Here is a 113,323-nt window from a genome sequence, read left to right on the forward strand (position 1 = left end):
GGGCCAGGGCCGAGGCGACGGGCGGCCGGTGCGCCACGGACCAGCGGTGCGGCCCCGTGTCGGCGGGCAGCCGCGGATCCCCGCCGTGCGTGACCCAGACCGCCAGCAGGACGAACAGCGCCAGGGAGACGAGCGCCAGCCAGCTGGCGCGGCGTGCGAGGGCGGTACGGGTTCCGGTACCGGTGACGGACCGGCCGCGCGCGCTCACGGCGGCCCGGACCGGCGCCGGGTCCGGGCGGGGCCGGTCGCCCCCGCGCGGGCCGGGCCGCCGAGGGGCGCGGCGTGCGCGGGCGCGGCATACGCGCACCGGGAGCCGTACGTACGGCCGTACCTGGGAGTCAACCGACGGATCCGTTCTGGCGCTCGGCCTGGAGGTCCACCGCACTGTAGGCGACGGCGCGGCGCGTCCCCGGTAACGGCCCGCCGGACCCGGCGGTGGGCGCTTTCGGCGGCCTGCCGCGCACAATGGGCTCGACGGCCGAAACGGGCCGGCGGTCCGGCAGGAGGCGCGCGGCACGTGAACAACCCGGCACCAGAGGAAGCGGACCGGCTCCAGGTCTGGGCGGAGCGCGTGGTCGACCGGCTCGTCGGCACGGACGACGTGGACCAGGAGCTGATCACGGCCGTCCACGGGCAGCCGGACCTCACCGCGGAAACCGCCGTGCGCCGCGCCCACGCCCTGCACGCGGCGGCCATGGGTCTGGGGCCGGCGGGGTGCGCCGCCGCCGCGGGCACGTCGGAATCCCTGCTGGCCCACTGGCGCCGGGACCCGGTCTTCGACACGGCCATGACCGCGGCCGCGGCCCTGGCCGGTGGCCGTGCCGGTGCCGGTGCCGGTGCCGGACGGGTTGCGCCGCAGGGGCCGTTGACCGGCTTCGCCCTCGGCATCCTGCTGCGCTCCCTGGCCAGGGACGGCCACCTCGGCACCGCGGCCCGCGCGGCGGGTCTCACCCGGGAGCAGCTCACCCGCATGCGGCGGAGCAACGCCACCGTCAACGGCCTCGTGGAGGCGGCGGTCCGGCGGGCCAGGGTCCGGCACACCGCCGAGCGCGGGCACAAACGCGGATACGGCTACCGGTTGGTCCACCGCGCCGAAGCCCCGGCGCCCGGCGCCACCGGGGCCGAAGGCCCTTGACGGAACCGGCCCCGAGCGCCCCGCGCACGCGCGCTAGGCTGCCCTGATGAGCCATTACCTCGTCGTCGGATTCGGACCCGCCGGGGCCGCCACCGCTCGGCTGCTGGTCGAACGGGGTCACTCGGTGCGGGTCGTCACCCGGTCGGGCCGCGACCCCGAACCCGGCATCGAGCACGTCGCGCTGGACGCCGCCGACAGCGAGCGGCTGACCGCCGCGGCACGGGGTGCGGCTGCCGTCTTCGGCTGCGCGGCCCCGCCCTACCACCGCTGGGCGGACGCGTGGCCGCCCCTGGCCGCGTCCCTCCTCGCGGCGGCCGAGGCGACCGGAGCGGTCCTCGTCCTGCTGGGCAACCTCTACGGGTACGGACCGGTGGACGGCCCGCTGACCGAGGCGCTGCCGCCGGCGGCGACCGGGCCCAAGGGGCGGGTGCGCGCCGAGGTGTGGGAGCGGGCGCGGGCCCTGCACGAGCAGGGCCGGGTCAGCGCGGTCGAGGTCCGGGCCTCGGACTTCTTCGGGCCCGGTGTGACCGACGGCGGACACCTGGCCGCGCGGGTGGTGCCGCGCGTACTGCGCGGCAAGCCGGTCTCCGTGATCGGGGATCCGGACGCCCCGCACAGCTGGAGCTACGTCCCGGACGTGGCCCGGGCCCTGGTCGAGGTCGCGGGCGACGAGCGGGCCCTGGGGCGCGCCTGGCACGTCCCGACGGAACCGGCCCGCTCCGCCGGGGAGATGGTCGCGCTGCTCGCCGCCCGGGCGGGGACAGAACCTGTCGCGGTGCGCGGGATTCCGTCCGCCGTGCTCGGCGCCGCCGCCCTCTTCTCCCCGCTGATCCGCGAACTGAGGGAGGTCCGCTACCAGTTCGACCGCCCCTTCGTGCTCGACTCGCGGGCGTACGAGGCGGCGTTCGGGCTCCGCGCCACCCCGGTCGACGCCCAGGTCCGGGCCACGGTGGAGTGGTGGCGGGCGAGGGCGTCGGCGTGACTCAGGGGCGGATCCCGTCACACGCGATCCGCAGGTGGCGGGGGCCGCGCAGGACCGCGTTCTGCCGGTAGGGCGGGGGGTCCTCCAGGAGGCGGGGGTTCTCCAGCCTCCTGGCCAGTTCGCTGAGCGCGAGCTGCGCTTCCAGGCGCGCCAGCGGGGCGCCGAAGCAGCTGTGGATGCCGCTGCCGAGCCCCAGGTGCTGGATGTCCCTGCGGTACGGGTCGAAGCGGTCCGGGTCGGCGAAGCGGGCCGGGTCCCGGTTGCCGGAGGCCAGGATCAGCCACATCGAGGACCCCTTGGGGATGGTCACCCCGCGGACCTCGATGTCGACGAGGGGCGTGCGCTGCGGCAGAAGCTGCACCGGCGGTTCGAAGCGCAGCAGCTCCTCGACGAGGGGGACGGCCAGCCCCGGTTCCTCGCGCAGCCGCCGCAGGACGTCCGGGTTGCGCAGCAGGGTCAGCATGCCGTTGGTGATCAGGTTGACCGTGGTCTCGTGCCCGGCGATGAGCAGCAGGGCGGCGGTGCTGAGCAGCTCCATCGTGGACATGGACCCGTCCGGCCCGTGTCCCGCGGCCAGTTGGGAGAGCATGTCGTCGCCGGGGTCCTTGCGCCGCTCCTCGATCAGCCCGGCCAGGTACATGCCGAGTTCCATCCGGGAGTCGTGGGTGGCCCGTTGCCGCTCGGCCGGGTCGGCCTCCGGATCGGGGTCCAGGCTCGCGGCGAGGGTGTCGGCCCAGACGTGGAAGCGGGCCTCGTCCTCGCGGGGCACGCCCAGCAGCTGGCAGATCATCGTCACGGGGAACGGGTACGCGAACTGGTCGACCAGGTCGATCCCGTCGGGGTCGCCGAGGCCGTCGATGAGCCCGGTGACGATGTCCTTCAGGCCGCCGCGCATCCCGTCGACGCGGTACGGGGAGTGCGGGGGTCCGAAGGGCCGGTTGGTCATCCGGCGCAGCCGGTCGTGTTCCGGCGGGTCCAGCTTCAGGAAGCTCGGCGGCAGCGCCATGGCCTCCTCTCCCCCGCCCTCGGCCAGCGGATCGGCCGCCGTGGCCGCCAGGTTGCGGGAGTCGGAGCTGAGCCGCGGGTCGTGCAGGAGGCTCTGGATGTCGTAGTAGGTGCTGACGACGTACGGTCCGCTCCCGTCGTGGAAGACGGGGGTCTTGCGCAGCTCCTCGTACAGCGGGTAGGGGTTCGCGCGGTTCGCGTAGTCCAGGATCCGGCTCAGGATGCCGTCGTTCATTGCGGGTCCTCCGGGACGTGCGGGTCAGTGCCCGGCGGGGGTGAAGGTGATCCGGCGGTCGGCCGGCGAGTACCCGCTGAGGGTGATGGTGGGTCCGTGCGTGGGCACGGACGGGTCGGGGAAGTCCGCGGGGATCGGCTGCTGCCCGTCGGCGCGGCGGTCGACGGTGGTGAACGGGAGCGGGAAGGGAGCGGTGGCCTCGATCTGCTGCTCGTAGAACTGCAGCCAGCGCGAGTTGTCGAAGGTGACCGCTCCGATGACCCGGCCCTGGTAGCCGTAGACGCCGGTGAAGCGGCGCTCGGCGCGCGAGCCCTGAGTGATCATGATTTCGGTGCCCATGGAGGGCACACCGACCGATTTGATGTTCACGCCGAACTGGGAGGACCAGAAGGCGGGCACCCACAGGTGCGGGCGCCGCTCGGTGCTCTCGCTCAGCATGTTGTGGGCGGCGGTCTCGGCCTGGGCGACGGCGTTGCCCCAGTGCTCCAGGGACAGGAACTGGTAGCCGAAGAGCGCGTGCGGGGAGCGGGCCACGTCGCCCGCCACGTAGATGTCGTCGGTGACGATGCCGCGGATGTCGAAGGCCCGGCAGCCCGCGTCGCAGGCGATGCCGCGCGGGCCCGCCCCCAGACCGGAACCGGTCAGCCACTCGGTGTTGCGCTGGGCGCCCAGCGAGACGACCACGACGTCGCACTCCAGGGTGGTGCCGTCGGAGAAGTGCGCGGCCCGGACGCGGCCGGTGGAGTCGCCCTCCAGGGCGGTGACCATGACGCCGGTGCGCAGGTCGACGCCGTGCTCGCGCTGGAGTTCGGCGGCGACGGCGCCGATCACCCCGCCCAGGGCGCCGACGAGGGGGCCGTCGCCGCGTTCGGCGACGGTCACCTCCAGCCCGCGTTCGCGGCACGCGGAGGCGATCTCGGAGCCGGTGAACCCGGCGCCGATGACCAGGACCCGGCGCGGTCCGGCGGCGAGTGCCCGGGCCAGGGCCGCGCCGTCGTCGCGGGTGCGCAGGGTGAAGACCCCGCCGAGTTCGCCCTCGGCCTCGTTGGGCCAGGGCCGGGCGCGCACGCCGGTGGCGATCAGCAGGCGGTCGTAGGGCACTTCGTCGCCGTCGGCCAGCCGGACGGTACGGGCCGCCATGTCGAGGCCGTCGGCCGGGACGCCCAGGCGCCACTCGGCGTCGAGGGCGCGGCGCCGGGGCAGCAGGGTGTGGTCGGCGTCGGCCTTGCCCAGCAGCACCCCCTTGGAGAGCGGCGGGCGGTCGTACGGCTCGTGCGGCTCGTCGCCGACCAGGGTCAGCGAGCCGGTGAAGCCCTTCTCGCGCATGGTTTCGGCGGCGCGCAGTCCCGCGAGTGAGGCGCCGACGACCACGATCCGGCCGGAGCGCTTCAGCTGTTCCAGGGTGCTCTCAGGCATCGGGGCCCTCCCGCGTGCCGGCGCCGGCGGGGGTGCCCGCGCCGGCCAGGTCGAGTTCGTCCACGAGGATCGCCTGCACCGGGCAGGCGGCGGCGGCCTGGGCCACCCGTTCGCGCTGGGCCGCTTCGGCGTGCGGGTCGTAGAGCAGTCCCTCGTCCCCGTGCATCGCGAAGACATCGGGGGCGAGGAAGGCGCACTGGGCGTATCCCTGGCACCGGTTGAGATCGACGACGAGCCTCAGCAAGGTGTGGTCCTTTCGGTGACCCCCGCGGCTTCCGGGACCAGCCTGCGGGCCGCCGCGGCACGGGGCCCGTCCGGCGGGACCGTCGGAGTGACGCGGGGGCGCGGGGGCGGTCGCGCGGGAGGTCAGGGCGCGGTCGCGGGCGTGCGCGGGGCCGCCATGCCGGACTTCAGGACGTACAGGCTGACGAGCAGGGCCCAGGCCGGGAAGACCAGCTCGGACCACGGCAGCGAGGAGCCCACCACCAGCAGCACCAGGCCTACCAGGTACCCGGCGAGGACCAGCGGGCGCGGGAAGACCCCGAGCCGGCGGCCGATCGTGGAGGTCGCGAGGACGAAGACGGCCGCCATGCGCATCGCGTAGGTGGTGAGCAGGGTGTACGCGAAGTGGCGGCCGAATTCCTGGGGCTGGTCGGCGTCGAGCACCGTTCCGCAGGCCGCGGCGGCGCCGAAGAGGCAGGCGACGAAGACCAGGCCGCTGCCGAGGAAGACCGTGGAGACGAAGCGGTCCTCGCGGTCCCCTCCGTGCGCCCGCAGCGCGCCCATGAACCAGAGGAAGGCGATGCCGGCGAAGGGGACGAGTTCCACGGCCGCGGTCACGGCGTCCCGCTGGCCCGAGGTGACCGTGATCCGGGCCGCGCCGCCCCCTTCGGGCAGGGCGAGCCGGGCGAGCACGATCGCGCCCGCGAGCAGGACGGCGAAGAGCACCCCCGCGAGTCCCGCCATGCGTGGAGTGCTCAGGCTCGGGCCGGTGGGGGGCGGTGGGTGCGCTGGTGTCATGGGTCCAGCAAGCCGGTGGTGGGCCCGGGGTGCCAGCGGGGCCGTCCGGCCGGGTGACGCGCCACCGCCGTGCCGGCCCTGCGCGGGCGGGCACGGCGGGGAGGGACGGGCACGGCGGCCGAGGCGCTTCCGGGGCCGGGTCAGCTGCCGACGTACGCCGCGAGGTGCTCGCCGGTGAGGGTGGTGCGCGCCGCGATCAGGTCGGCGGGGGTGCCCTCGAAGACGATGCGGCCGCCGTCGTGACCGGCGCCCGGGCCGAGGTCGATGATCCAGTCGGCGTGCGCCATGACGGCCTGGTGGTGCTCGACGACGATGACGGACTTGCCCGAGTCCACGAGCCGGTCGAGCAGGCCGAGCAGCTGCTCGACGTCAGCCAGGTGCAGGCCCGCGGTCGGCTCGTCGAGGACGTAGATCCCGCCCTTCTCCGCCATGTGGGTGGCCAGCTTGAGCCGCTGACGCTCACCGCCGGACAGGGTGGTCAGCGGCTGCCCGAGGCTGAGGTAGCCGAGGCCCACGTCGGCGAGCCGGACCAGGACCGCGTGGGCGGCCGGGGTGCGCGCCTCGCCGCTGCCGAAGAACTCCTCGGCCTCGGTGACCGACATCGCGAGCACCTCGCTGATGTCGCGGCCGCCGAGGCGGTATTCGAGGACCGAGGCGTCGAACCGCTTGCCCTCGCACTCCTCGCAGACACTGGCGACGCCGGCCATCATCGCGAGGTCGGTGTAGACCACCCCGGCGCCGTTGCAGCCGGGGCAGGCGCCCTCGGAGTTGGCGCTGAACAGCGCCGGCTTCACGCCGTTGGCCTTGGCGAACGCCTTGCGGATCGGGTCGAGCAGGCCCGTGTAGGTCGCCGGGTTGCTGCGGCGCGAGCCGCGGATGGCGCCCTGGTCGACGGAGACCACCCCCGCGCCGCGCGGGACGGAGCCGTGGACGAGCGAACTCTTGCCGGAGCCCGCCACGCCGGTGACCACGGTCAGCACCCCGAGCGGGATGTCGACGTCGACGTTCTGGAGGTTGTGGGTGTGCGCGCCGCGGATCTCCAGTGCGCCGGTGGGTTTGCGGACCGAGTCCTTGACGGCGGCCCGGTCGTCGAAGTGCCGCCCGGTGATGGTGTTCCCAGCGCGCAGGCCCTCGACGGTGCCCTCGAAGCAGACGGTGCCGCCCCCGGCGCCGGCGCCCGGGCCTAGGTCGACGACGTGGTCGGCGATCGCGATGGTCTCCGGCTTGTGCTCCACGACGAGCACGGTGTTGCCCTTGTCCCGCAGCCGCAGGAGCAGGTCGTTCATCCGCTGGATGTCGTGCGGGTGCAGGCCGGTGGTCGGCTCGTCGAAGACGTAGGTGACGTCGGTGAGCGGGGACCCGAGGTGGCGGACCATCTTCACGCGCTGCGCCTCGCCGCCCGACAGTGTGCCCGACGGCCGGTCCAGCGAGAGGTAGCCCAGCCCGATCTCGGTGAACGAGTCGAGGGTCTGCCCCAGGGTGGCGAGCAGCGGCGCCACCGAGGGCTCGTCCAGGCCGCGGACCCATGCGGCCAGGTCGCTGATCTGCATCGCGCAGGCGTCGGCGATGCTGATCTTCTTGATCTTCGACGACCGGGCCTCCGCGCTGAGCCGGGTGCCCTCGCACTCGGGGCAGGTCGTGAAGGTGACCGCCCGGTCCACGAACTCCCGGATGTGCGGCTGCATCGCCTCCCGGTCCTTGGACAGCATCGACTTCTGGATCTTGGGGATCAGGCCTTCGTAGGTGAGGTTGACCCCCTCGACCTTGACCTTGGTGGGCTCCCGGTAGAGGAAGTCCTGCATCTCCTTCTTGGTGAACTTCGCGATGGGCTTGTTCGGGTCGAGGAGGCCCGACTCGGCGTAGACCCGCACGGTCCAGAAGCTGTCCGACTTCCAGCCGGGAATGGTGAACGCGCCCTCGGCCAGCGACTTGGAGTCGTCGTAGAGCTGGGTGAGGTCGATGTCGGAGACCGCGCCCCGGCCCTCGCAGCGCGTGCACATGCCGCCGGTGCGGTTGAAGGTCGCCTTCACCGTCTTCCTGGCGCCGCGCTCGACGGTGATCGCGCCGCTGGCCCGCACCGAGGGGACGTTGAAGGCGAACGCGCCGGGCGGGCCGATGTGCGGCGTGCCGAGGCGGCTGAAGAGGACGCGCAGCATCGCGTTGGCGTCGGTGGCGGTGCCGACCGTGGAGCGCGGGTCGGCGCCCATCCGCTGCTGGTCGACGATGATCGCGGTGGTCAGCCCGTCGAGCACGTCGACGTCGGGACGGGCCGTCGTCGTCATGAAGCCCTGCACGAAGGCGCTGTAGGTCTCGTTGATGAGCCGCTGCGATTCCGCGGCGATCGTGCCGAACACCAGGGAGCTCTTGCCCGAGCCGGAGACGCCGGTGAACACCGTCAGGCGGCGCTTGGGGATCTCGACACTGATGTCCTTGAGGTTGTTGACGCGCGCGCCGTGCACGCGGATCAGGTCGTGGCTGTCGGCGCCGTGCGGCGCAGGCGGCTGCGCGTCCGTCCTCGTGGCCTTGCTCATCGTCACTCCATGTCTGCGTCTGCTGCGTCGGCGCGGTCGCGGCACCGGTCCCTGTCCACTGTCTACCTGATCTGCTGCCGGTCCGGCCCGCCGTCCACCGGATCCGCGGTGGGGCGGGCGAAGGGCGCGCACCGGGCCGGCCGGGTGGCCGGCCGGGTGCGCGCCCGTCTCACGGACCGGGCGTCAGCGCCCGCGTGCCTGGCTGAAACGCAGCATGTTGCCGGACGGGTCGCGGAAGGCGCAGTCCCGGACGCCGTACGGCTGGTCGATCGGCTCCTGCAGCACTTCGCCGCCCGCGGAGCGGACGCGTTCGAAGAGGGCGTCGCAGTCGTCGGTCCGGAAGATCACGCCGCGCAGCAGGCCCTTGGCGAGCAGTTCGGCCACCGCTTCCCGGTCGGCGGCGGAGGCGTTGGGGTCGGCGAGGGGCGGTTCGAGGACGATGTCCAGGTCGGGCTGCGACGGCGAGCCGACCGTCACCCAGCGCATCCCCTTGGCGCCGACGTCGCCCCGCACCTCCAGACCCAGCACGTCCCGGTAGAAGGCGATCGCCTTGTCGTGGTCGTCGACGGCGATGAAGACTTGCGAGAGGTTGATGTCCATGTGCTTCACGCTAGGCGCGCGGGGTCCGTTCGTGCTTCTCCATTCCTGACCGATCCCCCGCCGGCCCCGCCGGTACCCCGTGGCAGACTCGGCCGAGCACGCGCGGGCACGGCACGAAGGAGACGAGACGGTGGCAGCGGCGGACCCGGCCGACGACGGCGCGTCCTGGTACGCGGTGCGCTGCGTGTTCCTCTGGAACCGGACGGACCTGGACGAGCGGCCCGAGGGCGCGACGTACGAGGAACGCCTCACCTTGTGGCGGGCCACCTCCCTGGACGAGGCCATCGCCCGGGCCGAGACCGAGGCCGCGGTCTACGCCGGGGAGAACGGCCACCGGTACCTGCGCCTCGCGCAGTGCTACCGCCTGGACGCCGACGCGGGGCCCGCGGACGGGGACGAGGTGTTCTCGCTGCTGCGGGACAGCCCGCTCGGCGCGGACGCCTATCTGGACCGGCACTTCGACACCGGCGGCGAGCATCAGGGCACCGGCGAGGGCTGAGCCGAGGGTGCGAGCGGCGGGGCGGCACGCGGCGGGCGCTCTGCCGCGGCGGCGAGGGCGTGCAGCAGGACGGCGGCGAGGGTGCCCGCGACCACTCCGGAGCCGAGGACGGTACGGACCCAGCCCGGGAAGCCGCTGTAGAGGGCCGGCGCGACGAGCGGCAGCAGACCCACCGCCAGGGCGAGGGCAGCGGCCATCGAGCGGCTCCCGTCGCCGAGCTCGGCGCGCGCGAGCATCTGGACGCCCATCAGGGCGATGACCGCGTAGACGACGAGCGCGGAGCCGCCGACCACCGCCGGGGGCAGGCCCGCGACGGCGCGGGACAGCGGGGAGAGCAGGCCCATGACGACGAGCAGGCCCCCGGCCGCGGCGGTGACGAAACGGCTGCGGACGCCGGTCAGGCGGCCGATGCCGATGTTCTCGGAGCTGGTGACCATCAGGGAAGTGCCGAGCACCCCGGCGAACAGCGAGGTCAGCGCGTCGGCCCGGGCGACCCGGGGGACGTCGCGGCCCGGGTCGGCGGGCCGGCCGACGGTCTCGCTGTTCAGGACGGTCTGACCGGTGATCTCCGCGAGGGTGGTCAGGCTGAACAGGAGCAGCGGCAGCGCCGCCGCCAGGTCGAACCGCGGCGTCCCGTACGGGAAGAGCTGCGGGAGGGCGTAACCGCCGCCCCCGGCCGGGCTGAAGGTGCCCAGGCCCGTGGTCACCGCGATCACGGTGGCAGCCGCCATGCCGATCAGGACCGCGCTCTGCCGCCAGACGCCGCGCAGCAGCAGGTACGCCGCCACGGTCAGCGCGACCGTGAGACCGGCCAGGACGACGGTCCGGGGCGCGGGGTGCCCGCCCGGCCCGGCGATGAGCTGGGCGGCGACGCGGACCATGGAGATCCCGATCAGCAGCACGGTGACGCCCATGACCAGCGGCGGGAAGAGCCGCACGATCCGGGCGTACAGCGGAACCACCGCGAGGAGCAGCGCGGCGGCCAGGAGCACCGATCCGGTGGCCACGGCCGGGCCGTGGTCCGCGGCCGTCTGGAGGAACAGCGCGGTCGCGGCGCCGCCGGGGAGCATGACGAACGGCAGCCGCGCCCCGAACTTCCACACGCCGAGGGACTGGAGCAGGGAGCCGGCTCCGGACAGGACGAGGACCGCGCTGAGCAGTGCGGCGGTTGCCGCGGGGGTCAGCCGCAGCGCGCCCGCGGTGAGGAAGACGGTGGAGACGGGTGCGGCGGCCATCGCGAGGACGTGCTGGACCGCGAGCGGGGCGAGGCGCCGCAGGGGGATCCGCTCGTCGGCGGGATCGGGGGCCGTGGCCGGGGACGCGGCGGGCGCGGGTACGGGCCACGGGGCCGCGGGGGGCGGCGTGGACGGCGTACTCATGAGCCGGTCTCCAGCCAGGGCAGTTCCTCGGCCGCGTAGCGGTAGGCGCGGAACACCGCGTTCGGTTCGGCGGGGAAGAGGCCGCGGACCTCCGCCTCCTCGTAGCCGCCGAACTGCGGGACGACGTACTCCCACACCAGCACGCCCTCGGCGGTCACCTCGAAGAGGCGCCCGGCCGGGGAGTCGGTGACCAGCGTGTTCCCGTTCGGGAGCCGCTGCGCGGAGCCCATGAAGGGGGCGAAGAACGATTCCCTGGCGGGGTCGTGGTACTCCCACACGATCTTCCCGGAGCCGCGGTCGATCTCGATCACCCGCGAGTAGGGGACGTCGTGTCCCGGGCGGAACACCCCGTTGTCGAAGACCAGGAGGTTCCCGTTCGCCAGCTCGGTGGGGTGGTGCTGCTGGGACACGGTGCCCGGCTCGGTGCGCCACAGGATCTCGCCGGTCTCCCGGCTGATGACCACGACGGCCGAGACGCTGCGCAGGCTGGCGAGGACGTTGCCGTCCGCGAGCGGGAGCACGGAGTTGATCAGCGGCCAGTGTTCGCGGGCGTAGTCGGGGTGCAGCGGGTAGGCCTCGCGGTCCAGGTGTTCGGCCGCGCGCCAGGACCACACCTCGGTCCCGTCGGCGTCGACCTCTTTGATCGTGTCGGCCCAGACGGCGCCGTCCGCCTCGGAACCGGCCACTCCGCCCCGGACAGCGGCCGCCTGCGGCCCCGTCAGCGGTTCCAGCGCCGTGTAGAGGATCCCGCCGTCGTCCAGGTGGTGGGCGTCGTGGTGCTGGAGCGGGTCGCGGTGCTCGCGCAGCACCGTCCCGTCGGGGGCGTGCACGCCGAGCACGCCGCCCCGGTACTTGTGCCACATGGGGAACGGCGCTTCCTGGCCGGGCAGCACGCCGTTGTAGGCCAGCAGCCCGCCGGGCAGGATCCGCGCGTGGCGGCCGGGCCGGTACGGCAGCGTCCAGGTGTGGACGCTCTCGCCGCGCAGGTTCACCAGGTGCACCTCGCCGCCGCCGGTCAGCGGGGCGTAGAGGGTGTACCCCTCGAAGGCCGCGTCGGGATCGAGGGCGATGAGACCGGTGCCGCGGCGGCGGCGCTGGTTCTGGTCGACGGTGGGCACAACAGGCTCCTCAAACTTTCTTTGACTTGCTGGAACAAGTTCGAAGGTAGAGGCGTCGTGTGTCGGCAGTGTGACGGGCGTGCGAAACGTGCTCCGGGGGGTGTGCGGAACCCCGTCCGGGCCCGCGTAGGGTGACCCGGGGGAGGACGCGATCATGACGGAAACACCCGCGGCGAGCCCGGGACTCGGCGGCGCCGTGCGCCGCCGGCGGCGGGCGCTCGACCTGACGCTGGCCGCCGTCGCGCGGCGCAGCGGCCTCTCGGCGCCCTTCCTCAGCCAGATCGAGAACGAGCGGGCCCGCCCGAGCATGCGTTCGCTCCAGCGCATCGCGGACGGCCTGGGGACCACCGCCGTCGAGCTGCTCGCCGCCGCCGACGCGGTGGACCGACGGGTCGACGTCGTCCGGGCCCGCGAGGACCCGGGGCTGGCCCCCGACGCCGGGGTCCGCCCCCTGGTCCGCGGCCGGCAGCAGATGCACGCCCTGGAGTTCACCGGCGCACAGCACGCCGACCGCGAATTCGAGCACCGTGGGGACGAGTTGATGTACGTCGCGGACGGTGCGGCGGAGGTCGAGGCCGAGGGGAGCACGTACCGGCTCGGCCGGGGGGACACGCTCTACCTCACCGGTGGGGTGCGCCACCGCTGGCGCGCGACGAGCCCGGACACCCGCGTGTTGCTGGTCTCCGTCTCGGACCGCTTCCCCGGCGACTGACCCGCCGGGACCGTGTCGTCGTACGGTCCCGGCGGGGCGGTGTCAGTGCGCTGCGGCCGCGGCGGCGCGGTGTCAGTGCGCCGTGGCCTCGGCGGCGGCGCGCCAGAGGGTCTTGTCGCCCTGGAGGACGACCGCGTCGCCCGAGGGGCGGACCAGCAGCCGGGCCCCGGGGTGGCCGGTGGTCCGCGAGGACCAGCTCACCGCCCCGGCGAGGGTACGGACGCTCAGCTCCCCGTCGGCGGAGAAGCGCGCCTCGGCGCCCGCCCCGGAGGTGCCCGCCTTCCACACGGCCCGGCCGTCGCGGTCCCGCAGGACCAGGTCGCCGTCGCTCTCCAGGCCCAGCCGGACCGCCCCCGCGTCCAGGACGTCGCCCGGGCGCAGCACGGTGCCGGGGTGGACCTCGATGGCGTTGTCGAGCCGGCCCTCGGCCAGGGCCCGCAGGGCCGGGAGCGAAGGGGTGAAGGCGTAGACCGTGCCCTCGGTCCGGACGTGCCGGCGGAAGGCGAGGGTGGTCGCACGGCTGCCGGTCCCGGACGCCGAGGGGGATTCGAAGGTCGCGGCGGAGCCGGCGCCGATGACCGGGTCCGCGCCGGGGAGCGGATGGCGGCCGGGCGGGAAGTCTGCGTTGTTGATCCAGCGCTTGGCGATGAACTCGAACTGCTCGACGAGGTCGGCCTGGTGGCTGATGAAGAGCAGCCCGCGCGCGGCGTCCCCGCCGGGGGCGGCCCGGGCGCCGGAGCCCTGCGGAACGCCGTGCCCGGCGGCGGGGTGGGGCGGTCCGAAGGGGATGCCGCGCCGGATGATGCGGCGGTTGTCCAGGTCGGCGGCGGGCAGCGGCGGCCGCCCGGGCGCGGGGGTGAGCCCGGCGCGGGGGTTGCTCTTGCGGATGTGCGAGAACAGCGGCGTGGTCCAGCCCTGCGGGTCGTCGTGGAAGTCGAGCGTGCCGTCGATGTCCTCGTTGGGCAGCGGGACGCGTTCGGCGGCGGGGCAGCTGGCGACCGGTGCGCCGCCGGGCCACCGGCCCACCATCCGGGCGGCGAGCCAGGACGCGTCGGCGTCGGCGGGCGCCGCGCCGGACTTCTTGAGCTCGGCCAGGCACTCCCCCGCCTGCTCCCACCACCCGGGCACGTCCTGGGCGAGGCGCCGCACGACGTGGAACGAGCCCCCCGTGGCCCACGCGGGCAGCGCGGCGGGGCGTCCGCCGACGCGCTCGTGGCCGACCAGGAACTCACCGGCCGGGATCAGGCGGGCACCGGGCCTGCCCCGTACGGCCGCGGCGTTCGCGGGGTCCGCCGCGTCGAAGCCGCGGACGCCGGGCTGGCTGATCGCGTCGAGGAAGCCGAAGTGCTCGTGTCCGCGCAGGGCGCCGGGGAGGGTGGCGCCGTCCTGCCGGAAGAGGACCTCGGCTCCGGCGCCGTCCAGGTCGCGCCGGTGGCGCTCCACCGCCGCGGCCAGGCTCGCGGGGTCGTCGGCGGCGAGCGTGAGGACTGCGTGGACGTCCTCGCCGCCGGCCCCGAAGAGCCACCCTTCGGGGGCGCTGTCCCCGGTGTCCCCCAGCTGTTCGGCGCGGGCCGCGGCGCCGTCGCGGAAGGCCTCGGCGGTGCTGCCCGCCGGGACGGCGGGGAAGGGGTCCTTGTCCGCGAGGAGGCCGAGGCCGGTGTGGGTGAGGCTCACGCCGGTCCACAGGACGGACATGGACGGGTCCACGCCGTTGCGCAGGCGCCGCGCGGCGCTGAAGTCGCCGTTGAACCGGGTGACCTTGTCCGTCGTGGACAGTTCGGGCAGCAGCCTGCCGAGCCAGCCGCGGCCCTTCTCGGGCTCGTGGAAGTGCACGAGGAGCAGGCAGACGTGGTCCTTGCGGAAGCCCGCGAGCACGTCGCCCTGGGTGGTGGCGTCGGCCCGCAGGGGCAGGGCCTGCGCCGCGGCCCGGGCGGCGGCCGGGGTGCCGGGCGCCGCCCCGGCCGTCACCGGGTGCGCGGCGGCGGCCGTGGCGGGGCAGGCGCCCACCGCGAGCACGGCCGCGGCGCCGGCTCCGGCCCGTACGACGGTGCGGCGGGTGGGGTGGGGCGGGGAGGGCGGGCTCTGCAAGGTGTCCTCCGGCGGGGAAGTGGGTGCACGGCGGGCGACGCCGGGGAGGCGGGCCGGGGGCCGATGATCATCACCCTGGCCGATCGGAGGGGGACGCGCGAGGCGGGCACACCGATGGAGTGACGGGGCGCGACGGGGGCCGGGCCTCGGCCCCGCGCGCACCCCGAGCACCCCGTGCTCAGCGGCGGTGCATGGTGTGGAGCGCTTCCAGCAGCACCTTGGGGTCGTGCCCGCCCTTGTACACCGGCGGCGGCCGCCGGTCCAGGTGCAGCAGTTCCGCGACCGCGGTCCAGGCGGTGCGCACCGAGTACTCGACGGTGAAGACCACGTCGTCGGGGACCTCGGCGTACTGGCCGATGAAGGCCAGGTTGGTGGAGCCCTCCGGGACCACGCGCGGGCGGTCACCGGCCTTGCGGACCAGGAACTGGCTGGTGATGTAGGGCATCAACGCGGGCCGCACGACCGACGATTCGAGGATCCGCCCGCTCTCCGCGAGGCGCAGGTGGCCGAGGACTTCGGTGAGGATCTCGCGCCCCGTGCACTGGGCCATCGTCTTGCCGACGTGGTCGCCCTCGCGGTCCGGGAAGAGGGCGTACCCCCACCAGACGAAGGTGCCGTCCGGCTGCTCGTGGAAGTGCGGCTGGTGGTTGAGGACGATGGTCAGCAGCCAGCCGGAGTCCTTGAAGGTGATCAGGCCGCCCTTGCCGGCCTCGCTGCCGGAGAACTCCTCCATGGCCTTGAAGAAGGTGGGGTCCTGGGTGGTCACGGTGAAGGAGCCCCACGTCGAGTCGGTGACGCAGGAGTCGAAGACGGCGGGGTCGCCCAGGCCCGGGCGTTTGGCCGCGAGGGTCTGCCACAGCTGCCACGAGGCGTCCGGCGCGGAGGTGTCGAGTACGGCGGGGGTGTCGGTGGTGCCGAGGGTGGAGTTGGCGGTCATCGAGCCGTTGGTGACGAAGACGAGGTCCTCCGGCGCGAGGGGGATGCGTTCCGGCGCGCCGCCGCCCCGGCTGAGGAGGAGGGCGGTCGCGGTGATGCCGTCCCCGTCGGCCAGTTCGACGTCGGTGACCGTGGTGTTCAGGGTGAACCGGACCCCCTCGCTGCGCAGCCATGCCTGGAGCGGGCGCACGATCGAGTCGTACTGGTTGAAGCGGGTGCGGTAGATGCCCGACATCGTGTCGAAGGTCTTGAAGAGGTGCACGAACCGGTTGAGGTAGCGCCGGAACTCGATGGCCGAGTGCCACGGCTCGAAGGCGAAGGTCGTGCACCACATGTACCAGAAGTTCGTCGTGAAGAACTCCGGGGCGAAGCAGTCCGAGATGCGCTTGCCGTCGAGGCGCGACTCGGGGGTGGCGACGCAGGTCACGAGGTCCAGGCGGTCGCGTTCGGAGAACCCCATGGAGCGGGTGTCCACCGGCCGCCCGGAAGCGTCGACCAGGCGGGCCTTGTCGTTCCACGCGAAGTCCTCGTGGAAGGCGAAGGTGTCGTCGGTGACCGAGGTGCCCGGCGCGTCGAGGGAGGGGATGGAGCGCAGCAGGTCGTAGGTGCACTCGAAGTGCAGCTCGAACATCCGCCCGCCGCGCATGGTGTATCCGGTCTCCGGGTCGCCCGCCGCGTCGAGGCTGCCGCCCGTACGGTCCTGGGCCTCCAGGACCGTGATGTCCTCCCCCGCGAACCCGCCCTCCCTGATCAGCAGCGCCGCCGCGGACAGGGAAGCGATGCCCGCACCCACCAGATAGGCCTTGGCCACGACGTGTCTCCGCTCGGCTCGGCCGCGGCGGCCCCGATCGGCCGCGCGGTCACCCTGACAACCCACCAGCCCCCACGACCCCCCGCAACCCGGGTGCGCCATTGGATACGCGTCCCCGCGCGTCCGGGCCGTGGCCGAGGTGCCGACGGCGTTCGTCCGGGACCACGGGCCGCGGCGGGGACGCGTCCTGAGCGCTGGAGCGGGCAACGCCGGTACGGGGAAAGGGACTTCGCGCCGGGCTGCGGGGAGCGGCCGGGGGATACGCGGGGAACACCTTTACCTGCCGCTGATGGCATGTCCCGGTCACATCTGCCAGGCTTCCCGCTGCATCCCCTGACCCAGGGGGACGCGCCACACCTCTCACCCCAGCGATCGCGCGAGCGATGCGCGCAGCCCGCGGCTGCCCACCGGCCCACCCAAGCCGGCCCGGGCGGCCACCGAGCAGGCCGTCAACCCGGCCGTCTCAAAAGGAGTTCCGCGTGAGAACGACCCCCCACAAGACCCTCGCCGCCACGGCCCTCGCCGTCGCGGCGCTCACCGCCGCCACGCTCTCCGGCGTACCGGCGGCCGCCGCCCCGCGCACGGCCCCCGCGGCCGCCGCCTGCACCCCGTCCCAGGCCGTCGCCAACGGCGACTTCGAGAGCGGCACCTCGCCCTGGACCCAGTCGCAGACCGGCATCATCACCAACCGGACCGGTGAAAACGCCCACGGCGGCACCCGGTTCGCCTGGCTCGACGGCGTCGGCAGCACGCACACCGACACGCTCTCCCAGAGCGTGACGATCCCGTCCGGCTGCTCCACCGCCACCCTGACCTTCTGGCTGCACATCGACACGGCAGAGACGACCACGTCCACGAAGTACGACAAGCTGACGGCGAAGATCGGCAGCACCACGCTCGCGACGTACTCGAACCTCGACAAGAACACCGGCTACGTGCAGAAGTCGCTGGACGTGTCGGCGTTCGCGGGCCAGACCGTGAGCCTCGCGTTCACCGGTACCGAGGACTCCAGCCTCCAGACCAGCTTTGTCGTCGACGACGTCGCCCTGAACACCTCCGGCGGCACGACCCCGCCCGGGGACTCCACCCGTACGCCCGCCGCGCCGTCCTACACCGTCAACCTCACCAGCAACACGAGCGGCACGGGCTGGACCGGGCACGAGAGCGCGACCTTCACCAACGCCTCGGCCACCGCGCTCGGCGAGGTGTACCTGAGGCTGTGGGACAACTACCACGGCACCTGCTCCGCCATGCCGATCTCGGTCACCAACGTCACCGGCGGCACCGCGGGCGCCCTCTCGGTCGGCTGCACGGCCCTGCAGATCACCCTGCCGACGCCGCTGGCCCAGGGCCAGAGCGCCACCATCGGCTTCGACCTCGGCATCACCGTCCCCAGCGGAGCCGACCGGTTCGGCTACGACGGCGCGTTCAGCATGGTCGGCAACGCCCTGCCGGTGCTCGCGGTCAAGGACGGCGCGGGCTGGCACCTGGACCCGTACACCAACAACGGCGAGTCCTTCTACGCGCTGGCCTCCGACTTCCGCGTGACCCTCGACCACCCGAGCGGCCTGCTCGTACCCGCCACCGGCGCTTCCGTCGACACGCCCGGAACCAGCGGCCGCACGGTCACCACCGCCACCGCCACCAAGGTCCGCGAGTTCGCCTGGGCGGCCGGCCCGTTCAGCAAGATCTCGGGCACATCGGCGGCCGGTACCCCGGTCAACGTCTACTCCGTCTCGGGCATCACCTCCTCCGACGCGCAGTCGATGCTCACCACGGCCAAGTCCGCCGTCGACGCCCACTCCGCCCGCTTCGGCGCCTACCCCTACGGCGAACTGGACGCCGTGATCGACAACAACTACTGGTTCGGCGGCATGGAGTACCCCGGCTTCGTCCTCGACCTGGTCAGCACCACCGCGCTGACCCACGAGATCGCCCACCAGTGGTGGTACGGCATCGTCGGCGACGACGAGTACACCAGCCCCTGGCTCGACGAGTCCTTCACCGACTACGCGACCGACCTGGCGCAGAACAAGACCGGCGCGAGCTGCTGGAACAGCGTCTCGTGGTCCGGTACGGCGGAGAAGATCACCAACTCGATGGCCTACTGGGACGCCCACTCGTCCCGCTACTCCACCGTCGTCTACGGCTACGGCAAGTGCGCCCTGCACGACCTGCGCCGCGTCCTGGGCGACGCCGTCATGGCCAAGCTGCTCAAGGACTACGCCGCGTCGCACTGGTACGGCGTCTCCACCACGGCCGAGTTCAAGGCGGCCGCCCAGGCCGTCACGACCACGGACCTGACCTCCTTCTGGACGCAGCACCGCATCGAAGGCTGACCCTCACGCGCCGCGCGGGCCCCGCCTACCACCAGTAGGCGGGGTACCTCGGCGCCTTCGGCCGCACCCGTGAAGCGGCGTACCCCGCACCCACCAGGAGCAGCGTCGCCCCCAGCAGCAGGGGCACGAAACGGGTGGGCTCGGGGGTCTGGAGCACGACGATGACCGAGGTGGCGACGGCCGGCGAGTGCGGGGTCCGGGCCAGCATCAGCACCGCGAGCGTGATCCCGGCCGCCACGGCCGCCGCCCAGCCGCTGCTGCCGGCCGCGGCGAGCACGCCGTAGCCCGTCACCGCCCCCAGGAAGTGGCCCACGACCACCCCGCGCGGCTGGGCCAGGGGCAGGGTGGGGACGCTGTGCACGAGGGCGGCGCTGGCGGCCAGCGGCGGTATCAGCACCGGTTCGTGGATCATCGCGCCGATGGCGACCAGGCCGAGCAGGACGGCGGTCGCGGCGCTGATGGTGTGGAGCGCCGCGAGCGGCCCGGGCCGCGCCGGGGGCGCCGGCCGCACCGGGTGGACATAGAGGTGCGGGTGCGGGTGCGGGTGCTGCTGGGCGTGCTGGTGGGGCACGGTGGCGGGGGCGTCGGCACGCATCTGAAACGATCTCCGGGAAACGACGGCCGGCAGGCCGGGAAGGGCGGGCGCAGGATGGAAACGGTCTGTGCCGCGCGAGGCGAGCCCTGTGATCGACAGCTGCTGTGACCTGGCGCGCTCCCCGGTCGGGGCGCGCGCCATCCGCCCACGACTCTAACCGGCGGGCGGCGCGGAGCGGCGCGGAGGGTGTATGACTGCCTCGGACCCCGTTTCCGACCCACCGGGAGACAGACCGCCATGGCGATGCCGACGCCGCCGCCGACACCCCCTTCGACGCCGGGTCCCGCGGGGCCGCCGACACCGAGCCCCGCGCCCCCGCCGGGTGGCGGCGCGCGCGTGCTGGCCGATCTGGAAGCGGTGCTCGCGGCAGCGGATCCGGAGGCGGCCGGAGTGTTGTGGAGGCTGGCCGAAAACCCCCGCGGTCTGGACGCCAACCTCGTCCGGCTCCGGCCCGGCGCCGTCATCGCGGACCACACCGACCCGGTCCTCGACGTCCTGCTGGTCGTCCTGGAGGGCGGCGGCGTCCTCGACACGCCGGACGGCCGCAGCGCGGTGGGCGCCCGGTCGGTGCTGTGGCTCCCCCGGCACGCGCGCCGCTCCCTCGGCGCGGGGCCGGAGGGGATGCTCTACGTCACCGCGCACGTGCGGCGCCCCGGCCTCGCCATCACCGCCGCGCCGGGCACGGCGGGAACGGCCGGCGCGGACAGCGCGGCCGGCACGGCCGGCACGGCCGGGGACGAAGGCGGAGAAGCGCCCTGTCTGCTGGATCTGGTCTGCGAGGACTGCGGCCGCGTCGCCGCCGAACGCGGCGCCCTGTACTGCTCGCGCTGCGGCGCACGCCTGCCGCACTGATCCCGCGCACCCCACAACGCCCGCTCGCGGACGGTCATTTCCCGTCCTTCGCGGGGTCGGATGGAGATATCCGCTCCGGCCCGACTAAGCTGGTCGCGAGAGCCCGGATACCGCACCCCCGTCGGTATCCGGGCTCTCGTCGTGCCCGGCCCCGGGAACCGGCGGCCGAACCGCTCCGGCGGGTGCCCGTCCGGCCTCCCACCGCCGCGCCGACGGACCGCCGAACGCGCCGCCGCAGGCCGCATCAGGCCTCCAACGCGTCACTTTCGGACACCTGTTGGCTTGATCCCTCACGCCGCGCCGCCTGAAGCGGATCAGGGCTTCCGCTCTCCACGGCTTCAACTATAGTTTAGGCCGGTCGAGAGGAAGCAGCGCACCGTGGACCCAGCAGACGAGAGTCCGGACACCGGAACCTCGCAGCGGTCCCCCGCACCCGTTCCGGGTCCGGGGGCGCCGTTCAGCGACCGCCTGAACTACCTCTTCGACCGCGTACGTCCCCCCGGTGCGAAGGAGTTCAGCAACGCCCACGTGGCCCGGACCATCTCGGCGTACGGCAAGGAGAGCTGTACCGGTGCCTACGTCGGCATGCTGCGCAAGGGCGAACGGACGCCGACGATCACCCTCGTCCCGCTCTTCGCCCGGTTCTTCGGGGTGGAAGCGGGCTACTTCGTCGAGGACGAGGTCACCCGGAAGGTCACCGACCAGTTCGAGCTCCTGCGCAAGCTCAGCGAAGCGGGCGTGAAGGAGATCGCACTGCGGTCGATCGGCCTCTCCGCGAAGAGCCTGGGCAAGGTCCTGGAAGCGATCGAGGTCGTACGGGAGCAGGAGGGCCTGCCCCCGCCCGGCGCGAAGGACCGGCCGTGACCGGAGCCCGTACCCGACCGACGCGTGGCGCGATCCGCACCCGCATCCCCGCCCGCCCGCCGACGACACCGAGAGGAAGCCGCATGTGGCGACGCCGTCGTGACCGCCGACCCGACCTCGGAGCCCCGGGCGCCGTCGAGGTCGAGCGCCGCAGCCGGGCGTTCCTCGACGGGCTGCGGCTGCCGCCCGTCGACAGCGTGCTGGACCTGGTGCCCTTCATGGAGGAGCGGCTCGACCGCTCGATCCGGCTCATGCCCTTCACCCCGGACGCCGCCGACCCGGACGCCCTCGACGCCTCCGCCCCGTGCGGGCTCTGGCTCGCCACCGAGTCCACGGACTACGTCTTCTACGACACCGGCATCAGCAAGCCGCACGCCGAGATCATCGTCGCCCACGAGTTCGCGCACATGCTCAGACAGCACCGCGGCAAGGCGTCGTTCTCCACCGGCACCCTGGGCGGCCTGATCACCGACATCGACCCGGGCACGGTCCAGCTGGTGCTCGGCCGGACCCGCTACGACAACCCGGAAGAGTTCGAGGCCGAGATGCTCGGCTCGCTGCTGCAGGAGCACGTGAGCACGCCCCGCCGCGGCCCCGTGGACACCGACCCCATCACCCGTACGCTGCTGCGCTGACCGGATACGAGCCCGTGAAAGACATACTGCACCCTTCGTGCCTGCTGATCGCCGGGGCGGGATTCCTCTTCCTCCTGCGCGACCTCGGCAAGAGCCGCCGCGATCCCGCGCTGGTCGCCCTGGCGTTCACCTACGGCTTCTCCGCCCTCAGCTACGCCATCTCGCTCACCTGGGTGTGGGTGCGCATCGACAGCACGCTGGGCGTCACCAACATCGCCGTACCGCTCGCCCAGAGCTGCGTGGTCCTGGTCTTCGCGCTCCAGGCCACGGTCCTGGCGCACTGGTCGAAGCCGCTCGCGGAGGCCCGGCGCCGCGGCCGCCTGCTGCTCACGGCGGCCGCCGCCGTGATCCTCGCCATGGGTGTCCTGTTCGTCTTCCTGACGCCCGCGACGCAGCGCCCCACCGACTTCTCGCTCTACTACGCCCACGACCCGTTCTTCCAGGCGTACCTGACCCTCTACATCGCGACCTACACCGTCGCCGAGGTCTACCTCGCCCGGTCCTGCTGGAAGTACGCGCGCACCGCCTCCCGGCCGTCGATCGCCCGCGGCCTGCGGCTGATCAGCGTCGGGGCCGTCATCACCCTGGGGTACAGCGCCATCCGGATCGGGGCCGTCCTCGGCGCCGTCTTCGGCTTCAGCGTGCGCGGCCTGGACCCGTACGCCTGGCTGTGCGGTGACATCGGCGCCGCCCTCACCCAGGTCGGTTACTTCCTGCCCACGCTGGCCACCCGGAGCCGGGCGGTGCGCGCCTGGTGCACGGCGCACCTGCGCTACCGGCGGCTGCGCCCCCTGTGGGCCGCCATGGACCGGGCGGACCCGGGCATCGCCCTGCGCCGCCCGGCCCGCCAGCGCGACGACCTGCTGCGCGGCCGCAGCGCCGAATTCCCGCTGCTGCGGCGGCGGGTGGAGATCCGCGGCGGCCAGACGCTGCTGCGCCGCTACCTGGACCCGGCCGTCCGGACCGCGTCGCAGACCCGGCGCGGCGCGGAAGGACTGACCGGCGCCGAGCTGGCCGCGGCCGTCACCGCCGACCAGATACGCGCGGCGCTCGCCCGGCACCGCGCGGGCGAGCCGGTCGACGCCCCGGCCGACTACGCGGACGCCGAACTCCCCCTCACCACCCCGGAAGACGAACTGCTGCACCTGGAGCGCGTCGCCTCCTACTTCACCCCGCCGCGACCGGACGCCCCCTCCCCCGCCGCACCGCACAGCGCCCCGTCAGGAGCCCGCACGTGATGTTCCGCCGCACCCTGCTCATCGCCTCGGCGGTCGTCGCCGCGGCGACCGCGATGACCTCGTCGGCCGACGCCCGCGCGCGCACCGCCGCCGCGCCCCGGCGCACCCCGCTGCACCGGGCCCCCGCCCACGAGCAGCTCGCCGCGCTGCGCCGGGGCGAGATCACCAGCCGCGCGCTGCTCCAGGAGTACCTGGACCACCACGCCAAGGTGAACCCGGAGCTCACCGCGGTGGTCACGATCGACGCCGACGCCGCACGCGCCGCCGCCGACCGGGCCGACCGGCACCTCGCGCGGACCGGCAAGACCCTCGGCGCCCTGCACGGCCTGCCCATGACGGTCAAGGACGCCCTGGAGACGGCGGGCCTGCGCACCACGTGCGGATCGCCCGACCTCGCCGACCACGTGCCCGCCCGGGACGCCGACGCGGTGGCGCTCCTGCGCGCCGCCGGGGCCGTCGTCTACGGCAAGACCAACGTGCCCGTCCTGTGCCAGGACATCCAGACCTCCAACCCCCTCTTCGGTACGACGAGGAACCCCTTCGCCGCCGACCGCACGGCGGGCGGCTCCTCCGGCGGCCCGGCCGCGGCCGTCGCCGCGGGGCTGAGCGCGCTCGACGTCGGTTCGGACCTTGCCGGCTCGCTGCGCCTGCCCGCCGCCTACTGCGGGGTCTACGCGCTGCGCACCTCCCGCAGCGCGAGCCCGGTGGTGCCGACCCGCGGCCACATCCCGCGCCCCCCGGACTGGGCCACCAGCAGCGACATGCTCACGCTGGGCCCGGTCGCCCGTACGCCCGAGGACCTCGACCTGCTGCTGGACGTGCTCGCCGCACCGGCCCCGGCCGACGGCGCCGCCTGGAAGATCGACCTCCCCGCGCCGTCGAAGACCCGGCTCGGCCAGTACCGCGTCGGCATCTGGGCCGATGACGCGTACTGCCGCGTGGACGCCGACACCCGCGCGCTGCTCGGCCGGGTGGCGGACCTGGTCCGCACCTCCGGCGCCCGGGTGGACGACACGACCCGGCCGGTGGACTTCGCCGCCAGCGACCGGCTGTTCCAGCGGCTGCTGTACGCGACCTCCGCCGCCAGTGCGACGGACGAGGCCTACGCCGCCGAGGTCGAGGCCGCGCAGCAGATCCCGGCCGGTGATCCGGCGGGCCTGTTCCTGCACGCGCGGACCATGCGGCACCGGGAGTGGTGCGTGGCCGACGAGGCCCGCCAGCAGCTGCGGGGCGCGTGGGCCGAGTACTTCACCCGGCACGACGTCCTGATCACCCCGGCCGCCCCGACGGCCGCGGTCCCCGACCAGAGCGCGGTGCCCGTGCCCCAGCGGTTCATCACGGTGGACGGCGTGAAGCGGCCGTACTTCGACCAGACGAGCTGGGTCAACCTCGCCGGGCCGGTGGGACTGCCCGCGCTCGTCCTGCCCGCGGGCACCACCGCGGCCGGACTGCCCCTGGCGGTCCAGGTCATCGGCCCCTACCTGGCGGACCGGACCGTGATCGCGGTGGCGAAGCTGCTCGCGCGGCTGCTGCCCGCACCGCCCCGGCCCCCGGCGCTCAGCGCCTGACGGGGCCCCCAGAACCGGGGCCGTCTCGCCTGACACGGGGGTGCAGACGGGACGGCCCCGCACCACGAAGAGGGCCCCGGTGCGTACCGGGGCCCTCTTCGCCGCGTACGACGCCCCGCGCGGTCGGCCCGCGCCGGCATCGACCGGGCCTCAGCCGGGCGACATGCCCCGCTCGACGTCGACGGCGTGCCTCATGCGGTACTCGGTCGGGGCCACGACGGCCCGCGGGCACGCCCGGCACAGCGCCTCCACCAGCGGCCGGACGGCGGCCGTGGTCAGGTGCGGTGCCCGGTAGGTGCCGTGGACCCTCGTCCCCAGCTCCAGCAGCAGCTCCATCTCGTCGCTCTCGGTCCGCTCGTCGTCCTCGCCCGGCTCCACCAGGACCCGGCTGACGAGCCCGACCTGCACCGGGCGCAGCGCGGTGAGCGCGTCGAGCGGGTACGTGCGGGTGCGGCCGTACCGCTGCGTCAGGACCAGCCGTCCGCCTCCTCCCGGCTCCACCCGCACCTCGACGACCGACCGCCACACCCGCAGCCAGCGCCTCCCGGCCGTCGCGGCCAGGGCGAGGACCCAGAGCCCGAGCAGCAGGCCCAGCCCCGGGAGGAGGAAGGCGCACGCGGCGGCGAGCGGGAGCAGTACGCCGATGGTGACGGCACCGGGCTCCCGGAGCAGGGGCCGCGTGGCGATCCGCCGGCGGTACGTCCTGGTTCCCGTCTGGTTCATGCCCCCAGGATCGGCGCCCGCCCGACGGAACACCATCCCCCTGGGGGCCGGGTGGCTGGCTCAGCCGCCGCAGGACGCGAAGGCCTCGCCGGAGCCGCCGCCGCCCCGGTCCATGGGCTCCCTCGGCGGCCGGGTCAGCAGGCCGCTCTCCTCGGTGAAGCGGGGCAGTTGCGCGCGCAGCGCCGGGGCGCCGAACAAGGCGACGCTGAGCAGGACCCGCTCCGGCTGCCGCGCGGACGCCGACCGGACTCCGGCGTGTTCCCGGCGCAGCCGGGCCAGGAGCCGGGTGCCCTTGCCGGTCCGCCGGGGCAGCGCGCCCAGCACCAGGGCGGCGCCGTCCGCGAGGAGGGCGAGGACGAGCCACCGCCCGCTCGTCCCGCCGCCGATCGCCCCGACGGGCGCCGCGGCGAAGACCGGCAGCAGGACGGCGCGTACCGCGACCACCCTCCGGCGCGACAGTCTGAGCCCGGCCCGCTCCAGCTCGGCCGACTCCCGCTCGGCGGCCTCCCGCACCCGCTCGACGCGCTGGAGGAGGCACGGGTGCGTGCGGCCGAAGAGCACGGTGTACTGCGCCCGGGCGAGGGCGGAGCCACCCCGGGGCGCCCGGCTGTCGACGCGCTGGATCCTGCGGCCCCAGGCCGCCTCCACCGCGCCGGCCAGGTGGAGCTCCACCAGGGCCGTCCGCGCGGCCGCGCGCACTCCCCCGCTCAGCAGGGCGATCCCGACCGGCGACAGCGGCCGGTCGAGGGCCGGGCCGCGCGGGGTCCGCACGCCGGGCAGCCTCATCAGGGCGGCGGCGAGCACCAGCGACCAGGCGGCCCACACGGACGCTTCGGCGATCGTCATGCGCGTCCGACTCCCCTACCGCTGGGCCGACTTGGGGTCGTGCGTGCCGAGACTACCCGGGGGCGCCCCCGTCCGTCCCGGGGGGCGGGTCCAGGAGGTGGGGGCCGTTGTTGCGGACGCTGTTGACCTCGGTCGACACCGCCCGCACCGCGAGCCTCCCGTCGGCCGGGGTGTGCAGCAGGGAGCGCAGTTCGCCGGTGCCGTGCCGGGTGGGGTCGAGCCAGGCCCGGTAGTCGTCCGGGTGCAGGGCCAGCGGCATGCGGGGGTGGACGCGGCCCGCCTCGTCAGTGGCCTCGGTGGTGATGATGGTGCAGGTGGTGAGCCAGGCGGCCGGATCGTCGGCGTCCCGGGCCGCCGGATCGCGCCAGAACGCGTACAGCCCCGCCATGGCCATCGGCGCACCGTCCTCGGGTGCGATGAAGTACGGCTGCTTGTACGCCTTGGCCCGGCCGCTCGCGGGGACGGACCGCCACTCGTAGAACCCGTCTGCGGGCAGCAGGCACCGGCGCTTCGCGAACGCCGTGCGGTACGCCGGCTTCTCGTGCACGCTCTCCATCCGCGCGTTGATCATCCGGGAGCCGATGCCGGGGTCCTTCGCCCACGAGGGCACCAGCCCCCAGCGCATCGCCCGCAGCCGGCGCTCCACCGCACCGCTGTCCCGGTCCGCGTGGGCGAGGACGGCCCACACGGGATCGGTGGGCGCCACGTTCCAGCTCGGGGCGAGCGTCTCACTGGGGTCCCAGCGCGCTTCGAAGAGCCCGGCGAGGTCGGCCGGGGCACGGGTCGAGGCATAACGGCCACACATGGCGTCCACTCTGCCACCCCACCGCCCCCGGCCGCCCGCCCGACGCCCGCGCGTCGGCGCCCCCGGGCCCGTCACTGGCGCCTTAGGATCCACCGCCCCCGGCGGCCCGCCGGTATTCGGCGTTGATGCGCTGGGCCTCTTCCAGCTGGTCCTCGAGGATGATGATGCGGCAGGCGGCGTCGACGGCCATGCCGCCGTCCACGAGTTCCCGGGCACGGGCGGCGATGCGCAGCTGGTAGCGCGAGTAGCGGCGGTGTCCGCCCTCGGAACGCAGCGGCGTGATGAGGCGGGCCTCGCCGATCGCGCGGAGGAAGTTCGGCGTGGTGCCGAGCATCTCCGCGGCCCTCCCCATGGTGTAGGCGGGGTAGTCGTCGTCGTCGAGACGGCCGACTGGGTTCTCTGCTGTCACTTTCACCTCGTGTGAGTACCGCGGATGACGCGTCGAAGGGCCCTCGCGCCGTCCGGCACCCGGGCCCCGAGGGAAATTGAACACCATCTGTCCGGCTCCGCCGCCGTCGGCTCTCACTATCCGGGCTCCGGTGGCAGCCAGGGGGTGGGCCGGGCCGGTCCCCCGGCTAGAATCCGGGTTCATGTCGAACCCTGACGAACTGCTCGTTGCCATCGCCGCCAAGGTCGAGTCGGAGCAAAGCAATCAGATGTCACTGACCGTGGTCGCCGGTGGCGCCGTGATCACCGGTCGGCTCGCTCCCGAGGCCGTCTGGCGGCAGCGCGTGGTCGAGGTCCTCGCCGACTCCGACCGCCTCGGCCCCTTCGCCGGCCTCTTCGGCCCGTCCCGCGCGGAGCGGGGGCCGGACCCGGCGGGGTCACCGACCCACCTCCACTTCCACGTCGCGCGGATCCTCCAGGGCAGCACCGGGATCCCCGAGACGGGCGGGATGTACCGGGTCGCCCTCGCCGACGTGAGCGCCTGGACCGTGGGCGACTTCAACTACTCCGACCACTGAGCCCGTAAACCCGAAACGGGGGCCCCGGCGGCTTTCGCCGCCGGGGCCCCCGACACGGTCCGTCACACCATGGTGCGGTTGCGACTACACCCCGGCCGTCGCGCCGAGCAGGACGGACGCCCGCTGCAGCGGGGTCAGCGCGGGGGTCAGCCCCCGCAGGGGCGCCTCGACCGGGGAGACCGCGGAGCGGCAGGTGAAGCCGAGCGCGGTCAGCGCCCGGGTCACCTCGGCGGCGCTGAAGTCCCGGCGGTCCTGACGGGTGATGACGGCGCCCACCTGCTTGACCGGGTACGTACGGCGGCCGACGATCGCGGACTCGCCCGTGACCGGCTCGGGCTTGATGCCCTTCATCGAGGCGAGCACGCCGCTCTTGGTCAGCTCGAACGGGAAGCGGGCGATGACACAGCGCATGGGTGCCTCACAGGTAGGGGGAGACGGTCCGTCGCGGGACGGGCCGGGTGCGACGCGGAGGAAATCAGAGGAGCGGAGCGACCAGGACGCCCAGTGCGTGGCCGTCGGCGTCGACGACCGGCAGGGCTTCGAAGCCGCCGTCCCGCAGCACCCGCTCGGCGTCGTGCGCCGGGGTGGCGGGCGTGACGAACGGGCCGCCGTCACGGACGAGGTCGCGCAGCCGGACCCGGTCCGTGTAGGCGGATCCGGCCCGGAAGGCGACCAGCCGGGTCCGGGTGACCAGACCCGCGCACAGGCCGTCCTCGTCACAGAGGACGAGGTACGCCGTCAGCGTGCTCGTCATGACGGAGAGGGCGACCTCGACCGTCATGTCGTCGCAGACCTGCGGTCCGCAGGGCCGCATGGCCTCGGCGGTCGTCGGGGCGCGGTCCGCCGCGTGGAACCGCGGCGGCGGGAGCGTCTGGGTCAGGGTCAAAGATCTCTCCCGCGTGGGTGGCGACAGGCCGGGGGCCGGGCGTGGCGCGGGCCGTACGCACCGCACGGAGCGGTGCGGGCGGTTCCGGGCCCGGGTCGGGCGCCGTGCGGCTCGCACGGCGCCCTGCGGGGCTCTGCTAGGCCGCGGTGGCGAAGCGGGGCGGGCGCTGCGAGCCGCCGGACGGAGCGGCCGTCCTGCCGCCGCCGCGGCGGTCCTGCGCCGGGCGGCTGCGCCGTCCGCGGGAGGAGCCGGGGCTGCGCGGGGCGCGCTCCGAGACCGGGGCGGTGATGGTCACCGGCACGCCGGAGGGGACCTGGGCGCCCGTGACGCGGATCAGCTCGGCGTCGCCGGGGCGGACCGTCGCGGACTGCGGGGTGATCCCGGCGGCGGCCATGAGGCGCGTCATGTCCCGGCGCTGGTTCGGCGTGACCAGGGTGACGACGCTGCCCGACTCACCGGCGCGGGCGGTGCGCCCGCCGCGGTGCAGGTAGTCCTTGTGGTCGGTGGGCGGGTCGACGTTGACGACCAGGTCCAGGTTGTCCACGTGGATGCCGCGGGCGGCGACGTTCGTCGCGACCAGCACCGTCACGTGACCGGTCTTGAACTGGGCCAGGGTGCGGGTGCGCTGCGGCTGCGACTTGCCGCCGTGCAGGGCGGCCGCGCGGACACCGCTCTGGAGCAGGTGCTCGGTCAGCCGGTCGACGGCGTGCTTGGTGTCCAGGAACATGATCACCCGGCCGTCGCGGGCCGCGATCTCCGTGGTCGTCGCGTGCTTGTCGGCGCCGTGGACGTGGAGCACGTGGTGCTCCATCGTCGTGACCGCACCGGCGGACGGGTCGACGGAGTGGACGACCGGGTCGGTGAGGTAGCGGCGCACCAGCAGGTCGACGTTGCGGTCGAGGGTGGCGGAGAACAGCATCCGCTGGCCCTCGGGGCGCACCTGGTCGAGCAGCGCGGTGACCTGGGGCATGAAGCCCATGTCGGCCATCTGGTCGGCCTCGTCCAGGACGGTGATGCCGACCTGGTTGAGCCGGCAGTCACCGCGCTGGATGAGGTCCTTGAGGCGGCCCGGGGTCGCGATGACGACCTCGGCACCGGCGCGCAGCGCCCCGGCCTGGCGGTGGATCGGCATGCCGCCGACGACCGTGGCCAGGCGCAGCTTCAGGACGCGGGAGTACGGGGTGAGGGCGGCGGTGACCTGCTGCGCCAGCTCGCGCGTCGGTACGAGGATCAGCGCGAGCGGCTGGCCGGGCTCGGCGCGCTGGCCCGCCGTACGGGCGAGCAGGGCCAGGCCGAAGGCGAGGGTCTTGCCCGAGCCGGTGCGTCCGCGGCCCAGGACGTCGCGGCCCGCCAGCGTGTTGGGGAGGGTCGCGGCCTGGATCGGGAACGGCACGCTCATGCCCTCGGCGCCCAGGGCGGCCAGCAGCTGCGCCGGCATGTCGAGGTCCGCGAAGGACTCGACGGCCGGGAGCGCGGGGGTGAGGGTGACCGGCAGGGCGAACTCGCCCTGGACGGACGAGGAACGGCGGCCGAAACCACCCGGACGGCCCTGGCCGCCGGAGCGGGAGGGGGCGCCGGAGCGCCCGCCGGACGACGAGCCGAAGCGGCTGCCGCCACCACCCGAACCCGAGCGGGAACCGGCGAAGCCTTCGGAGCGGGAGCGGGAAGAACGGTCGGTACGGTCATTCCTGCGCGTGCTGCGGTTCATGCGAAACCTCCTCGATACGGCGCGCATCGAGGAATTCCCGGCAGCGGAAATCGAGCCGCACAAGGATTCACAAGAACGAGCCGAACAAAAGCGAATACGGCGCGGTCGGCGTAAAGAGCGGACCGCATGCCAGGAAAAATGCGCCACGCCGCGTGCCACCGGAAACGGGGATCGCGTGCGGGGAGTGGGGCCGAGGGAGACGTCCCGTCCGGCCGGTGTTCGACAGGGGTGCTGTCTCGTCGCTCACGCGGGCCGTCACGGCCGGCGGAGCGGGGGAAATGCAGCGAGCTGGGGCCCGCACCCCAAGGTGCGGGCCCCAGCTGCTCAGTACGCGTCAGCGTCAGGCGGTGACGATGTTCTCGGCGGTCGGGCCCTTCTGGCCCTGCGCGATGTCGAAGCTGACCTTCTGGCCTTCCTGCAGCTCGCGGAAGCCCTGCGAGGCAATGTTCGAGTAGTGGGCGAACACGTCAGGACCGCCACCCTCCTGCTCGATGAAGCCGAAGCCCTTTTCAGCGTTGAACCACTTCACGGTGCCATTAGCCATGTTAAATCTCCTTCGGGGCACAGCCCAGAGATCCGCACTGTGCGGATCTCGAGTCGCCACGATGATCGCCCCTACCGGAAACAACACCGGAAAAACAGAAACACTCACAGCCGACTCGTGAGAGTCAGGCCGGTGAGGCTCACAATTTTGGGAACCACAACTGCAACTGGAATGACAGTAGCACGCCGCAACCGGCCGGGCGCGGGGAATAATCGGGCCCCGGCCACCGCGCCAGAAATACTTACCCGGCCTTTCGTTGAATTCTGTCTCTGCCACCACAGGTTTGGGAAGGTGTGCGGCGAAGGGTTTCCGGGGTGGCCCGCACCGCTTGGCGGGCACGGCCCGGCCGTGCCAAGGGCACCGGCCCTCACGCCCCGCTCGCCGTCGAGTGGCGCAGCACCTCCCGCACCTCCGCGGTGATCGCGTTTTCGTTCCGCTCGAACTCCGTGTCGCTCAGGCGCGCCGGGTCGGCGGGCAGCCCCGAGAGCACCGGGGTGTGCAGGTGGCCGCCGGGCAGTCGGGGGTTCAGTTCCAGGCGGAGCCGGTTGGAGCGGTAGGCGACCTCGTTGGAGAGGTAGCCCCCGCCGCCGCCCGCCACGGCGCGGGAGCCGGGGGTCGGCCCGTCCTCGCGGTCCACCGTTTCCTCCTGGCCCGCGGGGATCTCGCTGACCTGGGTGTTCAGTCGCACCGGGTAGGGGCTCTGGACGGCCGTCATGGTGTCCGTGGGGAGGCTGGTGCGCAGGAATTGCGCCCCCGGGCCGAGGCCCGGCGCCGTGACGGGGTGCTCGTACGTGCCGCCCGAGAGGGCGTCGGCGTTGTCCGGGTAGGGGTCGGCCGACCGGGCCCGGCCGGCCCATGCCTCCAGCGTGAAGATCCCGGGGTAGCCCTGGCTGATGCTGGTGATCATGTCGGCGGCGCGCGGGCCGGGCGCGAGGCGGGGGCCGTACGCGCGCTCCACGATCCCGGCGTCGAAATCGGCGTAGCGGACGGGCAGGACGACGGCCCGGATCTCCGCGGGCGTGCCGTCGGCGAGGGTCACGCGGCGGCCGTTGAGCTGGAGGACCGCGGAGCCGGAGGGGTTGGCCCGGCGGGGCTCCGCGTCCAGGCCGAAGGGGTCGAACCCGCTGACGAACAGGCGCCGCACCCCCGCAGTGCCGCGGAAGTCGTTGGCGGTCAGGCCCCGGGAGGCGTCCTCGAAGCGGGTGCGCAGGGCCTGCCGGTCGACCGGGAACGCCGGTGTCCAGTCCGCGAGTTGGACGGTCATCCGCAGCCGGGTCCAGTAGAGCGGGCGGTCGTCGCCGGCGGCGAGGTCGCCGCCGGGGCGCAGGCCCTGGGCCCGGTTCACGGCGGCGCGCCAGAGCGCCTCGCCCCAGGCGTCGAGGAGCCGGCCCGCTTCGGCGGCGTCGCGCGCGGAGCAGAGGGCAGCCGGGAAGCGACGCACGAACTCGCCGAAGGCGGCCCGCTCCGTGAAGGCGGCGGTCCGCGGATCGGCGAGCCGGGCCTGCTCGGGGTCGGCGACGGACACGGCGAAGGAGGTGGCTGCGGGCCCGGCGGCGGCCTGGCCGGCCCGCCCGCACGCGGCCGGAGCGTCGGCGTGCGCGGCGGGAGGGAGGACCGCGGTGACGCCGAGCAGGGCGGCGACGAGGGCCGTGCGGCGTAAGATCATCATGCCATGTGACATTACATAGAAGGGGAGTTGGTAGGTCAGTCGATTTCGGGGCATCCGTTGGGCATGGACAAGTCATCGCTCGACACGGAGCCGCAGCCCGCACCCGCGCGGGCGCGCCGCCCGCGGTGGTGGGGGCGGGTCATCGGCGCGCTCCTGGCGGCGGCGCTCGCGATCACCCTCGTCCTCGGGTTCGGCCTGGTCTCCGGGATCGGCGGATTCTTCGACGGCCTCTTCGGCACCGAGACCCACGACCGGTCGGGGCCCGTCCTCCTCAAGTCCATCCAGGACATGCACCGTTACGAGGGCGCGGTCGGCAACTTCCAGGTCGTCGCCGACCTGGAGAAGGACGCCCCCTACCTCCCGGACGCGATCCGCGGCACCCGGACCCTGTACGTCGGGGCGGGCACCGTCAGCGGTTACGTCGACCTCGGCGCGCTCGACGAGCGCGCCGTCACCGTGAACGAGGACCGCACCGAGGCGACGCTGCGCCTGCCGCACGCCGCGCTCGGCACGGTCACCCTCGACCTCGACCGTTCCTACGCCGTCAACCAGCAGCGCGGGATCCTGGACCGGCTCGGCGACCTGTTCTCCGACAACCCCGGCGGCCAGCAGGCCGTACAGCGCCTGGCCGTCCAGCACATCGCCGAGGCCGCGCGCGACAGCGGGCTCGCCGCGCGCGCCGAGAAGAACACCACCACCATGCTGGAGGGCCTGCTGCGGTCCCTCGGCTTCCGGCAGGTCACGGTCACCTACGCCTGACCCGGGAAGGCACCGCCCGCCCGGCCCCCTCCCGCGGGGAATGACCCGCGGGAGGGGGCTGCGGCTACGCGGAGAGCACCCGCTCGCGCACCGCCGCCGGGACGGGCGCGTACCCGGTGGGCCGGGAGGTGAAGGTCCCCCGGCCCTGGCTCCGGCCGCGCAGGCGCGACGCGTAGCCGAACAGCTCGGCGAGCGGGACGGCGGCCGTGACCGTCGTGGTCCCCGCCCGCGCCAGCGAGCCCGACACCCGGCCGCGCCGGGCCGCGAGGTCACCGAGCACCCCGCCGACCGCCTCGTCGGGAACGGTGACCGCGACCTCGGCCACCGGCTCCAGCAGCTCCATGACGGCGGCGCGCAGCGCCTCGCGCAGCGCGAAGCGGCCCGCCGCCCGGAACGCCATCTCCGAGGAGTCCTTGGGGTGGGTCGCCCCGTCGGTCAGCGTGACGCGCAGCCCGGTCACCGGATGGCCGCCGAGGGGACCCTCGGCCAGCGCGTCCCGGCACCCGGCCTCCACCGCGCGGACGTACTCCTGCGGCACCCGGCCGCCGACGACCGCCGAGCGGAAGACGAGCCCGGCGCCGCCGTCGCCCCGGGCCTCCTCGTCCAGGGGCTCGACGTCGATCACCACGTGGGCGAACTGGCCCGCACCGCCGTCCTGCTTCACGTGGCGGTAGACCAGCCCGGACACCCCGCGGGCGACCGTCTCGCGGTAGGCCACGCGGGGCCTGCCGACCTCGACGAGCAGGCCGTGGGCGCGCCGGAGCTTCTCCACCGCCACCTCCAGGTGCAGCTCCCCCAGGCCCGACAGCAGGGTCTGGCCGGTCTCCCGGTCCGTGCGGACGGTCAGCGAGGGGTCTTCCTCGACCAGGCGGCCGAGCGCCGCCGAGAGCCGTCCGGTGTCCCCGGCCGTGCGCGCCTTGACCGCCACGGAGACCACGGGTACGGCGACCGCGGGCGGTTCGAGGAGGAGCGGCGCGTCCGGTGCGCACAGGGTGGCCCCGGCGCGGGTCGCTTTGAGGCCGACGACGGCCACGATGTCCCCGGCCACCGCACGGTCCACCTCCGCGTGCCGGTCGGCCTGCACGCGCAGGATGCGCCCGATGCGCTCGGTCCGGCCCGCCGTCGTGTCCAGCACGGTGTCCCCCTTCCTCATCGTTCCCGAGTAGACGCGCAGGCAGGTCAGCCGCCCGGTCGCCGTTGCGTTCACCTTGAAGGCCAGCGCCGCGAAGGGCGCCGACGGGTCGGCGGCGCGTTCCCGCGGCTCCCCGTCGAGCGTGCCGCGCACGGGCGGTACGTCCGCCGGTGAGGGCAGGTAGGCGAGGACGGCGTCGAGCAGCGGCTCGACGGCCCGGTCGCGGTACGCCGATCCGCACAGCACGACCACGCCCTCCCCCGCGTGCGTCAGCTCGCGCAGGGCGCGGGCCAGCGTGGCGGGGGTGAGCGCCGCGGTGGCGCAGTACTCCTCCAGGGCGGCCGGGTGCAGCTCGGCCACCCGTTCCTCCAGCAGCCGGCGCCGCTGCCGCGCCTCCTCGCGCAGGTCCTCGGGGACGGCGCCGACCTCGACGGGGCGCGGGCCGGGGCCGCCGGTCCAGGTGAGGGCCCGCATCCGGACGAGGTCCACGACGCCGGTGAAGCCGTCCTCCCGGCCGATCGGCAGCTGGACCACGAGCGGGACGACGTGGAGCCGCTCGCGCAGCGAGGCGACGGCCGCGTCGAGGTCCGCGCCGACGCGGTCCATCTTGTTGACGAAGGCGATGCGCGGCACCTGGTGGCGGTCGGCCTGGCGCCAGACGGACTCGCTCTGCGGTTCCACGCCCGCGACGGCGTCGAAGACCGCGACCGCGCCGTCGAGCACCCGCAGGGAGCGCTCCACCTCGTCGGAGAAGTCGACGTGCCCCGGGGTGTCGATCAGGTTGATCCGGTGGCCGTCCCAGGTGCAGCTGACCGCCGCCGCGAAGATGGTGATCCCGCGGTCCCGTTCCTGCGGATCGAAGTCGGTGACGGTCGTGCCGTCGTGGACCTCGCCGCGTTTGTAGGTGGCGCCGGTGGCGTAGAGGACGCGTTCGGTGAGGGTGGTCTTCCCGGCGTCGACGTGCGCCAGGATGCCGATGTTGCGGACCGTCGCGGTCGTGGCGACGGCTGTGGCGGTGGTGGTGGTGGTGCCGGTCGTGCTCGCGTGCGGGGTGCGGTCGGTGCGCATGGCCCGGGGCCTTTCAGGGTGTACGGCAAGAGGGCGGCGCGATGACGGGCGGTACGGCGGCGGACCGGTACGGCGGCGGACCGGTACTGCGGCGGGCCGGTACTGCGGCGGGCCGCTACGGCGGGCCACGGGGACCCGCGGGCACGCCGCGGTAACGGCTCGGCGGCCGCAGGGTCGGGAATTTCCGCGCCCTCGCCCGGACATCCGGTGACGGCCGCGCAGCGGTCACCGGGAGACGGAGGACACCAAGATCACGTCGTACCGCGACCGGGGGGCGCGGACGGCGGTGTGCTCACGCATGCCCGGCTCCCCTCGTTCGGTGGACCGGTCGCTCCGGTCGCTCGCTGCTGCGCGCACCGCGGTCCCGCGGCGGCGCACAGCAGCGAGTCTACGGAGCCGGCCCGGCCGCGGCACCGGATTTTCCGCCCCGCCGCGACGCGCGCGCGTCGCCGGCCGCGGCGCCGGGGCCGCACCGGACGCCGCACCGGGCGACACGGGAAAGGCCGTCAGCCGTACCCCGGGAGCCCGGCAGTGCTACAAAGGGTTGGTGGCCCATCCTTGCAACCCGTACCGGGGACGTCGGTGCGGTCACTGAGCCGGAACCGCCCGCGCAGCGTCGCCCGACAGGTATTCGTCCTCCAGGTGGCGATCGTGGTGCTGCTCGCGGCCGGCGCGGTCCTGGCGCTCCTGCTCCAGTCCCGGCACGACGTCGACCGCGAGGCCCGCAACCGGTCGGTGGCGGTCGCCCAGACGTTCGCCCACTCGCCCGGCCTGCGCGCGGCGCTCCGCTCCCCCGATCCCTCGAAGATCCTCCAGCCCCTCACGGAGATCACCCGCCGGGATGCCGGGGTGGACTTCATCGTGGTGATGGACACCCGCGGCATCCGCTACACCCACCCCCTCCCCGACCGCATCGGCAAACGCTTCGTCGGGACGATCGAGCCCTCCCTGGCGGGCCGGGTGCGCACCGAGAGCGTCCGGGGGCCCCTCGGCAGGGAGATCCAGGCGATCGTGCCCGTCTTCGCCGAGGGCGACAGCGGCCCGGTCGTGGCGCTGGTGTCGGCCGGACTCACGGTGAACAACGTCACCGGCGTCTTCGACCGGCAGCTTCCCGTCATCCTCGGCGCGAGCGCGGCGGGCCTGGCCCTGGCCACGGCCGGCGCGGCGCTGATCAGCCGGCGCCTGCGGCGTCAGACGCACGGCCTCGGACCGCTCGAGATGACGCGCATGTACGAGCACCACGACGCGGTGCTCCACGCCGTCCGCGAGGGGGTGCTGATCACCGACGGCGGCGGACGGCTGCTGCTCGCGAACGACGAGGCGAAACGGCTGCTGCGGCTGCCCGCGGACGCCGAGGGGCAGCTCGTCGGGCAGCTGCCCCTGGACGACCACCTGGCGGCGCTGCTGCTGTCCGGCCGGGTCGCCACCGACGAGGTGCACGAGGCCGGCGAGCGGCTGCTGGTGATCAACCAGCGGCCCACCCGCCCCGGCGGCGGCCCCGAGGGCGCCGCGGTCACCATCCGGGACTCCACGGAGATGCAGGTGCTGAGCACCCGCGCCGAGGCGGCGCGCAGGCGCCTGAAGCTGCTGTACGACGCCGGAGTGGGCGTCGGCACCACCCTGGACGTCGAGCGGACCGCCCAGGAGCTGGCCGACGTCGCCGTGCCGCGGTTCGCCGACTTCGCGACGGTGGAACTGGTGGAGGCGGTCCTGCACGGGGACGAGCCCACCAACGCCGCGCCGAACCTGCGCCGCACGGGATTCAGCGGCATTCGGGACGACGTCCCGCTCTACCCGCGCGGGAAGGTGATCGACTTCGCTCCGTCCACCCCGCAGGCCCGCGGCCTCGGGACGGGGCGGGCCGAGCTGATCCCCCGCCTCGCCGAGGCGTCCGGCTGGTACGCGCAGGACCCGGACCGGGCGCAGGCCATCCTCGACTACGGGGTCCACTCCCTGATCACGGCGCCGCTCAAGGCGCGGGGCGTGGTTCTCGGCCTGGTGAACTTCTGGCGCTCCGAGAAGCCCGAACCCTTCGACGACGAGGACCTGTCGCTGGCGGAGGAACTCGTGGGCCGGGCGGGCATCACCGTGGACAACGCCCGCCGCTACACCCGGGAGCACGCCCTCGCGGTGACCCTCCAGCGCAGCCTGCTGCCGCGGGAGCTGCCCGAGCAGAGCGCCGTCGAGGTGGCCCACTTCTACCTGCCCGCGCAGTCCGGCGTGGGCGGCGACTGGTTCGACGTGATCCCGCTGCCCGGCAGCCGGGTGGCGCTGGTCGTCGGGGACGTCGTCGGGCACGGGCTGCACGCCGCGGCGGCCATGGGGCGGCTGCGCACGGCCGTGCTGAACTTCTCCTCGCTGGACCTGCCCCCCGACGAGCTCCTCTCCCGGCTCGACGACCTCGTCCAGTACATCGGCCAGGGCGGCGAGGGCGGAGCCGACACCGGGCTGCTGGGCGCGACCTGCCTCTACGCCGTCTACGACGCGGTGAACCAGCGGTGCACGGTGGCACGGGCGGGGCACATGCCGCCGGTGCTCGTGCGCCCGGACGGTTCCGTGGAGATCCCGGAGCTGCCGGCGGGGGCGCCGCTCGGGCTGGGCGGGTTCCCCTTCGAGTCGACGGAGCTCCAGCTGGGCGAGGGCACCCGGCTGGTGCTCTACACCGACGGGCTCATCGAGGACCGGACCCGGGACATCGACGAGGGGCTGGCGCTGCTCCGCACCTCCCTGGCCGAGGCCGATCCCCAGGCGGGCCCGGAGGACACCTGCCGGTCGATCCTCAAGGCGCTGCTGCCGGAGCGGCCCCGGGACGACGTGGCGCTGCTGGTCGCCCGGACGTCGGCGCTGGCGGCCGAGCGCATCGCCGAGTGGGAGGTGCCGTTCCACGCGAGCGCGGTCGCGTCCATGCGGGCGCTGGCCGTGGCGCAGCTGGAGCACTGGGGCCTGTCGGAGCTGTCCTTCGGCACGGAGCTGGTGCTGAGCGAGCTGATCACCAACGCCATCCGGCACGGTGCGGAGCCGGTCCGGGTACGGCTCCTCTTCGACCGGGTGCTGACCTGCGAGGTGTTCGACGCGAGCAGCAGCTCGCCCCGGCTGCACTACGCCACCACGACCGACGAGGGCGGCCGCGGACTGTTCCTGGTGGCGCAGATCAGCCGGCGGTGGGGAGCCCGGTACACGCCCGAGGGCAAGGTCATCTGGTCGGAGCAGCCGCTGCCGGGGCCGCCGGAGAGCGGGTGAGGCCGGGACGGCCGACGGCCGGGTGCCGGACGGGACGTCCCGTCCGGCACCCGGCACGGGCCGGGGGACCCTGGCATTCATCGCGCCGTTCTGTAATTCAATTCTGGATTACAGTGGGGCGCCCGCGACGTTACTGGGGCTTGAACGAGCGGATCTGATAACTCCCCTGAAGGTTTCCGCTGCCGCCGGACGGGGTCGATCCCACGCGGTTGTTGTAATTGGTCCCGGTGTAGTACTGCTTCCGGTGGCCGGTGCTGTTTGCGACGGACCGGACGTTCTGGCCGTTGCGGATGAAGCTGCAGTTGTCGGCCGTGTTCGCGATCCGTTCGCTCTGCCACTGACAGCGGGTGCCGGTGCCGTCCCAGCCGCTGTAGATGCAGAACCAGCCGGTGGAGCAGTTGTAGGCGGTCGGGGCGGGCGGCGTGGCGGCCGAGGCGGCGGGGGCGGTGCCGAGGGCTGCCACCAGGGCCAGTGACGCCATGACGAGGGGACGGACGATGCGCATGATGAGAATGCTCCCTCTTCCATTTCGCAGGAAATGTTCCGCGGATCGCCTGCATCATGGCGTCGCCCGCGGCGCCGCGCCCAGGGCCCTTTTCGGGAAAGCGGTGAATTCACGCCGCCCGCGGATCCTGCGGAAGAACCCCGGACCAGCCGCGCAGCCGGTCCGGGGCATTCCCATTCCGTCCAAAAACCTCTGCGCCATACGGGTTTCGCCCCCGTTTCGCGCGCCCCGCGGTCAGCCCGGCGTGCGCCGGGGAGCGCGGCGCCGGGAGAGCGCCTCTGCGATGACCTTGCGCAGCACGGTGGGGTGGAACAGCGAGGCGGGCGGGGCCACCATGTTGACCACCCTCACGAACCGGGTCCACACCCGCGGGTCGCGGACCGAGACCGCGAAGAGGTGCGTGTTGTACCAGTGGGCGATCCGGGCCGCGAGCGGCTGGGCGTCCCGGTTCCACATCAGGTCGGAGTTGCTCGACAGGGTCCACGGGGCGACCAGCAGGCGCGCCACCCGCCCCTGGTAGCGCCGGCTCAGTCCGTCGAGGCCCCGCCCCTCGGACCGTAGCCCGCTCAGCATGGTCCGGAGGAGCTCGGGCCGTCGAAGTCGGGCGGGTTCTCCTCCGGCCGGTCGAAGCTCAGCGAGGTGTGCGTGATCCTCGCCTTCACCACGCGCTTGCCGGACGGGGGCACCCCCGCGTCGGCGAGCCGGCGGTCCAGACCGCCGGCCCGTCCCGACGCGTCCACCACCAGGTCCGCGTCCAGGGTCACGAGCTCTCCCGCGCCCGCGGTTGCGGCCTCCGCGGTACCGGAGACCCGGTAGGTGACGCGGCCGACGCTGCCGGGGCGGCTCATCACCAGCCCCTCACACCGCGCCGAGGGCACCAGCCGCACCCCGGGCAGCGCCGTCCGCTCCCCGTAGTCGAAGACGGGCGCCCCGAGCTCCGCCATCTCGGCGCGCAGGCCCGGGAAGAGCGCCTCCAGGACCTGCGACCCCCTGGCCAGGACGGCGTGCGCGTGGTGGCCCTGCGGGGCGTGCGGGTGGGCGCCGGTGTCCGCGTCCACCGCGTCCCGCTCCAGGATCACCACGTCGCGGAAGTGGTCGGCGAGCACCCGGGCGGTGACCAGCCCGGCGTGACCGCCCCCCGCCACGACGGCCCTGCCCCACCGGGTCCCTCGCGTGTGCGGCTCCGCGGCCGGGTCCGTGCCGGGGCTCGCGCCTGTACCCGTGCGTGTCTCCATGATCTCCTCCCTCTCGACGAGGGGTTACCCGACGGTTACGGCGCGCAACCGGACGGTAGTGCCCGGGGTCGGCTTTGCGGAGGGATTCGGTCAGTTACTGCCGTTTGCTTATGTCTGACATTCTTGTTTGGATTTGGCGGCGGGTCATAAGCGCGAGTTATGGACCCATAGATCGCCACCGGCTACCGGGGACCCGTCGAGCGAGCTTGTCTCGAACCATCCGTCCCCGTCGCCTGGAGGAACGTCTCCCCATGTCCCGCCCCATCCGCGTAGCGATCGTCGGCGCCGGTCCGGCCGGCATCTACGCCGCCGACGCCCTCCTGAAGTCCGACACCGCCCAGGACCCGGGGGTCTCCATCGACCTGTTCGAGCGGATGCCCGCGCCGTTCGGGCTGATCCGCTACGGCGTGGCGCCGGACCACCCGCGGATCAAGGGCATCGTCACCGCCCTGCACCAGGTGCTCGACAAGCCGCAGATACGTTTGTTCGGCAACGTGGACTACCCCGGCGACTTCGGCCTGGACGAGCTGCACCGCTTCTACGACGCCGTGGTCTTCGCCACCGGCGCGACGGCCGACCGGGCCCTGGACCTCCCCGGCACCGAGCTGGAGGGGTCCTACGGCGCCGCGGACTTCGTCTCCTGGTACGACGGCCACCCGGACGTCCCGCGCGACTGGCCGCTGGAGGCCGAGAAGGTCGCCGTGCTCGGCGTGGGCAACGTGGCCCTCGACGTCGCCCGGATCCTGGCCAAGACCGCCGACGAGCTGCTGCCCACCGAGATCCCGCCGAACGTGCACGCCGGGCTGGGCCGCAACAAGGCCGTCGAGGTGCACGTCTTCGGCCGCCGCGGACCGGCTCAGGCGAAGTTCAGCCCGATGGAGCTGCGCGAGCTGGACCACTCCCCCACCATCGAAGTCATCGTCAACCCCGAGGACATCGACTACGACGAGGGCTCGATCGCCACCCGCCGGGCCAACAAGCAGGCCAACATGGTCGCCTCCACGCTGGAGAACTGGGCCATCCGCGACCCCGGCACCCGGCCCCACAAGCTCTTCCTGCACTTCTTCGAGTCCCCCGAGGAGATCCTCGGCGCGGACGGACGCGTGGTGGGGCTGCGCACCGAGCGCACCGAACTCGACGGCACCGGCAACGTCCGCGGCACCGGCCGGTTCACCGACTGGGACGTCCAGGCCGTCTACCGGGCGATCGGCTACTACTCGGACGAGCTGCCCAAGCTGCCCTTCGACCCGCTGTCGGGCACGGTCCCGCACGAGGCGGGCCGGGTGCGCGCCGCCGACGGCGGCCACCAGAGCGCCGTGTACGTCACCGGCTGGATCAAGCGCGGTCCGGTGGGCCTCATCGGCCACACCAAGGGCGACGCCAACGAGACCGTCGCCTGCCTCCTCGACGACCACGCCGCGGGCCGCCTGCCCGGCGCGGCCGACCCGGAGCCGGACGCCGTGCCCGCCTTCCTCGAAGAGCGCGGGGTCCGCTACACCACGTGGGAGGGCTGGCACCGGCTCGACGCCCACGAGCGGGCCCTGGGCACCGCGGAGGGCCGCGAGCGCGTCAAGGTCGTCGAGCGCGAGGACATGCTCCGCCACAGCGGCGCCTGATTCCGCGGCGCCGAGCGGCGCCGGACGACATCAAACGGAATGCGCGCGGCGACCGACCCCAGGCAGCGCGGGGGGCCGTTCCGTCAGGGGCGGGCCGCGCCGCCCGCGGCCGCGGCTCCCGCCGGGACGGCCCGCGCGTCCGGCCCCTCACCGGTCTCCACCACGCGGCCGTCGCGCATCTCCACGACCCGGTCGGCCAGGTCCATCAGGGCCGGGTCGTGGGTGGCGACCAGGACGGTCACGCCCTCGCTGCGCACGACGGCGCGCAACAGCTCCATGATGGCGTGGCCGGTCTCGGAGTCGAGCTGGCCGGTGGGCTCGTCGGCGATGATCAGGTCGGGGTCGTTGGCCAACGCGCGGGCGACGGAGACGCGTTGCTGCTGACCGCCGGAGAGTTCCCCCGGCCGCTGCGCCGCGTGGTCGGAGAGGCCGACGAGCGCGAGCAGGGTGCGTACCCGCTCCTCCCGCTGCGCGGCGGGGACCTTGCGCAGCCGCATCGGCACGCCGACGTTCTCGGCCGCGGTCAGCACCGGTATGAGGCCGAAGGACTGGAACACGAAGCCGATGCGCTCGCGACGCAGGGCGAGCAGCCCGCTCTCGTCGAGCCCGGTCAGATCGGTGCCGTCGAGACGTATCGCACCGCGGGTCGGGGCGTCGAGTCCGCCGACCAGGTTCAGCAGGGTGGTCTTACCGGAACCGGAACGTCCCTTCAGTGCGGTCAGTTCACCGCGGGGCAGCGTGAACGAGACGCCGCGCAGGGCGTGGACGGTCTGCTCGCCGGTCCCGAAGCTGCGGTGCACGTCCTCGACCACCACCATCGGCGTGGCATCGCTGCGGTCCTGCGCGGTCGTGGTCACGGCCATGGGTCCCCCAAGGTGGTTGTCGATATCCGCATTTGCTCATCCCTTTCCCCCGCACACAAGCCCCTTCCGCTGCACGTTCGAATCTGACAAGATCGCCCGCTATCCGGTACCTATGGTCCGGTAGTAGGAGGAATACCACGCATGCTCGGCTTCGTCATGCGTCGTCAGCGTGGGCGTGTACCCCTTGCTGCCGCCGTACTGTTCACCGTTCTGATCACTACGACCGTCCTCACCGCGCTCTTCGCCTTCACGCGGGGCGTGGGCGAGGCGGGACTGCGGCAGTCACTGCAGGGGCGGGACCACACCCGGTCCACCGTCCTGGTCACCGGCTACCACCCGGCGGCCGACCGGCCCAAGGACGACGCGGCCCTGCGGGGCTTCGGGCAGGGCCTGTTCGGTGCGCTGCCGTTCGCCGTCGACAGCGTGGCGCGCAGCCACGCCTACGGCCTGCCCCGAAGCGGCGCCGCGGCCGCGGAAGCGGACCTGACGCTGCTCGCCGCCTTCGACCGGGCCCGCACGGTGCTGGTCGCCGGGCAGTGGCCGCAGGCCGTCGGCAGCGGCGCCGTCGCCTCCCGCGTACCGGTGGCCGTGCCCGAGGCGGCCATGAACCGGCTGGGGCTGACGGCGGCGGGCCTGCCCGCCGAAGTGCGCCTGGACGACCGGTTCCAGGGGCCGCCGCTGACCGTGCTGGTCACCGGTGCCTACCGGCCCGCGGACCCCGCCGCGGCGTACTGGCGGCTCGACCCCGTCGCCGGCCGCGGGTTTCAGATCAGCACCTTCACCACGTACGGCCCGCTGCTCGTCGACGACTCCGCCTTCACCGTCGGCGGCGTGGCGCAGGACAGCCGCGTCACCCTCCTCACCCCCGACTTCGCGGGTGTCCACACCGCCGAGGCGGAAGCCGTCGGCGCGCGGAGCGCCGCGCTCACGGCGTCGCTCAAGACCTCCGCTGGACTCAACGCGAAGACCGAACTCCCGGAGCTGATGGCCGAGTTGCGCTCGGCGCGCACGGTCGCCCGGTCCACCCTGCTGATCGGCCAGCTCCAGCTCGTCACGCTCACCGCGGCGACCCTGCTGATCGTCGGGACCACCCTGATGAAGCATCAGGAGCCGGAGCGGAACCTGCTCCTGGCCCGCGGCGCCTCACGGCGCAGGCTGGGCCTGCTGACCGGGGTCGAGGCGCTGCTGCTGTCCTTGCCCGCCGTCCTCTTCGCGCCCCTGCTCGCCCCGCTGCTGCTGCGGTTCCTCGACGGCGACGGCGCCCGTGCGCGGGGAACCGCCGTGTCCGGCGCCTCCGGCGTGTGGTCGACCACGTGGTCCCTGTGGCCGGTGGCGGCCGTGTGCGCGCTGGGCTGTGTGCTGCTGAGCACGCTGCCCGCCGTGGTGCGGGGCGCCTCGGCCGTCGTGCAGCGGCACGGCGGCAAGCGGCAGGAACTGGTGGCGGGGGCCGCCCGTTCGGGCGCGGACCTCGCGCTGCTGGCGCTGGCCGCGATCGCCTACCAGCAGCTGGACCGCTACGAAGGAGCGGGCCCGGGGGGCGACGGCGGCTCGTCCGGCGTCGACCCGGTGCTCGTCGCCGCGCCGACCCTGGCGCTGTGCGCGGGGGCGGTGCTCGTGCTGCGCGTGCTGCCCTTCGCGGCGCGGCTGGGCGGGCGGCTGGCGGCGCGCGGTTCCGGGCTCGGTCCGGCCCTGGTCGGCTGGCAGCTGGCGCGCCGGCCCCAGCGGGCGACCGGTCCGGTGGTGCTGCTCGTCCTCGCCGTCTCCTCCGGCGTACTGGCCCTCGGGCAGTACACCGGATGGTCGGACTCCCAGCGCGACCAGGCCTCGTACCGCACCGCGGGGGGCCTGCGGATCACCGGCAGCCAGCTGGCCGCCTTCGGCCAGGGCGGCCGGTACGCGGCGCTGCCGGGCGGGGACCGGGCGCTGCCGGTGCTCCGTGGGCAGCAGGCGCTGCCGGGCGGGCGCACGGCCGAACTGCTCGCGGTGGACGCGGCGGCCCTGGCGGAGCGGGTTCCGCTGCGTGCGGACCTCCGCAACGGGAAGCCGATGGACGAGGTGTTCTCCCCCCTCACCCCGGCCGCCGGGGCCGGGGCGACGGCCGGCATGACGCTGCCCGGCCGGGCCCGGCGGATCGAACTCGACCTGACGCTGCGCTCCACGGGCGCGCCGACGGGAGACCCCAATCTGAGGCTGCTGCTGCGCGACCGGTACGGCATGACCTACCGGACCCCCGTCATCCGGATGCCCGCCACCGAGGGGCGGACCACCGTCCCGGTGGATCTGGACGCGCTGGCCGATGCTCCGGTCGGACGGGCCTCGGGACCGCTGACGCTGCTGTCGGTGGTGTTCTCGTACGGCGCCCCGAACGGCGACGTGGCGCCGCCCCAGTGGGGCGGCGAGCTGACGGTCCACCGTCTCGCGGCCGTCGAAACCGCGGGCGGCCCCGCCGTCCCCGTCGCGCTGCCGGGATCCGGCGGCAACGGCTCCGACGGCTGGACCCTCTCGGCCCCGCCGAAGGGAACCGAGGCCGCGCTGCTCAAGGAGGCCCCGAAGGGCTCTCCGGCCGGGCCCGCGCTGCTGCGGCTGGCCTACGCGGGCCCGCCCCGCAGGGAAGAGACGAGCCTCGTGCTCACCGCGGGACCGGCGGGGCCCGTCGCAGAACTTCCCGGGGTCGCCACCCGCGGGTACCTCGCCGCCGTCGGCGCCAAGGCCGGCGACGTGGTGCCCGTCCCCTTCGTGCAGTCCACCGTCCGGGTGCGGATCACCCGCGTCGTCGGCGCGCTGCCCGTCGTCGGTGACACCGCGCTCGCCGTCGACCTGCCCGCCTTCGGGCGGCTGTCGGCCGCGGACGGCGCCCGCGCGCTGCCCGCGGTGACCGAGTGGTGGCTGCCCGGTTCCTCCGCGGGGGATCCCCTGCCGGGGCGGGCGGCCGCCGCGCTGCGGACCGGGCCCGGCGCCGGGAGCCAGGACGTGCTGCTGCGCGAGGAGGTGGCCGGCGGGCTGCTCGACGATCCGCTGAGCACCGCCCCGCAGCGGGCGCTGGTGGTCCTGGCCGTGGCCTGCGCGCTGCTGGCCGCGATCGGTTTTGCCGCCTCCGCCGCCGCGGGCGCGCGGGAGCGGTCCCGGGAGTCCGCGGTGCTGCTGGCGCTCGGCGCGCCCCGGCGCACGCTGGCCCGTACGGCCACCGCCGAGGGCGTGATCCTGACCGGGCTCGGCAGCGCCGCCGGGGTGGGCATCGGCGTCGCCCTGGTCCACCTCGTGGTGCCGCTGATGGTGCGGACGCCCTCGGGCCACCGCCCGTTCCCCGCACTGCTGGTCGACCTCCCGGGCGGCTGGACGCTGCTGCTGACCGTCGCGATCGCCGTCGTACCCCTGCTCGCCGCCTCCCTCGGCGGCCGCCGCAACCGGAACACGGCCGCGCGACTGCGGCAAGTGGAGGAGTCATGATCCGCACGGCCCGTACGGCCTCCCGGGCCGCCCGTCCCGCGTCGTGGGTGCGCACGCGCCTGCGCGCCATGCCCTCGGCCGCCTTCCTGGCCGCCGTGCTCGCCTTCGCCGCCGTGTTCCTGAGCGCGGCCCTGCCCCGCGCGCTGGACCGGGGCGCGGACGAGGCCCTGCGCTCCTTCCTCGGCGACAAGGGGGTGGACCGGACGAGCGTGCAGGTGTCCGCCGACGCCGCGAAGGGGCCCCAGCTCCCGACGGACCTGGACCGGGTCCTGTCCCTGCTGGTGTCCCGGACCGGCGGCGACTTCGTCCTGGCCCCGGACGGCCCCGTGCACGGCACGCTGGGCAACGACCACCGCTCGCTGAGCACCCCGGGGCTCGCCCGGCCCGACGACGTGTCCCCGATGCTGAGCCTGGTGCACGTGCGCGAAGCCTCCGCGCACGTGAAGCTGGTGGCGGGCCGCTGGCCGACCGGTGCCACCACCGAGGGGCCCGTGCCGATCGTCCTCTCCAAGCGGGCGGCCGACGCCGTCAACGCCCCGCTGGGCACGGTGCTGCGCACCGAACCGGACGGGCTCAAGGCGCCCACCGCCGACCAGGCCGTGGTGGTCGGGCTCTACACCGCCAACGACGAGGCCGACCGGGTGTGGACCGGCCTGCCCTGCCTCACCCACGCCTGTACCGCCTTCACCCGCGAGCGCGAGCCGCGCTCGTACTGGCAGACGGGGGCCCTGGTCGGCGCCGACGACCTGCCCCGGGTCGCGACCTGGGGCAAGGGGGCCACCGACTTCTGGCGGCTGCCGATGGACACCGCCCGGCTGCGCGCGGACCGGCTGCCCGAGACCGGCGCGCGGCTCGCCTCGTACGTGTCCGGGCCCACCGCCGCCGAGCTCCTCGACGGTTCGGGACGCCCCGACCTGACGATCACCTCCACGCTGCCCGGCCTGCTGACGGAGGCGCGGGCCCGGCAGCAGGCCGCCGCCCCGGTCGGGGTGAGCGGTCCCGCCGGGGTGGCCGGGGTCGTCTTCGTCGTCCTGTGCCTGGCCGCCGCGCTCTCCGGGGAGCGGCGCGAATCGGAGCTGCGGCTGCTGCTGGCGCGCGGCGCCTCGCGCGGCGGGCTCGCCCGGAGGCTGCTGGCGGAGGGCGCGGTCCTGGTCCTGCCGGCCGCGCTGCTGGCCTCGGCACTGGCCTTCTTCCTGCTGCCGACGCCCCGCCTGCTGCCCTCGCTGATCGCGGCCCTGGTCACGACCCTGCTGGCCTGGCTGGCGTTCCCGGTGCGGGCGCTGGTCCTGCTGGCGCCGCCGCGACCGCGCAACCGGTGGCGGCGGCCGGTGGCGGAGCTGCTGGTGCTCCTGGTGACCGGCGCCGCCCTGCTGGAGGTGCGCGGGCGCGGGATCGCCCAGGCGGGCGCGGACGTCGATCCGCTGCTGATCGCCGCGCCGTTGCTGCTCGCGCTGTGCGGGGGGCTGCTGCTGGCCCGGATCCTGCCGCTGCTGGTCGCGCTGCCCGCCCGGATGGCGGCGCGGGGGAACGGGGTCATCGGCTTCCTGGGGCTGGCGCGCGCCGCGCGGGGCAACGGGGGCCGCGGCCGCACGCCGGTGCTGCCGCTGGTCGCGCTGCTGCTGGCGGTCACCACGAGCGGCTTCTGGACCACCGTGCTGAACGCCGCGGAGGCCGCCCGGGTGGCCGCGAACCGGGTGAGCATCGCGGCTGACGCGCAGGTCGCCGCGCCGGTGGGGCAGACCCTGTCGCCCGAGCTGGTCAAGGCGCTGGGAGCGCTCGACGGCGTACGGTCCTCCGTCAGCCTGTGGACCGAGGACGACGCGTTCCTGGACGCTCCGGCGCAGCGGTTCACCACCCAGGTCAGCGTGGTCGTGGTCGAGCCGAAGGCCTACGCGGAACTGTCCCGGTCGGTCCGGATCGGGCCGTTCGACCCGGCGCTGCTGGGCGGTGGCGGTACGGGTACGCCCGAGGCGCCGCTGCCGGTGCTGTTCAGCAGCGGGCTGGCCGAGCTGGCGCCCGGCGGGACCTTCCGGCTGCGGTTCGGCGACGGCTCCCTCCAGGTCGCCTCGCGGGGCGTGGTCGACGGCACGCCGGTCCGGCCGGGCGCCGCCGGGGCGACGGTGATCGTGCCCGCGGGGGCGGCCACCGCCGCACTGCCGGAGACCCGGCAGCCCAACCGCTGGTACGGGATCGGCCGTCCCGCCGAGGACCGGCTGCGCGTGCTGGTCCGCTCCCTCGTACCGGCGGCCTCCGCCGCCGAGTACCGGGTGCGGACCAGCGCCGGGGTGGGAGACGAACTGCGGCCCGACCCGCTCCAGGAGGCCGCGGTCCGGCTGTTCCGGGCCTCGGTCGTCGGGGCGGCGGGCTTCGCGCTGCTGGCCGTGCTGCTGTCGCTCGTCAGGGCCGCCCCCGAGCGGGCCGCGCTGCTGGCACGGATGCGCACCATGGGGCTGCGGCCCCGGCAGGGCGTGCTGCTGATGCTGGCCGAATCGCTGCCGCAGGCGCTGGCGGCGGCGCTCGGCGGGGCCCTGACCGCTACGGCGGCGGTGCTCCTGCTGGGACCGGCCGTGGACCTGTCCGCGCTGGTCGGCGCGCCCGTGGCGGGTGGGCTGCGGTTCGGCGCGCGGCCCGTCCTGGTCCAGGCGCTGGGTCTGGCCGCCCTGGTGGCGGTGGCCGTACTGGCGGAGGCGGCGGTATCGGGACGACGCCAGATCACCACCGAGTTGAGAGCGGGAGACCAGCGATGAGCGGCGAGCGGACAAGCGGGCCGGCGGGCCGGGGGGCGGTGGCCCAGGCGGCGGACGGCCGGGGACCGGACGGCCGGGAGGGGTCGGCCGACGGGCCCAGCTACGAGGAACTGCGGCGGCGCGCGGCGGCCGCCATGGCGCCCCCGCCGCCCGAGGCGGGGACGGCCATCGTGTGCGACCGCCTGGTGCGGGTGTTCAGCGGGGACGGGATCGAGGTACAGGCGCTCCAGGGGCTGGAGCTGACCGTGGCGCAGGGGGACCTGGTCGCCCTCGTCGGGGCCTCCGGCAGCGGCAAGTCGACGCTGCTGAACATCCTGGCGGGCCAGGACCGGCCCACCGCGGGCACGGCCCGGGTGGCGGGGTACGACCTGCTGGAGATGACCTCGCGGGACCGGCTGCGCTACCGGCGCGAGGCGGTCGGCTTCGTCTGGCAGCAGACCGCGCGCAACCTGCTGCCGTTCCTGACGACCACCCAGAACATCGCGCTGCCCCTCCAGTTGACGGGCGGCGGCGGGCGGGGGGCGGCCAAGCGGCACGCGGCCCGGACGGCGGAGCTGATCGACGCCCTGGACCTGGGGCCGCTCGCGGGCCGCCGCCCGGCCGAACTCTCCGGCGGGCAGCAGCAGCGGGTGGCCGTCGCGGTGGCGATGGCGGGCGCCCCGAAGGTCCTGCTGGCCGACGAACCGACCGGGGAGCTGGACTCGGAGACCGGCGCGGCGGTCTTCGAGGCCTTCCGGACGGTCAACCGGGAGCTGGGCGCCACGGTGGTCGTCGTCACCCACGACCCGATGGTCGCCGGCGAGGTGCGGCGCACCGTGGCCATCCGCGACGGCCGCACCAGCAGCGAGGTGCTGCGCCGCACCGTCACCGACGAGCACGGCGCGGAATCGGTCAGCGAGCGCGAGTACGTGATGCTGGACCGCAGCGGCCGGGTCCAACTGCCGCGCACCTTCCTGGAAGCGCTCGGGATGGAACACCGGGTCGCCGTCGACCTGGCCCCCGACCACATCGAGATCCGGCCGGATTCCGCGGGGTAGTGCCGGGACCGCGCGGAGCCCCGGGGCCGTGCGCCCCGGGGCGGCCTCCGGTCAGCGGGCCGCCCGGCCGCCGGGACCGCGCGGCTCCTCACCGGCCGCGAGGCGGCCGATCTCCTCTGCGGCCGCGCGGGCCTCCGCCCGCCGCTCCATCCGGTCCAGCTGCTCCCGGTACACCGCGAGCGAGTCGATCAGCAGACCGACCCGGCCGGGCTCCCGCGCGTACGACTCCCGTGCGCCGGAGACCGATTCGGCGAGCAGAGCCAGGTGGACCGCGGGCCGGTGCGAGAACTCCCGCCGCCCGTACTTCCGCAGCGCCACCACCAGCAGCGGCAGGTAGGCGAGCGGGCTCACCGCGGCGAGCACCCGGTAGGCGGCGACCCGCTCCGCGAGCGGTGGTTTCGCCGAGCCGAGGAGGGCCACTCTGGCTCGAAGGACCGCGTCGTGACTGATGTGCGCCGAGTTCGTCATGACGGTGATTCTCAGAGCCGGACAGGGGCTCGAACAAGGGTGATCCGCTGTGCCCTTGGTCCTACGAAAACGGCCTCTGACCTGTCATGATGGATACGTATTCACCCTTGGGCCCAGGACTGACGCACCATCAGGCGGTGTCGGCGGTGCGCCGGGCGCGCAGGCCGAGGCCGATCAGGAGTCCCGCCGCGAGCAGGATCGCCGCGTCGATCGCCAGGACCGTGCGGACCCCGTCGAAGAGCGCGCCCCCCGTGGTCGCCAGCACGCCGAGCAGCGGGATGCCGATGGTGAGCCCGACCTGCTGGGTCGTGGTCACCAGGCCGGTGGCGAGGCCCTGTTCGCCGTCCGGCACGCCGCTCGTCACGGTGACGCCGTACGAGATGATCGCGCCGAGGTGGAACATGCTGGCCACCGACACGGCCACCGTGGCCAGGAGGGCGCCGGAGCCGGATCCGACGGCGAGCAGGAGCGCGGTGAACACGCCCTGGCCCAGCAGCGAGCCGACCAGGGTGCGCCGGGCGCCGATCCGGCCGATCACCCGGGAGGCGTACGTACCGGCGAGGGCCGACATCACTCCCTGGACGCCGAAGACCAGCCCCGTCCGGAAGGACGACAGGTGCAGCGTCTCCTGGAGGTAGAGGGTCAGCACGAAGACGACGGTCGACATCATCGAGAAGGTCACCAGGCCGCCGATGTTGCCCCAGGCGACCGTGGACCGCCGCAGCATCGGCAGCGAGACCAGCGGGGCCGGGGACCTCGTTTCCACCACGACGAAGGCGGCGAGCAGCGCGACCGCGACGGTCAGCGTGCCCCACACCTCCACACCGCCGAAGCCCTGCTGGGCGGCGGTCGACAGGGAGTAGATCAGCGCGAGCAGGCCACCGGTGACGGTCACGGCGCCCGGTACGTCCAGCCGCGGGCGTTCGGGGGTGCGCGACTCGGGCAGCAGCCCGGGGGCGAGGACCAGCACGATCAGCGCGGCGGCGGTGAGCAGCCCCATCGTGGAGCGCCAGCCGAGCGTGTCCGTCATGACGCCGCCGAGCACCATGCCCACGGTGAAGCCGAGGGAGAGCAGGGTGCCGGAGATGCCGAGCGCCTTGTCGCGCAGCGGGCCCTCGGGGAACGTCGTGGTCAGCAGGGACATCCCGGTGGGCACGATGACGGCCGCTCCGAGGCCCTGGAGGGCGCGGCCGGCCAGGAAGGACGCCGGGTCCCAGGCGAAGGTGGCGAGGGTGGAGGCGACGGCGAAGAGGGCGAGGCCCGTCACGAACAGCCGCTTGCGGCCGTACAGGTCGGCGATCCGCCCGAAGAGGAGCAGGAAGCCGCCGGAGGGCAGGGCGAAGGCGGTGACGGCCCACTGGAGCGCGGACCGGCCGAGGCCCAGGTCCTTGCCGAGCACGGGCAGGGCGACGTTCAGTACCGAGAAGTCCAGCGCCACCATGAACTGGGCGGCGCACAGGACGAAGAGGACCAGTGCGGCGCGTCCGGTGAGCCGGTCGCCGCCGGGCCGCGCACTCCTGCCCGGGTCCGGGGGCGTCGCAGCGGGGGGCGTCGTGGCCGGGGACGGGGTCCGGCCGGCCGGTACCGCGGTGTCGGGGACTCGCTCCGGGCGGGCGGAGGAGATGGGTGTGTCGGTCGTCATGGCCCCACCCTCGCCGTCCCGCGCGGCCCGTGGAGAGTGGGAACTTATGCTGGTGGTGGCACCACCAGGCAGTCAGTAGGGGGATATCCGTGGCCACACCGATCGACCAGCACCGGCGTTCCGAGCTGCGCGAATTCCTGATGAGCAGACGGGCGAGGATCACCCCTCGCGAGGCGGGCCTGCCGGACGGCGGCGCCCGCCGCCGCACGCCGGGCCTGCGCCGGGAAGAGGTCGCCGTGCTCGCCGGGGTGGGGGTGTCCTGGTACCAGTGGCTGGAGCAGGGCCGCGACATCACGGTGTCCCCGCAGGTCCTCGACGCGGTGGGCCGGGTCCTGAAGCTGACCAGCGCCGAGCAGCGGCACCTGTACGTCCTGGCGGGGCTCAACCCGCCGGCGCCCAAGGTCGCGCCCTCCGCGCGCACCATGTGTGACGGACTCAAGCGGCTGATCGACGCGTGGATGCCCTTTCCCGCGCACATCATGGACGTCTACTGGAACACCGTGATGTACAACGATGCGGCGGCGATGGTGCTCGGCATGCGGCCCGAAATCGTGCAGAACTGCCTGATCGCCTTCTTCACCGACCCCCTCTACCAGGCACGCAGCACGCACTGGGAGGAGATCGCGGCCAGCGTGGTGGCGCAGTTCCGGGCCGCGTGCTCGGAGTCGCCCGACGACGACGGGTTCCGTGCGGTCGTCGAGGAGGCCAAGGAGCGCAGCCCGCTCTTCGCGTCCCTGTGGGAGCGCCGGGACATCGAGCCGGGCGGTCAGATGCAGAAGGAGTTCGAGCACCCCGCGGTGGGGACCCTGTTCGTCGAGTCCACGCAGCTGCGCGTGCCGGCCCGCCCGGATCTGGCGATCATCCTGCACACTCCCCTGCCGGGCACGGACACCGCCGAGAAGCTGGAGTGGCTGGCCTCGCCGGAGGGCCGCCGCGGGTCCATGTACCCGCTCGCGGGATGAGGCGCTACGCCGGCGCCGGTGCCCCGGGGCGCGTCCTGGGGAACGGACCGGGGGCCGGGCGGGCCGCCGGGCACCGCCCGGCATGCGCGTCGGGCGCCATGGCTCCCATCCCCTGCATGGGAGCCGTGGCGGCCCGACGCGGAACACCCGGCTGCCAGGAGACTCCCACCGCCCGCCAACGTCGTCCTAACGCACCGCTAACGCGGCGCGGGACGCGCGGCAGATAGCAGACAGCAGGCCGGCCGGTGGCGGGGAGCCGATTGGCCGGGTACTCACTCATGTCCCGAAATGGTCCGACGTATGCTCGGCCCGGGGCTCACAACGCTGAACAGGGTGGCGATTCAATGGAGTTCCGCGTGCTGGGGCCCGTGGCCGTGGTGACGGAGCACGGGGAGCCGCTCCCCCTCGGCCCGGCCAAACGCCGCAGTCTGCTGGCCGTGCTGGTGCGCTGCGCCAACGCGGCCGTCGCCGTCGACCGGCTGACCGAGGCGCTGTGGCACGAGGAACCGCCGCGGCACTCCCGCACCGTGGTGCAGGGCCACGTCTCCCAGCTGCGGTCCCTGCTGGCCGCGCACGGAGCGGCCGGGTACGGCGTCGAACTCCGCACGCACGGGGCGGCGTACCTGCTGCGGGTGCCCGAAACACTGGTGGACTCGCACCGCTTCGAGGAGCTGCTCCGGCTCGCGCGGGCCGCGGACGCGCCGCGCGAGGCCGTGCCGCTGCTCCGGGAGGCGCTGGCGCTGTGGCAGGGGCCCGCGCTCTCCGGGACGGTGCACAGCCCGCTGCTGGAACACGCCGCGAACGCCCTGGAGGAGCTGCGGCTCACTGCGGTGGAGGAGCTGGCCGCGGCGCACGCGCTCCTCGGGGAGCACGCCACGGCGGCGGCCGTCCTGGGCGCCGAGGCCGTCGCGCACCCGTTGCGGGAGCCGCTGATCGCCGCGCTGATGCGGGCCCTGGGGGCGGCGGGGCGGCAGGCGGACGCGCTGGACTGGTTCCACCGCACCCGACGGTTGCTCGCCGATCAGCTTGGGGTCGACCCCGGAGCAGTGCTCACCGACGCGTACACCGCTCTGCTGCGCGCCGATCCCCCGCCGCCCGCCGCGGTCGCGGTCCCGGCCACCGCCACCGTGACCACGGCTGCCACCGTGACCGCGGCCGCCCCCGATGCGCACCCCGTACCGGTACCAGTACCCACCACGACCGCGGCGGCGGGGGCCGTCCCGTGCCCCCAGCTCCTGCCCCGCCGCCCCCGCGCCTTCACCGGGCGCGAGAGCGAGCTGGCGGCGCTCGACCGGGCCGCGGCGGCCGCCCCCGGCGCCGTCGCCCTCATCACGGGCAGCGCCGGAGTCGGAAAGACCGCGCTGGCCCTGCACTGGGCGCACCAGCGGGGCGCGGACTTCCCCGACGGCCGGCTCTTCGTCGACCTGCACGGCTACAGCACCCTCCCGACCCGCGGGGCGAGCACCGTGCTCCGCGAGTTCCTGCTCGCCCTCGGCCTGCCCGCCGAGCAGATGCCCGACTCCCCCGAGGCCCTGGGCGCCCGTTACCGCGAACTGACCGCCGCCCGGCGGATGCTGATCGTCCTGGACAACGCACACGCGTCCGGGCAGATCCGTCCGCTGCTGCCCGGCGGGGAGCGCTGCGTCACCGTCGTCACGAGCCGGGACCGGCTCGGCGGCCTCGTGGCCTCGGACGCGGCGCGTCCGGTCCCGCTCACCGCGCTGCGCACCGCGCAGTCCACCGCGCTCCTCGCGGCCGTCCTGGGCCGGGACGCCGTCGCCGCCGAGCCCGAGGCCGCGGCGCGGCTCGCCGCGCTCTGCGACGGCCTGCCGCTGGCCCTGCGGGTGGCGGCGGCCCGGCTCGCCACCCGCCCGCACCAGGGCCTGGCCGCCTTCGCGCGGGAACTCTCCGACGAGCACCGCAGGCTGGAGCTGCTCAACGTCGAGGACACCGGGGTCGGCGCGGCCCTCGGCCTGACCGTGCGGCAGCTGCCCGAACCGGCCCGGCGGATGTTCCGGCGGCTCGGCCCGCACACCGGCGCCACCCTCGACACCTGTACGGCCGCCGTGCTCGCCGACTGTCCGCCCGCTGAGGCCGCCGTGGCGCTGGACCAGCTGGCCGCCGCCCAGCTGGTCGTCGAGGCGGGTCCGCGGGGGTACGTCCTGCACGACCTGGTCCGCCTCTACGCCCGCAGTCTGTCACCCGGACACGACGCCGAGGGGCTGCTGCGCCTCCTCGACCACTGGCTGCACACGCTCCTCGCCGCGAGCGCCGCCGCGGAGCCCGGCAGCGAGCCGTGCTGTCCGCTGCCCGCCGACGCGCGGCCCGCCGGCGTGATCCGGGCGTTCGCGGACCGTACGAGCGCGCTCGCCTGGTACTCCGCCGAGCGGGACACCCTGCGCGGGGCGGTCGACGCCGCCGCCGCGGCGGGCCTGCACGACCGCGCCTGGCGCCTGGTCCTCCTGCAGTGGCCGCTGATCGTGTGGCAGGTCCGCGACGGCTGGCTGCCGCTCCTCGAACAGGGCCTGGCCTGCGCCGAACGCGACGGCGACCCCGCCGCACAGTCGCGCGCCCGGTCCCTGCTGGGCTGGGTACTGGCCGAGGAGGGCAGGTCCGAGGAGGCCCTGGGCCACCTCGAACGCGCCCCCGGCCTCGCGGCGCGGGCCGGTGACCGGGCCGGGGAGGCCGTCGCCCGGATCAACCTCGCCGTCGCGCTCACCCGGCGCGGTACCCCGGAGCGGGCCCGGGAGCTGCTCGTGCGGGGTCTGGCCCTGGCCGAGGAGGCCGGGCGGACCGAGACGGTCACCCTGGCCCACCAGCACCTCACCCAGCACCTCATCGCCGCGGGCGAGCCCGACGAGGCCGCCCGGCACGCGGCCCGGGGCCTGGCCCTGGCCGCACCGCCGCTCTCCGCTCCGCGGCGCGTGGTGCTGCGCACCCTGTACGGGGAGGCGCTGGCCGCGACGGGCCGTACGGCGGAGGCGCTGCGCCAGCTGGACGACGCGATCAGCGAGGCGCGGGCGCACGCCTACGAGGAGGGCGAGATCGCGGCGCGCGCGGTGCTGGCGGGGCTGGTCCGGGGCTGAGGCGGGTCGTCGGTCTCCCGCCGGGGTCACCCGGCTGCCCCGTCCGGCGCGCGCATCGCACCCGGACGGCCCACCGTGGAGCGCACACGCCGCTTCGGGCACGCGGACGCGGCCCCGACGCGCAGGAGGCTGCATGGACGGCATGGCCGCGGACGGGACCGGGGACCGGGTGACGGGGTTCGTCCAGACCTACAACAAGGACCACGGGTACGGGTTCCTCGTGCCCTGCGGCTCCCAGGACACCGTCTACGTCGAACGCGCCGACATCGCGTCCGAGCCGCGCACCCTGTCCGAGGAGCAACAGGTCACCTTCGCGATCGAGTTCGCCGACGGCCGCTTCGTCGCCCGGCACGTCCTGCCCTGAGCGGGGAGGCGCGGCGCCGGGACGACGCACCGTGACGTCGCCTACCGGCGACGGAGGTTGTCGGCGATGGTCAGGAAGACGAGGAGGTTCGGCACCTTCTGGGCCTGCGGAGCGCTCCACGCCTTGCTCTGGCCGGTGCGCCAGACGCAGACCATGCCGCCGCGGACGGCGATCTCGCTGACCTCGCTCCAGGGCAGCAACCCCTGGGATGCGTAAGTAACTCCGCTGCCGGACAGCTGCAACGGCCCGAAGCCGACCGTCCCGCCCTCCCGCACGAGCTTCCACACCTTCTCCACCTGGGCCCGGGCGACGGCCTCCGCGATCAGCGGCGCCCAGGTGGCCGATCCCCCGTAGACGTCCGTGATCTGTACCCGGTCCCCGCCCGGCGCCACGAGAAGGGAGACGTGCGAGCTCCGGAACGGCGTTTGCGTGCCCTTGTAGTTGATTACTTCCTGGACGGTCTCCTGGTAGAGCACGGCCCGTTCCCAGCGCACCGCGAACAGGGAGCGGCCGGTGGAGTTCACGATCAGCCCGTGCTCGTAGAGGTGCAGGCACTTGGACGCCAGGTCCCTGCGGAAGAGCGGGCTGCGCAGGGCCGCCCCGGCGGCCAGCAGGCCGATCCACAACGGGAATATCGCGAGCCCCCAGTGCACCTTCACCCATAACAGCGCCCCGCCGCCCAGCAGCGCGGCGATGCCCACCAGGGAGCCGATGACGAACCAGATCCGGTACTTCTCGTGGACGCCGAGTTCGGTCGCGGGGCGGAAGGTGTGTTCCAGCGCGCCCAGGCGGTGGCGGGCGGCCAGGGCATCCGCAGCGGGGGAGGTCGGTGCGGGCACGGTCATGCGCGGCCTCGGCTTCAAGGTCACGGCGTGCCCGGATAAGGCCGCCTGAACGGTACGAAATTCACCGGGTGACGCGGCGTCAGCGGCATCCCGCGGCCCCAGCAGCCAACACCACGATCACCACGCGGGCAACCCCCCTGGGCCGGCCCCCGGCCCGCCCGTGCGACGGCGGCCGCGTGCGCGATCGTGCGTGCAACCAGGTGGTTTCGAACATCTATTGACATGGACGCGGCGCTGCGCTGCACTGTGCCCGCACCCCGCATTCCGCTTCCCTCCCACCGCTTGGGGACTCACGATGCGCCTGCTCCGCCTGTTGACCGCCGCCGCCTTGGCCGCCGCCGCCCTCTCCCTGCCCGGCGCCACCGCCACGCCCGCGCAGGCCGCCGCGGGGCCGCCCCAGACCGTTCCGGCGCTGCGGCAGTGGACGGCCGGCACCGGCGCGTACACCTTCACCGCCGGCAGCCGGATCGTCGTCGACCCGGCCGCCTCGGCGCAGCTCGCCGACGAGGCGGCGACGCTGGCGGAGGACCTGGGGGCGCTCGCCGGCCGTCCGGTGGCCGTCGTGACCGGCAGTGCCTCCCCCGGCGACATCGCGCTGGCCCTCGGGGACACCACCCTGCCCGCCGAGGGGTACCGGATGACCGTCGCAGCGGCCCTCTCGGTCCGGGCCGGGACCGACACCGGAGCCTTCTACGGCACGCGCAGCGTCCTCCAGCTCCTGCACCAGTCCTCCTCGATCCCTGCCGGGACCGCCGTGGACTGGCCGGCCAAGGCCGAGCGCGGGCTGATGATCGACCAGGGGCGGAAGTTCTTCACCGTCGACTGGGTCAAGCAGCACATCAGGGAACTGGCCTACCTCAAACTCAACTACTTCCACTTCCACCTGTCGGACACCTTCGGTTTCCGGCTGGAGAGCGCCACGCACCCCGAGATCGTCTCCGCCGACCACTACACCAAGCAGGACATCGCGGACCTGGTCGCGCTCGGGCAGAAGTACCACGTCACGATCGTGCCGGAGATCGACACCCCCGGACACATGAATCCGATTCTGGCCGCGCACCCCGAGCTGAAGCTCAAGAGCTCCTCGGGCGCCGTCAGCGCCGACTTCATCGACCTGTCACTGCCCGCTTCGTACGCCTTGATCAAGGACCTGGTCACCGAGTACCTGCCGCTCTTCCCGGCCGCGTACTGGCACATCGGCGCCGACGAGTACGTCACCGACTACGCCCAGTACCCCCAACTGCTCGGCTACGCCCGCGCCCACTACGGCGCGAACGCCACCGCCAAGGACACCTACTACGGCTTCGTGAACTGGGCCGACGACCTGGTCCGGGCGGGCGGCAAGACCACGCGGATGTGGAACGACGGCATCAAGTCCGGTGACGGCACCCTCGCTCCGCACGCGGGCATCCTCGTCGAGTACTGGTACAGCTACGGCCTCACGCCCCAGCAGCTGGCCTCGGCCGGGCACAAGGTCGCCAACGACTCCTGGACGCCCACCTATTACGTGCTCGGCGGGGCCAAGCCCGACACCAAGTGGATGTACGAGACCTGGACGCCCGACCGCTTCGAAGGCGGCGCGACCCTCACCGATCCCGCGGTGAACCCGGGCTCGCTCCTCCACGTGTGGTGCGACAACCCCGGCGCCGAGACCGAGGCGCAGATCGCCGCGGGCATCATGAGCCCGCTGCGGGCGCTCGCCCAGCAGACCTGGGGTTCCCCGAAGCCGGTGAGCTCCTACGCCGCCTTCACCACGCTCACGACCGCTATCGGGCACAACCCCGCCTGGCCGGGGCTCGCCCAGCCGGGCAACCTCGCCCGCAACCGCCCGACCACCGCCTCCAGCACCGAGACGGCCGGCTTCCCGGCGGCCGCGGCGACGGACGGCGACTCCGCCACCCGCTGGTCGAGCGCCTACGCCGACCCGCAGTGGCTCCAGGTCGACCTCGGCTCCACCCAGGCGGTCAGCCGCGTGGTGCTGCGCTGGGAGGCGGCGTACGGCAAGGCCTTCCAGATCCAGCTCTCGGACGACGGCGCCGCCTGGCGCACCGTGTACACGACCACGACGGGGACCGGCGGGGTCCAGGACCTGACGGGCCTCTCCGGATCCGGGCGCCACATCCGGCTGTCCGCGACCCAGCGGGGCACCGCCTACGGCTACTCCCTCCACGAGTTCGAGGTGTACGGCGGCGCGCTCACCGGCACCCGGACCCTCACCGCCGGCGGAAAGGCGCTCGACGACCCGGGGAGTTCCACCGCCTCCGGAACCCAGTTGATCACCTGGACCCCGCACGGCGGCCCGAACCAGCAATGGCGGTTCGAACTCACCACCGACGGCAGCTACACGCTGACCAACGCCGCCTCGCACCTCTGCGCGGACGTGTCCGGCGGCTCCTCCACGGCGGGCGCGGCCGTCGTCCAGGCCACCTGCACCGGCGGCGACAGCCAGCGCTGGCTGCTCACCGCACGCGGCGGCGGCGACTACTCCGTGGCCGGCAAGAAGAGCGGGCTGCTGCTCACGACGGCCTCCGCGGCGGACGGCTCCCCCGTCACACAGCAGCCGTCGGGCGCTCCCGGCGGCCAGCTGTGGCAGATCAGCTGACTGACCGTCCATCAACGATCGTTTCCCCCGACGAACCTGTGGACGACCGCCTCGGCCCTGCCGGATGAAACCCTTCAGTAGGTCAAGTGCCTGACCAGCGGCGGTTTCAGAGGGACAGCCACGACGAATCCACCCCTAGCGGACGAGGAGCTACCGGGAGCTGTCACTTAAGGATCGTTTCACTTGCGCAATCGATCATCCATCTGTTCTAGTGGCACAGAAGCCCGGGGAGGAAGCTCTCCGGCAGGAGACGGCTGGCGTTGCGGCACCGGTATATCGGGGGTGTGCCGCAGCGCTGCCGCTTCGCGGAAGGACCGCACGACGTCCGTGGACAGCGCCCGGGACATCCGCACCAGCCCGGAGGGGTCGTCGGGCGAGACGAGGACGGAGCGGTGGTTCTGGCGCAGCGGGTCGGCGCCGTCGGGCAAGGGGACGCGCCACGCCCACGCGACCACCGCGTGCGCGAGCGCGGCCGCGTCCGCGACGGCCGCTGCTTGCTCGGGGCACCCGACCGTCTCCCGCGCCCGGGCCAGGGCCCGTTGCCGCACACAGGCGTCCAGGTACGGGCTCACGGTGAGGATCCCGTCGTGGATGTCGGCTTCCAGCTGGGTCACGCGCAGCTCGATGGAGGCCCGCGGACCCTCGGCGAGTTCCCTCGTGTGCCGGGTCGCCGCGCTCAACTCCCTCCACAGGGGACGCAGTCGGCGCAGCCTCCGCCACAGGTCGAGGTGGTTGGTGAACCGCTGGGAGACCAGGGGCAGTACGAAGCCGCCACCGATGAGGATCACCGACATCGAGGCGACGACGGGCGCCAGGCCCGCGCTGAGGTAGTCCCGGTCGTGACCGAGCCAGCGGGATCCGATCGCGACGAACTTCAGCCCGTCGTAGACCAGGTTGAACTGGTGCCCGATGCAGATCAGGATCAGCCCGCCGCGCAGGGCGCCGTGCACCTGCCTGGCCCACACCCAGCACAGGCACGTGACGATGATCCCGTTCGCCGTGTGGGCCAGCAGGTAGAGCAGCAGCATCTCGCGGATGTAGGGCGTGTTCGCGTAGTAGGTGTCCATGTCCACGAGCCGCTCCACCGGCGCGTCGCCCAGCACGAACAGGACGTTGATCGCGGCGATGACCACCCCGGTGACCAGGTAGCAGCGCCGCGCCCACCGGGCCGACCACGCGGCTTTCTCCGGACCGCTGTTCCACCGGATGATCAGCACGATGCTCGCACCGCAGAAGGCGGTCAGGAACGAGTAGACGAGCGGCGCGGCGGCGTTCGGCACGCCGGTGAAGCGGTTGATCGCGACGAGCGAGGGCATGGCAGTGGCGAAGTCCACGCACACCGCGAGGGCCAGCACCGCGCAGACGGACCGCAGCAGTTCGTTGCGCGGGTCCCGCCAGAGGGCCGGGAGCCGCAGGCACAGGATGACGACCAGGAAGGCACCCGGTATGTAGAAATCGAGGCCTTGTGAGCGGTTCATCGTGCGACCTTCCGTGCGGGTACGGCGGGCCGGGCGGGCCCGGTGGTCACCGTCCGGCGGGAGGAGAGCACCCCATAGTGCCGCGCGACCCGGGCGATCGCGGCGCCGCCCCCCGCGAGCAGCAGGGAGACGGCCTCGAACCCGGCGGCCCGCTCGCCCTCGTCGACAGCCTCCGCCCCCTGCCCCCGGGCCGCGACCACGGCGATCGCCTCGGCGATCATGGCGGCCGCTCCGGCGCACCGGGCCTGCTCCGGCTCCATCCCCGCACGCAACGCGCTGTCCTGCCGCTCCGTCATGAGGACGGGGTCGCAGGCGGGAGCGAGGGCGATCAGCTGGTCGTGGACGTCCGTCTCGCGGTACGCGAGGCGCTCGTCCAGCGACGGCCTGCGCAGCGCCAGCGTCAGGTCGGGCTGGGGGGCGATCGCCCGCAGCGCGCGCCAGAGCGGGCCCAGCTCCCGGTAGCGCCGCCAGGTGCCCAGGAGGGCGACGGCGCGCTCCCCCTGGGGGAGGAGGAACCCGGCCGCGCAGAGCAGCGATCCGATGCCCGCCGCGGGCGGGGCGAGTTCGGTGCTCAGGAAGTCGAGGTCGACTCCCGACCAACGGGCCCCGAGCGCGACGCCCTTGGCCACCCCGAAGCAGGCGCCGAGTCCGAAACCGGCGACGAGGCAGCCCAGACCGGTCCGGAGCCACCCCTCGGTCTCCCCCAGCCACTTGAGGCACATGAGGGTGAGCGCGGCGTGGATCGCGGTGTGCCAGAGCAGGTAGAGGACGATCATCTCCCGGATGCCCGGGGTGGTGGCGTAGAAGGTGTCCATGTCGCGCACCCGCTCGCTCGGCGCGTCCCCGGAGGCGAAGAGCACCGCGATCGACGCGATGACGAGCGCTCCGCCCCACAGCCAGCCGCGGACCTGCCGCCGCACCGTCTCGCCGAAGCCGCTGCGCCAGTAGGTCAGGAGCACCATGGCGAGGGTGCTGCACCCGCTGAGGATCGAGTAGACGAGGGGGCCGGAGAAGTTGTCGACGCCGGTGGTCCGGTTCACGTACCCGATGGTGGGCGGCGCGGCGAAGAAGAAGCCCGAGCCGATCAGGAGGATCAGCCCGGCGACCCCCCGGACCATCGGGTTGTGCCAGGTGCGCAGCAGTGCGGGCGCTTTGACGAGGAAGACGAGGGCGAGCACCGCCGCCGGAACGTAGTAGTGCGCGCTGCGCATCAGTCCTCCGAGCCCCCGAGGGAGGACTGGATCCGCTGTCCGGGGCCGTTCAGGGGGCGGTGGCCGGGGTGGTGTTCCACGTGCCGGCGCAGCCTGCTGCCGAAGCGCCGGCCGAACGCCTCGGCCTCGGCCTCGTCGCCGGGCACCGCGTGCGTGCGCGCGGCGACGCTGAGGATGGCCTGGTCGAGCGGTCCCGGGCCCAGTACGTCCACCAGCAGCCGGGTCGCGGCCTGCGAGCCGTGTTCGTGGGTGCCGCAGTGCCCGCGGACCATGTGCCAGATCTCGTGCCCGAGGATGACCAGGGAGTGGAAGGGGCTCGTGCTCCGCACCACGACGATCACGTCCTCGTGCTCGCGGTCCAGCCACAGCCCGGACAGGCCCGGCGGGAAGTTGCGGCGCAGCACCCTGACCGGGCGGCCGCGCAGCCCGGTCAGGTGGGCGGCCACCCTGGCGAACAGCTCGTCCACATCGGCCGGAGCGGGCCCGCGCAATGCGGCGTCCAGCTCGCCGCACAGCTTCGCCATCTCCTCTTCCAACTGGTGCTGCTGTCGCCTCTTGCCGAAGATCCCCACCCGCGAAACCCCTTGAAAAGCACACCGCTCGTCGGCGGTGTGCGGTGTGTCCTCCCGTGCTCGTGCCGATCGGCCGAGCCCACCTCACGCGTCGTGTGCGCCGCGCCTCACGCGTCCTGCTGGTCCTCTTCGATCGAGTCGATCAGGGCCTGCATCACGGCGCGCGTCTTGGGCGAGGTACCGCGCAGGGCGAAGCCGTTGAGCTGGTTCCTGCGCTTGAAGTCCTGGAGTTCGGCCAGCTGCCGCGCCCGTTCCTCCTCCAGTCTCTCCCGGAGCGCCCGGTCCAGGGCCTGCGAGGGGGTGGCCGTCAGGAACCCGCGCGGCACCTGGAAGAAGTCCTCGATCCGGGCCGCGTGCTCCAGCGAGGGCGCCTTCTCCCCGCGCAGGAACCTGCCGAACCACTGCGGCGTCAGCCCGGCTCCGTGCGCTATCTCGGCCTGCGTGTACGGCCGGCCCGTCGGGCCCATCCGGGTGCGCCGCAGGAATTCGAGCCGCTGGGTGACCTGTTGGAGGAAGTCGGTCTCGGGCAGCGGCCGCCGGTGCAGGCCCGCCACGACCACCGACTCGGGCAGGCCGGTACTGCGCGAGAGGGGCTGCGGGTCGAGGGTCACGGCCCAGTCCAGCTCCGCTTCCTCGATCAGTCCCTCGAGAAGCGCCAGGCTCTTCAGATGAGGGCTTTCCTCGTCGCTCACGTTCACTCCTGGCTGACTTGTCCCGTACGTAGCGGCCCACGGGGCCGCGCCCGTGCCGCCTCGTCACTGAATCAGATCAGCGATCGGTTCTACAACCGAAACGATCGTTGAATACTGCTCTCCACTCATCCTCATCACTCCTCATTTTCCTTTCCGGCCCCATTTCAAGGTTGTTTACGGTATGTTCCAGGCTCATGGAGAGTGATGAACGCGAGCTGTATTCGGTGGGCGAGGTCGCCGAGCGCCTGGGGCTCCACGTGCGGACCGTCCGGAACTACGTGCGCGACGGCCGGCTCAAGGCCGTCCGGATCGGCAAGCAGTACCGGATCAGCCGAGCGGACTTCGAGGCGCTGACCAGGCTGTCGCCCTCCGGCGCGGAAGCGGCCCCGTCGGCCGCCGCCACCGCGCGCGGGCACGTGGAGGTGTCCTCCATCGTGCAGCTCGACCCGGTCGGCCCGGAGGCGGCGAGCCGGCTGGGCACCCTCATCACGGCCGCCGCGCAGGGGCCGCGGGAGACGCCCCAGGCCCTGCGCGTCCAGACCGTCTACGACAAGGAGCGGGCCCGCATGAAGATCGTGATCCTCGGCAACGCCGCCGACACCGCCGACCTGCTCCACCTGATCGACGGGGTCCTCGGGCCGGAGAACGGCCTGTTCCCGTCGCCGAACGCCACCGTGCGGTCCGACGCCCGACAGGAGGCGCCCCGTGCCTGACGCCGTCGTCGAACACCACGGGGTACCGGTCCTGGTCTGCGACGCCGACGGCGCGCCGATCGCCACCGCACAGGACGCGCTCGACCACCTGATCGGCGGCGCCTTCTACCGGGCGGAGGTGGTCGCGGTCCCCGCGGAGCGGTTCGACGCGCGCTTCTTCGACCTCAGCACCGGGCTCGCGGGCGAGATCCTGCAGAAGTTCGTGAGCTACCGGGTCCGCCTGGTCGTGGTCGGCGACATCACGCACCACCTGCGGGCGAGCAAGGCGCTGCCGGACCTCGTGCGCGAGGCGAACCGGGGCCGCGACGCCTGGTTCGTGGACGACCTGGAGGCGCTCGCGGCCCGCCTCGCGTAGGAGCGCGGCGCGCACCCGCCGTACCCCGTCCCGCGATTGCCGCGCGCCGGGACGGAACCGGTCGTCCGCTTCCGTCCTCCTCCTCCACGACGACGGCACACCAACGACGGTGCGCGCCCCGGGGCGCGCACCGTGTGACGGGGGATCACATGACCAGGTTCAACAGGCGTACGGCGGCAGCCGCGTTCACCGCTTCCGTGCTCGCCGTGGCAGGTCTCGCGGCCACCGCGACCCCGGCCGCGGCCATCCACGGCGGGCGCAACGCCACGGCGGCGGACCATCCGTACGCGATGCTCATCGAGACGGCGGACGGGCGGCAGTTCTGCGGCGGCACCCTCGTCGCGCCCACGAAGGTCCTGACGGCGGCGCACTGCATCGAGGACGCTCCCGAACCCCGCGACCTGCTGGTGATCGGCGGCCGCACGGCCCTCGCGAGCACCAAGGGGACGGTCCGGCACGTCGCTTCGGTGAAGGTCCACCCGAAGTTCGAACGGAGCACGCTGACCTACGACGCGGCGGTGATCACCCTCTCGGCGCCGATGCCCTACGCTCCGCTGCCCGTGGCCGGCCCGAAGGACGGCGCCCTCTACGCCGCCGGCCGGGCGGCGCAGACGGCGGGCTGGGGGCGCACCGCCACCGGCACCGACGCCACCCGGCTGAAGTCGGCCACCTTGACGCTGGCACCGCTCACGGCGTGCGCGCCGTACGCCGAACCCTGGGAACCGGGCGCCCTCAAGGTGTGCGGGGTCCCCGGCGCCGGCCGGCACGACAGCATCTGCCCCGGCGACTCCGGCGGGCCGCTGGTCACGGGCGGCAAGGTGATCGGCATCGTCTCCACCGGCAACAAGTACTGCGACGACCAGTACCCCGTCTCGCTCTACACGCGGGCCGACGCGGTCGCCGCGGGGCTGGGCCTGCCGGTCTGAGGTGCCGGCCTGAGGGCACGGGCCTGACGGGCCGCCGGCTCACGGGCGGCGGCCCGCCTCCGGCGCGTGCCAGCTACCCTTGCCGCATGCCGATGCCCAAGACCGTCCCCGTGAGTGTCGACGCGATGCTCGAAGACCTGCGGACACTCGTCGAGACCGAGTCCCCCTCGCGCGATCTCGACGCCTTGAGCGCCTCGGCGAAAGTCGTCGCCGCCGTCATCGAGAGCCGCCTCGGCGGGCAGGCCGTACTCGTCGAGACGGAGGCCGGTCCGCACGTCCACTGGTCCGCCGGTGGCGACCCCAAGGTACTGATCCTCGGCCACCACGACACGGTGTTCCCGCTCGGCACCCTGGAACGCCGCCCGTTCACGGTGGCCGACGGCCGCGCGACCGGTCCCGGCGTCTTCGACATGCTGGGCGGCCTGGTGCAGGCGATCCACGGGCTCGCGGCCCTGGACGACCGGTCGGGGGTGGAGATCCTGGTGACCGCCGACGAAGAGGTCGGCTCCCACTCCTCCCGCTCCCTGATCGAGGAGCGCGCCCGCGCCTGCGGCGCCGTCCTCGTCTTCGAGGGCTCCGCCGACGGCGGAGCGCTGAAGACCGGTCGCAAGGGCTGCGGCACCTTCGAGGTGTCCATCACGGGCAGGGCGTCCCACGCGGGCCTGGAGCCCGAGGCCGGAGTGAACGCCCTGATCGAAGCCGCACACCAGGTGCTGGACATCGCGGCCCTCGGCCGGCCGCGGCTCGGCACCACCGTCACCCCCACGGTCGCGTCGGCGGGCACCCTGGACAACGTCGTCCCCGCCGGGGCGACCGTGACCGTGGACGTGCGCGTCGAGTCCGCCGAGGAGAAGGAGCGGGTCGAGTCCGCCTTCGCGGCGCTGACCCCGCGGTTGGAGGGGGCGCAGCTCTCGGTGCGCGGATCAGTGGGCCGCCCCCCGATGCCCGAGTCGGCGTCGGCGCCGCTCTTCGCGGTGGCCCGGCGGCTGCTGCCGCACCTCGAAGGCAAGTCGGTCGGCGGCGGGAGCGACGGCAACTTCACGGCGGCGATCGGCGTGCCGACGCTCGACGGCCTCGGCGCCGTCGGCGGCGGCGCCCACGCGGACCACGAGTACCTGGTGATCGACGCCATGACCGAGCGGGCGAACCTGGTGGCCGGTCTGGTGCGGGCGATCCGGGGCGCGTAGGGCGCGTCTGCGGTGCAGGCGGGCACCCACCCGTAACCCTGCGGCCGCGGGGTCGTTGAACCTGCTGGTCAAGCGAAGTGTACGAAGTCCCGGGCCCCAGGGTCCGGGACTTCGTGCTGTCCGCGCCGGTCTCTGCCCGGGCGGCCGTCGGCGGCCGGCTCAGGTCGCGGCGTCGGCCGGGGCCGCGGCGGCGCAGTCCGCGTGGCCCCAGCGGGCACCGAGCTTGGCGATCATGTCCCCGGCCGCGTAGGACTTCCCGCACGGGCAGCTGCCGGGGAACTTGGCCTTGATGGCCCGCGCCGCCCTGCCGGGCGCCGACCCGGAGGACGGCGCCGCCGTCCGCTTCACCGGGGCGCCGGACTTCTGCCGCGCCGGGCCACTGCGGACCGGAGCCGGGACTGGCATGGCCTCAATGCCGAAAGCCGTTCCGGCGGCCTGCTGCGTCACCGCGGCGTCGCTGGCGGCCTGGTCGGCGATGGCGTTGAGGTGGTCGCCGTCCTCGCGGTGGGCCGGGACGTAGCGGAACTCCACGTCGCGTTCCGCCAGCAGTCCGTCGATGCTCTCGACCAGTTCGCGGTTGGCCACCGGCTTTCCGGCCGCCGTCTTCCAGCCGTTGCGCTTCCAGGCCGGGAGCCACTGGGTCACGGCCTTCATGGCGTACTGGGAGTCCATCCGCACCTCGATGGAGGTCCCCGGCACCACGGCCTCCAGGAGCCGCTGGAGCGCGGTGAGTTCACCGACGTTGTTGGTGGCGCGGCCGAGCGCGCCGGACTCCCAGCGTTCCGGCCGGCCCGCGGCGTCCGCGATGACCCAGGCCCACCCGGCAGGCCCGGGATTCCCCTTCGCCGCCCCGTCGCAGGCGGCAATGATGCGATCAGACATCCCCCGATCATGCCGCACGGGCCGCGATATCACGGCATCGGCGGAGGACGGCGGGACGCGGGGGTGGCACTACTGCCACCGCCGATCGGGGTGGCAGTGGGATCGAAGCGGGGGCGGCCCGCGGGCGAGGATCGGACCGACCGAGAACGTCCGACGGGGAGAGACGGGGAGAGACCACATGCATGTGTTCACGAAGAGGAAGCGGCCCGTACGCCGGGCCGCGGCGGCCGTCCTGTGCGCGCTGCTCGCGGCCGCCGCACTGCCGGCCGCCGCGGCGAGCGCGGCGCCCGCTGGCCTCGCGGCCGCCTCCGGGACGGCCCGCGCCGAGGCGCCTCCCGTCCCCGAGCGCTACCGCGCCCAGCGGCTCGACTGGCACCCCTGCGCCCCGGGCCCGCTGGAGTGCGCGTCGATGGCCGTGCCGCGGGACTGGTACCACCCGGACGCCGGGCCGGACCTGCGCGTGGAGGTCTCCCGCCACCGCGCCACGGACCCCGCGCGGCGGCGCGGGGTCCTGATGACCGCGGCGGGCGGGCCGGGCTCGCCGGGGACCGGCCGCGCGGCGACCCTGGCCGCCTACGGGCCCGAGCTGGCGGCCGCCTACGACATCGTCAGCTTCGACCAGCGGGGCGTGGGGGCCAGTACCCGGGTGGTCTGCTCCGATCAGGACGGGGTCGACGCGCTCTTCTCCAGCGGCGACCTGCGCGACCGGTCCCCGCGGGCCCTCGCCGCCGCGGTGGGGCGCGCCCGTGACTTCGTGCGGGACTGCGAGCGCAACTCCGGCGGACTGCTGCCCTACATCACCACCGATCAGGCCGCGCACGACATGGACCTCTACCGCGGGCTGCTGGGCGCGGACACGCTCTCCTACTTCGGGGCGTCGTACGCGACCTTCCTCGGGGCGTACTACGCGACGGAGTTCCCGCGCCGGGTGGAGCGGCTCGTGCTCGACAGCAACGTCGACTTCACCAGCACCTGGCAGTCGTTCCAGCTGGGCCAGCCGATGAGCTTCCAGCGCCGCTACGAACAGGACTTCCTGCCGTGGCTCGCGGCGAACGACGCCACCTACCACCAGGGGAGCACGCCCACCGCGGCGCGGGCGTCCTACGAGCGGCTGCGCGCCGCCCTGAGCGCGCACCCGCTCGTCATCGAGGGCACCGCGGTCACCGCAAACCACCTCGACGTGGCCACGAGCGACGCGATGTACAACGGGCAGCGCTTCACGTCCTTCGCCTCCGTCCTCGGTGTGCTGGAACACCCGGAGCAGGCGTCCGCCGCGGACCGGACGGCGGTCGCCGCCCGGTTCAAGCACCTGATGAGCGCCGGTTTCGTCGCCGACTACTTCGCCGTCACCTGCGCGGACACCCCGTGGAACAGGAGCGGCCGGTTCTGGCTGGAGCAGAGCGGCAAGGAGACCCGCGAGCATCCCGTCGTCGGCGCCCGCGCGCTGACCTTCGCCTCGATCTGCGCGAACTGGCCGCGCCTGGCGACCCCGCGCGTCGAGGTCACCGGGGCCGGGCTGACTCCGGCGCTGATGCTCAACTCGACGAAGGACCCGGCGACCTACTACGAGGCGGCCGTGCGCGCTCACCGGGCTCTGCCCGGATCCCGGCTGGTGACGGTCGACGGCGGCGACCACGGGCAGTACCAGAACGGCAACCCGTGCGTCGACGCGCACGTCGAGGCGTACCTGCTGGACGGCGTCCTGCCCGCCGGGGACACCGCCTGCCCGGCGACCGCCCTCCCCGCGCCCGCCCCGCGCCGCTGATCCGGGCGGGGTGACGGCCCCGGAGCACGGCCCGGCACCGCCCCGGCACCGCCGGTCGCGGTGCCGGGCCCGCCCGTCAGAGGGAGTCGTCCAGCAGGGCGATCGCCCGTTCGCGCATCTCGACCTTGCGGATCTTGCCGGTGACCGTCATGGGGAACTCCTCCACCACGTGGACGTAGCGCGGGATCTTGTAGTGGGCCAGGCGGCCCGCGCAGTACGCGCGCACGGCCGCCGGGGTCAGCGGTTCGGCCCCCTCGCGCATGCGGACCCAGGCCATCAGCTCCTCGCCGTACTTCGCGTCGGGCACGCCGATGACCTGGACGTCCAGCACGTCGGGGTGGGTGTGGAGGAACTCCTCGATCTCGCGCGGGTAGACGTTCTCGCCGCCCCGGATCACCATGTCCTTGATCCGGCCGGTGATGCTCAGGTACCCCTCGTCGTCCATGACGGCCAGGTCGCCCGTGTGCATCCAGCGGGCGGCGTCGATGGCCTCGGCGGTCCGCTCGGGCTCGGCCCAGTAGCCGAGCATGACCGAGTAGCCGCGGGTGCACAGTTCGCCGGGCTCGCCCCGGGGCAGGGTGCGGCCGGAATGCGGATCGACCACCTTGACCTCCAGGTGCGGGCCCACCCGGCCCACGGTGGAGACCCGGCGCTCCACCGAATCGTCGGCGCGGGTCTGGGTGGACACCGGTGAGGTCTCGGTCATGCCGTAGCAGATGGACACCTCGGCCATCCCCATGCGGGCGATGACCTCCCGCATCACCTCGACCGGGCACGGCGATCCGGCCATGATGCCCGTGCGCAGGCTCGACAGGTCGTAGGTGGAGAAGGCGGGGTCCGCCAGTTCGGCGATGAACATGGTCGGGACGCCGTAGAGCGACGTGCACGCCTCCGCCTGGACGGCCGCCAGGGTGGCGGCCGGCTCGAAGGACGGGGCGGGGATCACCATCGCGGCGCCGTGGCTGGTGCAGGCGAGGTTGCCCATCACCATGCCGAAGCAGTGATAGAAGGGGACCGGGATGCAGACCCGGTCCTCCTCGGTGTAGTGGCACAACTCGCCCACGAAGAAACCATTGTTGAGGATGTTGTGGTGCGAGAGGGTCGCCCCTTTGGGGAAGCCCGTGGTGCCCGAGGTGTACTGGATGTTGATGGGGTCGTCCGGGCTCAGGGAGGCCTGGACGCGGGCCAGTTCGGCGCGGTCGCCGCCCCGCCCGCGCTCCAGCAGGGAGGACCACGAGGGTCCGTCCAGCAGGACCACGGTCTCCAGGTCGGGGCAGCGCGGCCGGACTTCCTCGATCATGCCCGCGTAGTCGGAGGTCTTGAAGCGCTCGGCCGCGGCGAGCAGCCGGATCCCGGACTGCCGCAGGACGTACTCCAGCTCGTGCGAGCGGTAGGCGGGGTTGACCGTGACGAGGACCGCGCCGATCTTGGCCGTGGCGTACTGCACCAGGGTCCACTCTGCCCGGTTCGGGGCCCAGATCCCGACGCGGTCGCCCGTGGTGATGCCGAGGTCCATGAGTCCGAGCGCGACGGCGTCGACATCGGCGGCCAGCTCCGCGTACGTCCACCGGCGGCCGGTGGCCATGTCGACGAGGGCGTCGCGGCCGGGGAACCTGCGCACGGTGCGGTCGAGGTTCTCCCCGATGGTGTCGCCCAGCAGCGGTACTTCGCCGGTTCCGGACGCATAGCTCGACGCGGCAGACACACGTACCTCCAGGCGGGGCGGCAGGCGCGGGCCCGGGCGGGCCCGCGCGCCTTCATGATCCCCGGCACCCGCGCGGGCGTCCATCGGCGCGCGGGTGCCGGGGATGACGGCGGGGCGGCCCGCCCGGGCGGGCGGTCAGCCGGCGGCCCGTTCCGCGACCGGGCGGCGGCGCCGGGCGAGGTCCGTCAATGCGGGCGAGCGCCAGGCGCCGTCCGGGTGGTAGAGGTTGGTGCCGGGCGGGACGATCTCGTCGATGCGGTCGAGCGCGGCGTCGTCCAGGGTCAGCGAGGCTCCCTTGAGCAGGGAGCGCAGCTGGTCCATCGTGCGCGGTCCGATGATCACGGAGGTGACCGCCGGGTGAACGGCCGGGAAGGCCACGGCCAGTTCGGGCAGGGTGGCCCCGATGTCCGCCGCCAGCTCGATCAGCCGCCCCGCCGCCTCCAGCTTCGCCGCGTTCCCGGGGAGCGCGGGATCGAAGCGGGCGGGGGTCAGCGCGGCGCGGCCCGAGGTGAGGTCGACGGGGGCGCCGGTGCGGTACCTGCCGCTGAGGAATCCGGAGGCCAGCGGGCTCCAGGTCAGTACGCCCATGCCGTAGCGGAGGGCGGTGGGCAGGACGTCGCGTTCGATGCCGCGTGCCAGGATCGAGTACGGGGGCTGCTCGGTCCGCAGCCGCGGCAGCGCCCGCCGCTCGGAGACGTGATGGGCCTCGGCGATCTCCTCGGCCGGGAAGGTGGAGCAGCCGAAGGCCCTGATCTTCCCCTCCCGCACCAGGTCGCCCAGGACGGACAGGGTCTCCTCGATGTCGGTCGTGTGGTCGGGCCGGTGCACCTGGTAGAGGTCGATCCAGTCCGTGTTCAGCCGCCGGAGGCTGTCCTCCACGGCCCGGACGATCCAACGCCGGGAGTTCCCGCTCCGGTTGGGCCCGTCCCCCATCGGGAAGTGGACCTTGGTCGCGAGGACGACGTCGTCCCGGCGGCCGCCCGCCAGGGCCTTGCCGACGATCTCCTCGGACTCCCCCGCGGAGTACATGTCGGCGGTGTCGACGAAGTTGACGCCCTCGTCGAGCGCGGCGTGGATGATCCGCACGCAGTCGTCGTGGTCCTGGTTGCCCACGGCTCCGAACATCATGGTGCCGAGGCAGTGCACGCTCACCTGGATGCCGGTCCGGCCGAGGCTGCGGTAGGTCATGGTCATGACGGTGCACTGTAGGAGTTGGAGCGCACTCCAGTGCAAGCCCCTTCCACCCGGCACCTGTTAGCCTGCGGGCATGTCTCTCCTCTGTGCGTAGGGCCCCGCACCGACCGCCCGCCCGGGCGGTCCTCCGGCGTCCCCGTACGTGCGCGGCGCCCTGGTGCGCGCCGCCTTCCAGAGGAATACCTCCGTGCCGTTCTCTTCCTATCGCGCTGTCCTGCGCGCTCCTCACGCCTGCCGTACCTTCGGCGCCGCCCTGCTCGGGCGGCTGTCGTACGGCATGGTCTCCCTCTCCCTGCTGCTCGCCGTGAAGGACGCCACCGGGTCGTACCGCGCGGCGGGCGCGGTCACGGCCCTGTTCGGCGTGGCGAGCGTGTCCCTCTCCCCCGTCCGTGCGCGCCTGGTCGACCGGTACGGGCCGCGCCGGGCCCTGGTGCCGATGGCGGGCGCGTACGCGGCGCTGCTGGCGGCCCTGGCCGGGCTGACCTGGAGCCCGGGCACCGGGGCGACCGCCCTCGGGGCCCTGGCGATGGCCGCCGGGTGCTGCACTCCGCCGCTCGGGCCGGTGATGCGCGCCCTGTGGAGCACGCTGGTGCCCGACCGCCTGATGCTCCAGCGCGCGTACAGCCTGGACGGGGTCGCCGAGGAACTGCTCTTCGTGAGCGGTCCGCTGCTCGTCGGTCTGCTGCTGCCGGTTGCCGGGGCGGCCTCGGGGCTGGCGGCCAGTGGGGCGCTGATCCTGGTGGGGACCCTCGCGCTCGTCTCCTCCCCCGTCGCACGGTCGGCGCGCGGGTCCGCCGGAGCGGGGACGGCCGGAGAACCGTCCGGGGCCGGGCAAACCGCGCGCGGGCGGGGTGGGTTGTGGTCCTCGGGGCTGCTCGGTGTGGTCGTCGTCTCGGCCGGTGTGGGGATCGGGCTGGGCGCCCTGGACCTGCTCGTGGTGGCCTTCGCCGATCAGCGGCACCGGCCCGGGGCGGTGCCGTGGGTACTGGCCGCCCTGTCCACAGGCAGCGCGTTCGGGGGGCTGGCGTACGGCGCCGTGACGTGGCGGATGCCCGGACGGCGGCGCCTGCCGCTGATCGCGGCGGCGCTGGCGGTGGCCTTGACCGCGGCGGGTCTGGCACCGGACGTGTACGTGCTCCTCCTACTGGCGGCGCTCGCGGGCGTGTTCATCGCACCCGCCCTCACGACGGCCTACCTGGTCGCCGACGAGTCGGCCGATCCGGCCCACCGCGTCCGGGCGGGCGCCTGGGTCAACACCGCGCTCAACGCCGGCACGGCGGCCGGCAGCGCCGCCGTCGGCCTGCTCGTGGGCCGGCTGCCCGTGGCATGGTGCTTCGCGCTGGTGGCCGCCCCGGTCCTGCTGTCGGCGGCAGCGGTCGGCCTCAGGGGCCCGGGGCGGGGGTGGTCCCGCCCCCGGCGCGGGGCGCGGACCGGGGCACCGCCGCGGACGGCGCCGGGGCCGGAAACGGAGGTGGCGCGCACCTGATCGCTTTGGCAGGATGCCGTGATGATCTCCCCCGAGCCGATACCTCCGGTCGTTCCCGCAGGCCGGATGGCCCACACCGATCAGCCCGTACTCGACCTGCCCGACGGCGGCGCGCTGCGCCCCTGGCGGCCGGACGACGCGGACGCACTGGTGGCCGCCGGTCTCGATCCGTCGGTCCGGCTGTGGAACATGCTGGGAACGTGGACGCCCGAGGAGGCGCGCGGGCGGATCGAGGGCATGCGGCGGCGCTGGGAGGCCGAGTCGGGTGCGCTGTGGGCGATCGTCCCCCGCGGCGGCGGCGCGCCCGTCGGGCTGGCCGGGTGGAACGACATCGACCTCGCGGCCGGCACCGCCGAGATCCTGTACTGGATCCTGCCCGCCGCCCGCGGAGGCGGTGTCGCCGCGGCGGCCGCCCGGCGCGTCAGCCGCTGGGCACTGGACGAACTGGGGCTCCACCGAGTCGAGTTGCTGCACGCGGTGGACAACCCGGCGTCCTGCCGCGTGGCCGACAAGGCCGGCTTCACCCTGGAGGGCACGATGCGCAGCGCCGTGCTCCACGCGGACGGATGGCACGACATGCACCTGCACGCCCTGGTGCAGGGTGACATCTGAAATGGCTCCGTCCCCCACTGCCGACCTGCTTCGGAACAAGAGGTTCCGTACGCTGCTGATCGCGAGCCTCGTCTCGGCGAGCGGCTCGGCCATGGCGCCGGTCGCCCTGGCCTTCACCGTGCTCGGGTTCGACGGCCGCCCCGGCTCGCTGGCCGTCGTCCTGGCGGGCAGTACGGCTCCGCAGCTCATCCTGCTCCTCGTCGGCGGGGTCGCCGCGGACCGGTTCTCCCGCCGCCGGCTGATCGTGATCGGCAACCTCGTACCGGCCGTGACCCAGGCGACGGTCGCCCTGCTCGTGTTCCAGGGGGCGGCCACCACGGCCCGCGTCGCGGTGTTCGCGGCCGTCGCCAGCGGCGCCTCCGCCCTGGCCTCGCCCGCCATGAACAGCCTGCTGCCGCAGTTCGTCGAGGCGTCCCGGCTCCAGCAGGCGAACGCCCTGGTGCGCCTGCCCACGAACCTGGTCCGCATCCTGGCGCCCGCGGTGGGCGGCGTCCTGGTCGCGCTGGTCGGGCCGCAGCTCACCCTCGCCTGGGACGCGGCGAGTTTCGCCGTCGCCGCGCTGCTGTACGGGCGGCTGCGGATCGCCGGTCCGGTCCCGGCGCGGGGGTCCGTACTACGCGACTTCCGTACCGGCTGGAGCGAGTTCCGCGGCCGGTTCTGGCTCTGGTCCTACACCCTGTCCGGCACCTTCGTCGTGGCGTTCTGGCTGGGCGGGTACGGGCTGCTGGGTCCGGTCGTCGCCCACGACACGGACCTCGGCGCGGCCGGGTGGGGCATCGTGCAGGGCTCCTTCGCGGTCGGGCTGGTGCTCGGCGGAGTGCTCTCGCTGCGCTGGAAACCGTCCCGCATCATGATCGCGTGCGTGGCCGCCAACCTGCCCCTGGCGCTTCCCCTGCTGGCGCTGGCCGTCCGCGCACCCCTGCCGGCCATCGCGGTCGCCGCGGCCCTGGCGGGGGTGGGGGTGGACATCTCGATCGTGTGCTGGAACACCGTGATGCAGCAGCAGCTCCCGGACGAACTACTGGGGCGGCTGGGTTCGTTCAGCTCGATCGGCGAACGGCTGGCCGTCCCGCTGGGCTATCTCCTCGTCGGCGCCGCCGCGGCTTCCTGGGGGACGGCGACCGTCCTGTCGCTGGCGGCGGCGGCGATGACCCTGGCCACGGTGGTGCTGTTCGCTGCGCCGAGCCTGTGGACGATGCGCAGGGCACCCGCGGCCGAGAAAACCACCGCGCCCGCCTGAGGCCCCGAGCCCCCCGGTCGCGAACGGACCTTCGGGGCCGGGGTGGGCGCGGGGGCGCCTGGCGGGGTGGGTACTCTGCGGTGCCCTCGAAGCCCGGGGGCGTTCGACCCCGCTCAGGAGGAACCATGGCCGTCAAGAAGGCCACCATCACGCAGCAGGTGGCGCAGGCCATCGCCGAGGTGAACCCGGCCGACCGCCCCGTCGTCACCATCCAGGCCATCGCGGGCCCCAGCGTGTGGCTCATGAGCATGCTCGGCCTGATCGGCCAGGCGTTCCTCACGTACTACTTCATCACGGTCACCGAGCAGGCCGTGGTGATACACAAGGCCGGCCGGATGAGCAACCGGCCGCAGGAGATCGCCTTCGTGATCCCCGCCGAGCAGGCCGCCGGCATCGTCTCCGGCATCGACCGCAACGCGGTGTGGAGTTCGTTCCGCATCCAGCTGCCCCGACAGCAGAAGCCGACCCGGATGAACGTGCACCGGATGTGGCGCACCGAGATGGACCAGCTGCTGGGCCGGCTGACGGGACAGCTCGCCGTCTGACGGGGCATGGCGGCCGCGGTGCGCGGCGCCCGCGGCCGGCGCGATGCCCGCAGGTCAGGAGGCGGTCTTCGCCCGGTTCCTGCGTCCCGCGAGCTGGCCCTGCACGTAGGGGTCCGTATCCGGGGCGTACGGGCCGCCGTGGGCGGACAGCACGTCGGTGATCCGCTCCCACTCGGCGAGGGTGGCGCGGGTCCGCACGTCGGGATCGTCCGGGTCCCCCGCGGCCTCCGCGGCCTTCTCCGCTTCTTCGAGCGCCTGGGCGCTCTCGTGGTGGGACATTCCGGTGGCGAGGCGCCGAACCTCGTCGCAGGCCTCGCGCTCCGCCGACGTGGGGCCGTTCTGCACAAACTGCGGATCGTCTGCCTCTGCCATGGGGTTCCCTTCCTCGCATCCTGGGCCGCGGTACCGGGGCCGCGGCCCGCAGTGCGCATTATGCGCGGGCCGCGCACCGCGCCGTCACGGGGGCCGGGGTCCCGCCGTACCGGCGGCCCGTCCGCGTCAGGCCGCGTGGTCCAGGGGGCGTCGGCACGCGTGGTGCGGCTCGCCTCGCTGGTGTGGCCGCGCATGTAGTCCTCGAAGCGCTGGTCGAGCTCCCTCATCACGGAACTCCTCTGTAGTGGTCGAGTGGAACGGTGCCGGGACGGGCACGGGTCAGCGCACGGCTGCGGCCGCCTCGTAGGAGGAGCGGAGCAGCGGGTCGGCGACCGCCCCGCGCTCGTAGCGGGCGGCGAAGCGGTGCCGGTACTGCGCGAAGAGCCGGCTGTCGCCGTGCAGGAACAGCACGTCGTGCAGGGCCATGTTCCGCATGGCGAGGAGCGGTACGGGACTGCGCGAGACCGGGAAGCGGGGGTTGCGGGCGGCGGGCTCCGGGCACTGCAGGTGGAACTGGCCCGGCATCAGGCCGCCTTCGGCCAGTTCCGCCTTCATCTCGGCCTGCGTGGCGTCGAGTGCGGCCCACCGCTCGCGCGGCAGGTCGGGCAGGATCAGGACGCAGGCTTACATCGTGGGATTGGAGCGCGGCCAGTGCGCGGTGCGGAAGGTCCGCGCCATCTCCCGCACCAGGGAGCGCAGTTCGGCCTCCCCCGCTGCGGCCAGTCCGGTGCGGGTGTGCATCATCAGGGTTCCGGCCCGTGCAGCGGGTTCCACGAAGGGGCAGACGTCGCCGTCGCGGCCGAGCTGTTCGTGCGGCCGGCCCACGTAGTCGCGCAGCCAGTCCCGGACCACGGTCTGCGCCCGCTCCGCGTGCGACGCGGGACAGGCGGCCGGCAGCACCGCGACGGGCGTCGCCCCGTCACGCGTCGTCATCGGCGGCCGCCTCGATCACACCGCTGCCACCGGGCAGCCGGGGCACCCGCAGGGGCGTGAGGCCCGCCCGCCCCAGCAGGTCGGCGGTCTCCTCCCGGGTGCGCTCCCGGCCCCCGTCGAAGAGGGACATCATGTAGAGGTCCATCAGGCCGCCCCACCGGCCGCCGGGCCCCCCGTCCGCGTCGTCCGCCGGGTCAGCGGCCGCGAGGTGGTCGATGAGGACCAGCCGGGCGTCCGGTCCCATCGCGGCCCGGCAGTTGCGCAGGATGGCGACACAGGAGTCGTCGTCCCAGTCGTGCAGGACGTGGCGCAGGACGTAGCGGTCCGCACCGGCCGGTAGTGCCTCGAAGAAGTCGCCCTCGCGCAGCTCGCAGCGGTCCGCGAGGCCCGCGCCGGTCAGCCGCAGGGCGGCGGGCGGGAGGGCGGCCGCGAGGTCGACGAGCGTGCCGCGCAGCGCGGGCCGGTCGGCGAGCAGACCGGTGAGCAGGGCCGCGTCCCCGCCGCCGATGTCGACGACGGCGAGCGGGCCGGTGAAGTCCACCGCCGCGAGCAGCCCCTCCAGTTCCAGGGCCAGGCCGGTCTCCTGGGAGCGGTCGAAGATCCGGCGCCGTGCGGTGTCGTCGCCGAGGTGCGAGAAGAAGTCCTGGCCGTAGACCTCGGGGAAGGCCGGGCGCCCGGTGCGGACCACCTCGATGAGCCGTTCCCAGGCGGGTGCCACGGTGGCGGCGACGAGCAGGGCCGTCGGGAGCGCGGAGCCGGGTACGTCGGAGCGCAGGGTCCGGCCGAGCGCGGTCAGCGAGAACTCCTCCCGCCCACCCAGCCGTTCGCGGTGCAGGATCTCGAAGGAGGCCAGGGCCCGCAGCAGTCGCAGCAGCAGGGCGCGGTCGGCGCCGACCTCGTCCGCGAGTTCGGCCGCGGTGCGCGCGCCGGCGCCGAGGACGTCGGCGAGGCCGAGTTCGGCCATCACGCCGATGGCGCGGGAGCGCAGCTGCCCGTAGATCATCTCGCGCATCCGCCAGGCGTGCCGGGCCTCGTCGCCGTCGGGGACGGCGCCCCGTCCGGCCGCGAGGAGCGTCGGGGTCGTCATCGGGCCTCCTCCACCAGAAGGGCGCGGTCGGCCCGCTCGGCGTCGCGGGCACCGCCCCGGCTGCCGTCCCGGTCCCGGTCCCGGTCGCCGGGGCGGGCCCGTACGGGCGGCTCGACGATCCGGACGTGGAGCCCGCCGCGCGGGACGAGGGCCGGGATGCCGCCGTACTGCGGCCGGAGCGTCAGCAGGTCGAGTTCGGTGCGCTGGGCCAGCCGGGAGAGGACCGCGGGGAGCACGGCTCCGGCGATCCCGGCCCCGACGCAGCGGCGGGCGCCGTAGCCGTAGGGCAGGTACTCGAAGGGCGACGGGGACTCGTACCCCTCCTGGCCGGTGTCCCAGCGCTCGGGGCGGAACGCGGTGGGTGCGTCCCAGACGGCGGGCATCCGGTGGGTGATGTACTCGCTGACGGCGACCGTGCTGCCCGCCGGGATCAGGTGGCCGCGGTGGCGGAACGCCTTGACGCAGCGGCGCGGGCTCATCACCACCGGCGGGTGCAGCCGCAGGCTCTCCTGGACGACCCGGCCGGTGTAGCGGAGCCGGCGGACGGCGGCCGGGGTGGCGGGCGCCGCGCCCAGTACCTCGTCGGCCTCGGCCCGCAGGCGCTGCCACACTCCGGGGTGCGCCAGGGAGTTGTAGACGGCCCAGCCGATGCCGGAGCCCACCGGGTCGTAGCCCGCGATCAGTGCGCTGACGACCATGTCGCGGATCTCCTGGTCGGTCATCACGGCGCCGCCCTCGGCCAGCATCACCGAGATGAGGTCCTCGCCGCCGCGCGCTCCGGCCTCGCCGCTGTGCCGCCTGCGGGCGATCTCCTCGTAGACGCGCTCCTCGACGGCGGCAATTGCGTCGAGGGCGCGCCTGCGGGCGCGGGTCGGCAGGCTCCAGGCGACCATCTGCTGCGGCAGCGGGTGGTCCATCAGTTCATGGATCTGGTCCAACTCGCGGACCAGATACGGGGCTTGCGCGGCCAGCCGGTCGCCGCAGAACAGCAGGAGCATCGCGCCGCGGATCGCCTCGCGCAGTGCGGCGTGGATGTCCAGGCGCTGCCCGGGGCGCCAGCCGTCGATGGTCCGGTCGACGGCTTCGACGATCAGCCGGGTGGCCCGTTCGACGCCGGGCCGCTGGAAGGAGGGCAGGGCCTTGCGCTTGCGGCGGGCGTGCGGTTCACCGTCGGGACGACCAGGGCGGTCTCTCCGGCGATGGGGCGGAGCATGTCGTAAGCGCCGGTGAAGCGGAAGTTGTCGGGGTTGCGCATCACCAGGGCGTTGGCGTCGGGCCCGAAGAGGAAGTAGGTGCGGGTGGGGCCCAGTCCGAAGGCGCTGACCTCGCCGTACTCGTCCTTGAGGTGTTCCAGCCCTTCCGGCAGCGAGCGCTGGAATGCTCTGACGGTGCGCACCACTTGGGCCAGTGTGCGCGGTCCGGGGACAGCGGCCATGCGGGAACTCCTTCGGGGCGGGTGGGGTCGGAGGGAGGCGGCGGGGCCGCGCCGCTCAGGCGGCGGTCCGCGGCGCGACGGCGCCGTCGGGCGTGCGGCGGGAGTCCAGGGCCAGCGCGTCGCTGCCGAACAGGATCACGGCGCCGATGAGCACGGCGAGGGCGGTCGCCCAACCGGGGGTGCGGAGCACGAGCACGGAGGCGAGGAACGCGGTGGAGAGCAGCATGTCGGCCTTCAGGACGGCGTTGGCCCGCGGGCTGTCCACGGCCCGCGCCATGGCCCGGCACTGCTGGAAGGCCGCGACGGCCCAGGGCAGCGCCGCCAGGGTGCGCAGCGGCAGGGCGCCCGCGAGGACGAAGCCCGTCAGGGAGAGGTATCCGATCAGGGTGACGACGGTGGCGGCGCGGGCGGCGGAGAGCCGGTCGGGGAAGACGGTCGCGGAGGTGCGCAGGTGTTGGCCGGCAGCCCGTACACCAGGGAGACGGCCAGTCCGGCGAAGAACGGCCCGGTGACCCCGCCGCCCGCCACCGTCCAGCCGAGCGCGAAGGTCAGCATCCCGGGGACACAGGTCCGCGGCCGCCCCGGGAGCAGGGTGATCCGCGCGGTCTCGCCCCAGCCGGAGCTGCCGGGGGTGCGGCGCACCGCGTCCTCGCGCCGCTGCGGGCTGAGCGCGGCGAACTCCTCGGGTCTTGGCAGGGGCGCCGGCGATACGGGTAATCGGGCGGCGTTCACGCTCACGGGGGTCGTCCTCCATCCGCCGGGCCCGGCCCGCGCTGCTCTCGCGGGGCCCGGCCGTGGCTCACGGTTCGGTGGTCCGACCATGGCGGCGATCACTTGACGGCCACTCAGATGTCGCTCGGGACCCTGTCCGGAACCGGTCCGGAAGCCCTCCGGGCGCGCTGGAGGAGCGCCGTGGTGAGGCGGGCCGGGAAACTCGCGTAGAGTGGGGTTTACCGACGCGGGGTGGAGCAGCTCGGTAGCTCGCTGGGCTCATAACCCAGAGGTCGCAGGTTCAAATCCTGTCCCCGCTACTCATGGATGAGGCCCCCTCGACGTTCACGTCGAGGGGGCCTCATCGCGTTGCCGGGCCGGACGCCGCTACGGGCCCGCGCCGGTCAGCCGTGCAGCAGGCCCGCGACGGTCAGCCGTGCAGCAGGTCCGGGCCGATAGCACCGAGGGCGGGGGCCCCGGCCAGCGCCATCCGCAGCGAGAGCTGCTCCCGGTAGGAGTCGAACAGGGCGGCCACGCCGTCGGCGCCGCCCACGGACAGGGCCCACAGGACCGGGCGGCCCACCAGGACCGCGCGGGCCCCCAGCGCGAGCGCGACCAGGACGTCCGTCCCCGTCAGAACGCCCCCGTCGACCAGGACCGGCACCCTGTCCCCCACCGCGCGGACGATCCCCGGCAGCACCTCGGCGGTCGCGGCCGCGCGGTCGAGCTGGCGGCCGCCGTGGTTGGAGACGATCACCCCGGCCGCCCCGGCGGCCACGCACGCCGCCGCGTCGTCGGCCCGCAGCACGCCCTTGACCAGCACGGGCAGGCCGGAGCGCCGGTGGAGCTCGCCGATCACCTCGGGCCCGATCGAGGGGTCCTGTTCCCAGCCGGGCGTCCGGGTGCCCAGTCCGACCGAACGGCACAGCTCGTCGTCCTGGGGCAGCGGCAGCGCCAGACCCGCCGTGGCCTTCGGCGGGACGTAGGGCGCGTCCACGGTGAGGACCAGGGCCCGGGCCCCGGCCGCGGTGGCCCGTTCGACCTGGCGGCGGGTGATGTCCCGGTCCCGCAGGCAGTACACCTGGTACCACCAGGGTCCGGCGGCCGCCGCGACGTCCTCCGGGTGACGGGTGGCGCGGGAGGAGAGCACCATCAGGGAGCCGGCGGCCCGGACGCCCGCGGCCGTGGCCACCTCTCCCTCGTCGTGCGCCATCCGGTGGAAGGCGGTCGGCGCCGCCAGGACCGGCGCGGAGAGCGTGCTGCCGAACAGCTCCACGGAGGTGTCCACCGCGGACACGTCCCGCAGGACGCGCGGGGCGAACCGCCGGGCCCGCCAGGCCGCCGCCGCCTCGCCCGTAGTGAGCTGCTCGTCGGAGCCCGCCGCGTAGAAGTCGTAGGCCGCCGCGGGAAGCACCGCCCGGGCGCGTTCCGCGAGCCCCGGCCCCGCCGTGATGTCGTTCACCGGTGCCGCCTCAGACCCACTCGCCGGAGCCGGCCCGGGCGCCGCCGACGACCCGGACGGCGAACTCCAGCCCGGCGACCGCCTGCTGGGCGCGGGCGACCGCCTCCGCGGCGTCCGCGCCGCGGGCGCGCACGAAGGCGGCGCGGGACTCTGAGCTGTCGAGTTCGCCGATCGTGTCCCCGGCGTCCAGGAGGGCCTCGGCGACGACGACGTCCGGCAGGGCGGCCGCCTCGGCCAGCCCGTCGATCGCGGTGAGGGTACCGCGCGCGCGGGGCACGGCGAACCAGATGGCCTCGGGGCGGCGGTCCACCGTGGGGTCCGCGAGGGTCTTGCGGATGTCGGCCAGCACCGGCTGCCCCAGGGTCTGGCGGACCACGCAGTCGACGAGGTCGACCCCGGTGACGTCCTGGACCAGGTAGGGGATCTCGTCCCCGGCGAGCCGGACGTGGGTCTCGATGACGCGCGGCCCGGCGTCGGTGAGCACCACCTCGGTGTGGGTGACGCCGTAGGTGATGCCGAGGGCGTCGAGCAGACGGCGCACGTAGGCGTGCACCGAACCGGTCCGCTCGTCGTCGAGTTCGGCGGGGACGACGTGGCCGACCTCGACGAAGCCGACCGGATCGGAGTACTTGCGGGTGATCGCCAGGATCTCGTGCTCGCCGTCCTCCGAGAAGGCCTCGACGCTGAACTGCGGCCCGACGTGGAAGCGTTCGACGAGCACGCCCGCGTCGGGGATCACCTCGAAGTCGCGCGCGGCGCGGGCGAAGGCCGCCTCCGCCTCCTCGGCGTCGCGGACGACGGAGACGCCGAAACTACCCGCCCCCTGGGCCGGTTTGACCACGCAGGGCGTGCCGTGTTCGGCGAGGAAGGCGCGGAGCTGCGCCGCGTCGGCGACGCGGGCGACCGGGGTGTCGTCGACGCCGGTCTCCGCGAGCCTGCGACGCATCGCGTGCTTGTCGTGGACGTAGGTGATGGTCTGCGGGCTGTGGCAGGGCAGGCCGAGCGCCGCGGCGACGGCGGCGGCGCGGTCCTGGTCGCGTTCGCCGAAGGTGCCGACCCGGGTGAAGGGGTGGCGGGCGTGGACGGCGGCCGCCAGGGCGATCCATTCCTCGTCGGGTGCCTCGCTGCGCAGGGCGAGCACCCGGTCGTGCTGACCGGGCTTGCGGATCTTGGGCACGAAGTCCATCCGGCACAGGATGGTGGTGGCCACCTCCGGACCGCCCGCCTCACGGATCAGTCCGGGGACCTCGCGGCCGCCGCCGACGATGAGTACGTGCTCGGTCATGTGGTCACCTCGGTTGTTGCGGGGGCGGGCGGGGTGGCGGGCAGCTTCCCGGGGGCGTCGGCAGGAGCGTCCTTCGGGCCGCCGGTGGCCCGTACGACGACTGCGGCCACCGCGAAGATCCCGGCGAGCAGCGCCCAGCCTATGCTGCCGAGCGGGAGCATGACCGAGGTCATCAGGACCGGGCCGACGATCTGCTGGCCGGTCACGCCCAGGCTGAAGGTGGCCAGGTAGCGGGAGCGGGCCGGGGCCGGGGACATCTCGTACGACAGGTTCCAGACGGCGACCGAGTGCAGGTTCTCGCCGACCGTGAGGAGCACCACCGCGAGCACGGCGCAGGCCGCGGCGGGCCAGACGGAGACGTGCTCGGCGCCCGCGAAGAGGCCGCAGGACAGCAGCAGCGGCAGCAGGGCGACCCAGACGAGCTTGAGGGCGCGCGCGGTGGTCTCGGCGAACTTGGAGACGTACACCTGGAGCAGCACGGTGAGGACGGTGTTCACGGCGAGGAGCACCGAGACGGCCGAGGCGGGTGCGCTGGTGGCGGTGGTGAGCCACAGCGGCAGCAGCACGAAGAGCACCGAGTCGTGCAGGGACAGGACGCCGTTGGAGAGGGTGAACAGCAGGAACCGCAGGTCCCGGAAGGGACTGCGGACGGGCTGCCCGGACGCGGGCACGGCGGTTTCGGGCTGCGGAGCGAGCGCCGCCGCGGCGGCCGGTGGAGCGGTCTTCGGCGCGGCGGCCCCGGGGGCGGCGCGGCGGCGCAGCCGCTCCACGACGGCGGCGATGACGAAGAAGGTCAGCGCGTTGCCGAGGAAGAGGGCGACGAAGGCGGCCCGGCTCTCGACCGCCAGCACGGCGCCGGCCAGCAGGAACCCGGCGGTCAGCCCGATGTTGCGGACCGAGCGGATCGAAGCCATCGTGCGGGTCTGGTTCTCGCCGCCCTCGATCAGCCCGACCACGACCTGCTGGAGCGGTGAGCAGCCCCGGTCCAGCGCGGTGAGGACGCAGGTCAGCAGCGCGTACGGCCAGAAGTCGTGGACCAGCGCGAAGCCCGCGTAGCCGATGCCGCGGGCCGCGAGCAGGGCGACGTAGACCCGGGCGGGGCCGACCCGGTCGGCGAGCCGCCCGAGCGGGACCGGGCTGAGCAGGCCGACGACGCTCGCGACGGCGAGCACCAGGCCGACCCGCTCGGCCGGGAAGCCGACGACGGTGACGAAGTACAGGGTCGACGCGGCGAGGAACATGCCGGAGCCGACCGAGTCCACGGCGGCGCCCGCGGCGAGCTTGCGCCCCGCGGGGGTCCTGGGCAGGATCGCGACCAGGAACCGGGCGAGCCGGCCGGTGAGCGGGGACGGCGCGGCCGGGCCCGGCGCGGGGGTCCGCGGGCCGCTCATGCGCCACGCCCCGGGACGGCCGCGGGCGGGGCCCCGCGCAGCCACGCGGTGAGTTCACCGGTGCGCCGGACGTGGACCTCGGTGGCCGCCTCGGGCGGCGGCTGGCGCAGCCAGTTCCAGGTGTACCGGCGGACCGCGTTGACGTGCCGCTGCGCCTCCAGCGGGTCCGGCTGCCCTGCCGCCGCGGCCAGCAGTGCGGTGGCCAGCTGGATCCGGCCCAGGCGCTCGACCAGGACCCAGCCGCCCGCGGCGGTGAACGCGGGGTCCGCGCCCACCCATTCGTCCCGGGTCACGCCGAGGCCGCGCAGGGCCTCGTCCACGAGGTCCCAGGCCGCGGCGGCCCGGCCGGCCGGGCGCGGACCGAGCGCCGCGCGCAGCCGGGCGAGGGCGCCGTCGTAGTAGGCGGGGCGGGCCGCGAAGGTGACCACCGAGGTGACCAGGCGGTGCGCGGCGTCGGCGCTCTGCCCCTCGCGCACGGGCATCATGTCGGCGACGTAGGTGTCGACCCGGGAGCGGGTCCGTACGACGTCCTCCCCCACCGCCCAGCGGACGCAGGCGTGCATCATCTCGTCGAGGTCGTCCAGGTCGTCCGTGCCGTTGGCGGCGGAGTCGGGCTCGGCGGCGCGCAGCCACGCCCGGGCCGCCGCCAGGTCGATCAGCCGGTCGCAGACCTCCTCGCCCCACGAGACGTCCCCGCCGGGCCCGGCCGCGGTGACCGGGACGTCCGGCAGCGCGAGGGCGGCCGCCTCCAGCCGGGCCACCGCCTCGCCCACTGCGGCCCGGGCCCGGCCGAGCCCCTGGCCCGGCCGGGCCGGGGCGTGCTCGCCGCTCACACGCGCTCCAGCCAGTGCTCGTACGCCGCGTTGCGGCCGCGCACGACCTCCTGGAAGAGTCCGCGCAGGTCCTTGGTGACGGCGCCGACCCGGCCGTTGCCGACCGGGCGCTCGTCGACGGAGGCGACCGGCACGATCTCGGCGGCGGTCCCGGTCAGGAACGCCTCGTCGGCCATGTACACCTCGCTGCGCGGGATGCTGCGCTCGACGACGGTGAGGCCGAGGTCGCGGGCGAAAGTGATCGCGCAGTCGCGGGTGATGCCGGGCAGGATGCCGTCGCTGACCGGCGGGGTGACCAGCTCGCCGCCCCGGAGCATGAAGAGGTTGGCGGCCGACGCCTCGGCGATGTGCCCGTTGGCGGTCAGCATCAGCGCGTCGTCGTACCCGGCGCGCTGGGCGCCGACCTTGGCGAGGGCGCTGTTGACGTACGCGCCGGTGGCCTTGGCCAGCGGCGGCACGGTCTGGTTCGAGTTGCGCTGCCAGTTGCTGACGATGAGGCGGCAGCCCTCGTTCTCCGCCTTGTCGCCGAGGTAGGAGCCCCAGGGCCAGACGGCGATGGACATGCGGACGGCGTCGAGGTTCGGGGCCACGCCCATCTCGCCGTAGCCGAGGTAGGCGATCGGGCGGATGTAGCAGGAGGGCTGGCCGTTGACGCGGACGAGGTCGAGGACCGCCTGGACCAACTCCTCGTCGGTCCAGGGCAGTTCCATCAGGTAGACGCGGGCGGAGTCGCGCAGCCGGGCGATGTGCTCGCGCAGCCGGAACACGGCGGGGCCGGTCTCGGTCTCGTAGGCGCGGACGCCCTCGTAGACGCCCCAGCCGTAGTGCAGGCTCGGGGTGAGCACGTGCACCTGGGCCTCGTCCCAGGGGACCAGTTCGCCGTCCATCCAGATGAAGGGGGTCGGGGTCAGTGGCATGTCGGCTCAGTCTCCTTGTGGGGTGGTGCTGTTCGGGCCGAGGCTGCGCAGCCGGCCGTGTTCGCCGTCCCCCTGGAGGCGGACGGTCTCGGTGAGGACCTGGTGGCCCTCGCCGGTGAAGTGGAACCAGCCGTGGCGTGCTTCGAGGTCGCAGCCCCGCAGCTTCTTGGCGTCGTAGGCGGCGAGGCCGTACCAGATGTCGCGGACCCCGTTGGCCAGCGACCAGCGGATGGTCTCGTGGTAGGTGAGGGCGAAGTAGACGCCCTTGGCCCGGTCGTCGTCGAAACCGGCGGTGCGCCCGAAGAGGGCGTCGCCGGAGCGGAGGTAGAGGACGAAGCCGAGGGTCTCGCCGTCGCGTTCGGCACTGAGGACCAGCGCGCTGTCGCCGACGGTCTCGCGGATCGCCGCGAAGTCCCGCTCGACGCGCGGACGGCCGCCCGGCAGGCCGTACTTGGCGCGCAGGGCGACCTGGAGGTCGACGACCGGCCCGGTGAGCGCGTCGGCTCCCTCGCGGACCACGGTGGTGAATCCGGCCTCGGCGTACTCGCGTAGTTCGCGGTTGGCGCGCTTGCGCTTGCGGCTGACCAGGGAGGCGAGGTAGGCGTCCCAGTCCGGGGCGGCGAGGCGCAGGACGGATTCGGCGCCGAGGACGGCCGGGACGTGGCCCCGCTCCGCCGCCGCCGGGCCGAGGATCCCGGCCTGTTCGTCGGTGGCGTAGAGCAGGGCGTGGCTGGCGCACCCGAGGGAGCGGGCCGCGTCGTCGAGCAGCCCGGGCAGGGCGGCGAGGACCTCCCGGCGTTCGCTCTCGCCGCGGTCGGCGGCGTGGACGATGCCGTGGTGGGAGCCGAAGACGGACAGCGCCACCGAGGGGTACTGGGCGCGGCGGGCCTCGGGGAGGGCGGCCGCCAGCTCGTCCCAGCGGGCCCGCTCGGCCCCGGTGAGGTGCTCGGGGTCGCCGAAGGCGCCGAGGTCGCCGGTCATCTTGGGCGCGTCGTAGAAGAGCAGGCCGCCGCCGTCGCGGGTCAGGAGCAGCGGGGCGAGGGCGGCCAGGGAGCCGTCGGGGCCGTGGACGGCGAGGTAGTGGGTTTCGTGGAGGTCGGTGCGTTCGGTGAAGCGCCACCAGCGGTCGTCGTCCCAGATGACCGGGGGCCGCTCCAGGGCCGGGAACTCCAGGGCGGTGGGGCGGCTCGCGGGGTCCAGGACCGTGGCCGTGTACGTCATCGCGCCTCCCCTGCCGTTCCGGTGACCAGGTCCCAGCCGAAGGCCGCTTCGGTGTCGGCCTCGGTCTTGGCGATCAGGGCCAGCAGTTCGCCCTCGGTCGTGGCGGTGACCAGCCAGGTGGCGATGAAGTCGCCGGACTTGCGCCCGGTGTAGCGGGCGCCGCTCCAGTCCTCGCCGGGCTCGGCGAGGACGGCGAAGTCCCGGGTGCCGTCGGGGGCTTCGAGGGGTACCCGGGTGATCCGCCCGTTGCGCGGCGGGAGGCCGAAGTTGGCGACGAGGGGGGCGCTGCGCGCGTGCGCGCGGACGGCGTCGAGGTCCACGGGCAGCCCGCATTCGATGCGGGACCACAAGTGCCGTGGATCGAGGCCGAGTACGGCTTCCAGCATGGCCGGGATCGGGGTTCCGCCGACCCGGCCCGCGATCTCGCACAGCACGATCTCGTCGGCGTCGGTCACGAAGAACTCGGCGTGTACGAAGAGCGCGGGCGCCGCGGGCAGGGCGTCCACCAGCCGCCAGGTCTCCTCCACCAGCCGCCGGTGCAGGGGGTCTTCGCGCTCCAGGGTCCAGCTGCCGTTGCCGGAGTCGGTCCAGTGCGAGAGGCAGCCGCCGTCGGTGTAGAGCGAGGGCACGGCGACGACGGGCCCGCCGTCCGCGTGCAGGGCGTCGACGTGGAAGAAGCGGCCCGCGACGAACTCCTCGACCTCGTGCCCGCCGGAGCGGATCCGGTCGGTGACGGCGGGCACGTCGTCGGGGGTGTCCAGGACGGCCACGCCGGTGGAGCCGGAGCCGCCGCGCGGCTTGACGACGACCGGGCCGGGGTGGGCTGCCATGAAGGCGAGGACGTCGGCCGGCGAGTCGGCCGGGGCGAAGGCGGGGACGCGGATCCCGCCCGCGGCGGCGAGTTCCTTCATCCGGACCTTGTCGCGGTAGGCGCGGGCGCTCTCGGGGCGCTGGCCGGGCAGGGCGTACTCCTCGCGCAGGGCGGCGGCGCGTTCCACGTCGACCTCGGCGAGGGCCAGGACGCGGGTGACCCCGTACCGCGCGCACAGGCGGCGCGCGGCGTCCCGTACGGCGGTGTCGTCGAAGTAGTCGGCGACGGTTTCGACGGCGAGGAAGCCGGGGCCGGGGTCGACGCCGGCAGCGGTGACGGCCAGCAGTCGGCCGGACTCTTCGCCGAGCCACTCGGCGAAGGGCAGTCCGGCGTTGCGCGGGCTGAGCAGGACCAGGATCATGCGCCCGCTCCGGTTCCGTGCTGGGCGGCGAGCGCGGCGAAGGCGCTCGCGGTGTGCGGGTCGAGGGGGATGCCGTCGGCGGCGCGCCGTTCGGCGGTGCGGCGCTGCGGGTCGCCGGGGACCTGGACGGGCTGGGTCGCCTCGACGCCGGGCCGGGTGCCGCGGGTGGTGGTGACCAGGTCGGCGAAACCGGCGGCGAAGCCTTCGGCGCCGCCGAAGGCGGCCGGGTCCAGGCAGATCAGGAAGTGGCCAACCTGGCGGCTGCGGCCGGGGGCGGATTCGCCGATGTGCTCCAGGTGCCAGTCGGCGGGCGATCCGGTGAGGACGGCGCCGAGGAGGGTCGCGACCATGGCGAGACCCTGGCCCTTGTACCCGCCGAGCGGGGAGAGGGCGTACGCGTCCTCGGGATCGGTGGCGGGGCGGCCGTCGGCGTCGGTGGCCCAGCCCGCGTCGAGGGCGCGTCCGTGCTTGCGCCGCTCCTTGATCTCGCCGAAGCAGACCTGGCTGGTGGCCATGTCGAGGGCGAACTCGTCGCCGTCGTCGGCGGCGGCCACGCTGAGCGGGTTGGTCCCGTACAGCGGGGTGGTGCCGGAGAACGGTGCGACGCGCGAGGCGGCGGAGGTGGTGACGATGCCGACCAGGCCCTGGGCCGCGAGGTGGCGGCTGTAGACGGAGGCGGCGCCGAAGTGGTTGGAGTTGCGGACGCCGACGGCCGCCACGCCGTGGGTGCGTGCGCGCTCGGCGGCGATCCGGGCGGCGGCCAGGCCCGCGACGACGCCGAGGGCGCCGTCGGCGTCGAGCATGACGGCGGCGCCGGAGTCCCGCAGCACGGTGATGTCGGGGCGCGCGGTGGCGATGCCCTGGTCGAGTTCGGCGAGGTACTGCGGGAGCAGCCGCAGTCCGTGCGTGTCGATGCCGCGCAGGGAGGTCTCGGTGAGGGCGGCGGCCACGTCGCGGGCGTCGTCGTCCGGGACGCCGGCGGCCCGGAGCGCGGCGAGCGCGGTGGCGGTCGCGGAGGCGGCCGTCACCAGGGCGGGCGCCCCGGCGGCGCCGCTGCGGGCAGCGGGCACGCCGTCGGCCGGCGCGGCGGGGGCCGGGGATGCGGGGACGCTGGTCATGCGGGTGCCTTCCAGACCAAGAGGGATGCGTCGGCGTCGTCGGCGGGCGTCGCGGCGAAGCCGGTGGCGCGGGCCGCTTCGCCGAGCGCGGCGACGGTGGCGTCGGGGCGGGTCCAGACGGTGTCGGCGCCGTCGGCGACGGCGCGGGTGACGGCGGTGCGCAGCAGCGCGGCGAGTTCCGCCGCGCTCGCCCGGTCCTCGACGGACAGTTCCGTCAGCCGGCGCACGGTGTCGCTCGGCTCGCGGCCGGGCAGCGGCCGGCGGCGTTCGGCGAGCGAGGCGACCGGGGCGGCGTCGCGGTAGGCGGCGATCCGCCCGCCGTCCCAGCCGGCGCGCCCGGCCAGCACGGGCCGGACGGTGAAGGCGGGCCCGTCGAAGTCGGGGACGAAGCCGGTGCCGGGAGCGTCCGGCAGGGTGATCCGGCCCTGCTCGTCGAGCAGCACCCCGGTGCCCGTGTCCACCGCGAGCAGCGCGATGGAGTCCGCGTCGAGGTGGTCGACGTACGGTCCGAGGTGGGCGGTGGCCGAGACGCCGGCGCTGGATTCGGGCATGCAGCCGAGCATCGTGCCGAGGCCCGCGGCGCGGGCCCGGCGCAGCATGCGCAGCGCCGGGGTGATCCCGCCCGCCTTCATCAGCTTGAGGTTGACCCCGTGGAAGGCTTCGGCGCAGGCGTCGAGGTCGTCGGGGCCGGTGATGCTCTCGTCGGCGTACACCGGGATCGGGGAAGCCTCCTTGAGCGTGCGGGCGTCGTCCCACCGCTCGCGCGGGAAGGGCTGTTCCAGGAGTTCCACGCCGAGTTCGCGCATCGCGTCCAGGGCGCCGAGCGTACCGGCCAGGTCCCAGCCGCAGTTGCCGTCCACGAAGAACGGGGCGTCGGTGTGCTCGCGCAGGGCGCGCAGGACGTGCAGGTCGCCGGGGGCGGCGAGTTTGACCTTGTACGCGGGCCAGCCCGGGCGTTCACGGAGTTTGCGCACCATCACCGCGGGCTCGTCCAGGCCGATGCTGTAGCTGGAGTGCAGGACGCCGGGCGCCTCGCCGCCCAGGTGGCGCCAGAGCGGTACGTCCGCCAGCCGGGCCGCGAGGTCGTGCGCGGCGACGTCCAGCGCGGCCAGCAGGAACGGCGAACCGGCGAGCAGGGGGGCCAGTACGGCCCAGGCGCCCTCGGGATCGTCCCCGGGCAGCGCGCGCACGGTGGCCGCGACCCGGCGCAGGTCGTCGTGCATGGCCGCGAGGGAGGAGTTGTAGCGGTCGGTCATGAAGGCCGAGGCCTCGCCGAACCCCGAACGCCCGCCCGCGGACAGCTCGATGAGCAGGCCCGGCTGGACCGGGATGGCCTCGCGCGCGCTGCGCCAGACGTCGTGGTCGGTCAGCCGGATCTCGTGGACCGCGAGCCTCATGCGGAGAACTCCGGGAACGGCGGGAAGGAGGTCCCGGAGGCGGAGAGCGGCTTGAGGTCGTCGTACCACTGGGCGTGTTCGTCGTAGGCGGCGAAGAAGGGGCGGCCGACCCATTCGGGGCGGCGGGCCTGCAGGAAGCTGAGGACGAAGGCGTGTTCGCCGCCGACCTCCGCGGTGCCGTGGATCATCACCTTGCCGGGTCCGGCCGACATGACCGGGCCGCGGGCGGTGCGGGCCAGGCCCGAGACCCCGCGCAGGGCTTCGGTGTAGATGTCCAGGGCCCGGACCAGCGGCAGGCCGAAGTAGTTGCGCGCTCCGGTGTCCCGCTCGACGAACATGTAGTAGGGGACCATGCCGAGGTCGACCTGCATCTGCCACATGCGGGCCCAGGCGGCCGCGTCGTCGTTGACGTGGGCCACGAGGGGCGCCTGGGCGCGGATCACCGCGCCGGTGGACCGGATCCGGGCGACGGCTTCCCGTACCGCCTCGGTCTCCAGCTCCCGCGGGTGCGAGAAGTGCGCCATGACGGCCACGTGCTTGCCCGCCGCGACCGACTGCTCGAAGAGGCGCAGCAGGTCGTCGGCGTCGTCGCCGGTGGTGAAGCGGGCCGGCCAGTACGAGAGCGCCTTGGTGCCGAACCGCAGGGTGCGCACCGCGTTCGCGCCCGGTGCGAGCAGGGGTTCGACCCAGCGGCGGATCACCTCGGTGCGCATGATCATCGGGTCGCCGCCGGTGAAGAGCACGTCGGTGACCTCGGGGTGCCCGGCGAGGTAGCCGGTCAGGTCGGCCGGGTCGCGCAGTGCCTGGCGCAGCTCCGCCTGGCTGACGAACTGGGCCCAGCGGAAGCAGTATCCGCAGTACGAGTGGCAGGTCTGGCCCTGGGAGGGGAAGACCAGCACGGTTTCGGCGTACTTGTGCTGGAGGCCGTCCAGGCGGCGGCCGTCCAGCTCGGGGACGTTGGCCTCCAACTGGCCGCCCGGGTGCGGGTTGAGTTCGAGCTGCGCGGCCGCGGCGGCCAGGCGCAGTTCGCCGCGCGGGGCGCCGTTGTCGAGCAGCGCGGCCATCCGGTCGAAGACGGGCGCCGGGAGCATGTCGCGGTGCGGGAAGGTCAGCCGGAAGATCGGGTCGTCCGGCGCGGCCGACCAGTCGATCAGCTCGTCGGCGACGTACTCGTTGACCTTGAACGGCAGCACGCTGCCGACCACGCGCAGGTCACGCACGTACTCAGCGGGCATGCCGCGGTCCTGCGCGAGCTGAGCGAGGCGCTCATTGGCGTAGTGTTTCACCGGAAGTCTCGATTCCTCTTCTGCTGCGGCTGCTGCGGCGACTGCTCGTGCGGCGACTGCATCGGCGGGGCGTCAGCGGGCGACGTGGGACTTCGACCAGTCGAACTCGACGAGGTCCTGCACGCCCATCCGCTCGATGAGGGTGTGCAGTCCGGTGTAGTCGCGCACGAGGCGCTTGCGGCTCGTCTCGGCCTGGCAGTCGGCCAGCATCGCGTGACCGCCCTGCACCTCGGCGAGGTCCATGATCCGGTGCCAGGTGGTGTAGTCGGTGGCGACGAACGCCTCCAGCCCCTCGAAGAGCATGTCCCGGAAGAACGCGCCCTGTTCGGGGTCGAGCTTGTCGTGCACCATCTCGGCCAGGACGGCGGAGATCGACGCGTGGCAGTACTCGTCGCGGTTGTGGAGCTTGGCGGTGCTGCTGTTGACCGGCTGGATGTGCGGGTCGTCGGCCAGCAGGTCGAGGTAGGCGTTGATCGAGATCTCGGACACGGTCGCGAAGGCGAGCGTGGTCAGCGACTTCTGCCAGCGGTGGGCGGCCCCTTCGCGCAGCCGCAGGTGCTCGCGGGCCGTGTGCGAGATGGGCAGGTCGTTGTCGGGCATGGGCCGGCCGCGCCGACGGCGGGTCAGCGCGCTGGCGTTGAGGTGCATGAGCGTGTGGTACTGCTCGTCGACCATGGCCTGCGCCAGCGAGATGTTCAGCGCCTCGTCCTGGAGCATGGGGTACTCCCCCTCCATCACGAGGGCGAACGCCGGGTTGGCCACCTTCTGTTCGGCCATGATCGTGTGGCGGTTGTACGCGATCCACGCCCAGCTCATCAGCTCCGACTTCTTCGCCGGGTCCAGCGCCTGGTAGGTGGGGTGGTCGTGGAAGGGCAGGATGCCCTCGGGGTAGTCGGGCCGGTCCATCTCGAAGAGGTCGTCGAGGTCCGGCTCGTCGCGCTTCACCGTGGCCCGGCGGTGCCAGTTGTTGACCAGGCGGCGGATCACGGCGGTCTCGACCTGGTCGTCCGGGTTGTGGCGGGGCACGCCCTCGGGCAGTCCGCGCAGCTCCTCCGGCAGACCGGTGGGGAACTCCTCGGTGAACTCCTGCGGGGACCCGTCGTGCTGGTCCGGGAGCGGAACGTTCTGGGCGATGGTGGTCATGGTCCAGCCTTAGGGATCGGTGTTCCTGGGGGCGCGACGCGCGGGCGTCGCGCGGCGCGGCGGCCGTACCGGCGCGGGGCGGGTCGGCCTGCCGGCCGGGGCGCCGGGACGGGGTGGGGGCCGCCGCATCCGGGTCCCGCAGCCGGGCCGCCTCCGGCCGGGCCGCGCGGCCCGGGGGCGCGCGGGGCGGACCGGTGCGGATGGCCCGGCGGACGGGGCCCGGCGGTGGGCGTGGTCCGGCGGGGTACGGGCGGTCAGGGCGCGGTGGCGGTCAGTGCGGGATGGCTGCCATCGCGCGGGTGCCGCCGGTGCGCGGCGGCGGTCAGTGCGGTGCCGCGATCCAGTAGCGGGTCAGGTGCCGCTTGGCGTCGCGGTACGCGGAACGGGCGTGCACCATGCGCTGGTTGTCCCAGACGAGGACCGCGTCCTCGGGGATGAGGACGGACCGCTTCTGCTCCCGGAAGAACGCCTCGGCCTGCTCGGCGAGGTGGATTCCGAAGCTGCCGAGGGGCAGCTCCGCGGGATCGACGGTCGCGTCGACCGGCGGGTCGTACTGCCCGGTGGTGAGCAGGTTGTAGCTGAAACGGACGATCTCCCGGCCGCCTTCGGTGCGTTCGATCACGGGCCGGCGTACGCCTTCGGTCCCGACTCCACCGGTGTTGTGACCGACCCAGTCGATGTCGCGCTCGTAGAGGGCGGCCCGCTCCTGGGCGGGGAGCGAGTCCACGAACCGGCGCATGTCGGCCAGTTCGGTGTGCCCGCTGCCGCAGGTCGCCTGGACCCGGCAGTGCAGGGCCAGGTAGCTGGGCGTGGGGTTCCAGCCCGGGGCTTCCGTGTGGACGAGGATGGTGTTGACGCTCTTGGAGTAGCGGCGCTCCTCGAACCCGGGAGCCGCCTTCACCTGGTACCGCAGCGAGCCGTCGTACTGCGGGACGAGTTCACCGAAGGCGCTGAGCACTTCGGCGGCCTGCTCGTCCGTTTCAATGCCTGTGAGCAGAGTGCAACCCTGTTCCGCAAGTTCCCATGCGTGAAGATCAAGGGCCGTGGTCATGACGAACTCCCCCGAGAATCATTGACTTTGAGTTGCCTGGCGATCGGATCGCGATCGCGCCGGACTGCATCCCGGGTCGATATTCGAGCAGTGCGGCAAGCCTGGCAACGTTTCGCACAGTGAGATGGGTCACCGCCGCCACCTGCAACCGAAACGGCCATCACCGGCCCCGCAGCCTGCGATTGGCGCCCTTCGGACACTACGGGTCGTATACGGGACTGTCCGGATTACGGCGATCGAATGTCAGATTCCGCACCGCCGCGCGAGCCCGGCCGGCCGTCGCCGGATGCCGCGACGGCGGAGTCGTGGACGGCGCGGCGGCAGCGGGCGGGATGCGCGATGCGGCGCGCCGTGCCTTTGCCGTAGCGGAACGGTTGCAAACGGACGCCGGGATCGACCGCGGAGCGGGGGCCGTGGGGCGACGGGGCGGTGATCCACGGCTCGGGGGCGCCGCGCGCCCGGGTCGGCCCCCTGCCGGCCCCAACGGCCTCGTGCGCCTCACTCTGTCCGGATCTCGCCGTTCCACTTGGTCCCATGGGCTTGACCCGGCCACTCCCGCACCGTCCGCCCCGACGGCGCGGCCACCCCCTGTACACGCCCCCGCCCCGGTACTCCGTGGCGAAGGTCACCGCCCCCCCGGCGCCGAAGCCGGCCGAAGCGGAGGCGGGGCACCCGAAGCGGAGGGAAGGGCCGGAGCGGGGGCGCATGCGCGTGGGCCCCCGGCCGGGATCGGCTGGGGGCCCACGAACGGCCGAAGCGGTGCGGGATTACCTCAGGCGCAACAGCTTGGTCGTGAAGGAGGGCTCCGTGAGGTTCTCCTTGAGGACCAGGGGAACCGTCGTCGCCCCGGGGCCGTCACCGAGCACCAGTTCGCCGACCGGCGTTCCCGCCTTGGCCGCGCGCGGCAGCGCCTTGCCGCCCTCGGTGAGCGTCAGCCGTACGCTCTGGCCCGGGACGCCCGCCAGCTGGACGTCCCGGGTGGCCACGAGCGCGGTGCGCTTGCCGAGCCCGTCGTCCACATAGCCGACGACCTGCCCCTTCTTGACGGCCGCGGCGGCCGTCAGGGCGCCCCGTACCGACTCGATGATCTTCTTGCTGTTCTCCTTGACCAGGGCCAGGCTGTTGACGGCGTCCTTGTCGGGTGCGGGGGCGCGCTGCTCCAAGGTGGCCCCGAGGACCAACTGGTCCTTGCCGCCGACCGACTTGTACGCCGCCCACATCAGCGCGCCGCCCGCGGGCGTGCTGGACCCGGTCTTGATGCCCTTGATGTTGAGTCCGGACTGCAGCAGGCTGGCGTTGTTGTTCAGGAGCGCTGCCGGCAGGCCCGGGACAGGGGCGGTCGGCAGCGCCACGATCGCCCGGAACGCGTCGAACTGCATGACCGCCTCCGCCAGTTTGACCTGGTCCTCCGCCGTGCTCTTGGTACCGGCGTCCAGCCCGCTGGGGTCGGTGTAGGTGGTGTTCGTCATGCCGAGCGTCCGGGCGGCGGCGTTCATCTTCTCGACGAACGGGGCCTCCGAGTCGCTCCGTGCGTCCCAACGGGCCAGGAGGCGGGCCGCGTTGTTCGCCGACGGAACCATCAGCATCTTCAGCACGTCCTGCTCGCTGAACTTGGTTCCGACGCGCAGGCCCTCGACGCGCGACTCGTCCTCGGCCGCACCGTCCGCGACCGCCTTGGCGTCGATCTCGATCGGCGGGCCGGCCTCGTCCTTCTTCAACGGGTGCCCCGTGAGGATGACGTACGCCGTCATCACCTTGGCCACGCTGGCGATCGGGACGGGCTTCTGCTCCCCGAACGTGCCGACGGCGCCGGTCCCGACGACGCGGATCGCGCCCTGGCCGGCGGCGGGCCACGGGGCCGTGTAGCTCCCGTCGAAGGCGAAGGAGACCGCGGCGTCCCCGGTGGCCAGACGCGTCGGCGGCACCGGCCGCACGGTCTGCGCGACGACGGCCGCGCCGACCAGCACGAGCAGGACGGGCGTCCAGATCTTGAACCGCCGCGCGACGGTACGCGCGGCCGTCCCGGTCGGCGCGGGCGAGTTGGTGAGCTCCGCGAGCAGATCGAGGGCCGACCGCTCGGGGAGGGGGGTGGGAGCGGGGGCGGGGGTGGGTACCGGTGCTGGGGCGGGGGGTGCGGCCTTGGCCGGGGGTGCCGCCTTGGCCGGGGTGCGGGGGCTCGGTGCCGGGGGTGCCGTGGCCGCGGGGGTGCCCTCGTCGGCCGCGGATGCCGACGCCTTGTCCCCGTCCTTGGTGCCGGCCGGGAGCGCGGCTCGCGCGGGGGCGCCCTGTTCCTTGGTCCCGACACGGGGTGCGGGCTCCGCGGGGGCGCGGGAGGCCGGTGCTTCGGCCGTGGGCGCGTCCGGCTCGTCGTCCGGTGCGTCGTCCGGCGCGGTGGGCGGCGAGGCGGGGGCCGCGTTCTTGGCCCAGGTCGGCCTGGAGGCCGGTGCCGGGGGCTTCGCCCAGCTCGGGGCGGTGCGGGCCGCCGGTGCGTCGGCCGGTGCCGCGTCCGACTCCGGCGGCGCCTTGCGGGCGGGCCCGTCCCCGGACGCGGATTCGCCATCGCGCGACGGCTCCTCGTCCGTCGCGTCCGGTACGGACGTACCCCCGGCGGGAGCGCCCTCCTCGGCCCGCGCGAGCGACGCGCTGGGCTCCGGCTGGGGCTCGGCCTCAACCTCGGGCTCGGCCTCGGCCTCAACTTCGGGCACGGGCTCGGCCTCAACCTCGGGCTCGGCCTCGGCCTCAACTTCGGGCACGGGCTCGGCCTCAACCTCGGGCACGGGCTCGGCCTCAACCTCGGGCACGGGCTCGGCCTCAACCTCGGGCACGGGCTCGGCCTCGGGCTCCGGCACGGGCTCGACCTCGGGCATCGGCTCCAGCTCCGGCACAGCCTCGGGCTCGGGCTCGGGCTCGGGCTCGGGCTGCGGCACGGGCTCCGGCTCCGGCACGGCGGCGGAACGTTTCCGCGCGCCCGCATCCGCATCCGCATCCGCCTCGGCACCCGACGGGGAGGCAGGATCCGGCTCGGGCTCCGGCCCACGCGACGGAGCCGCCTGGGCAACTACCCGCGGGTCGACGGCAGTCCGAACCGCCGCTGCGCCGGTTGCCGACCTGGGGCCGTCAACGGACCGCGGGCCGACCGAAGCCCGTACGCCCGCCGAGCCGTCGGCGGACCGGGGGTCGGCCGGAGCGGATGCCGCCGCCTCATCCTCGTCAGCGGCGGACCCGGAGTCGGCGGGCACGGACTCCGCCCCCGCATCGCCCTCGCCCTCCGCATCCGCATCCGCATCCGCATCCGCATCATCGGACGCAATGTCGGTCGAGACAGCTTCGGACCGAGCCGGGTCCGGTTCCGAGGCGGGGTCGGGCTCAGGCTCACGCTCAGGGTCCGAGGCCTGGTCGGGCTCAGGCTCAGGGTCCGAGGCCGCGGCCGAGGTCGGCGCCGGGTCGGGGGTCGGGGTGGCCGCCGCTTTCGCGGCCGGGTCCTGCTCGCTCTTGGGCGTGTCGGGCGACTCGCCCGCCACTGGTACCGCCTTCATCCGTCGTGCCACCTAGCTTGTACCGGCCGGGACACCCGCCCGCCCTCTGTCTCGTGGTGTGGGTGACACCCCCGCGGAGGGCCACTCGATCATGTAGAGACCCGGGGGCTCCCAATGGTTCCCCGGAAAAGGGCACTGATGTCCGGATGTCCGGCTTTCTCCGGGCAGCGGCGGTCGGCCTACGACGGCCCCGTCCCCAGCCCCGGTACGAAGAGGTGGGCGGCGCGGTGCTCCGCCGCCAGCCAGGACGCCCCCGCGCCCAGCAGACCGGACGCCGTGGCGCGCTCCAGGGCCGCCCGGTGGTCGGAGCACGGTGCGCAGCCGGGGGTCCAGCGCGGGATGTGCTCCAGGTGCATGTTGGCGAGGTGCCGGGCCAGCCGGGTGCGCGAGACCCCGGCCGCCGCACCGGTTCCGGCCCCGTCCCGGGCCCCGTCGGCCGCCGCGTGGACGCGCTGCACGGCCCCGTAGAGCCGCACGCATTCGGCGCAGTCGGACATCCAGGCCGGGGTCGGCGGCCACTGGGTTGCGGGGCTGACGCCGTGGGCACTCATGGGCCCACCTTAGTTGCAGGTCACGGCCGGGCCGGTCGATGACCGGCACTCCCACCCCGCTGGCCTACGGCGTCCGGGGTGATCGTCCCGGACCGCAGGCGCGATCGGGCCGCTCAGGCGTCGTACTCGGTCAGGTCGATGGTGTGGACCTGGAGGAGGTGGCCGTAAACGGGGTGGTTCCCGTCGCGCTCCGAGACCATGCCGAGCTTGCGGATCACGTTCTCGGACTCGTCGTTGCCCGCCCGGTTGATGGCGATGACCCGGTCGAGGCCCCGGTCCTGGAGCGCGAACTCCAGCGTGGCGTGCGCGGCCTCGGAAGCGTAGCCCTGGCCCCAGAAGGGCCGGCCGAGCCGCCAGGTGATCTCCACCTCGTGCGCGAACTCGGGCAGCGCGTCCGGGACGGTCAGTCCGACGGCGCCGATCAGCTCTCCCGAGGCCAGCAGCTCGACGGCGAACAGGCCGAAGCCCTCGTCGTCCCACTCCTCCTCCCAGCGCTCGATGTCACCGGCGGTCTCGTCCAGGTCGCGGACGGACCCGTCGCCGATCCAGCGCATCACCTCCGGGTCGGCGTTGATCTCCGACAGCGGAACGAGGTCGTCGTCGTTCCAGCGGCGGAGGAGGAGTCGGGGGGTGCGGATCTCGGTCATGCCCTCATCCTGCCGAACGTCGCCGGTCAGGGGTAATCGGCCCCCCTGCGACGCGTCGCCTTCGGCAGCCCCGCTTCAGCGGGAACGGCCCCGGCCGACCGGCTCGTCGCGCAGGACGTGTGCCGGTCGGCCGGGGCCGCGAGGGGGCGGGGGGCGGATCCCCGCGGGCGGGTGCGCGCGCCGCGCCCCCGCTCAGGGGAACGGCGCCGGCACCCCCGCTCAGGGAACGGCGCCGGCACCCGCCGCTCAGTGCGCCGCGACCGCCGCCTTGCCGCCGATCTGCGGGTTCTCCTTCAGCCAGGCGCGCACGGCTTCCTGCTCCTTGCCCTTGCCCGTCTGCTGGATCTTCGCCTCCAGGCCGGTGAGCTGCGGCTCCGTCAGCTTGAAGTCGCGCAGCCACGAGGCCACCTCGGGCTCGTCGGCGGCGAAGCCCTTGCGGGCGAGGCTGTGGATGCCGTCGCCCTTGCCCCAGGCACCCTTGGGGTCCTCGAGCTTGGTCAGGTCGTACGAGGCGTAGGCCCAGTGCGGCGACCAGAGCACGACCGCGACGGGCTCCTTCTTGTCGTACGCCCGCTTGAGTTCGGCCAGCATGCCGGGGGTGGAGCCGTCGACGACCTGGTATTCGCCGTCGAGGCCGTACTCCTTGAGGATCTTGCTCTTGAGCAGTCCCATCGCGCCCGCGCTGGGCTCGATGCCGATGATGCGGCCCTTGAACCGGTCCCCCTTGCCCTTGAGGTCGGCGAGGGACCGGACGTCCTTCATGTACGAGGGAACGGACAGCTCCAGGGAGGTCGGCCCGTACCAGGAGCCGAGGTCGTCGAGCTTGTTGCCGTACTTCGCCCAGTACTCGGCCTGGGTGACCGGCAGCCAGCCGTCGGTCTGGAAGTCGACCTGGCCGCCCGCGAGGCCGGTGAAGAGCGCGCCCAGTTCGAGCTGGCGGGCCTCGACCTCGAAGCCGCGGCGCTCCAGGAGCTCCTTCCACAGGAACGTGGAGGCGATGCCCTCGTCCCACGGGATGTAGCCGATGCTCACCTTGCGGCCCTTGCCGACGTCGTCGGCCGCGGCGACGGTGGTCTCCCCCGGGCTGCCGAAGGCGTTCAGGCCGCCCGCGACCAGGGCCAGGACGACCGCGCCGGTGAGGGCGTAGGCGGGCTGGGGACGGTGGTTCCAGACCCGCTTCGGGCCGGTCGCCAGGGCGCGGGCCTTCGCGAGCGTGCGGCGGCCGAGCGGCGAGACGTGCCGGCCGAGCGCGCCGGTCATCCGGTCGAGGTACATGGCGAGGATGACGATGGAGATGCCCGCCTCGAAGCCGAGGCCGATGTCGATGTTGCCGATGGCGCGGTAGACGGCGCCGCCCAGGCCGCCGCCGCCGACCATGCCCGCGATCACGACCATGGACAGGCTCAGCATGATCACCTGGTTGATGCCCGCCATGATCGTGGGCAGCGCGAGGGGCAGCTGCACCTTGATCAGGGTGTTGCGCGGGGTGGTGCCGAAGGCGTCGGCGGCCTCGACGAGTTCGCCGTCGACCTGGCGGATGCCGAGTTCGGTCATCCGGACGCCGGGCGGCAGGGAGAAGACGATGGTGGCAATGATGCCGGGGACCACGCCGACACCGAAGAAGATGATGCCGGGGATCAGGTAGACCATGGCGGGCATGGTCTGCATGAAGTCCAGGACCGGGCGCAGGACGCCGCTCACGCGCGCGGAGCGCGAGGCCCAGATGCCCAGCGGGACCGCGATGACGAGGGTCACCAGGGTCGCGACGAGCACCAGGGACAGGGTGGACATCGCTTCGTCCCACAGCTCGACGGAGTCGATGAGCGCGAGGCCGGCGAAGGCGAGCAGCGCGGCGAGCAGGCCGCGCAGCCACCACGCGCCGACGGCGAGGATGCCGGCGAAGAGCAGCGGGTGCGGGAAGGACAGTACGGCGTCGAAGCCGTCGTAGAGGCCGGTGACGACGGTGGCGATCGCGTCGAACAGCCAGGAGAGGTGGCTCTGGAGGAAGTCGACCGCGTGGTCGACCCACACACCGAGGTGGAGGCGGGGCATCAGAGCGCCACCTCCTGCTTCTGGCGCGGGACGGCCGTACGGTCGCACCGCAGCGGCGCGCGCTGCTCGTCGCCGATGAAGGCGACCAGGCGGGACTGCGGTACGCGGCCCACGACGGCGCCGTCGGCGCCGGTGACGGCCACGGGGTGCGGCACCCGGGCGCTGACCGCGCACAGCTCGGCGAGCGGGGTGTCGGCGCTGACGGTGGGACAGTCGCAGGCGCGGTCCTCGGCGCCGCCGGGGCGGCCGGGAGCGGTCATCACGGCGTCCGCGGTGAGCACGCGGGAGCGGTCCACGTCCTGGATGAAGGAGGCGACGTAGTCGTCGGCGGGCCGCATGAGGATGTCCTCCGCGGTGCCCAGCTGGACGATCCGTCCGTTGCGCATCACGGCTATGGAGTCGCCGAGGCGCATCGCTTCGTTCAGGTCGTGGGTGATGAAGACGATGGTCTTCTTCAGCCGGGTCTGGATCTCCAGCAGCTGGTCCTGCATGTCGCGGCGGATCAGCGGGTCGAGCGCGCTGAAGGACTCGTCCATCAGCAGCAGGTCGGCGTCGGTGGCCAGGGCGCGGGCGAGGCCGACGCGCTGCTGCATGCCGCCGGAGAGTTCGTCGGGCCAGGAGCGCTCCCAGCCGGCCAGGCCGCACAGCTCCAGGGCCTCGGTGGCCCGGCGCTCGCGCTCGGCCCGGGGCACGCCCTGGACTTCGAGGCCGTAGGCGGCGTTCTCCAGGACGTCGCGGTGCGGGAACAGCGCGAAGTGCTGGAAGACCATGCTGATCTTGGTGGAGCGGACGTGGCGCAGGTCACCCGGGCTGAGCGCCGTGAGGTCCTGGCCGTCGTAGAGGACGCGTCCCGAGGTCGGTTCGAGGAGCCCGTTCAGCATCCGCAGCAAGGTGGACTTTCCGGATCCGGAGAGGCCCATGACGACGAAGATCTGGCCCGGCTCGACGCTGAAGGAGGCGTCGATCACCGCTGCCGTCGTTCCGTCGGCGCGCAGGTCGTCGCGGTCGGCGCCGGCCTCGAGGGACCGAACCGCCTCCTCGGGTCGTCTGCCGAACACCTTGTAGACGTGCTCGGTCTGGAGCCTGGACACATGTACCTCGCGGGTCGCAGTGAGCACGGCGCGGCGGTCCGGGGACCGGCGGCCGTGGAGCGATGCGGGATCCGCCCGCGTCGTCCCGGGCGGCAGACGGCACCGCCCGGGGTTCGCTCAAGGGGCGCAAATGCCCCGTCGGGGAATGAGCAAACACAAAGGTGATCCAGTTCACGTTTCGGGCGCGCACTTACAGGGGTCCGCGTCAACCGCGGCGCCAGGGGTAGGAGGGCGCCATGACACTGACCAGGAAGTGGAGTTGGGGCGGGAAGCCCCCGGCGGAAGTGCCCGAGGAGCCGCGCCGTCGCTCGACCCGGCATCTCATCATGCGGACAGCGTTGGTGTTGCTGGCTTTTGCGGCGATGGTCGCCTTCAGCGTGGTACTGGCCCGGCTCACCCTGGAGCCCTCGGCCGCCTCGGAGGGGCTGACGTACAGCAATGTGCACCCCGGCCGCTCGATCCGCGCGTACATCGACCGGGGCACGGTGCGCGAGGCGGCGCGCCAGCTCGGGGGGAACCTCCTCCTCGGTGTCCCGTTCGGCGTGCTGCTGCCCGTCCTGGTGCCGCGGGCCCGGGGGCTGGCGCGGGTCGCGGTCGCGACCGCGGCCGTCATGATCCTGGTGGAGCTGATCCAGGGCGCCCTGGTCACGGGCCGCGCCTTCGACATCGACGACGTGATCCTGAACACGTCCGGCGCGCTGCTCGGCTACCTGCTGCTCGGGCGCCGCCTCGGCCGGGCCGTCCACCCGCGCCGGCGGCACTGGTGGCACCGCTGGTACCCGCGGCCCGCCGAGGAGGCCGCGCTCAGCCCGCGGGATCCGAGGTAAGGACGATCTCCCCCACCCGCTCGGCGATGGCCGCCGCCTCGTCGGGCGGGAGCGCGTCGGTGACCAGGACGTCGATCTGGTCGAGGGTGGCGAAGGTGGTCAGCCCGACCATCGTCCACTTGGTGCGGTCGGCGAGCAGTACGGTCCGGCGCGCCGAGCGCAGGAAGGTCCGGTTGGTCTCGGCCTCGGCGAGGTTCGGGGTGGTCAGTCCGGTCGCGGTGCCGAGCCCGTGGCAGCCGACGAAGAGCAGGTCCACGTGCAGGGAGCGGATGGCGCGGTCGGCCACGGGCCCGACCAGCGCGTCCGAGGGCGTGCGGATGCCACCGGTGAGCAGCACCGTGGTGGCGCTCGCACCGCCGCCGAGCCGCGCGGCCTCGAAGACCTCCGCGGTCCGGATCGAGTTGGTGACCACGGTGAGTCCGGGGATTTCGGCCAGTTCCCGGGCCAGGGCGTGCGTCGTGGTCCCCGCGCAGAGCGCGACGGCCGATCCGGGGGCCACCAGCGCGGCCGCCGCCTTCGCGATGGAGTCCTTCGCCGCCCGCTCCCACTGCGACTTCGCGTCGAACCCCGGTTCGTGACTGCTGGGTTCACCGCCGAGCACCGCACCGCCGTGCACCTTCAGCAGCAGGCCCTCGCGGGCGAGGGCGTCCAGGTCGCGCCGGACGGTCATGTCCGAGACGTGCAGGGAGCGGGTCAGTTCGTTCACCCGGACCCCGCCCCGGCGGCGTACCTCCTCCAAGATGTGCGCGCGGCGCTGATGGGCCAGCAGACTGCCGGGGTCGGCCATCCTGCGGCTCCTCTCCCCCGGGGCGCGGCGCCCCGGTCCCCCGAGCATCGTGACGGCACGCTCCAGCGTCAACACGTTCCAACAAAGCGGCACGCGCCGGGTGTTGACCGCATGCGCACGCCTTATTGACATGCTCACGAAACGGCAGTGTGATGTGGGCCGTCCGGTTGGATTCCGTTCGATCCTGATGACTTGGACCCCGGGAACGCTCGGCACCTCCCGGTCGGCAGGGCCGTTTCCGCACATCCCGGCACGCCCCGCCACGTACTGGCACGTCTTCGCACACCTTCGCGCACCTCTCGCCCCCAGGAGCCGTCCGTGCACTCGTCGCCTACGCCGCCCTCCGCGCACTCGTCACGCCCCCCGCGCTCATTACGCCCCTTGCGCTCGTTACGTTCCGCACGCACCCCGCGCCCGTTGCGCGGCCGTACCCTCCGGCGCCTGACCGCGGCCCTCTCGGCCCTGCCGCTCCTGCTGCCCGCGGCGGGCGCAGCCGCGCTCGCCGGAGCCGTGGTGGTCACCGCCGCGACGCCCGCCGCCGCCCTGCCCGACGGCCAGGCGCTCGTGCCGCCCATGGGCTTCAACAACTGGAACTCCACCCACTGCCGGGCCGAGTTCAACGAGAGCATGGTCAAGGGCACAGCCGACCTGTTCGTCTCCAAAGGGCTGAAGGCCGCCGGCTACCAGTACGTCAACCTCGACGACTGCTGGGCGCTGCCCAACCGCAACACCCAGGGCGACCTGGTCCCCGACCCGGTCCGCTTCCCGAACGGCATCAAGGCCCTCGCCGACTACGTCCACGGCAAGGGGCTCAAGTTCGGCGTCTACACCAGCGCCGGCACCAAGACCTGCGACACGGCGGGCTTCCCGGGCGGCCTGGGCCACGAGCAGCAGGACGCCGACCTCTTCGCTTCCTTCGGCGTCGACTACCTCAAGTACGACAACTGCAACAACCAGGGCGTGGACGCCAAGAAGCGGTACACCGCCATGCGGGACGCGCTCAGGAACACGGGACGGCCCATCGTGTTCTCGCTGTGCGAATGGGGCCAGAACCAGCCCTGGAACTGGGGTGCCGACGTCGGCCACCTGTGGCGCACCACCGGCGACATCAGCGACAGCTGGTCCTCGATGATCGGCATCGCGCACGCCAACCAGGGTCTCGCGCCGTACGCCGGACCCGGCCACTGGAACGACCCCGACATGCTGGAGGTCGGCAACGGCGGCATGACCGCCACCGAGTACCGGACCCACTTCAGCCTCTGGTCGATGATGGCCGCCCCCCTCCTCATCGGCAGCGACCTGCGCACGGCCGGAGCGGAGACCCTCTCGATCCTCTCCAACACCGACGTCATCGCCGTCGACCAGGACCCGCTCGGGCGGCAGGGCACGGTGGTCTCCGCCAACGGCGGCCTGGTGATCATGGTCAAGGAACTGCAGAACGGCGACCGGGCCGTGTCCCTGACCAACGAGACCGGCTCCACGGCCACGGTGTCCACCACCCTGGACGCGCTGGGCATCGGGGGCCGCGCGCCGTACGCGCTCAAGGACCTGTGGACCAAGGCCACGTCGACGAGCAACGGCCCGGACCTGAGCGCCTCGGTCGCCCCGCACGCCACCACGGTCATGCGGATCACCCCCGGCGCCCTCCCGCTCCCGCCCGCGGGCACCTCTCAGCTCTCCGACCTGTCCTGGACCGGCGCCACCAGCGGGTGGGGGCCGGTGGAGAAGGACCGCAGCAACGGCGAGCAGGCCGCCGGTGACGGCCGCACGCTCACCATCGGTGCAGTGACGTACGCCAAGGGCCTCGGCGTGCACGCGGCCAGCACCGTCACCTACCACCTGGGCGGCCGGTGCAGCACGCTCACCGTGAACGTGGGCGTCGACGACGAGAAGAGCAGCAACGGCTCGGTGGTCTTCCAGATCTACCGGGACGGCGTCAAGGCCGCCGACAGCGGTCTGCTCACCACGGCCGACGCACCGCGCGGGCTGAGCGCCGATCTCAGCGGCGGCCAGACGCTGAAGCTCGTCGTGACCGACGGCGGCAACGGCATCAACTCCGACCACGCGGACTGGGCCGCTCCCCGGCTCACCTGCAACTGACCCTCGCTGCAAGGGATTCCATACGCATGCACACGCACCCCTCGCCCCGCACGACCCCGTCCCGCACACCCGCGTTCCGTACGGTCCACCGCGCCGCGGCGCTGACCGGCGCCCTCGCGCTCGCGCTCGGCCTGGGCGCCTGCTCGTCCGGCAAGCCGTCCGGCGGCGGCGGGGGAAAGGGCCCGGCCGACGGCCCGTTGTCCATCGCCTACCTCCAGAAGCAGGGAGACCAGGAGTACTTCGTCTCCGAGGCCGCCGGCGCGCGGCGCAGGGCCGACGAACTGGGCATCAGGCTCCGGGTGGTCAACCTCGGCAACGACGCGTCCAAGACCATCACGGAGGTGAAGTCGGCGGCCGCGCAGAAGAACCAGGGCATCATCATCGTGGTGCCGGAGTCGGCGGTCGGGCCGCAGGTGGTCGCCGAGGCGAGGAACGCCGGTATCGCGCTGCTCACTTCGGACGACCAGGTGTGCGCGAACGGTCCCCGGCCCGCGGACTGCGACAAGGCGAACCTGGTGCCGAGGGTGGGCTTCTCCGGCGTCCAGATGGGCAGCGAGGTCGGCAAACGGGCCGCCGCCGAGTTCCTGAAGGTGGGCTGGAGCGCCGCGGACACCCGGATCGTCTACGCCTGGAAGCAGGACACCACCGTCTGCACCGACCGGGTCAACGGCGCCAAGGCCGCGTGGAAGGAGGCCGGCGGCCCGGAGGTGCGGGCCGTCGAGGTCGGGACGGACAACACCCCGGCGGGCGCGCAGGCCAAGGTCGAGGCCACCGTGACCGCCAACCAGGGCGTACGGCACTGGGTGGTCATGGGCTGCAACGACGAGAACGTCTCGGGCGGGGTCAAGGGCCTCAACAACGCCGGGGTGAAGGGCGCCGACATCATCGGCATCGGCCTCGGCGCCTATCTGGCCTGCAAGGACTGGCAGGCGGGCGCCGACAACGGCATGAAGGCGGCGCTGTACATCCCCGGCGACGAGGTCGGGAAGCTGGCCGTCCAGGCCATGTACGACAAGCTCAAGAACGACAAGGAGTTCGCCCCGGAGTCCTTCGCACCGACCCGGATGGTCGACGCGGAGCACTGGAAAGACGCCGGGTTGAGCTGCGCATGAGCGGCGTCGACAAGGACGGGGCGGACGGGCTGCGCGTGACGGGCCTCGCCAAGAGTTACGGCGGCGGCGCGGTTCGGGCGCTGCTCGGGGTGGACCTGGACTTCCCCGCGGGCACCGTCACCGCCCTGATGGGCGAGAACGGCGCGGGCAAGTCCACCCTGCTCAAGATCGTCTGCGGCGACGAGGCCGCCGACTCCGGCACGGTGGCGCTCGACGGCCACCCGCTGCACCTGCACTCCCCCGCCGACGCCCGCGCGGCCGGGATCCGGCTCATCCCGCAGGAGCCGGAGATCGTCCCGCACCTCAGCGTCGCCGAGAACGTCTATCTCGGCGCCCTGCCGACCCGGGCCGGGCGCCGCTTCGACCGGGCGGGGCTGCGCCGGCGCCTGCGGGCGGACCTGCTGCGGATCGGCTTCGCCGAGGTGCTCGACGCCGACACACCCGGCGCCGATCTGACCGCCGCCCAGCGGCAGTTGGTGGAGATCCTGCGGGCCCTGACCGGGGAGGCGAGGGTCATCGCCTTCGACGAACCGACCTCCTCCCTGTCGGAGCACGAGGTGGCGGCCCTGTTCGCACTCATCCGCCGGCTCCGCTCGGACGGCCTGGCCGTGGTGTACGTGTCGCACCGGATGCGGGAGATCTTCCAACTCGCCGACCGGGTCGCCGTGTTGCGCGACGGTGCGCTGGTCGGCGTACGGGACGCGGCGGCCACCGACGAGAGCGAGATCGTCCGGATGATGGTCGGCCGGGACCTCTCGGCCCTCTTCGCCCGCCCGCACGTGGCCACGGACCGGGTCGTCCTGGACGTCCGGGACGTGTGCACCGAGGACGTGAGCGGGGTCAGCCTGCGGGTCCGGGCCGGGGAGGTGGTGGCGCTCGCCGGGCTCGTCGGCGCCGGACGCTCCGAACTCGCCCGGGCCCTGGTCGGCGACCTCCCGCTGCGCGGCGGGACGGTCGCGGTCGACGGACGCGCCGTGCGGCTGCGCCGCCCCTCCGACGCCGTGCGCGCCGGGATCGGCCTGGCTCCCGAGGAACGCAAGGCGCAGGCGCTCTTCATGGACCGCTCGGTCCGGGACAACACCACGCTGGTGATGCTGGGGCGGCTCAGCCGCCTGCGGTTCGTCCGCCGGGGCGCGGAGCGGCGCCTCGCGCGGGAGTTCACCGACCGGCTGCGGGTGCGCGCGCCCTCCATCGAGCACGAGGTGCGCGGGCTCTCCGGCGGCAATCAGCAGAAGGTGGTGCTCGCCCGCTGGCTGGCGCGCCGCCCGATGGTCCTCATCCTCGACGAACCGACGCGCGGCATCGACGTCGGTGCGAAGGCCGAGATCTACCGGATCATCGCGGACCTCGCCGGAGCCGGGGTGGCGCTGCTGGTGATCTCCTCCGAGCTGCCGGAGGTGCTGGGCCTGGCGGACCGGGTGCTGGTCATGCAGGGAGGCAGGATCACGGGCGAGCTGAGCCGCTCCGAAGCCACCGAGGAGCGGGTCCTCGCGCTGGCCATGGCCGACGACCTGACCCCGGGCGGCGGCGCGCACGACCGTACGCACGACAGCGGAGGACGGACATGAGGACGAGGACGGCTCCCCCCGAGGAACCGGGGAACCCGAACGGGCCACGGGCGGCCGCGGACCCCGAGAACCTTGAGAACCCCGAAGGCCCCGAGGCCGCCGGGGCCCGGCAGCCGGGCCGCGCGGCGGCCCGGCTCCGCGCCGTCGGGGGCCAGAACGCCGGGCTGATCGGCGGCCTGATCCTCGTGACGGCCCTCTTCGGGTCGCTCAACCCGGCTTACCTCACCTGGGCCAACATCAAGGTGATCGGCGACGCCGTGACCATCTCGGGGCTGCTGGCGCTGGTGCAGACGGTGGTGATCATCTGCGGCGCCCTGGACATCTCCGTCGGCTCGCAGGTCGGCGTCGCCTCCGTCGTCTCCGCCATGGTGTTCACCTCGACCGGCTCGCACGCACTGCTCGGCATCGCCGCGGCGCTCGGCGTGGGCCTGCTCGCCGGTCTCCTCAACGGTGCGGTGATCGTGTACGGCCGGATCAACCCGGTGATCGCCACGCTGGCCACCCTGGCCGTGTACAAGGGCGTCGCGCAGCTCTTGTCGAAGGGTGCGGCGCAGGGCTACGTCAGCAACGACGACGTCTTCGTGTTCCTGGCCAACGGCGCCATCGCCGGCGTGCCCGTGCTGCTGTGGGTGCTCGCCGCGGTGACCGCGTGCATCCACCTGCTGCTGAAGTACACGGACATCGGCCGCAACATCTACGCGATCGGCGGCAACGACACGGCGGCCCGGCTGGCCGGGATCCACATCAACAAGTACCTCATCGCGGTCTACGGCCTGGCCGGGGTCGTCGCCGCCGTCGCCGGGATCCTGCTGACCGCCCGCACCGGCTTCGGCCACCCCGTCTCGGGCAGCGAGGGCCTGGAGCTGAAGGCGATCACCGCCGCCGCCCTGGGCGGCTGCCTGCTCACCGGCGGCCGCGGCGGGGTCGGCGGCACCCTGCTGGCGATCACCCTGCTGGGAGCCCTGGACAACGGCCTGACCGTCGAGGGCGTCAACCCCTTCTGGCAGAACGTCGCCCAGGGCGCCTTGCTGGTCGCGGCCGTCGTCATCCAGAAACGACGCACGCACGAACGCCGCGTGGGCCTTCCCACCTGACGCCGCAGCCCATACCGGCTACCAGATCTGGGCGACCCATTCCGGGTGGTCGACGAACGGGTTGCGGTTGTGCTGGTAGGTGTCGAATATGACCTGGTTGCGGCGCTGCTCGAAGGCGTCCGGCGGGTCCTGCTGGCTCCACTGCTTCAGTACGCTGATCCGGCCGATCGCGGGGGCCGAGCCGTTGTTGACCAGGTCGTTGACTTCCAGGTTCGCGAAGCCGTCGCCGCCGTCGTAGCGGACCGCCATGTAGAGCAGCATCCGCGCGACGTCGCCCTTGACGGCGTCGCGCGGTTCGAAGGAGTCCGAGTCCGTGAAGCTGCCCGGGGCCTCGGCGACCGGGCTGCCGCCCTTGTCGAAGTCCTTGTTGCCGCGGGTGCTGTTGACCGTGACGTCCTCGGGGCGCAGGTGGTGCAGGTCGGTGCCCGGACCGGTGGCGGTGCCGAAGTCGCCGTGGCTCTTGGCCCACACGTGCTCGCGGTTCCAGTCGTTGGAGCCGCCGCCGTTGGTGGCCTTGGACTGCGAGCGGCCCGAGTAGACCAGGATCACGTTGTTGTGGTTGGCCGGGTCCTCGTCCGTCACCTTCAGGGCGTTCCACACCTGGTCGTAGGTGACCTTGGACTGGACCTTGATGATCTCGTGGAGCGCGCTCTTGAGCGCGGGGCCGGTCTTGCCCTCGGCGGAGGCGTAGTACGCGTCCACCGCGGTCGAACCCGCGAGGGGCACGGAGGCGGGAGCCGCCGGGGCGGGCCCCTGGCCCGCGGAAGCGGGGACGGGGGCGAACAGCAGGGCGGTCGCCGCGAGGCCTGCGGCCAGGGGCGCCAGGCGCGAGATTCTCATCACGTGGGGGGGTACCTCTCCACACGCACCGCTCCCGCCCGGGGAATTGGCGGGACATCAGGTGGCAGAGCGAGGTTCACATTGTCATGTGCCCAACAGATTAAGAACACATGTCGGGAGCCTGGACCTTGCCCGCGCCGCTCCGGGGCGGCGCGGGCGGGGCGCCGTCCGGGTGACGCCCCCTTGGCAGAACCCCGCCGCACGGGCACGGTGGCTCTGGCCCCCTCGGGGCCCCAGACCGTGACAGCCCCACCAGGAGCAGCCCATGGCAGTGAAGATCCTCATCGTGACCGGCGACGCGGCGGAGTCACTGGAAGTCATCTACCCCTACCAGCGCCTGCGCGAGGAGGGGTACGAGGTGCACGTCGCGGCCCCCAGCCGCAAGCAACTCCGGTTCGTGGTACACGACTTCGAGGAGGGCTTCGACACCTACACGGAGAAGCCCGGTTACTCCTGGCCGGCCGACCTCGCCTTCTCCGAGGTGGACCCGCAGGAGTACGCCGCCCTGGTCATCCCGGGCGGCCGGGCACCGGAGTACCTGCGCAACGACCCCGAGGTCCAGCGGATCGTGGCGGCCTTCACCGGCACCGACCGGCCGATCGCCCAGATCTGCCACGGCCCGCTGATTACCGCGGTCGGCGGCGGGCTCACGGGCCGCAGGGTGACCGCCTATCCGGCGCTGGCCCCGGACATGGCGGCCGCCGGAGCCGCCTTCGAGGACTCCGAGGCCGTCGTGGACGGCACCCTGGTCTCCGCCCGGGCGTGGCCCGACCACTCCGCGTGGATGCGGGAGTTCCTCACCGTGCTGCGCGGCAAGGCCCCCCTGGCCTGAGCCGGCGCCGGGGTTTCCGTCACGCCCGAGCCGGTACGCCGTCCAGCGCGCGGCGGCGTCGGCGGCGCAGCCGCAGGGCCACCGCGCCCGCCGCCACGAGGGCGGCCACCGCTGTCCCGACGGTCAGCAGCCACACGGGGATGCCGTCGCCCACCGTCAGCAGCCGGTCCCGGTAGATCACCCGGTGGTAGGGGGTGTCGGCGGCGGCCGCCCGCAGCTCGTGATCGCCCTCGATCCGGGCGGGCTGCGGGAACCGCTGCTCGATGGCGGTCAGGAACACCGGCTTGCCTTCGGTCAGTTCGGCCAGAGCGTGGTTCACCGCCCCGGCCTTCGGGTCGAGGCGGCCCGCGAAGGTCACCTCGGGGGCGGCGCCGCCGATCGAGGAGCGGGGTTCCATCCGGTGGTCGGCCAGGACGTACAGGCCGAGGGACTGGGCGGTCTTCGCCAGCCGGGACAGGCGCATCGGATACACCAGCCGGTCGCTGGCGAAACGGATCCGCAGCGGGTCCAGGTCTCCGCGCAGCGTC

98 protein-coding genes, 1 tRNA gene and 1 pseudogene (2 of these 100 cut by a window edge) are annotated in these 113,323 nt (G+C 73.9%); 37 read left to right on the forward strand and 63 right to left on the reverse strand.

Features of this window, described 5'->3' with window-relative positions; translation table 11 throughout:
- Positions 1 to 208 carry the 5' portion of a phosphatase PAP2 family protein gene (locus tag AC0693_RS15075; protein WP_478802034.1) on the reverse strand. 479 nt of this gene lie to the left of the window's left edge, so 208 of the gene's 687 nt are visible here — the first part of the coding sequence; it begins with the start codon at positions 206 to 208; the stop codon falls past the left edge of the window.
- Between the two features lie 309 nt (positions 209 to 517).
- On the opposite strand from AC0693_RS15075, the gene AC0693_RS15080 reads away from it, so the two are divergent.
- Together AC0693_RS15080 and AC0693_RS15085 are read left to right on the forward strand one after the other, a co-directional pair.
- Positions 518 to 1,135, forward strand: coding sequence for a hypothetical protein (locus AC0693_RS15080; RefSeq protein WP_478802035.1), 618 nt, complete (start codon positions 518 to 520; stop codon positions 1,133 to 1,135).
- Positions 1,136 to 1,181: 46 nt separating this feature from the next.
- The gene (locus AC0693_RS15085) at positions 1,182 to 2,117 is read left to right on the forward strand and encodes an NAD-dependent epimerase/dehydratase family protein (RefSeq protein WP_478802036.1); all 936 of its coding nucleotides are present in this window, start codon (positions 1,182 to 1,184) and stop codon (positions 2,115 to 2,117) included.
- 1 nt (position 2,118) lies between these two features.
- Here AC0693_RS15085 and AC0693_RS15090 read toward each other — a convergent pair whose 3' ends face one another.
- The 6 genes from AC0693_RS15090 to AC0693_RS15115 all read right to left on the reverse strand — a co-directional run bounded on the left by AC0693_RS15090 (position 2,119) and on the right by AC0693_RS15115 (position 8,924).
- Complete coding sequence (locus tag AC0693_RS15090) at positions 2,119 to 3,357, reverse strand: cytochrome P450 (RefSeq protein WP_478802037.1); 1,239 nt, start codon at positions 3,355 to 3,357, stop codon at positions 2,119 to 2,121.
- A gap of 24 nt (positions 3,358 to 3,381) precedes the next feature.
- On the reverse strand, positions 3,382 to 4,773 hold the full coding sequence (locus tag AC0693_RS15095; RefSeq protein ID WP_478802038.1) for an NAD(P)/FAD-dependent oxidoreductase: 1,392 nt from the start codon (positions 4,771 to 4,773) through the stop codon (positions 3,382 to 3,384).
- Positions 4,766 to 5,014, reverse strand: coding sequence for a ferredoxin (locus AC0693_RS15100; protein WP_356415980.1), 249 nt, complete (start codon positions 5,012 to 5,014; stop codon positions 4,766 to 4,768). Before AC0693_RS15100 ends, AC0693_RS15095 begins: the two co-directional genes overlap by 8 nt.
- Before the next feature lie 125 nt (positions 5,015 to 5,139).
- Positions 5,140 to 5,739: a hypothetical protein gene (locus tag AC0693_RS15105; RefSeq protein ID WP_469317222.1), complete on the reverse strand. Its 600-nt coding sequence runs from the start codon at positions 5,737 to 5,739 to the stop codon at positions 5,140 to 5,142.
- A 194-nt stretch (positions 5,740 to 5,933) separates the two neighbouring features.
- Positions 5,934 to 8,324, reverse strand: coding sequence for an ATP-binding cassette domain-containing protein (locus AC0693_RS15110; RefSeq protein ID WP_478802039.1), 2,391 nt, complete (start codon positions 8,322 to 8,324; stop codon positions 5,934 to 5,936).
- Between the two features lie 183 nt (positions 8,325 to 8,507).
- A complete protein-coding gene (locus AC0693_RS15115; RefSeq protein ID WP_356415959.1) occupies positions 8,508 to 8,924 on the reverse strand; it encodes a VOC family protein in 417 nt (138 codons plus the stop codon).
- A 130-nt stretch (positions 8,925 to 9,054) separates the two neighbouring features.
- Between AC0693_RS15115 and AC0693_RS15120 the strand changes: the two genes are divergently transcribed.
- On the forward strand, positions 9,055 to 9,423 hold the full coding sequence (locus AC0693_RS15120) for a hypothetical protein (protein ID WP_478802040.1): 369 nt from the start codon (positions 9,055 to 9,057) through the stop codon (positions 9,421 to 9,423).
- Here AC0693_RS15120 and AC0693_RS15125 read toward each other — a convergent pair.
- Both AC0693_RS15125 and AC0693_RS15130 read right to left on the reverse strand, forming a co-directional pair.
- Complete coding sequence (locus tag AC0693_RS15125) at positions 9,402 to 10,802, reverse strand: uracil-xanthine permease family protein (RefSeq protein WP_478802041.1); 1,401 nt, start codon at positions 10,800 to 10,802, stop codon at positions 9,402 to 9,404. The genes AC0693_RS15120 and AC0693_RS15125 overlap by 22 nt on opposite strands.
- Positions 10,799 to 11,920 carry an arylsulfotransferase family protein gene (locus AC0693_RS15130; protein WP_478802042.1) on the reverse strand — a complete coding sequence of 374 codons (1,122 nt, stop codon included), beginning with the start codon at positions 11,918 to 11,920 and terminating at the stop codon, positions 10,799 to 10,801. The genes AC0693_RS15125 and AC0693_RS15130 overlap by 4 nt, the downstream gene beginning before the upstream one ends.
- Positions 11,921 to 12,074: 154 nt before the next feature.
- Here AC0693_RS15130 and AC0693_RS15135 point away from each other — a divergent pair, with 154 nt between their 5' ends.
- A complete protein-coding gene (locus AC0693_RS15135; protein ID WP_356415949.1) occupies positions 12,075 to 12,632 on the forward strand; it encodes a helix-turn-helix domain-containing protein in 558 nt (185 codons plus the stop codon).
- Positions 12,633 to 12,704: 72 nt separating this feature from the next.
- Here the strand turns inward: AC0693_RS15135 and AC0693_RS15140 are convergent, their stop codons facing one another.
- Together AC0693_RS15140 and AC0693_RS15145 are read right to left on the reverse strand one after the other, a co-directional pair.
- Positions 12,705 to 14,720 (reverse strand): Dyp-type peroxidase, encoded by a 2,016-nt coding sequence (locus AC0693_RS15140; protein ID WP_478802043.1) that lies wholly within the window; start codon positions 14,718 to 14,720, stop codon positions 12,705 to 12,707.
- A 178-nt stretch (positions 14,721 to 14,898) separates the two neighbouring features.
- Entirely contained in the window at positions 14,899 to 16,467 is a 1,569-nt protein-coding gene (locus tag AC0693_RS15145; protein ID WP_478802044.1) for an oleate hydratase, read from the reverse strand.
- Positions 16,468 to 16,946: 479 nt separating this feature from the next.
- On the opposite strand from AC0693_RS15145, the gene AC0693_RS15150 reads away from it, so the two are divergent.
- Positions 16,947 to 18,806: a M1 family metallopeptidase gene (locus AC0693_RS15150; protein ID WP_478802045.1), complete on the forward strand. Its 1,860-nt coding sequence runs from the start codon at positions 16,947 to 16,949 to the stop codon at positions 18,804 to 18,806.
- Positions 18,807 to 18,831: 25 nt separating this feature from the next.
- Here AC0693_RS15150 and AC0693_RS15155 read toward each other — a convergent pair whose 3' ends face one another.
- A complete protein-coding gene (locus AC0693_RS15155) occupies positions 18,832 to 19,401 on the reverse strand; it encodes an HPP family protein (protein ID WP_468465524.1) in 570 nt (189 codons plus the stop codon).
- A gap of 336 nt (positions 19,402 to 19,737) precedes the next feature.
- On the opposite strand from AC0693_RS15155, the gene AC0693_RS15160 reads away from it, so the two are divergent.
- The 5 genes from AC0693_RS15160 (at position 19,738) to AC0693_RS15180 (ending at position 24,558) form a co-directional block, all read left to right on the forward strand.
- Entirely contained in the window at positions 19,738 to 20,253 is a 516-nt protein-coding gene (locus AC0693_RS15160) for a hypothetical protein (protein WP_478802046.1), read from the forward strand.
- A gap of 378 nt (positions 20,254 to 20,631) precedes the next feature.
- The gene (locus AC0693_RS15165) at positions 20,632 to 21,117 is read left to right on the forward strand and encodes a hypothetical protein (RefSeq protein ID WP_356415932.1); all 486 of its coding nucleotides are present in this window, start codon (positions 20,632 to 20,634) and stop codon (positions 21,115 to 21,117) included.
- Between the two features lie 83 nt (positions 21,118 to 21,200).
- On the forward strand, positions 21,201 to 21,752 hold the full coding sequence (locus AC0693_RS15170; protein ID WP_356415929.1) for a hypothetical protein: 552 nt from the start codon (positions 21,201 to 21,203) through the stop codon (positions 21,750 to 21,752).
- Positions 21,753 to 21,766: 14 nt separating this feature from the next.
- Positions 21,767 to 22,990, forward strand: a complete 1,224-nt coding sequence (locus AC0693_RS15175) for an MAB_1171c family putative transporter (protein WP_469317232.1) — start codon at positions 21,767 to 21,769, stop codon at positions 22,988 to 22,990.
- Positions 22,990 to 24,558, forward strand: a complete 1,569-nt coding sequence (locus AC0693_RS15180) for an amidase family protein (RefSeq protein WP_478802047.1) — start codon at positions 22,990 to 22,992, stop codon at positions 24,556 to 24,558. Before AC0693_RS15175 ends, AC0693_RS15180 begins: the two co-directional genes overlap by 1 nt.
- A 150-nt stretch (positions 24,559 to 24,708) precedes the next feature.
- Here AC0693_RS15180 and AC0693_RS15185 read toward each other — a convergent pair whose 3' ends face one another.
- From AC0693_RS15185 to AC0693_RS15200, 4 genes are all read right to left on the reverse strand, one after another.
- A complete protein-coding gene (locus tag AC0693_RS15185) occupies positions 24,709 to 25,281 on the reverse strand; it encodes a hypothetical protein (protein WP_469317234.1) in 573 nt (190 codons plus the stop codon).
- Positions 25,282 to 25,341: 60 nt separating this feature from the next.
- Complete coding sequence (locus AC0693_RS15190; protein ID WP_478802048.1) at positions 25,342 to 26,127, reverse strand: TIGR04222 domain-containing membrane protein; 786 nt, start codon at positions 26,125 to 26,127, stop codon at positions 25,342 to 25,344.
- 52 nt (positions 26,128 to 26,179) lie between these two features.
- Positions 26,180 to 26,932 (reverse strand): SOS response-associated peptidase, encoded by a 753-nt coding sequence (locus AC0693_RS15195; protein ID WP_478802049.1) that lies wholly within the window; start codon positions 26,930 to 26,932, stop codon positions 26,180 to 26,182.
- 82 nt (positions 26,933 to 27,014) lie between these two features.
- Positions 27,015 to 27,341, reverse strand: coding sequence for a MerR family transcriptional regulator (locus AC0693_RS15200; protein WP_356415911.1), 327 nt, complete (start codon positions 27,339 to 27,341; stop codon positions 27,015 to 27,017).
- A 181-nt stretch (positions 27,342 to 27,522) separates the two neighbouring features.
- Here AC0693_RS15200 and AC0693_RS15205 point away from each other — a divergent pair, with 181 nt between their 5' ends.
- The gene (locus AC0693_RS15205; RefSeq protein WP_356415909.1) at positions 27,523 to 27,897 is read left to right on the forward strand and encodes a hypothetical protein; all 375 of its coding nucleotides are present in this window, start codon (positions 27,523 to 27,525) and stop codon (positions 27,895 to 27,897) included.
- Positions 27,898 to 27,981: 84 nt separating this feature from the next.
- On the opposite strand, the gene AC0693_RS15210 is transcribed toward AC0693_RS15205, so the two are convergent.
- From AC0693_RS15210 to AC0693_RS15230, 5 genes are all read right to left on the reverse strand, one after another.
- Positions 27,982 to 28,308 carry an SCO5918 family protein gene (locus AC0693_RS15210; protein WP_356417103.1) on the reverse strand — a complete coding sequence of 109 codons (327 nt, stop codon included), beginning with the start codon at positions 28,306 to 28,308 and terminating at the stop codon, positions 27,982 to 27,984.
- A 64-nt stretch (positions 28,309 to 28,372) separates the two neighbouring features.
- Positions 28,373 to 28,783, reverse strand: coding sequence for a CBS domain-containing protein (locus AC0693_RS15215; RefSeq protein ID WP_469317237.1), 411 nt, complete (start codon positions 28,781 to 28,783; stop codon positions 28,373 to 28,375).
- Between the two features lie 136 nt (positions 28,784 to 28,919).
- The gene (locus AC0693_RS15220; RefSeq protein ID WP_478802050.1) at positions 28,920 to 30,491 is read right to left on the reverse strand and encodes a DEAD/DEAH box helicase; all 1,572 of its coding nucleotides are present in this window, start codon (positions 30,489 to 30,491) and stop codon (positions 28,920 to 28,922) included.
- 340 nt (positions 30,492 to 30,831) lie between these two features.
- Entirely contained in the window at positions 30,832 to 31,035 is a 204-nt protein-coding gene (locus tag AC0693_RS15225) for a cold-shock protein (protein WP_053678014.1), read from the reverse strand.
- Positions 31,036 to 31,402: 367 nt separating this feature from the next.
- Positions 31,403 to 32,704 (reverse strand): pyroglutamyl peptidase, encoded by a 1,302-nt coding sequence (locus AC0693_RS15230; RefSeq protein ID WP_478802051.1) that lies wholly within the window; start codon positions 32,702 to 32,704, stop codon positions 31,403 to 31,405.
- Between the two features lie 63 nt (positions 32,705 to 32,767).
- Between AC0693_RS15230 and AC0693_RS15235 the strand changes: the two genes are divergently transcribed.
- Complete coding sequence (locus AC0693_RS15235; RefSeq protein WP_356410315.1) at positions 32,768 to 33,463, forward strand: DUF4230 domain-containing protein; 696 nt, start codon at positions 32,768 to 32,770, stop codon at positions 33,461 to 33,463.
- Between the two features lie 64 nt (positions 33,464 to 33,527).
- Here AC0693_RS15235 and fusA read toward each other — a convergent pair whose 3' ends face one another.
- On the reverse strand, positions 33,528 to 35,663 hold the full coding sequence (gene fusA / locus AC0693_RS15240; protein ID WP_478802052.1) for an elongation factor G: 2,136 nt from the start codon (positions 35,661 to 35,663) through the stop codon (positions 33,528 to 33,530).
- 582 nt (positions 35,664 to 36,245) lie between these two features.
- Between fusA and AC0693_RS15245 the strand changes: the two genes are divergently transcribed.
- Positions 36,246 to 38,903 carry a SpoIIE family protein phosphatase gene (locus tag AC0693_RS15245; protein WP_469317241.1) on the forward strand — a complete coding sequence of 886 codons (2,658 nt, stop codon included), beginning with the start codon at positions 36,246 to 36,248 and terminating at the stop codon, positions 38,901 to 38,903.
- Between the two features lie 130 nt (positions 38,904 to 39,033).
- Here the strand turns inward: AC0693_RS15245 and AC0693_RS15250 are convergent, their stop codons facing one another.
- The 3 genes from AC0693_RS15250 to AC0693_RS15260 form a co-directional block, all read right to left on the reverse strand.
- Entirely contained in the window at positions 39,034 to 39,408 is a 375-nt protein-coding gene (locus tag AC0693_RS15250; protein ID WP_356410324.1) for a peptidase inhibitor family I36 protein, read from the reverse strand.
- 234 nt (positions 39,409 to 39,642) lie between these two features.
- Complete coding sequence (locus AC0693_RS15255; RefSeq protein WP_478740108.1) at positions 39,643 to 39,981, reverse strand: hypothetical protein; 339 nt, start codon at positions 39,979 to 39,981, stop codon at positions 39,643 to 39,645.
- The gene (locus AC0693_RS15260; RefSeq protein ID WP_478802053.1) at positions 39,975 to 40,643 is read right to left on the reverse strand and encodes an FAD-dependent oxidoreductase; all 669 of its coding nucleotides are present in this window, start codon (positions 40,641 to 40,643) and stop codon (positions 39,975 to 39,977) included. Before AC0693_RS15260 ends, AC0693_RS15255 begins: the two co-directional genes overlap by 7 nt.
- Positions 40,644 to 40,894: 251 nt before the next feature.
- Here AC0693_RS15260 and AC0693_RS15265 point away from each other — a divergent pair, with 251 nt between their 5' ends.
- On the forward strand, positions 40,895 to 42,259 hold the full coding sequence (locus tag AC0693_RS15265; protein WP_478802054.1) for an FAD-dependent oxidoreductase: 1,365 nt from the start codon (positions 40,895 to 40,897) through the stop codon (positions 42,257 to 42,259).
- An 83-nt stretch (positions 42,260 to 42,342) separates the two neighbouring features.
- Here the strand turns inward: AC0693_RS15265 and AC0693_RS15270 are convergent, their stop codons facing one another.
- Positions 42,343 to 43,122, reverse strand: a complete 780-nt coding sequence (locus AC0693_RS15270) for an ABC transporter ATP-binding protein (RefSeq protein ID WP_469317246.1) — start codon at positions 43,120 to 43,122, stop codon at positions 42,343 to 42,345.
- A gap of 141 nt (positions 43,123 to 43,263) precedes the next feature.
- Here AC0693_RS15270 and AC0693_RS15275 point away from each other — a divergent pair, with 141 nt between their 5' ends.
- The 3 genes from AC0693_RS15275 (at position 43,264) to AC0693_RS15285 (ending at position 50,353) form a co-directional block, all read left to right on the forward strand.
- Complete coding sequence (locus tag AC0693_RS15275; RefSeq protein WP_478802055.1) at positions 43,264 to 46,569, forward strand: FtsX-like permease family protein; 3,306 nt, start codon at positions 43,264 to 43,266, stop codon at positions 46,567 to 46,569.
- Entirely contained in the window at positions 46,566 to 49,316 is a 2,751-nt protein-coding gene (locus tag AC0693_RS15280; RefSeq protein ID WP_478802056.1) for a hypothetical protein, read from the forward strand. The genes AC0693_RS15275 and AC0693_RS15280 overlap by 4 nt, the downstream gene beginning before the upstream one ends.
- A gap of 134 nt (positions 49,317 to 49,450) precedes the next feature.
- A complete protein-coding gene (locus AC0693_RS15285) occupies positions 49,451 to 50,353 on the forward strand; it encodes an ABC transporter ATP-binding protein (protein WP_469317307.1) in 903 nt (300 codons plus the stop codon).
- Positions 50,354 to 50,404: 51 nt separating this feature from the next.
- Here the strand turns inward: AC0693_RS15285 and AC0693_RS15290 are convergent, their stop codons facing one another.
- Complete coding sequence (locus tag AC0693_RS15290; protein ID WP_478802057.1) at positions 50,405 to 50,821, reverse strand: hypothetical protein; 417 nt, start codon at positions 50,819 to 50,821, stop codon at positions 50,405 to 50,407.
- Between the two features lie 130 nt (positions 50,822 to 50,951).
- Positions 50,952 to 52,463, reverse strand: coding sequence for an MFS transporter (locus AC0693_RS15295; RefSeq protein WP_478802058.1), 1,512 nt, complete (start codon positions 52,461 to 52,463; stop codon positions 50,952 to 50,954).
- A 140-nt stretch (positions 52,464 to 52,603) separates the two neighbouring features.
- On the opposite strand from AC0693_RS15295, the gene AC0693_RS15300 reads away from it, so the two are divergent.
- From AC0693_RS15300 to AC0693_RS15310, 3 genes are all read left to right on the forward strand, one after another.
- Entirely contained in the window at positions 52,604 to 53,425 is an 822-nt protein-coding gene (locus AC0693_RS15300) for a helix-turn-helix transcriptional regulator (protein ID WP_469317308.1), read from the forward strand.
- A 356-nt stretch (positions 53,426 to 53,781) separates the two neighbouring features.
- Positions 53,782 to 56,511, forward strand: a complete 2,730-nt coding sequence (locus AC0693_RS15305; RefSeq protein ID WP_478802059.1) for an AfsR/SARP family transcriptional regulator — start codon at positions 53,782 to 53,784, stop codon at positions 56,509 to 56,511.
- Positions 56,512 to 56,644: 133 nt separating this feature from the next.
- Entirely contained in the window at positions 56,645 to 56,875 is a 231-nt protein-coding gene (locus AC0693_RS15310) for a cold shock domain-containing protein (protein ID WP_469317252.1), read from the forward strand.
- Positions 56,876 to 56,916: 41 nt separating this feature from the next.
- Here the strand turns inward: AC0693_RS15310 and AC0693_RS15315 are convergent, their stop codons facing one another.
- Positions 56,917 to 57,720: a DUF6585 family protein gene (locus AC0693_RS15315; protein ID WP_469317253.1), complete on the reverse strand. Its 804-nt coding sequence runs from the start codon at positions 57,718 to 57,720 to the stop codon at positions 56,917 to 56,919.
- A 295-nt stretch (positions 57,721 to 58,015) separates the two neighbouring features.
- On the opposite strand from AC0693_RS15315, the gene AC0693_RS15320 reads away from it, so the two are divergent.
- Positions 58,016 to 60,322 (forward strand): family 20 glycosylhydrolase, encoded by a 2,307-nt coding sequence (locus AC0693_RS15320; protein ID WP_478802060.1) that lies wholly within the window; start codon positions 58,016 to 58,018, stop codon positions 60,320 to 60,322.
- Between the two features lie 179 nt (positions 60,323 to 60,501).
- Here AC0693_RS15320 and AC0693_RS15325 read toward each other — a convergent pair whose 3' ends face one another.
- The 4 genes from AC0693_RS15325 to AC0693_RS15340 form a co-directional block, all read right to left on the reverse strand.
- Positions 60,502 to 61,800, reverse strand: coding sequence for an MAB_1171c family putative transporter (locus AC0693_RS15325; RefSeq protein ID WP_469317255.1), 1,299 nt, complete (start codon positions 61,798 to 61,800; stop codon positions 60,502 to 60,504).
- Positions 61,797 to 63,011 carry an MAB_1171c family putative transporter gene (locus AC0693_RS15330; RefSeq protein ID WP_478802061.1) on the reverse strand — a complete coding sequence of 405 codons (1,215 nt, stop codon included), beginning with the start codon at positions 63,009 to 63,011 and terminating at the stop codon, positions 61,797 to 61,799. Before AC0693_RS15330 ends, AC0693_RS15325 begins: the two co-directional genes overlap by 4 nt.
- Complete coding sequence (locus AC0693_RS15335) at positions 63,011 to 63,583, reverse strand: toxin-antitoxin system, toxin component (protein WP_356410367.1); 573 nt, start codon at positions 63,581 to 63,583, stop codon at positions 63,011 to 63,013. The genes AC0693_RS15330 and AC0693_RS15335 overlap by 1 nt, the downstream gene beginning before the upstream one ends.
- A 107-nt stretch (positions 63,584 to 63,690) precedes the next feature.
- Positions 63,691 to 64,275: a helix-turn-helix domain-containing protein gene (locus AC0693_RS15340; protein ID WP_356410370.1), complete on the reverse strand. Its 585-nt coding sequence runs from the start codon at positions 64,273 to 64,275 to the stop codon at positions 63,691 to 63,693.
- A gap of 194 nt (positions 64,276 to 64,469) precedes the next feature.
- Between AC0693_RS15340 and AC0693_RS15345 the strand changes: the two genes are divergently transcribed.
- The 4 genes from AC0693_RS15345 to AC0693_RS15360 all read left to right on the forward strand — a co-directional run bounded on the left by AC0693_RS15345 (position 64,470) and on the right by AC0693_RS15360 (position 67,456).
- Positions 64,470 to 64,988 (forward strand): helix-turn-helix domain-containing protein, encoded by a 519-nt coding sequence (locus AC0693_RS15345; RefSeq protein ID WP_478802062.1) that lies wholly within the window; start codon positions 64,470 to 64,472, stop codon positions 64,986 to 64,988.
- Positions 64,981 to 65,343 carry a DUF4180 domain-containing protein gene (locus AC0693_RS15350; RefSeq protein WP_469317259.1) on the forward strand — a complete coding sequence of 121 codons (363 nt, stop codon included), beginning with the start codon at positions 64,981 to 64,983 and terminating at the stop codon, positions 65,341 to 65,343. The genes AC0693_RS15345 and AC0693_RS15350 overlap by 8 nt, the downstream gene beginning before the upstream one ends.
- A gap of 149 nt (positions 65,344 to 65,492) precedes the next feature.
- Positions 65,493 to 66,269 carry a S1 family peptidase gene (locus tag AC0693_RS15355; protein ID WP_478802063.1) on the forward strand — a complete coding sequence of 259 codons (777 nt, stop codon included), beginning with the start codon at positions 65,493 to 65,495 and terminating at the stop codon, positions 66,267 to 66,269.
- 86 nt (positions 66,270 to 66,355) lie between these two features.
- Positions 66,356 to 67,456 carry a M20 family metallopeptidase gene (locus AC0693_RS15360; protein WP_478740081.1) on the forward strand — a complete coding sequence of 367 codons (1,101 nt, stop codon included), beginning with the start codon at positions 66,356 to 66,358 and terminating at the stop codon, positions 67,454 to 67,456.
- 159 nt (positions 67,457 to 67,615) lie between these two features.
- Here AC0693_RS15360 and AC0693_RS15365 read toward each other — a convergent pair whose 3' ends face one another.
- Positions 67,616 to 68,338, reverse strand: a complete 723-nt coding sequence (locus AC0693_RS15365) for a ribonuclease H family protein (protein ID WP_478802064.1) — start codon at positions 68,336 to 68,338, stop codon at positions 67,616 to 67,618.
- 178 nt (positions 68,339 to 68,516) lie between these two features.
- Between AC0693_RS15365 and AC0693_RS15370 the strand changes: the two genes are divergently transcribed.
- A complete protein-coding gene (locus AC0693_RS15370) occupies positions 68,517 to 70,103 on the forward strand; it encodes an alpha/beta hydrolase (RefSeq protein WP_478802065.1) in 1,587 nt (528 codons plus the stop codon).
- A gap of 76 nt (positions 70,104 to 70,179) precedes the next feature.
- Here AC0693_RS15370 and AC0693_RS15375 read toward each other — a convergent pair whose 3' ends face one another.
- On the reverse strand, positions 70,180 to 71,820 hold the full coding sequence (locus AC0693_RS15375) for an AMP-binding protein (protein WP_478802240.1): 1,641 nt from the start codon (positions 71,818 to 71,820) through the stop codon (positions 70,180 to 70,182).
- Between the two features lie 123 nt (positions 71,821 to 71,943).
- On the reverse strand, positions 71,944 to 72,996 hold the full coding sequence (locus AC0693_RS15380; protein ID WP_469317310.1) for an aldo/keto reductase: 1,053 nt from the start codon (positions 72,994 to 72,996) through the stop codon (positions 71,944 to 71,946).
- A gap of 193 nt (positions 72,997 to 73,189) precedes the next feature.
- On the opposite strand from AC0693_RS15380, the gene AC0693_RS15385 reads away from it, so the two are divergent.
- The 4 genes from AC0693_RS15385 to AC0693_RS15400 all read left to right on the forward strand — a co-directional run bounded on the left by AC0693_RS15385 (position 73,190) and on the right by AC0693_RS15400 (position 76,885).
- Complete coding sequence (locus AC0693_RS15385; protein WP_478802066.1) at positions 73,190 to 74,488, forward strand: MFS transporter; 1,299 nt, start codon at positions 73,190 to 73,192, stop codon at positions 74,486 to 74,488.
- Between the two features lie 21 nt (positions 74,489 to 74,509).
- The gene (locus tag AC0693_RS15390; protein WP_468465587.1) at positions 74,510 to 75,100 is read left to right on the forward strand and encodes a GNAT family N-acetyltransferase; all 591 of its coding nucleotides are present in this window, start codon (positions 74,510 to 74,512) and stop codon (positions 75,098 to 75,100) included.
- 1 nt (position 75,101) lies between these two features.
- The gene (locus tag AC0693_RS15395) at positions 75,102 to 76,340 is read left to right on the forward strand and encodes an MFS transporter (RefSeq protein ID WP_478802067.1); all 1,239 of its coding nucleotides are present in this window, start codon (positions 75,102 to 75,104) and stop codon (positions 76,338 to 76,340) included.
- Between the two features lie 125 nt (positions 76,341 to 76,465).
- Complete coding sequence (locus AC0693_RS15400; RefSeq protein WP_469317266.1) at positions 76,466 to 76,885, forward strand: hypothetical protein; 420 nt, start codon at positions 76,466 to 76,468, stop codon at positions 76,883 to 76,885.
- A 54-nt stretch (positions 76,886 to 76,939) separates the two neighbouring features.
- On the opposite strand, the gene AC0693_RS15405 is transcribed toward AC0693_RS15400, so the two are convergent.
- From AC0693_RS15405 to AC0693_RS15435, 7 genes and pseudogenes are all read right to left on the reverse strand, one after another.
- Entirely contained in the window at positions 76,940 to 77,257 is a 318-nt protein-coding gene (locus AC0693_RS15405; RefSeq protein WP_478802068.1) for a hypothetical protein, read from the reverse strand.
- 279 nt (positions 77,258 to 77,536) lie between these two features.
- Positions 77,537 to 78,190 (reverse strand): annotated as a pseudogene (locus tag AC0693_RS15410) (DUF6875 domain-containing protein).
- Entirely contained in the window at positions 78,177 to 79,277 is a 1,101-nt protein-coding gene (locus AC0693_RS15415; protein WP_478802069.1) for a methyltransferase, read from the reverse strand. Before AC0693_RS15415 ends, AC0693_RS15410 begins: the two are co-directional and overlap by 14 nt.
- The gene (locus AC0693_RS15420; protein WP_478802241.1) at positions 79,274 to 80,413 is read right to left on the reverse strand and encodes a cytochrome P450; all 1,140 of its coding nucleotides are present in this window, start codon (positions 80,411 to 80,413) and stop codon (positions 79,274 to 79,276) included. The genes AC0693_RS15415 and AC0693_RS15420 overlap by 4 nt, the downstream gene beginning before the upstream one ends.
- Positions 80,368 to 80,712: a hypothetical protein gene (locus AC0693_RS15425; protein ID WP_478802070.1), complete on the reverse strand. Its 345-nt coding sequence runs from the start codon at positions 80,710 to 80,712 to the stop codon at positions 80,368 to 80,370. The genes AC0693_RS15420 and AC0693_RS15425 overlap by 46 nt, the downstream gene beginning before the upstream one ends.
- A gap of 55 nt (positions 80,713 to 80,767) precedes the next feature.
- Entirely contained in the window at positions 80,768 to 80,977 is a 210-nt protein-coding gene (locus AC0693_RS15430; RefSeq protein ID WP_478802071.1) for a hypothetical protein, read from the reverse strand.
- A gap of 116 nt (positions 80,978 to 81,093) precedes the next feature.
- Positions 81,094 to 81,450 carry a hypothetical protein gene (locus AC0693_RS15435; protein ID WP_478802072.1) on the reverse strand — a complete coding sequence of 119 codons (357 nt, stop codon included), beginning with the start codon at positions 81,448 to 81,450 and terminating at the stop codon, positions 81,094 to 81,096.
- Positions 81,451 to 81,669: 219 nt separating this feature from the next.
- Here AC0693_RS15435 and AC0693_RS15440 point away from each other — a divergent pair.
- Positions 81,670 to 81,743, forward strand: a tRNA-Met gene (locus AC0693_RS15440).
- Positions 81,744 to 81,853: 110 nt separating this feature from the next.
- Here the strand turns inward: AC0693_RS15440 and AC0693_RS15445 are convergent.
- From AC0693_RS15445 to AC0693_RS15525, 17 genes are all read right to left on the reverse strand, one after another.
- On the reverse strand, positions 81,854 to 82,885 hold the full coding sequence (locus AC0693_RS15445) for an alpha-hydroxy acid oxidase (RefSeq protein WP_478802073.1): 1,032 nt from the start codon (positions 82,883 to 82,885) through the stop codon (positions 81,854 to 81,856).
- A 10-nt stretch (positions 82,886 to 82,895) separates the two neighbouring features.
- Positions 82,896 to 84,170 (reverse strand): ATP-grasp domain-containing protein, encoded by a 1,275-nt coding sequence (locus AC0693_RS15450; RefSeq protein WP_478802074.1) that lies wholly within the window; start codon positions 84,168 to 84,170, stop codon positions 82,896 to 82,898.
- Positions 84,167 to 85,561 (reverse strand): MFS transporter, encoded by a 1,395-nt coding sequence (locus AC0693_RS15455; protein ID WP_478802075.1) that lies wholly within the window; start codon positions 85,559 to 85,561, stop codon positions 84,167 to 84,169. Before AC0693_RS15455 ends, AC0693_RS15450 begins: the two co-directional genes overlap by 4 nt.
- A complete protein-coding gene (locus AC0693_RS15460) occupies positions 85,558 to 86,394 on the reverse strand; it encodes a hypothetical protein (RefSeq protein ID WP_478802076.1) in 837 nt (278 codons plus the stop codon). Before AC0693_RS15460 ends, AC0693_RS15455 begins: the two co-directional genes overlap by 4 nt.
- A complete protein-coding gene (locus tag AC0693_RS15465; protein WP_468465603.1) occupies positions 86,391 to 87,311 on the reverse strand; it encodes a branched-chain amino acid transaminase in 921 nt (306 codons plus the stop codon). The genes AC0693_RS15460 and AC0693_RS15465 overlap by 4 nt, the downstream gene beginning before the upstream one ends.
- Before the next feature lie 6 nt (positions 87,312 to 87,317).
- Entirely contained in the window at positions 87,318 to 88,532 is a 1,215-nt protein-coding gene (locus AC0693_RS15470) for a GNAT family N-acetyltransferase (protein ID WP_469317271.1), read from the reverse strand.
- Positions 88,529 to 89,764 (reverse strand): ATP-grasp domain-containing protein, encoded by a 1,236-nt coding sequence (locus AC0693_RS15475; RefSeq protein WP_478802077.1) that lies wholly within the window; start codon positions 89,762 to 89,764, stop codon positions 88,529 to 88,531. Before AC0693_RS15475 ends, AC0693_RS15470 begins: the two co-directional genes overlap by 4 nt.
- Positions 89,761 to 90,882 carry an Ldh family oxidoreductase gene (locus AC0693_RS15480; protein ID WP_469317273.1) on the reverse strand — a complete coding sequence of 374 codons (1,122 nt, stop codon included), beginning with the start codon at positions 90,880 to 90,882 and terminating at the stop codon, positions 89,761 to 89,763. The genes AC0693_RS15475 and AC0693_RS15480 overlap by 4 nt, the downstream gene beginning before the upstream one ends.
- Positions 90,879 to 92,279: a dipeptide epimerase gene (locus AC0693_RS15485; protein WP_356410427.1), complete on the reverse strand. Its 1,401-nt coding sequence runs from the start codon at positions 92,277 to 92,279 to the stop codon at positions 90,879 to 90,881. The genes AC0693_RS15480 and AC0693_RS15485 overlap by 4 nt, the downstream gene beginning before the upstream one ends.
- Positions 92,276 to 93,514 carry a KamA family radical SAM protein gene (locus tag AC0693_RS15490; RefSeq protein ID WP_478802078.1) on the reverse strand — a complete coding sequence of 413 codons (1,239 nt, stop codon included), beginning with the start codon at positions 93,512 to 93,514 and terminating at the stop codon, positions 92,276 to 92,278. The genes AC0693_RS15485 and AC0693_RS15490 overlap by 4 nt, the downstream gene beginning before the upstream one ends.
- Positions 93,515 to 93,637: 123 nt before the next feature.
- Positions 93,638 to 94,708 carry an AurF N-oxygenase family protein gene (locus AC0693_RS15495; RefSeq protein WP_478802079.1) on the reverse strand — a complete coding sequence of 357 codons (1,071 nt, stop codon included), beginning with the start codon at positions 94,706 to 94,708 and terminating at the stop codon, positions 93,638 to 93,640.
- A 322-nt stretch (positions 94,709 to 95,030) separates the two neighbouring features.
- Complete coding sequence (locus AC0693_RS15500; RefSeq protein ID WP_469334821.1) at positions 95,031 to 95,759, reverse strand: TauD/TfdA family dioxygenase; 729 nt, start codon at positions 95,757 to 95,759, stop codon at positions 95,031 to 95,033.
- 767 nt (positions 95,760 to 96,526) lie between these two features.
- Positions 96,527 to 98,686, reverse strand: coding sequence for a serine hydrolase (locus AC0693_RS15505; RefSeq protein ID WP_478802080.1), 2,160 nt, complete (start codon positions 98,684 to 98,686; stop codon positions 96,527 to 96,529).
- Between the two features lie 788 nt (positions 98,687 to 99,474).
- Entirely contained in the window at positions 99,475 to 99,846 is a 372-nt protein-coding gene (locus AC0693_RS15510; protein WP_356410442.1) for a hypothetical protein, read from the reverse strand.
- A gap of 113 nt (positions 99,847 to 99,959) precedes the next feature.
- Positions 99,960 to 100,493 carry a GNAT family N-acetyltransferase gene (locus tag AC0693_RS15515; RefSeq protein WP_469317278.1) on the reverse strand — a complete coding sequence of 178 codons (534 nt, stop codon included), beginning with the start codon at positions 100,491 to 100,493 and terminating at the stop codon, positions 99,960 to 99,962.
- A 246-nt stretch (positions 100,494 to 100,739) separates the two neighbouring features.
- Complete coding sequence (locus tag AC0693_RS15520) at positions 100,740 to 102,545, reverse strand: ABC transporter permease/substrate binding protein (RefSeq protein WP_469334830.1); 1,806 nt, start codon at positions 102,543 to 102,545, stop codon at positions 100,740 to 100,742.
- Positions 102,545 to 103,636: a quaternary amine ABC transporter ATP-binding protein gene (locus tag AC0693_RS15525; RefSeq protein WP_469317311.1), complete on the reverse strand. Its 1,092-nt coding sequence runs from the start codon at positions 103,634 to 103,636 to the stop codon at positions 102,545 to 102,547. Before AC0693_RS15525 ends, AC0693_RS15520 begins: the two co-directional genes overlap by 1 nt.
- A 236-nt stretch (positions 103,637 to 103,872) precedes the next feature.
- Between AC0693_RS15525 and AC0693_RS15530 the strand changes: the two genes are divergently transcribed.
- Positions 103,873 to 104,463, forward strand: a complete 591-nt coding sequence (locus AC0693_RS15530) for a VanZ family protein (RefSeq protein ID WP_356410454.1) — start codon at positions 103,873 to 103,875, stop codon at positions 104,461 to 104,463.
- Here the strand turns inward: AC0693_RS15530 and AC0693_RS15535 are convergent.
- Complete coding sequence (locus tag AC0693_RS15535) at positions 104,441 to 105,250, reverse strand: DeoR/GlpR family DNA-binding transcription regulator (protein ID WP_468465623.1); 810 nt, start codon at positions 105,248 to 105,250, stop codon at positions 104,441 to 104,443. The two genes, AC0693_RS15530 and AC0693_RS15535, sit on opposite strands and share 23 nt — an antisense overlap.
- Before the next feature lie 573 nt (positions 105,251 to 105,823).
- Here AC0693_RS15535 and AC0693_RS15540 point away from each other — a divergent pair.
- Genes AC0693_RS15540 through AC0693_RS15555 form a run of 4 tightly spaced genes read left to right on the forward strand, consistent with a single transcriptional unit; the run spans position 105,824 to position 111,124 of the window.
- Positions 105,824 to 107,350 carry an NPCBM/NEW2 domain-containing protein gene (locus AC0693_RS15540; protein ID WP_478802242.1) on the forward strand — a complete coding sequence of 509 codons (1,527 nt, stop codon included), beginning with the start codon at positions 105,824 to 105,826 and terminating at the stop codon, positions 107,348 to 107,350.
- Between the two features lie 26 nt (positions 107,351 to 107,376).
- On the forward strand, positions 107,377 to 108,462 hold the full coding sequence (locus tag AC0693_RS15545) for a substrate-binding domain-containing protein (RefSeq protein ID WP_478802081.1): 1,086 nt from the start codon (positions 107,377 to 107,379) through the stop codon (positions 108,460 to 108,462).
- Positions 108,459 to 110,030, forward strand: coding sequence for a sugar ABC transporter ATP-binding protein (locus AC0693_RS15550; RefSeq protein ID WP_478802082.1), 1,572 nt, complete (start codon positions 108,459 to 108,461; stop codon positions 110,028 to 110,030). Before AC0693_RS15545 ends, AC0693_RS15550 begins: the two co-directional genes overlap by 4 nt.
- Positions 110,027 to 111,124, forward strand: coding sequence for an ABC transporter permease (locus AC0693_RS15555; protein WP_478802083.1), 1,098 nt, complete (start codon positions 110,027 to 110,029; stop codon positions 111,122 to 111,124). The genes AC0693_RS15550 and AC0693_RS15555 overlap by 4 nt, the downstream gene beginning before the upstream one ends.
- Positions 111,125 to 111,142: 18 nt before the next feature.
- Here the strand turns inward: AC0693_RS15555 and AC0693_RS15560 are convergent, their stop codons facing one another.
- Positions 111,143 to 111,964: an endonuclease I family protein gene (locus AC0693_RS15560; protein ID WP_468465628.1), complete on the reverse strand. Its 822-nt coding sequence runs from the start codon at positions 111,962 to 111,964 to the stop codon at positions 111,143 to 111,145.
- Between the two features lie 265 nt (positions 111,965 to 112,229).
- Between AC0693_RS15560 and AC0693_RS15565 the strand changes: the two genes are divergently transcribed.
- Positions 112,230 to 112,796: a DJ-1/PfpI family protein gene (locus AC0693_RS15565; protein WP_469317283.1), complete on the forward strand. Its 567-nt coding sequence runs from the start codon at positions 112,230 to 112,232 to the stop codon at positions 112,794 to 112,796.
- Positions 112,797 to 112,815: 19 nt separating this feature from the next.
- Here the strand turns inward: AC0693_RS15565 and AC0693_RS15570 are convergent, their stop codons facing one another.
- Positions 112,816 to 113,323, reverse strand: partial view of a DUF2330 domain-containing protein gene (locus AC0693_RS15570; RefSeq protein WP_478802243.1) — the end only. It continues 578 nt past the right edge of the window; only the last 508 of its 1,086 coding nucleotides appear in the window; its start codon lies beyond the right edge, outside the window — the gene reads right to left on this strand; it ends in the stop codon at positions 112,816 to 112,818.

Source organism: Streptomyces sp. NPDC043876 (genome assembly GCF_056435825.1).

Excerpts from the sequence above, each read along its gene's own strand:
- AC0693_RS15085 (WP_478802036.1), top strand. The coding sequence starts at position 1,182 with ATGAGCCATTACCTCGTCGTCGGATTCGGACCCGCCGGGGCCGCCACC.
- AC0693_RS15090 (WP_478802037.1), bottom strand. The coding sequence starts at position 3,357 with ATGAACGACGGCATCCTGAGCCGGATCCTGGACTACGCGAACCGCGCG.
- AC0693_RS15095 (WP_478802038.1), bottom strand. The coding sequence starts at position 4,773 with ATGCCTGAGAGCACCCTGGAACAGCTGAAGCGCTCCGGCCGGATCGTG.
- AC0693_RS15105 (WP_469317222.1), bottom strand. The coding sequence starts at position 5,739 with ATGGCGGGACTCGCGGGGGTGCTCTTCGCCGTCCTGCTCGCGGGCGCG.
- AC0693_RS15110 (WP_478802039.1), bottom strand. The coding sequence starts at position 8,324 with ATGAGCAAGGCCACGAGGACGGACGCGCAGCCGCCTGCGCCGCACGGC.
- AC0693_RS15115 (WP_356415959.1), bottom strand. The coding sequence starts at position 8,924 with ATGGACATCAACCTCTCGCAAGTCTTCATCGCCGTCGACGACCACGAC.
- AC0693_RS15125 (WP_478802041.1), bottom strand. The coding sequence starts at position 10,802 with ATGAGTACGCCGTCCACGCCGCCCCCCGCGGCCCCGTGGCCCGTACCC.
- AC0693_RS15135 (WP_356415949.1), top strand. The coding sequence starts at position 12,075 with ATGACGGAAACACCCGCGGCGAGCCCGGGACTCGGCGGCGCCGTGCGC.
- AC0693_RS15155 (WP_468465524.1), bottom strand. The coding sequence starts at position 19,401 with ATGCGTGCCGACGCCCCCGCCACCGTGCCCCACCAGCACGCCCAGCAG.
- AC0693_RS15170 (WP_356415929.1), top strand. The coding sequence starts at position 21,201 with ATGTGGCGACGCCGTCGTGACCGCCGACCCGACCTCGGAGCCCCGGGC.
- AC0693_RS15180 (WP_478802047.1), top strand. The coding sequence starts at position 22,990 with ATGTTCCGCCGCACCCTGCTCATCGCCTCGGCGGTCGTCGCCGCGGCG.
- AC0693_RS15185 (WP_469317234.1), bottom strand. The coding sequence starts at position 25,281 with ATGAACCAGACGGGAACCAGGACGTACCGCCGGCGGATCGCCACGCGG.
- AC0693_RS15190 (WP_478802048.1), bottom strand. The coding sequence starts at position 26,127 with ATGACGATCGCCGAAGCGTCCGTGTGGGCCGCCTGGTCGCTGGTGCTC.
- AC0693_RS15195 (WP_478802049.1), bottom strand. The coding sequence starts at position 26,932 with ATGTGTGGCCGTTATGCCTCGACCCGTGCCCCGGCCGACCTCGCCGGG.
- AC0693_RS15205 (WP_356415909.1), top strand. The coding sequence starts at position 27,523 with ATGTCGAACCCTGACGAACTGCTCGTTGCCATCGCCGCCAAGGTCGAG.
- AC0693_RS15210 (WP_356417103.1), bottom strand. The coding sequence starts at position 28,308 with ATGCGCTGTGTCATCGCCCGCTTCCCGTTCGAGCTGACCAAGAGCGGC.
- AC0693_RS15220 (WP_478802050.1), bottom strand. The coding sequence starts at position 30,491 with ATGAACCGCAGCACGCGCAGGAATGACCGTACCGACCGTTCTTCCCGC.
- AC0693_RS15225 (WP_053678014.1), bottom strand. The coding sequence starts at position 31,035 with ATGGCTAATGGCACCGTGAAGTGGTTCAACGCTGAAAAGGGCTTCGGC.
- AC0693_RS15230 (WP_478802051.1), bottom strand. The coding sequence starts at position 32,704 with ATGATGATCTTACGCCGCACGGCCCTCGTCGCCGCCCTGCTCGGCGTC.
- AC0693_RS15235 (WP_356410315.1), top strand. The coding sequence starts at position 32,768 with ATGGACAAGTCATCGCTCGACACGGAGCCGCAGCCCGCACCCGCGCGG.
- fusA (WP_478802052.1), bottom strand. The coding sequence starts at position 35,663 with ATGCGCACCGACCGCACCCCGCACGCGAGCACGACCGGCACCACCACC.
- AC0693_RS15250 (WP_356410324.1), bottom strand. The coding sequence starts at position 39,408 with ATGCGCATCGTCCGTCCCCTCGTCATGGCGTCACTGGCCCTGGTGGCA.
- AC0693_RS15255 (WP_478740108.1), bottom strand. The coding sequence starts at position 39,981 with ATGCTGAGCGGGCTACGGTCCGAGGGGCGGGGCCTCGACGGACTGAGC.
- AC0693_RS15260 (WP_478802053.1), bottom strand. The coding sequence starts at position 40,643 with ATGGAGACACGCACGGGTACAGGCGCGAGCCCCGGCACGGACCCGGCC.
- AC0693_RS15265 (WP_478802054.1), top strand. The coding sequence starts at position 40,895 with ATGTCCCGCCCCATCCGCGTAGCGATCGTCGGCGCCGGTCCGGCCGGC.
- AC0693_RS15270 (WP_469317246.1), bottom strand. The coding sequence starts at position 43,122 with ATGGCCGTGACCACGACCGCGCAGGACCGCAGCGATGCCACGCCGATG.
- AC0693_RS15275 (WP_478802055.1), top strand. The coding sequence starts at position 43,264 with ATGCTCGGCTTCGTCATGCGTCGTCAGCGTGGGCGTGTACCCCTTGCT.
- AC0693_RS15280 (WP_478802056.1), top strand. The coding sequence starts at position 46,566 with ATGATCCGCACGGCCCGTACGGCCTCCCGGGCCGCCCGTCCCGCGTCG.
- AC0693_RS15285 (WP_469317307.1), top strand. The coding sequence starts at position 49,451 with ATGGCGCCCCCGCCGCCCGAGGCGGGGACGGCCATCGTGTGCGACCGC.
- AC0693_RS15290 (WP_478802057.1), bottom strand. The coding sequence starts at position 50,821 with ATGACGAACTCGGCGCACATCAGTCACGACGCGGTCCTTCGAGCCAGA.
- AC0693_RS15295 (WP_478802058.1), bottom strand. The coding sequence starts at position 52,463 with ATGACGACCGACACACCCATCTCCTCCGCCCGCCCGGAGCGAGTCCCC.
- AC0693_RS15300 (WP_469317308.1), top strand. The coding sequence starts at position 52,604 with ATGAGCAGACGGGCGAGGATCACCCCTCGCGAGGCGGGCCTGCCGGAC.
- AC0693_RS15310 (WP_469317252.1), top strand. The coding sequence starts at position 56,645 with ATGGACGGCATGGCCGCGGACGGGACCGGGGACCGGGTGACGGGGTTC.
- AC0693_RS15315 (WP_469317253.1), bottom strand. The coding sequence starts at position 57,720 with ATGACCGTGCCCGCACCGACCTCCCCCGCTGCGGATGCCCTGGCCGCC.
- AC0693_RS15320 (WP_478802060.1), top strand. The coding sequence starts at position 58,016 with ATGCGCCTGCTCCGCCTGTTGACCGCCGCCGCCTTGGCCGCCGCCGCC.
- AC0693_RS15325 (WP_469317255.1), bottom strand. The coding sequence starts at position 61,800 with ATGAACCGCTCACAAGGCCTCGATTTCTACATACCGGGTGCCTTCCTG.
- AC0693_RS15330 (WP_478802061.1), bottom strand. The coding sequence starts at position 63,011 with ATGCGCAGCGCGCACTACTACGTTCCGGCGGCGGTGCTCGCCCTCGTC.
- AC0693_RS15345 (WP_478802062.1), top strand. The coding sequence starts at position 64,470 with ATGGAGAGTGATGAACGCGAGCTGTATTCGGTGGGCGAGGTCGCCGAG.
- AC0693_RS15355 (WP_478802063.1), top strand. The coding sequence starts at position 65,493 with ATGACCAGGTTCAACAGGCGTACGGCGGCAGCCGCGTTCACCGCTTCC.
- AC0693_RS15360 (WP_478740081.1), top strand. The coding sequence starts at position 66,356 with ATGCCGATGCCCAAGACCGTCCCCGTGAGTGTCGACGCGATGCTCGAA.
- AC0693_RS15365 (WP_478802064.1), bottom strand. The coding sequence starts at position 68,338 with ATGTCTGATCGCATCATTGCCGCCTGCGACGGGGCGGCGAAGGGGAAT.
- AC0693_RS15370 (WP_478802065.1), top strand. The coding sequence starts at position 68,517 with ATGCATGTGTTCACGAAGAGGAAGCGGCCCGTACGCCGGGCCGCGGCG.
- AC0693_RS15380 (WP_469317310.1), bottom strand. The coding sequence starts at position 72,996 with ATGACCTACCGCAGCCTCGGCCGGACCGGCATCCAGGTGAGCGTGCAC.
- AC0693_RS15390 (WP_468465587.1), top strand. The coding sequence starts at position 74,510 with ATGATCTCCCCCGAGCCGATACCTCCGGTCGTTCCCGCAGGCCGGATG.
- AC0693_RS15395 (WP_478802067.1), top strand. The coding sequence starts at position 75,102 with ATGGCTCCGTCCCCCACTGCCGACCTGCTTCGGAACAAGAGGTTCCGT.
- AC0693_RS15400 (WP_469317266.1), top strand. The coding sequence starts at position 76,466 with ATGGCCGTCAAGAAGGCCACCATCACGCAGCAGGTGGCGCAGGCCATC.
- AC0693_RS15405 (WP_478802068.1), bottom strand. The coding sequence starts at position 77,257 with ATGGCAGAGGCAGACGATCCGCAGTTTGTGCAGAACGGCCCCACGTCG.
- AC0693_RS15415 (WP_478802069.1), bottom strand. The coding sequence starts at position 79,277 with ATGACGACCCCGACGCTCCTCGCGGCCGGACGGGGCGCCGTCCCCGAC.
- AC0693_RS15425 (WP_478802070.1), bottom strand. The coding sequence starts at position 80,712 with ATGGCCGCTGTCCCCGGACCGCGCACACTGGCCCAAGTGGTGCGCACC.
- AC0693_RS15450 (WP_478802074.1), bottom strand. The coding sequence starts at position 84,170 with ATGACCGAGCACGTACTCATCGTCGGCGGCGGCCGCGAGGTCCCCGGA.
- AC0693_RS15455 (WP_478802075.1), bottom strand. The coding sequence starts at position 85,561 with ATGAGCGGCCCGCGGACCCCCGCGCCGGGCCCGGCCGCGCCGTCCCCG.
- AC0693_RS15465 (WP_468465603.1), bottom strand. The coding sequence starts at position 87,311 with ATGCCACTGACCCCGACCCCCTTCATCTGGATGGACGGCGAACTGGTC.
- AC0693_RS15470 (WP_469317271.1), bottom strand. The coding sequence starts at position 88,532 with ATGACGTACACGGCCACGGTCCTGGACCCCGCGAGCCGCCCCACCGCC.
- AC0693_RS15475 (WP_478802077.1), bottom strand. The coding sequence starts at position 89,764 with ATGATCCTGGTCCTGCTCAGCCCGCGCAACGCCGGACTGCCCTTCGCC.
- AC0693_RS15480 (WP_469317273.1), bottom strand. The coding sequence starts at position 90,882 with ATGACCAGCGTCCCCGCATCCCCGGCCCCCGCCGCGCCGGCCGACGGC.
- AC0693_RS15485 (WP_356410427.1), bottom strand. The coding sequence starts at position 92,279 with ATGAGGCTCGCGGTCCACGAGATCCGGCTGACCGACCACGACGTCTGG.
- AC0693_RS15490 (WP_478802078.1), bottom strand. The coding sequence starts at position 93,514 with ATGCCCGCTGAGTACGTGCGTGACCTGCGCGTGGTCGGCAGCGTGCTG.
- AC0693_RS15495 (WP_478802079.1), bottom strand. The coding sequence starts at position 94,708 with ATGACCACCATCGCCCAGAACGTTCCGCTCCCGGACCAGCACGACGGG.
- AC0693_RS15500 (WP_469334821.1), bottom strand. The coding sequence starts at position 95,759 with ATGACCACGGCCCTTGATCTTCACGCATGGGAACTTGCGGAACAGGGT.
- AC0693_RS15510 (WP_356410442.1), bottom strand. The coding sequence starts at position 99,846 with ATGAGTGCCCACGGCGTCAGCCCCGCAACCCAGTGGCCGCCGACCCCG.
- AC0693_RS15515 (WP_469317278.1), bottom strand. The coding sequence starts at position 100,493 with ATGACCGAGATCCGCACCCCCCGACTCCTCCTCCGCCGCTGGAACGAC.
- AC0693_RS15520 (WP_469334830.1), bottom strand. The coding sequence starts at position 102,545 with ATGCCCCGCCTCCACCTCGGTGTGTGGGTCGACCACGCGGTCGACTTC.
- AC0693_RS15530 (WP_356410454.1), top strand. The coding sequence starts at position 103,873 with ATGACACTGACCAGGAAGTGGAGTTGGGGCGGGAAGCCCCCGGCGGAA.
- AC0693_RS15535 (WP_468465623.1), bottom strand. The coding sequence starts at position 105,250 with ATGGCCGACCCCGGCAGTCTGCTGGCCCATCAGCGCCGCGCGCACATC.
- AC0693_RS15540 (WP_478802242.1), top strand. The coding sequence starts at position 105,824 with ATGGGCTTCAACAACTGGAACTCCACCCACTGCCGGGCCGAGTTCAAC.
- AC0693_RS15545 (WP_478802081.1), top strand. The coding sequence starts at position 107,377 with ATGCACACGCACCCCTCGCCCCGCACGACCCCGTCCCGCACACCCGCG.
- AC0693_RS15550 (WP_478802082.1), top strand. The coding sequence starts at position 108,459 with ATGAGCGGCGTCGACAAGGACGGGGCGGACGGGCTGCGCGTGACGGGC.
- AC0693_RS15555 (WP_478802083.1), top strand. The coding sequence starts at position 110,027 with ATGAGGACGAGGACGGCTCCCCCCGAGGAACCGGGGAACCCGAACGGG.
- AC0693_RS15560 (WP_468465628.1), bottom strand. The coding sequence starts at position 111,964 with ATGAGAATCTCGCGCCTGGCGCCCCTGGCCGCAGGCCTCGCGGCGACC.
- AC0693_RS15565 (WP_469317283.1), top strand. The coding sequence starts at position 112,230 with ATGGCAGTGAAGATCCTCATCGTGACCGGCGACGCGGCGGAGTCACTG.